Raw genomic sequence first — 82,492 nt, 5'->3', positions numbered from 1 at the left:
TTACTAAGCCACCCCGTTCCCTATGCAGGAGTTTGATGCGTGTCCTGGATTTATTAATAAAAACAAAAACCTCTCCGCTTAACGGGTCTCGTTTCATAAAACTGCGTACAACTCCACACAGGCTATTGAATCCCCCACGCATATCTACAGCTTGTGAGCACAGGTAATAGCTCTGGGATTCGTTTAAACTAAACATGGTGGATTAATAGAGTTTTATCAGACTGGCAATACGTAAATCATCGAATTTACCGTCTATACGAAGCAGCGCTCCATTGGTGTATTCCAACTCTATATATAAAGGGTTGGCCGAACACTCAGTAATACTGCGTGTCATATTTGTAACTGTTACAGGATGGAATTGTGGACTCGCAGCATCGGTTTGCGGCTGTATATCGCACTCTGCCATGTAGCGCTTTTTCCGGTAAGAAAATTGGTTATCGCTCCAGCCTTCTTTCTTGTAGAATTCATGAGGTCGTAAACCGCTCTTGAAATAGCGTGCTATAACAGGATAGGCTGTCTCTGATCTTAATGGGAATGTTTTCTTCATTTGATTATTTTTGCCATTTTACATTTACTAAACGGTCGGCTGACTCTCGTTATAAACAACCGTGACTTATTTTATAGACAAAGTTAAACCCTGGCGATAGCATGCGCAAGATGCGCAATACCGAACGCTTACAGTGCAGCGGATTAAAGAAATTCCGACCAACACGCCAACCGCCTGAAACGGCGACCTCGTACGAATGGTACGAGGGTAGCACGTTGGTTGCTACAACGCCTGACAATACATATAGTATACCGGACGACGTAAAAAATGTAGCCGGTACCTACTCCTATACCGTTAAGACGATAAATGAATGCTCGGATACGACCAGCGCGACTCCGGCGATTGTAAAGGTGATTGACCTGGCATCACTGCCTGCCGGTACAGGTAATTTCACGGGTAAGATCTGCTTCGATATTGCCTATAGTAATTTCGAAGGGGAGTGTGGGACAGAGGCTGCCCGCCTGACCCAGAAGACCGACTTCGCCCTGACCGATGAACAGGATCCAAAGGCAGGGACAAGTACCCCTATCTACACAGGCACATAGGTGTACACCTTTACCCCGTCGGGCAATGTATCGAATGTGCGGTTCGTTTATGTGGAGGATACTTCTGTTCCCTTCGAGGCTATACAAAGCATGACTGCGAAAGACGATGCAGACTATAGCGGGAACATATCGTCCGGCATCCCTTGTAAAGCCGTCGTGGTTTACAAAGCCTCGCTGAACACAGACCTGCAAGGAAAAGACCGCAACGCTGCTGTTAAACCTGAGTTGTACGTTATTTACAATGACATGAGTGACGAAGCCGGAATCGACCGGGCGATCAAGATGACCGTCATCCTTCAGGACTGCGCGTGCTGCGGGGCTGCCACGTCTACGGGCGGCTGGCTGACCTTCATGTGCCACAACCTGGGTGCAGATGAAAGCTTCGATCCGTTTACATTTGTTCAAGGTAATCCGGATGGTTCGGGCGGTACCCTCGGTCACTTATACCAGTGGGGCAGGCCAAAAGATGGACACCAGCAAAGAAACAGCACAGTTACATCAACGTTGGCGACAAATAATACAGCCACAGCTCCGGCGGACGTTGTGGGTAAATTCATTTTAGACAGCGTCAGCCCGCATGACTGGCTTGCCGGTGGTGGAGAAACTGCCCGTTGGGGCGATGGCTCTACCAATATAAATATGGCAAAGGCTGATAACGACCCATGTCCGCCGGGATGGAAAGTGCCTAGCCAGGCACAATGGGCTTTGATACATAACAACAGTGTGACGTCACCTAATACATGGACTTGGACTGATAGGGGATATATGGTAGGAAACGCATTATTTTTGCCTGCCGCCGGGTACCGCGTTCGCCTCAATACAAATGTGTTAACGGTTGGAACGACTGGTTGGTACTGGAGCACGTCTATTTCCACAATTAAATCCTATGAACTCTATTTCACGTCTGGTGGAGTCTCTTCAGGTAGTTCTAACGATCACGCCCACGCGATGTCCGTAAGATGCGTCGTGGACACAATGTATTAAAAAAAACGAGTGCGGCTATTTGACTAATTGACTATTCGCCTCCAACTATTTTATTTCCCGTCATGCATTTAAAGCATGACGGGACTATTACCGCGAAACCGACACACCCTTCTATCCTATTTATTATGAACTTCAACTGTTTGGGTCGGAGCCAGTTCTGCGTTTCGTTTTTCTACCGACCCTATAAAGTTGTCGGCTAAATGGGCAAATGCCATACCCGTGATGGTATTGTCATTCAAGGCAACGGGAACACCGTTATCTCCTCCCTCGCATATGCTTTGTACAATAGGGATTTGCCCTAATAGAGGGACATGCATTTCCTCTGCCAGATTTTTTGCCCCGTCTTTACCAAAGATGTAATATTTATTTTCAGGTAATTCTGCCGGAGTAAACCAAGCCATATTTTCTACCAATCCGAGTATAGGCACATTTACTTTATCATTGGTAAACATATTAATCCCTTTCCGGGCATCGGCCAATGCCACTTGTTGCGGCGTACTCACTACTACCGCGCCGGTTATTGCAAGTGTCTGTACTAATGTTAAATGGATGTCGCTCGTGCCGGGAGGAAAGTCGATAAGGAAATAATCCAGTTCACCCCAATTAGCATCGGCTATCAACTGCTTCAAAGCATTTCCTGCCATAGCTCCCCGCCATACAACAGCATCATCCCTATTTACAAAGAAACCGATAGATAGCATTTTTACGCCGTATTTTTCCACCGGAACAATATATTCTTTGCCGTCTATCGATTCAAGGAGTGGACGGGCTTCTTCTTCGTTAAACATTTTCGGTAATGATGGCCCGAATATGTCGGCGTCGAGTAATCCCACTTTATAGCCTTTCTTGGCAAGGGATACGGCAAGGTTGACAGATACGGTGCTCTTACCTACGCCTCCTTTACCCGACGATATAGCGATTATATTTTTTACCAGAGGTAGTAACTTTGCCGGTTTCGGCGCTTCTGCTTGTTTTGCTTTGACCTCAATGTTACCCTTTATCTCAATGTTAGGGTCAGCGTAAGTAAGTATAGCTGTTTCGGCTGCCTTTACAATCGATTTGATGAAAGGGTCGTTTGGTTTATCAAACAGGAGAGAGAAACTTACCTTCATCCCATTTATATGGATGTCATCGGATACAAATCCCATCTCCACAATATCTTTTCCCGTTCCGGGGTAACGCACATTACGTAAAGCGTCGAGAATTAGTTTTGGATATATATTAGCCATTTTTAGTTGATTGATTTAATACATTGCTTCTTCCGAAGCTTCGGTAAGGGTCTTTTTCTATTTCTATTTCCGGTTCTGTCCAGATTTTTTTGTCCAGACATTCAAATTTTATATACTTAATATTTAAACCGCGTGCGAGCCATTGTTGTTCATAGAAAGTTTGTATTTTCAGGATATTATCTGTTAATCCCGAATGATACAAGTCGCCAGTTTCGAATAGTACAGGTAGTGAGTTTTCTTTCACCATCGCACAGGTGTATGTGAACATGAAATTGCTGTCCGTTTTGAGATGGATGATTCCATTGTCTGACAGAATCTGACGGTAGAGTTTCATGAACCGTGTAGATGTCATGCGCTTATTCACCTTATTCATCTGCGGGTCGGGGAAAGTGATCCATATCTCGGATATTTCGCCTTGTCCGAAAAAATGAGTAATCAGTTCTATATGTGTGCGCAGGAAAGCGACATTCGTCAAGCCTTCGTTTAGCGATTGTTTGGCTCCTGTCCACATGCGGGCGCCTTTAATGTCCAGCCCTATGAAATTCTTCTCAGGAAATAGTTTTGCCAATCCAACAGTATATTCACCTTTGCCGCAACCTAGTTCGAGGACAATCGGATTATCATTCTTGAAAAAAAGTTCGTTCCATTTGCCCTTCATCCCAAACCCTTCTTCCTGTAATACAGCAAAAGGATATTGAAACACATGTGGGTATTCCTCCATGTTGGCAAATTTTGCGAGTTTATTCTTTCCCATTATTTTGAATTCGTAAATTTGAAAATTAGAATATTAGCAAATGAATTGTCGCTTCGCGCCATTGGCTCATTTTCATATTGACACATTAGCTAATTAAAATTGTTGCATATCACACAGCTTACGGTAATATCCGTTCTTTTCGAACAAATCGTCGTGATGTCCGCGTTCTACAACTTCGCCTTCGTGCATTACACATATTTCATCCGCATTCTTGATGGTAGACAAGCGGTGCGCGATGACCAGTGTAGTCCGGTTTTGCATCAGTCGCTCCAAAGCATCTTGTACCAATCTTTCAGACTCGGTATCCAGAGCAGATGTCGCCTCGTCCAGAATCAGTATCTGCGGATTTTTCAGGATAGCACGGGCGATACTGATACGCTGGCGCTGTCCGCCGGAAAGTTTTCCGCCCCGGTCGCCGATATTCGTATCATATCCGTTTTCAGTTGCCATGATAAATTCATGGGCATTGGCGATTTTCGCGGCTTCTATTACTTGTTCCATCGTCGCGCTTTCTACCCCGAAAGCTATATTGTTGAAAAATGTATCGTTGAATAAAATGGCCTCCTGATTTACATTTCCCATCAGGGCGCGGAGGTCGTGTACATTCGCATCCCTTATATTTACATCGTCTATGTAAATTCCGCCATCATTTACATCATAAAAACGGGGCAGGAGGTCTGCCATCGTAGACTTTCCTGATCCGGACTGGCCTACAAGAGCGATAGTCTTCCCTTTCGGGATGGTTATGCTTACATTCTTTATCACCCAGTTGTTCTCATACTTGAAGTGAACGTTTCGGTATGATATCTCAGTATTGAACGGGATTGGCTTTGGGTTGGCCGGACTTTTGATATTATTTTCGGCAGTCAGTATTTTATCGATACGTTCTACCGAAGCCATCCCTTTTTGTATGGCGTAAACCGATTTGGATAAATCTTTTGCCGGATTGATGATCAGGTAAAAAATGGTAAGGTAGTAGATGAATTTCGATGCGTCCATCGATCCAGAGCCATCCAGAATTAAAGTACCGCCAAACCATAATACAAAGACAACCGCAATAGTACCTAATAATTCGCTCATCGGGTGAGCTAATTGTTGGCGACGGGCAATCCGGTTCGACATACCCCTGAATATATTATTAGAGCCATCGAAGCGATTTTCCATTTTAGACTCAGCATTGAAAGCCTTTATTATACGCAATCCGCTAAGGGTTTCTTCTATTTGCGACATCAATAATCCCCAGTGATTTTGGGCTTCTACCGATTTGCGTTTAAGGCTTTTTCCTACTTTTCCCATAATATATCCGGCTACAGGTAGGAGAATAAGTACAAAAATGGTAAGTTCCCAACTAATAAAAAGCATTGTCGCCAGATATATCAGTATCATGATAGGGTTTTTAGTAACCATGTCGAGGGAACTCATCACCGAGTTTTCCACTTCACCCACATCACCAGTCATGCGCGCTATGATATCGCCTTTTCGTTCTCCGGAGAAGAAGCCCAGAGGTAGGGACAGTATTTTGTCATTTATCTGTTTGCGAATGTCTCTGACTACCCCCGTCCGTACATCGGTGATAAAATAAGCGCTGAGGTAAATAGCTCCTGTTTTGAGTATTGTCATAACGACTAAGGTCAAACCCAATCCCAAAAGTACGGCTCCACCCGAATGGGTACTCATCATATCGGACAGATAAGCATAAAAATTATTTTCTAAAACTTTAAAATCAAGTATATTTTTGACGCTTGATGTATCAACAGGTATATACTCATATACTGTCTCGTCTACTTTGAAAAGAATTCGTAAAATGGGAACTATCAGTGCAAATGAAAATACGTTCAGGATAGCGCTCAATATATTAAAGAACAAATTTAACCCTACTTGCTTTCTGTAGGGTGGCACAAAACGCCTTATCAGTGTTATAAAGTCTTTCATTAGAAAGTATTTAGTTGAAGCGGAATCATCGGTCTTCGAAGTCCGGAGTGAAAAACGCCGCAAGTTAGCTATAATTCTTTATTTATTAAATGGCAGGTATTTTTTTCGTGCTTCCGCAGAAGGAAAATAAACTTCTTTTAGGAAGTTGTTTAATCCTTTACCATAATTTAAAATCTACCTGACAGCACATTGAACTATTTTTTTTACCTTTGCAACTCGAAAATCGCGATATTGACATGGCAGATACCAAACAACAATTTGAGCAAGTGATCTCAATGTGTCGTAATCTTTTTACCAAGAAACTGAAAGATTACGGCGCTTCATGGAGGATACTCCGTCCTCAGTCAGTTACCGATCAGATACTGATCAAGGCAAAGCGCATAAGAAGTATTGAAGAAAAAGGGATGAGCCTGATTGATGAAGGCATTGCTCCTGAGTTTATTGGTATTGTCAACTATGGTATCATTGGACTTATTCAACTCGAATTAGGGTATGCCGATGCCGTAGACCTGACAGAAGAACAAGTCATCGCCTTGTATGATAAGCATATGACTGAAACCAAGGAACTGATGTACGCTAAAAATCACGATTATGATGAGGCTTGGCGTTCGATGCGTATCAGTTCGTATACCGACCTTATCCTCACAAAGATTTATCGCACTAAACAAATAGAAGAAAATAAGGGTAAGACGCTTGTTTCGGAAGGAATAGACGCTAATTATATGGATATGATCAATTATTCCCTTTTTGGATTGATTAAATTGGAATATCCTGATAATGAGGAGTAGATGAGTAAAACGGATATTTTAAAAAAAATACTTGTAGAAGTTTCCAGGATTATTTTGGGAGTGGTTTTCGTTTTTTCCGGATTTGTAAAGGCAGTCGATCCATTTGGTACAGCCTATAAGATAAATGATTATTTTGCAGCCTTCCATTTGTCTTCGTTGTCCTTTCTTTCCATGCCTTTGTCGGCATTGCTTTGTATAGTGGAGTTTGCCATGGGAGCATGTATGCTGTTCGGGCTTTACCGCAAATGGAATTCGAGACTGATGCTTCTGGTTATGGTCTTTATGACTATACTGACTCTTTATCTGGCTATAAAAAATCCTGTCGAAGATTGCGGATGTTTTGGCGATGCGCTGATTATAACAAATTGGCAAACATTTTATAAGAATATAGTATTGTTGCTTTGTTCTGTCTGTGCATTTATGTATTGTGAACGTATCAGCAATCTTTTTACGGGCAAAACCTATTGGCTGGCATTCTTCTATATTTTCATCTTCATAGGACTGTTTACATTCCGTAATTACATTTTTGATCCTCTTATTGATTTCCGTCCGTATAAAATCGGCGCTAATATCCCCGAACTAATGAATGTGGAAGACGGAAAAGGGCGTGAAGAAAAATCATTTCTGGTTTATGCTAAAGACGGGGTAGAGAAAGAATTCACCGAGGATAATTATCCATGGGAAGACAGTACATGGGTGTTCGTTCGTATGGATACGAAGGTGATGAAAGAAGGGGAAACACCGCCGATCAAAGATTTTTCGATAACAAAACTTGAATTCAATCAGTCCCGGACAGAAATCGAAGGGCAGACGGATATTACACAAGAGGTGCTATCAGATACTAATTATGTATTCCTGATGATTTCACCCTTCCTTACGGAGATGTCTATGTCTTACCTCAGTAATTTTGAGGATGTGAAGAATTATGCCGATTATTATGACTATAAATTTTATTGCCTTACAGCCTCGGTTACTGATGAAATAATAAATTGGGCGAAAACCAATACTATAAATTTTGACTTTTGTATAACTGACGAAAGAACTTTGAAAACAATTATCCGTACCAATCCGGGACTCATCTTGTTAAAAAATGGTGTGGTTATCAATAAATGGGCGGACATAAATGTTCCGGCGGAAGAAGATCTATATAAGCCTTTGGATGAGATGCCTTATGGGCAAATGGCCGATGTAAAAGAAGAAAATAAGAAAAACTTATTTTATACAAGTGCAATATTTCTATTACCTTTACTTTTCCTCAAAGGGTTGGACTTTCTCTTTTACAGGAAACAGAAAAAGGAGATTGCCGAAATAGAAAGTAAAGACGACGAAGAATAAATATTTATTAATATAATAAACTACTTTTAAATCATGAGAAAAAATATTGTTGCAGGGAATTGGAAAATGAATAAGAACCTTCAGGAGGGTGTGGCTTTTGCCAAAGACTTGGAAACAGCGCTAGCCGGTAAAACACTGAAATGCGAAGTGGTGATCGGTACCCCGTTTGTTCATTTGGCTAGTGTGGCTTCTGCTACAAAACTTGCAGTAGCTGCTCAAAATTGCGCGGACAAGGCTTCCGGCGCTTATACCGGCGAAGTATCCGCGGCTATGGTAGCATCTACAGGCGCTAAATATGTTATATTGGGACACTCTGAACGCCGCACGTATTATGGAGAGACAGATACTATTTTGAAAGAAAAAGTATTGCTGGCTTTGGCTAATGGATTAAGTCCTATTTTCTGTATCGGCGAAACAAAAGACGAAAGAGAAAAAAATGTGCATTTCGATGTTGTTAAGAGACAGACTGTTGAAGCTTTGTTTAATCTTTCAGCCGAAGATTTCTCTAAAATAGTTATTGCATACGAACCGGTTTGGGCTATAGGAACAGGTCTTACTGCTACTTCAGATCAAGCGCAGGAAATGCATGCATTTATTCGCCAAACTATTGCTGATAAATTTGGTAAGGAAATAGCAGATAATACGTCTATTCTGTATGGAGGTAGCGCTAACGGAGGAAATGCGAAAGAACTCTTTGCTTGTCCTGATATTGATGGTGGGCTTATCGGTGGAGCATCTCTCGATGTAGAGAAGTTTATTCCGGTTATAGAAGGTTTCTGATCTATTATTATATAATTTGTTGCGGATTCAGTTAACGATATCCGCGACACTTTTACTTTTAAAATATGAAAAAAGGGCTTTATCTATTTTTTACTTTTTGTCTTTTTGCCTGTTATACCTTTGCTCAAAAAACGATAGTAGAGGATATCAATACCGCGAAATGGGGGCAAGGAGATGTAAAAGTGATGCAGGACGAAACTATTCAAAACCGCATAGCCATACGCTACGACAACCCGGAGGATAGTATCGAGGATGAACAGATACGGTCTTCTTCTTCCCCGGTCAAAGGTGGCGGATATAAAATACAGGTTTTTATGGGAAACGACCAGCAACAATCTAAAAGAGAAGCTGAATCGAAGCAAGCCCAGATAAAAAACGCTTATCCGGAATTGCAAACGTCAATCGCTTTCAATTCTCCGTTTTGGAGATTGCGTGTGATCAATATAGCAACGAAGGAAGACGCTCAGCAGATTTTGACAGAATTGAAAAGACAGTTCCCGTCATTCGGAAAAGAAATGTACGTTATTCCACCAAACCGATAACTTGATAATGCGAGACGAAAATTCGGCTGATTTACTGGCCGGTCATTATAGAGAGGTAATCTCTCTTTTGGGGGAAGATCCTGATAGAGAAGGTTTACTGAAAACACCAGATAGAGTTGCGAAAGCTATGCAGTTTTTGACAAAGGGCTATAAGGATAATCCGGAAGAAATATTGAAAAAAGCTTTGTTTAAGGAGGATTACCGGCAGATGGTTATTGTCAAGGATATTGACTTCTATTCTCTGTGCGAACATCATATGCTCCCGTTTTGGGGTAAAGCACATGTCGCTTATATCCCGAACGGATATATTACAGGGTTGAGTAAGATCGCCCGGGTTGTAGATGTTTTTGCACGGCGTTTGCAAGTGCAGGAACGTATGACTCTTCAGATAAAAGAATGTATACAGAGTACCTTAAATCCTTTAGGTGTAATGGTGGTCATAGAGGCTCAGCATATGTGTATGCAAATGCGCGGGGTTGAGAAGCAGAATTCCACGACCACAACTTCTGATTTTACCGGAGTGTTCAATCAGGCTAAGACAAGAGAAGAGTTTATCAACCTGATAAGGTAATTAACAAATTCGATTTCAAGATTGTCTACTGTCTACTGTCTACTGTTAACTGTATGTATTTATACAATGTCCATACACATAAAATAGAATCCCCCATAGAAAACGGATATGATGTAAAGTGTATACTAAATACATATCTTGAGGACTTCGGGCAAAAAAAGCAAATGTGTCCTGATGCATGGTTTTCTTGTGGTATACATCCCTGGTTTTCAGATAGATCGGAGGAGTTGTTTACTCTCCTGAAGAAAAACGTGGAAGACTCAACTGTTGTAGCTATTGGTGAAATAGGTTTGGATAGGCTGAAAGGTCCTGATATAGCAAAGCAAATAGCCGTATTCAGAAAACAGATAGAACTGGCGGTTGAAGTCCGCAAACCCATTATAATCCATTGCGTAAAGGCATGGGATGAAATGATCGCGTTATACAAAGAATACAAAGGGACTGTCCCCTGGATTATACACGGATATAGAGGAAATCCGGAACAGACTAGGCAGTTGAGTAAAGTAGGGTTTAAATTTTCTCTAGGGGAGTTTTTTAATAAAGAGTCGGTAAAACATATGCCTTTGGATTCCATTTTCTGTGAAACTGACACTTCTGATCTGACTATTTGTAAGGTGTATGAAAATATTTCCACAGAAATAGGCTTAGATTTAAATCATTTTGCTATTTTAGCAGCTGAAAATATAAAGAATACATTTCGATAGGTGACATATATCTAGTCCAAAGACAATGATTGATGTTAATGCACATATTCTACTGATCTATACAGGTGGTACAATCGGTATGGTTGAAAATCCGGCGACAGGTTCGTTGGAGCCTTTCGATTTTGCCCACATAACGAAACATTTGCCCGAGTTACAACGGTTTAAATTTCAAATCGACCACATCGTTTTCGATCCGGTGATAGATTCTTCTGATATCACTCCCGAACATTGGAAAAGAATAGTACATACCATTGAGACGAATTATACTAAATATGATGGATTTGTTATTCTTCATGGTACCGATACGATGGCATTTACAGCTTCCGCGCTCAGCTTTATGATAGAAAACCTGCATAAACCTGTTGTCTTAACAGGATCGCAGTTGCCTATAGGTAAATTGAGGACAGACGCGAAAGAAAATCTGATAACAGCACTGGAAATCGCTGCTGATAAAGATTCCCTCGGTAATCCTATTGTACCTGAGGTTTGTATATTTTTTCAGAATGATTTATTGAGAGGAAATCGCGCGACTAAAGTAAATGCTGATAATTTTAATGCTTTCAAGTCTCACAACTATTCCAGTTTGGCAAAATCGGGGATACAGATAAGATATAACCGAAAAATGATTATTCAGCCTGATTATGAAAAAAGTACCCGTTTTCACTATCGGTTGGATACAAGGATTGCTTCATTGAGGTTGTTTCCGGGAATAGATAAGCAAACAGTGGAAGCAATACTCGGTATGAAAAATTTGAAAGCTATTATTCTGGAAACTTATGGCTCAGGTAATGCTCCACTTTCTCCTTGGTTTTTAGATCTAATACGCGCGGCTGTTAAAAGGGGTGTAGTTATACTGAACATCACACAGTGTGACATCGGTATGGTGAATATGCAATTGTACGAAACAGGAAGAGAGCTATTGCGTGCCGGAGCAATAAGCGGATTCGACGCGACCTTCGAATCGGCTGTGGCGAAGCTTATGTTTCTGATAGGACACAAATACGATAAGGAAGATATAAAGATCAGAATGCGGGTACCTCTTGTCGGTGAAATAACCCGTCCTGAAGATAGAGTGAATGAAACAATATGAGAATCTGCGGTTAATGGCGGAAAAGGCCAGACCGTCATTTCTGGAATATTACAAAAAAAATAAAAAGCGTTTGGCGAAGATGGATAAAATTATCCATCAATTGCATGACGATATATCCGGAAAAATAGATTGTTTATCCTGTGCCAATTGCTGCCGGAGTCTTGGGCCTGCCATATATGATAAGGACATAGAACGTATGGCAAAGGTTCTGCGGATAAAGCCATCAGAAGTTGTTTCTTCTTATTTGCGGATAGATGAGGATGGTGATTACGTTTTCAAATCCATGCCTTGCCCTTTCCTCATGCCGGATAACTACTGTTCGATATATGATTCCCGTCCAAAGGCATGCCGTGAATATCCGCATACAGACCGGAAAAACTTTGAGCAAATATACAAACTGACAGTTACGAATACCGCAACCTGCCCGATAGCATATGAGGTGCTTTCGGAATTAAATAAGTTGTAAGAAAAGAGGCAGTTATCTTACGATAAACTGCCCATTAGTTTTATTCGAAGTGCTGCTAATTTGACTTCTGCTGAATTTATTTTTTTTCCTCCGGTATCTTGATTTCAACCGTTTCTCCATTCTCCTTCTTTATTTGGAGTATGAGCGGGTCTTTATTCGCAACAGTCCATTCTTTTCCTTGGTTATCGGTAATTTTATCACCAACCTGACGTGAGGTAAAGTCTATATTTTCAAAACTAGATATCATGGGTGGTGGAGGCGGAATTTTTTTTCCGTCCTTAATTTTAGGAGGTGTGAAATATACCGTTTCTTTTTTCTCTGCTTTTATCGGCGGTGGTGGCGGAGGTGGTGCTTTTTCCCCGTCCTTAACTATTTTAGGCGGCGTGAACGTTACAGTCTCTTTCTTCGTTACTTCCTGTTCCTCTGCTTTAATAGTGTCTTTCTTTATTTCAACATTATCGTTCTTCACTTCCGTTATACCTGCATTCCCTTCGTCTGTTTTTGTTTGTTCATTCACTTTTTTCGTGCAGAATGCAAAGGCAAACAACAGAAATAGAGGTAAGATTACGGCTCTTTTCATTACGGCTATGCGTGCTGATGTTTTTTTGGTCATCATAGTCAATCGTTTTTTAGTTAATAAATAATTAAAATTGGATGTTAATGACAGACTATTTTGCCGGCTGATTTTATCTATCAATATCATTTGATAATGAGGTACATCGTTATAAGCGCTTATGACGCCCTCATCTGCTAAGAATTCATGATTAAGTTTTATTCTGTTTTTGTATAAATATAATATAGGATTGAACCAGAACAGGATTAGGAGAAGTTCTATGAAGAGGATATCGAGTGAATGACATTGCCTGACGTGAGTCATTTCGTGTGTTAGAACCTCTTCCTCTATCAATCCTGCTTTGTATTCGTTTTTATTTAAGAAGATGTAGTTTCCAAAGCTATATGGTATAGATCCTGCATCGGTTAATACTATTTTCATATTGCCCGGAACTATATGTTCATTTTTCTTTATCGTTATAATGAGTCGCGCAATATTTATAAGAAATCTTGATAATACGATACCTGCTATTGTAATATAGCCTATGAAGAGAATATTTATTGGATTGGCGGTGTTCGTTTCTTCTTGCACAACAATCATTTCGTTCGTATGCGCTACTTTGTTTGTCGTAACCTGGACTTCAGTGAATGGTAACTTGCCAATTAAAGATGAGCTTCCCGAAATCTCAATCGAAATAAAAGGAATTGTTATCGACAGCACAAGGCTGAACAATAGGTAAAACCTTTTGAAACGGTGCATTGTCTCCTTCTCCAGAAAGAAATAATAGACTGCCAGGAGCAACAATGAACATATGGCCATTTGTAGAAGATAGGTCGTCATGACTTTTTCTTTTTTATTTCCTGATCTACAATTTTTTTCAAATCTTCCAATTCTTCGGCGGACAGATTACTTGTCTTGGCAAAGAATGACGCAAATTGCAAAGCAGAATCTCCGAAGAAATCTTTGATTATTCCGTTCACATGTTTCGAAAAATATTCTTCCTTTTTAATCAGAGGATGGTATTGTCTCGAATTTCCATAGAGTTTATATCCTACAAAGCCTTTATCCTGCATCCTTTTCAATAGAGTTGCTACGGTAGTCGCTGCCGGTTTAGGTTCGGGATAATTATCTATTATCTCTTTCATAAATATATTTTCACCTTTCCAGATGATTTCCATTAGCTGTTCTTCACTTTTCGATAGACTCATTGTTCTATGTTTATGTATTTGGTTCTACAAATGTAGAATATAAATTTTTGTTTCCAAATTTTTTGAAGATTATTTTTATAAAAAAAAGAGAGATACCATAAATGCATACCTCTTTACTATGTTTTTTGTAGACTGATTAATACGCAGCAGTAAAGCGCTGACGCGAAAATTTGTGGTTCTCAAGTCAAAAGGAGATACAGCTGTTGTATTCTTTCCTCCACAGTTTTTTTTGACGGCAATTCTGAGTAAAAGGCTTCGTCGAATAAGCTTTCGACTAAAGATAAACATATCCTCCGATCTGTAAATTCGTAAATAGGAGTTCTGGTAAATGCCGTAAATCCGGCAGGTCTGAATCGGATGCCAAACAAGTCTACTCTATCGGAATAGGAATCTTCAATATAAGTCGTCATTGTCCCGATTATATTTTGGGAGAAAGATTCCATCCCAAACTGTTTAGATAATTCGAAGGAGAAAATAATATCCACACATCCATCAGGCAGTATCTTATAGTATCTTTCTTCCCCTTCAAAACCTACAGTAGCCCAATATGTTTCTATATATGGAGACAGCAATATATTTGGTTGAAACTCTCTATATTTCATAAACTCTAAAGGTTAAAAAGCTTTCTGGCGTTATTTGTAGTTATTTCACCAACTTCTTCGTCTGTTATACCGTATATCTCCGACAACTTTTGCACAACAAACAATGTATATGACGATTCATTCCTTTTTCCCCGATAAGGAACCGGTGACAAATAAGGAGCATCCGTTTCCACAACTATACGGGAAAGATCGGTTTGCTTCAATACAGTAGATAATGTTGAATTTTTGAATGTGACAACTCCGTTTATTCCAAGCAGGAAATTCTCCAGCGACAAAATGCTTTGCAATTCTTCTATCGAACCTCCGAAACTATGAAATACACCCCTTAATTTTTCCGGCCCTACATTCCTGACACATTCTATACACTCGGCTATGGCATCTCTCGAATGAATAGCGACAGGAAGGCCATATTCTATACTCCATCTTAATTGTTCTTCAAAAACGTATTTCTGCTCCTGCTCAAATGTTTTATCCCAATAAAGGTCAATCCCGATCTCACCAATAGCGATATAGGAGCGTGTTTTCAATTGTTGTTTTATCGTATCCAACTCACTTTGCCAATCTTCACCCACACTTGTAGGATGTAAGCCCATCATAGGAATACAATAGTCTTTGTACCGACCGGCCGTATCATGCAATCGCGAAAGAGAGGAAACATCTACGTTAGGCAGTAATATTTTTTCCACGCCTGCGGCTCGCGCCCGGGCAATAACATCATCGATATCGTTGTCAAATTCTTCGGAATAAATATGAGAATGTGTATCAATTATCTTCATCTTGTAAATCAGCTTTTTCTCTTTCTTCCCGCCTCAAATAATAGACGACACCATATTCTTTGCTCCTTTCCAATCTCTCTTTAGGCGGAAAATTAGCATAAGCGGCTTCTACCTGATTCCACAGTGTCGTCAATGTGTTATCTACATCTTTTCGCTGCATACTCAAATTTTCCAACTCGCGAGCGGTTGTATTCTGATATGTTTTTTGTGCAAAATAGGCATCCCTAAATTGTGAGAATGCTACATTTACACGAGCTATCGCCGGATTGTAGATAGGTGCTCCACCTTGCCTGATACGTGTCTGTTCTCCGTTTATCACATTTTCGCCCCAATAGAGCAACAAATCATTACTTGTCAGGTCGGGAACCGTAAAGTTATCAGGTTCAATACCATAAAGTTGTTTTGTCTCTTTTTTAATTTCACTGCGAATCACACAAAAATTTAACACTTGTATAAAATGTGATACATATAAGCGTGCATTCTTGATTAATTTCTGAAATATCCTGTTAGCCGAAGCTTGTGTATCGAGACTATTCTTATACCGGATATATGCACCTTCAAAATTGCGAAGCATTAGTTCCAGTTTATAAATTTCAAGCGATATAATTCCTCGTCCGAAAATAGAATTATGTTTTTCAATCGCTGTTTTCAATGCCTTTATCCGTGCATTATCTGTATTTGGCAAGCGTCTGTATGGCATAGTGAGTGTGTTTTATTATTAAGAAATCCGTGACATGAGATTTTCCGCCAAACTATACAGTTCTTTCTTCTTGTTCCTATCCACATTTACTTTATCGAGGCAACTTATCGCCTCCTTATAGTACCTGTTGATAAGTTCCTCTGATTTTTGTTTCAGGTTCAATTTGTCATAAATAGCTGTAACAGCCTTTATTTTAGCCTCTTCACTATAGTTGGTTTTATTTATCCACTCCATCAATTCACCTTTAGAAGCACTGTCTTCCAATGCATTTATCAGCAGGAATGTTTTTTTGTTGCAAAGAATATCTCCACCTATACGCTTACCAAAATTGGTACTGTCGCCGTACACATCGAGCAAATCATCTTTTAATTGAAAACCTAATCCTACATTAATGCCGAAATCGTACAGATTATTAGCGTCTGCATCCGAAGCCCCTGCTACTATGGCTCCTTCTTTCAGAGTACATCCCAACAATACAGCTGTTTTAAGCCTTATCATCTCCAGATATTCGGGAATAGTAACATCCATGCGCTGCTCAAATTCCATATCGTATTGCTGTCCGCAACAGATCTCGGTTGCAGTAACAGAGAACAAGTCCAGGGCAGGCTTTAAGTATTCAGAATCGACTTTAGCTATCTCTTTATATGCTTCTATCAACATGGCATCACCCGAAAGTACCGCCGTATTATCACCCCACTTTATATGTACGGTAGGTTCCCCTCTCCGCATATTGGCTCTGTCCATCAGATCATCGTGCAAAAGTGTAAAATTATGAAATACTTCGATAGCCAATGCCACCGGCACCGCCCGTAAAACATCATCCCTGTACAGGTTGTAGGACATGAGTGTCAATGCCGGACGCACCCTCTTACCTCCAAGTGAAAGTATATAGGTAATAGGCTCAAAAAGAGACTGCGGATCGATATTATACTCTATTTTTGATATTTCGTTATTTACAATGCCGAGTATGTCCTCAAATGTATAAGCGGATCCCATAATTAAGTTGATATTATATACTGTTCGCTAGCGAATAAACTGCTTTACAGACAAAGATAACTAAAATTATACGGAATTTACAAGTACAAACTCCTATTTCCCAGGACAAACCTTTCAAAAAAATGAAGAATTAAAAATGAAAAATGAAGAATGGCGCAAAGCGACAGTAACAGTAAACAGTTATCAGTCAACAGTCAACAGTCAACAACTTGTACCTCGTATCTCGTCTACTCGTAACTTTTTAACTAAAAAGTAACAAACTTCTACAGTCAGCAGTAGCCAGTAGTCAGTAGTCAGTAAACAGTCGACCTTTTCGTCATTGCGAATTGAAAATCGGCGGAGCCAACAGGAGTGAAGCAATCCAGAGTATTGATTATTAATGGATTGCTTCGGGTAAACCCTCGCAATGACGTGCGACAGTCAACAATCAACAACTTGTACCTCGTATCTCGTCTACTCGTAACTTTTTAACTAAAAAGTAACAAACTTCTACAGTCAGCAGTAGCCAGTAGTCAGTAGTCAGTAGTCAGTCAACAATCAACAACTTGTACCTCGTACCTCGTATCTCGTCTACTCGTAACTTTTTAACTAAAAAGTAACAAACTTCTACAGTCAGCAGTAGCCAGTAGTCAGTAGTCAGTCAACAATCAACAACTTGTACCTCGTATCTCGTCTACTCGTAACTTTTTAACTAAAAAGTAACAAACTTCTACAGTCAGCAGTAGCCAGTAGTCAGTAGTCAGTAGTCAGTAGTCAGTAGTCAGTCAACAATCAACAACTTGTACCTCGTACCTCGTCTACTCGTAACTTTTTAACTAAAATGTAACAAACTTCTACAGTCAGCAGTAGCCAGTAGTCAGTAGTCAGTCAACAGTCGACCTTTTCGTCATTGCGAATTGAAAATCGGCGGAGCCAACAGGAGTGAAGCAATCCAGAGTATTGATTATTAATGGATTGCTTCGGGTAAACCCTCGCAATGACGTGCGACAGTCAACAATCAACAACTTGTACCTCGTATCTCGTCTACTCGTAACTTTTTAACTAAAAAGTAACAAACTCCACACTCATTTTTAAATTTTCAAATCTTCAAATTCGCTAATTTTCAAATTAAAAATCGTATTTATAGATAAAACTAACGCCGGACCATAGTACATGACAAAAAATATTTTACATACATTTAAAAGACTTATTATGTTGCCCTTACAGGGCGCGGTTCCCTAGTCTGTCATCTACCCGGGGTGTTACCCCGGGCTGGAATATACCAGGCCTTCAGCCTGTTTATTTCCATGATGCCCTGAAGGGGCTACATGATATAGCCCAATGGCAACGCCTTGGGTGGGAAAACGAAATCCCCTGAAACCGCGCCCTGTAAGGGCAATATATGATTTTGTAATATTTTTTGTCATGTACTATGCGCCGGACAATGTTTCACTCTTCGTTCTTCACTTTTCATCGCTTCGCGCCATTCTTCTTTATTCTTCATTTTTTTGATGGGTTTGCCCTGTTTTATATCAGGGGGAGGTAAATAAGTAAAAGATAAATATTACCTTTGTTTTTCGAAAAAATCAAACGTTTACAAATAATATACTTGTTAACTAATTTTTGAAATGAAAATAGCTATTGTAGGTACAGGTTATGTAGGTCTGGTGACAGGAACTTGTTTCGCAGAAATGGGGACAGAAGTCTACTGTGTAGATATCGATCGAAAGAAAATAGAGAATCTGAAAAATGGAATTATTCCTATTTTCGAACCTGGACTCGATGAAATGGTAGACCGCAATTTTAAGGCGGGGCGTTTGCGTTTTACTACCGACCTGAGCTCGATTCTTAACGAAGTAGATATTGTTTTTTCCGCCGTTGGTACTCCTCCTGACGAAGATGGCAGCGCCGATCTTAAATATGTATTGGACGTAGCTCATACAATTGGCAAGAACCTCAATAAATACATGCTTATTGTAACCAAAAGTACTGTTCCTGTAGGAACTGCTAAATTGGTAAAGAAAACCATTCAGGACGAGCTGGATAAAAGAGGTTTGCCGGATCTTAAATTCGATGTGGCATCTAATCCCGAATTTCTGAAAGAAGGCGCGGCTATAACGGATTTTATGCAACCCGACCGTGTGGTTGTCGGCATTGAATCGGAAGAAGCCCGGAAACTGATGGAGCGTTTATATAAGCCATTTACATTAAATAATTATCGTATTATTTATACAGATATACCGTCTGCCGAAATGATCAAGTATGCAGCCAATGCCATGCTTGCTACACGCATCAGCTTTATGAATGATATTGCCAATCTGTGTGAGATTGTAGGGGCAGATGTAACCATGGTACGTAAAGGAATAGGCTCGGATGCCCGTATCGGTTCCAAATTCTTATATTCAGGTTGCGGATATGGTGGCAGTTGCTTTCCTAAAGATGTGAAGGCAATCATCAAAACCGCAAAAAAACTGGGTTACAGAATGGAGATTCTCGAAGCTGTGGAGAACGTAAATGAGCGCCAGAAAAATATTCTTTTCGAAAAACTGATGAAATATTATAATGGCGATATCAAAGGAAAAACAATTGCCGTATGGGGATTGGCCTTCAAGCCTAAAACCGATGATATGCGCGAGGCTCCGTCGCTGGTACTGATAGACAAAATAATCGAAGCCGGAGCTAAAGTAAGAGTTTATGATCCGGTAGCAATGGAAGAAGCTAAAAAACACCATTTGGGAGACAGTGTTATATATGCAAAAGATATTTATGATGCCACTCTCGATGCCGATGCCATTTTGATGGTGACAGAATGGAATGAGTTCCGTCTGCCTACATGGGATGTAATAAAGAGAACGATGAAAAAGCCCGTTGTGTTTGACGGCAGGAATATATACAATAAACAGGATATGAGCGATTCCGGTTTCGACTATTTCGGAATAGGAATTTAATATCTATATGCGCATATATGATTACAGTAGAAGGTATTACCAAGAGTTTTGGAACACTGAATGTACTGAAAGGGATTGACCTTCATGTAGGGAAAGGTGAAATTATATCCATTGTCGGGGCCAGTGGCGCGGGAAAAACAACCCTCCTCCAGATAATGGGGACATTAGATAAACCGGATAGCGGGACGATCGTAATAAATGACCAAAAACTCAGTAAATTAAGCGATAGCCGTTTGTCCGATTTCAGAAATAAAAATATAGGATTTGTCTTTCAATTTCATCAGCTTTTGCCTGAGTTCACAGCTTTGGAAAATGTAATGATGCCTGCTCTCATCGGTAAAATGAAAGAAGCTCAAGCCAAAAAGAGAGCTAAGGAATTACTCGACTTGCTAGGATTGCCGGATAGGATGGAGCATAAACCAAACGAGCTTTCGGGAGGAGAAAAGCAAAGGGTGGCGGTAGCCCGTGCCCTGATTAATGATCCGGCCATAATCCTTGCCGATGAACCGTCTGGAAGTTTAGATACGGAAAATAAAGCCGAACTTCATCAGCTATTTTTCAAATTGCGCGATACCTTGGGGCAAACTTTCGTAATTGTAACGCATGATGAACATCTGGCTTCCATAACCGACCGTACAGTACATATGAAAGACGGTCGGATCATAGATTATCAACCTATAGCTCTTTAATTATGGTTTCATCTTCTGATAAGCGGCTTTATCAGATAGCCCTTACTATGATTGCCGGAATAGGGGATATTACTGCCCGTAATATTCTGCAAGCCATTGGAGACGAAGAAATAATATTCAAGTCCGGTAAAAAAGATCTTCGCCATAAAATCAATCTGCCTGCAAAAATTATAGATGAAATACTTGATCCTGCGATTTTGGAAAGAGCTGCCGAAGAGCTTGAATTTGTAGAAAAGAATGATCTCAAGCTTTATTTTGTTAGCGATAAGGATTATCCCGGCAGATTAAGGGAATGTGCCGACGCCCCTGTATTATTTTACTTCAAGGGGGATATCGACTTCAATGCAAAGAAAGTTATAAGCATTGTCGGTACCCGTAAATCCACCTCCTATGGTAGTTCTTTCTGTGATACCTTTTTACAAGATATATCGGCAATAGCGCCCGATACATTGATAGTAAGCGGACTTGCTTACGGAATAGATATTCAGGCGCATCGTGCGGCATTGAAATACAATCTGCCTACGGTAGGTGTACTTGCTCATGGATTGGATATTATATATCCGTCGGCACACAGTCAGATTGCTGCCGAAATGGCGCGTCATGGCGGTGTTTTATCCGAGTTCAGGAGTAAGACTGAGCCTGAACGTTTCAACTTTGTAAGGCGCAACCGTATTGTGGCAGGGATATGCGATGCTGTTATAGTTGTAGAATCGGATGAAAAAGGAGGTTCGCTGATTACAGCTGAAATAGCAAATTCGTATTGTAAAGACGTTTTTGCCGTACCAGGTAAGATAACTGATAAATATTCGCGTGGATGTAACAAACTGATTGCATCGCACAGGGCAGACTTGTTTCAGTCGACAGGATATTTTCTGCAACAAATGGGTTGGGACGAGCAATCTAAGAAAAAGAAGCCACAGCAACAACAGCTCTTTATAATACTGTCCGACGATGAACAAGCTATTGTGGATAAACTTTCTACCCAAGATTCATTGCATATCGATCTGTTAGCCGGTTGTTTGAATCTTCCTGCATATCAGTTGTTTTCTCTTTTACTCGATATGGAGATGAAAGGTCTTATAAAAAATATGCCGGGCAATATGTATGCCTTGGCATAATTTAGATTTTTTATAAGCTGAAATCAACTTCTCTTATTTTGTCAAGTTCAAGCATATTCTCTGAGGTCTTTTTTATGATTAAAGCCTTTATTCTGCAAAATGAGTAAAGATCAACCCTTTTCCATTAGTTTCTTAAACTCAGCCTTGTTTCCCGCAAAGGCATTCAGGTCGACCACTGTTTTAATTCCTTCCAATCGTCCCCGGTTGGTATATTGCCAGAAAAGCCAGTCGCGCCCGTCGGGCAAATTGGGTTTGGACAATATATCCCGTATCCAGACCGGATTATCAGGGAACTGATTCTCCATATAGTTCTTGTAAAATTCGTTTGTTGTATATATAATAGCCTTTTTCCTATAGTGATCTTCTATAATATCCAGATAAACCGATATTTCATGTATCAGATCTTCTTTACGGTTTTGCATCCGGCAGTTACCTGCATATTCCAAATCGACAATCGGGGGCAGATCTATACTATCCCTGGGCACATAATGGATATAATTGCGCGCCTGTTCTTCTCCGGCTTTACAGAATGTAAAAAAATGATACGCTCCTGCCGGAATATCATTATCCCGTGCCCGGCGCCAGTTTTCCTGAAACAGCGAATCTTTATGGTTCCCGCCTTCTGTGGCTTTGATAAAAACAAACTGTACAGCTTGCTTATCCAGTACAGGCCAATCTATTTTTTGCTGATGATGTGATATATCTATGCCCTGAACCGGATATTCGGCATATGAAGGATAGTTCATCCGTATATATCCATTACTGTAAGCATAATAAAGGCTTATGCCGATGGATCCTAACAGCATTGCAGCAATAAGGGCTATAATAATATATTTCTTCATATGCTAATACCTGACAACGATTAAGTAATCTAAAATATTTACTGTCGCATGTCATCCTGACCGTAGGGAAGGATCTTGACCCCAAAAAGAGACACGAGATGCTTCGTTCCTCAGCATGACAAATATGACAATAAATCTTATCATTTACTTACCGTGTTGCTAAGATATAATATTTATAAGACTTTCTTAAATCTTTCCAAAAATTCTTTTGCTTGCTCCATCGTCAGACATAATGGAGGAAGAAGGCGGAAAACATGGGTTCCGGTGGCTCCGGTAAAGACCTTTTCTTCGAAAAGCAGTTTTGTCCGTTTTTCCTTGATCGGTTCGTCAAATTCCATACCGATCATCAGCCCACGCCCGCGAACTTCTTTTATCTGAGGAAATTTTCTCAACTCTTCCATCAGGAAGTTACCTACGTTGTAAGCGTTTTCTATCAGGTTTTCTTCTTTCAATATATCAAGTACAGCGATAGCTGCGGCGCAAGCGAGATGATTGCCTCCAAATGTTGTTCCAAGTTGGCCATATACTGCTTTGAACACCGGATTGATCAATACCCCTGCCATTGGGAAACCATTACCGATACCTTTGGCTACGGTAATTATATCGGCTTGGATACCATCATATTGATGGGAGAAAAATTTACCGCTACGTCCATATCCCGATTGTATTTCGTCAAGAATAAGTATTGTTCCTGTTTCTGTACATACCTCGCGTAGTTCTTTCAGGAAACCGGTATCGGGCACATGAATTCCGGCAACGCCTTGTATCCCTTCAATAAGAACCGAACTGTATTCTTCCGTTGCCAATTCCTTCTTTATAAATTCAATATCATTGAAAGGGGCGAAGACATAGTTTGGATTCACATTCACCGGCGCCGAATAACTCGGTATATCTGTCGCGGCTACTGTCGCGGATGTCCGCCCGTGAAAGGCTTTCCTGAAAGCAAGCACTTTTTTACGTCCGTTATGGAAAGAAGCCAGTTTGATTGCATTCTCATTTGCTTCAGCTCCGGAATTGATCAGGAACAGGAAATAATCAGGATAACCGCATTGCTCTCCGAGTTTTTGCGCCACTTCCTGTTGGAGTTTATTTATGACCGAGTTTGAGTAAAAACCTATTTTATTCAATTGATCTGTAATCTTTTGCACATAATAAGGATGGGTATGTCCTACCGAAATAACAGCATGTCCACCATACAAATCAAGATACTCATTTCCCTTATCGTCGTACACATAACACCCCTCACCTTTTACGATATTAATATCGAATAGTGGAAATACATCGAATAATTTCATTATTGATCTGTTTATTATAATATTTCAAATTTCTCTCGCTTCGCGCCAATTGACACATTTTCAAATTTTCAAATTGACTTATTTATTTCGTTTATTAGTTCTATTACACCTTCTTTCTGGATGATATACATACCCAGCCGGACATCTGTAACACCATCTTTCAATTTGTACGTATATACCGGATGCCCATTCTGCTGCTCAATCTCAAAATAGCTGAATTTGATGTTGTCTTCTCCTTGCAGTTCATTTGTAACTTCCACGATATGAGAGGAAATTACAAAAAACGAGGTTTTTATTTGAGCGAAAGCCGATACAATAGCCAAAGTACCGTCATAGGCGTCTTTTACATTTGTTCCCCTGAATAGTTCATCAAAGAGGACCAGCATATTCTTATTGGTTTTCAGCCGGGTAGCCACATCCTTTATTCTCATAACTTCGGCATAGAAATGGCTGTAACCCGAACTAAGATTATCGGAAATATTAATTGTCGTACACAAGCCGGACAGTACATTTAGTTTCATCCTTTTTGCAGGAACAGGTAGTCCTGCATGCGCCAGATACACAGCTACGCCCAACGCTTTGAGAAATGTGGATTTCCCTGCCATATTCGGTCCGGAAATAAACAACAGGTTAGCCGACCTGTCGAAATGTACGTCATTGCCTACCGCCTCATCTACAAAGAGATGCTTCAGGTCTTCTATATCGAGGACATTCTCTGTTTCAGGCACTATTTCAGGATAAATCAGGTCGTACAATTCTGCTGTTTTTACCACCGAAAGAAATGCATCGTATTCATATACCATATCGAGGATAAACAAAACGTCTTTCCTGTTCGTATAACGAAACAGATAATCGAATCGGGCTGTATCGTAAGCCGACAACTTTTTTGAATCTTTTACCCGGTCAAACTCCAACTGTTCGAACAAGCGCAGTATCTCATCGTTATTTCTAAGTAAAAGAGCCGGGCAATCAGCTATTTTCAACTTCTCTGCCAACTGTTGTGAAAACTTATAGAAACCTTTCAATAGGTTCACCAGACTTTCTACCCCTTTCTCTACCAGATAATAATCATTGCTTGAAGTTATTTTCCCTATGATCTTTCTTTCTATTGCGGCAATCCGGGTTGGTGGCCTTTGTACACGGCCACTATGCCGTAAATAATATTCGGAAAAATCAAGCGCGTCTTTATCCACATCGAGCCCCGATGGAAGATGTTTTTGGAAAAACGCTATGGCATCTTTTCTTTCTTCAATCTTCTCATAATCGGACAAAGGATTTCTCAATATTTCATACAGGCGGTTTCTTCCCCCAATACATTGAGTGTGGTTAAACAGGTTGAATACGGTCTTATCTGCTTTATTCAATCCAAAAATCTCCAGATCCTTTAGCGTCTGTTTATCGACTTCAAATTTCATAGCTCCGAGCATTATAAGGTTTATTTTATTTATTAGATACAATAAATATTATTTTTCCATATCTATCCTTATAATTTTCACTATAATTCTTTCATATATTCTACCACCTTACCCATAGCTACATCCCAGTTAAGGCGTGTTTTATAATCATTGAATGCGGACAAAGCCAATTCGCCGTATATCTTATTATCGGTAAAGACCTCATATATCCGCTTTGCATATTCCTCGGGAGCAATACCCGATGGCAACATGATCCCGTTATCCTCGTTAAGTATCGACGGAATCCCACCCGTATTAGACGACACACAAGGTACGCCGTAAGACATAGCCTCAGAAAATACCACCGGAGTGCAATCGGCTCGTGAAGGAATAAACAGAAAATGACTCTGAGTAATCAGGTCTTCTATCCTCTTTACACCTTCGGGTGTCCCCTTGCTTATTCGCCCATGATTGATGATATAAGGAGGCAAATCCTCAACAGGCAAATCATCGATACCAACGATATGCAATTCGGCAGGCAAATTCAAACTTTCGTTCAGATATTTTACCGCTTCGATAGCAATATCCCCACCTTTACGATGCCATTCCACGCCCAAAAACAAGAGTTGGCAAGTACGGCTATCTCTTTTTTCTACAATCTTTTTTATATTTTCCACAGTCAGGTGTTGTGGCGGCAGATTAGCTCCGAAAGGTACAATCCTGATCTTAGACGGATCGGTATTATAATCGCGGATTGCACTGTCGGCAGCCCATTGCGAACTGAATATTGCCAGCTTGCACGAGTCCAGCGACAATTGCTCTGTCTTCATTCCCTCTTTTGTATATTGAGTGCTAAGATTAGTAAAGTAGTTATAATAATTTATCATCGATGCAAACGTGGCATCGGTATATATAACTTTCGGTTTATTGGTATCTAAATACGACAAAACCGTTGTACTGGGAGAGAAGACTATATCCGTCGATTGCTTTAATTGCTTCAATATTTGCCGGGCGTATCCCTTACCGATTTCCGGCGAACGGTCAGCCCTATATATCTTATTTCGTCCATATATTTTATTTTTAATTTTCAAAGATAAAGGCCAGTTCTCTTCCAGACCGGTTATATATTCCATATCAGCCTCTCGTTCAAGGCTTTTTGCCATGTAATATACTAGTCCCGACCAATGCTTAACGTCAATAGATGGAAAGTTCGTTATATAGGTTATGTTCATTTTCGAGTAGTAAGTTATAAGTAATAAGTTATGAGTTAGATTTCCGAATAGTATTAATCAACGAAATTAGCATAGCTTTCAGTTCATCAGCTTCTCTATCCAACTTATCGTATTCTTCGTTGCCAATATAATTCAAATCTCTGGCTAAAAGTAAATAATATAAACTTTCATTCAAAGAGCCAAGAGCTATATTTAAAAATTGGGCAAAGTCTGATTTCGTATTTCGGCCTGCACCTTCTGCAATATTTGCAGGAATAGAGACTACTGATCTTCTTAATTGAGAAGTTAAACTGTATGTTTCCTCCCTTGGAAAAGATGTAGTGATTCTGTATATACCTAAAGTTAAAGAATGAGCTTTCTCCCAAACTTTCAATTTCTTATAATCCTGCATACTTACAACTTACTACTTAAAACGCGCCGGCTTTCAGCTTTAGTCCTTCTGTTTCATCCAACCCAAAAATCAGGTTCATATTATGTACAGCTTGCCCCGATGCTCCTTTTATAAGGTTATCGATGCATGATAAGACTAACAATTTCTTACCGTGCTTTTCCAAATGGATGGCACACTTATTGGTATTAACAACCTGTTTCAAGTCTATATTTTTATCTGTAACTATTACAAAAGGACTACTTTTATAAAACTCCTGATAAAGTTTTTCCGCATTTTCCAATGTACCGTCATAGTTCAAATAAGCAGAAGCAAAAATGCCACGTGTGAAATTCCCACGAACAGGTATAAAATTAATATCCTGAGAAAAATCGTTTTGCAACTGAACCAACGACTCGGTTATTTCTTGCAGATGCTGATGTTCGAAAGCTTTATAGACAGAGATATTATTCTCACGCCAGCTAAAATGGGATGTAGCTGATGGTTTTACCCCTGCTCCGGTAGATCCGGTGATTGCATTCACATGGATTTCGTCATTCAACAAACCAGCCTTTGCCAATGGTAATAAACCTAATTGTATTGCAGTCGCAAAACATCCCGGATTAGCGATATAAGAAGATTTTTTTATCTCTTCCTTATTGAGTTCCGGTAGTCCGTAAACGAACTTATTTCCTTCTGCCTTATGACGATAATCAGTTGATAGATCTACTATCTTCAGATGTGCCGGCATATCATTGGCTTCCAAAAACTTCTTTGTATCGCCATGAGCCGTACAAAAAAATAATACGTCTATCTTCTCGTAAGGCAATTGGTCGGTGAAACGCATATCCGTATCGCCAAACAATCCGCTATGGACATCGGTCAGTTTATTGCCGGCATTACTGGTACTGTTTACAAACACCAGTTCTGCCTGAGGATGATTGAGTAATATCCGTATCAATTCTCCGGCAGTATAACCTGCCCCGCCTATAATTCCTGCTTTAATAGCCCCACCCGGCCTCCCCAAAGGGGAGAAGTATGTATTTATCGTTTTCATATAAATAGGGCTTTCATTCCCCCTTTGGGGGATAGGGGGCTTTATTTTTCTTTTGCACGCTATGGAATATTTTAGTCGGAACACCATAGATTTTGGTGAATCCTTTGGCATCGTCCGCCGTCCAAGCCTTGTTTACCTCACCATACTCACCGAAATCAGCTTTCATCAAATCAAAATCACTTTCCACACCAACAAGGGTATAATGATATGGCTTCAATTCAACAATTACCTTTCCGGTAACATTATCCTGCGAACTAACAAGGAATGCTTCTATGTCGCGCATCACAGGCTCCAGATACTGTGCTTCGTGCAAGAACATCCCGTACCAGTTGCCTACTTGGTCTTTCCAGTATTGCTGCCATTTGGTAAGCGTATGTTTCTCAAGCATTTTGTGTGCATTGATAATCACAAGCGGCGCAGCGGCTTCAAACCCGACACGTCCTTTGATGCCGATAATGGTATCGCCAATATGCATGTCGCGTCCTATGGCATAAGCCGATGCTATTTCTTCTATTTTCTGAATAGCTTTTACTTTATCGGAATATTTTTCTCCGTTCACAGCGGCTATTTCGCCCTGTTCGAAATCGATAGTCAAAGTTTCCGAACCTTGTTTTTTCAATTGAGACGGATAAGCTTCTTCCGGAAGAGTTTTTTCTGATTTCAGGGTTTCTTTTCCTCCGATACTTGTACCCCAAAGGCCTTTATTAATGGAGTATTCCATCTTGGTAAAATCAGCTTCATAGCCATGCTCCTTCAGGTAATTTATCTCGTACTCGCGGGTAAGAATCATATCACGGGTAGGGGTAATAATCTCGATACCAGGAGCCAGCACATCGAATGTAAGGTCGAAACGTACCTGATCATTTCCTGCGCCTGTACTGCCATGAGCCACGGCGTCGGCTCCGATTTCCTTCGCGTAATTGATAATGGCAATTGCCTGAAAAATACGTTCGGAACTTACAGAAATGGGATAGGTACCATTGCGAAGCACATTACCGAAAATCATATATTTGATGCTCTTCAGGTAATATTCTTGTGTAATATCTAAGCTGACATGCTTTACAGCGCCTAGTCTATATGCTTTTTCTTCTATTATTTTCAAATCATCAGGGGTAAAACCGCCAGTATTGGCGATCGCTGTGTACACATCATATCCCATATCCTCAGACAGATACTTGGCACAAAACGATGTATCCAACCCTCCACTGAATGCTAAAACAACTTTCTTTTTCATACTATAATTTTGTTTTTAAAGGATGTATGGAAACTTGCATGATAAAATTATTATAAGCTTTGGCGAATTGCTATTCATGCTCGTTTTCATTTCTTCAATTGCTTTTTTAGGTCTTTTATTATGTCTTTTACTTCTTTCTTATCTTTCTGCTTTTCAGGATCGAAAAGCATAGCAGTACATATGCAGTATTTTCTGTCGGTACGTGTCAGCACATCATAATTGACACAGCCCTGACATCCTCTCCAGAAGGCTTCATCATCCGTTAATTGGGCAAATGTAACCGGCATATATCCCAGTTCGGTGTTAATTTTCATTACCGCAGCTCCGGAAGTCAAACCAAAAACCTTGGCATCGGGAAACATGGCTCTGGCCAGAGAGAAAGCATGTCGCTTGATCTTTTTAGCCAATCCGTGTTGCCGGAACTTTTCTACTACTATCAACCCGGAATTAGCCACATATTGTTTATTACCCCATGACTCTATGTAACAAAATCCGGCAAATTCCTGATCTACAAGAGAAATGATAGCCTTCCCTTCTATTATTTTCAGTTCAAGATATTCCGGCGAACGTTTCGCGATTCCTGTACCACGTACTTTTGCCGCTGCTTCTATTGTATCCAATATGGTCTGTACGTATTTTAGATGGCTTTCGTTTGCTATTTGTATAGTCAGTTGCTCTTGCTCTTCCATTGGCTTATCCAATACAAGTTCATTTGTATTCATTTAATTTCTAATCTATTGAATGTTCGGTATAAATGTCGAAAGTGAAGCTATCACCTCCTCTTTGTTAATATTCTCTCTGGGTATCAGCAAAATAGTATCGTCACCTGCCACGGTTCCCAAAATATATTGAGATGCCCTTCCATCGATTTCCCCTGCGATTGCCATCGCATATCCAGGGCGTGTCTTTACAACTGCCAGTTGACCTGAAAATTCGATGCTGACAAAACCAAATGATGAGACCGGGATCTCCGCCTGTATATCCTGCGTTGTACCGGATAATCGATAAGCATAGTTACCTCCTGCTGTCGGCATCTTTATTATTTTCAATTCTTTAATATCGCGCGACAAGGTCGCTTGTGTCAACTCGAATCCTTTATCTGCCAATATTTTCAGAAGCATCTCCTGACTGGCGACTTCATTCGATTGTAGTATTTCTTTTATTATTTTTTGTCTATACTTTTTAGTCATACATGTATAAATATACGAAAAACTATGCAAAATTATACATTTATTTGTATATTATAAAATATTACGCATATAAAAAATACAGAAATAAAGTTTTTTTAGAACCTGTTTAAATTGTTAAATCTAATTGAAAAAGATTATTTATTACGAAATTAGATGATAGACTCTGAAATTTGTTGTAAAATAGCAGCCGGATTTGATATTTTATATGATGCGTAAAACTCTGATTCTACTGACTATATTATTTAGCTTTCTGAATGCTTTACGGGCTCAAGAGCCGATAACCGCCCGGCTAGCGCCAAACAGTATGCCAAACATTACTCCGGCCCAATTTGCCGGAGGTGAAAACATCTTTTATAAATATTTGGCTGACAATATAAAATATCCCCCGATACTTATTAAAATAAAATTGGAAGGTAGCCTCGATCTTAAATTTACGATAGATAAACAGGGCAAAGTTAAAGATATAGAAATAATCAGAGGATTCGATCCCGATGCCGACGATGAAGTTTTACGTGTGATACGGGCTATGCCGGCATGGATACCGGCCAAAGAAAATGATGAAGCTATAGATTGCGTTCATCACCTTACTGTTACATTCACATTGACCGAAGGGCTTATAGAACAGTCGAAAAAGCCTGTGGAAGATCCTGCGCCTGAAACGGCAAAAATGGAAATACCTCTCATCGTAGAGCAACCGCAAGAGAATACAGCGCTTAAAGTGGACAGTCTTAATGATGCTCCAAAATTTCCCGGCGGTACAGACGCTATGGAAGCCTATTTCAAAAAGAATATGAAATATCCTAAACGGGCTATTGAATACGGGATAGAAGGACGTGTTGTTTTTAATCTGGAAATATCTGCCGAAGGAAAGATTTCTAATATCCGGTTATTCAAAGGACTCTTCTACGAGTGCAACGAAGAAGCCTATTACCTGATTAAGAAAATGCCCGATTGGATACCCGGCATAAAAGATGGGAAACCCGTTGCTATGCAGGTTATGGTGCCGGTTGCTTTTACGTTGCCTAAATAAGTTCCCAACAATAAAAGCCCCCGAAGTTGTACGCTTCGGAGGCTTTATATCTTATACATTATATAGAATTAGACTATTATATAATTAAAGTTCAGCTATTTATAGAGCCATCGGTGCAGATGAAGCATATAATGTCTTATTCAGTATAAACTCTAATAAAGAAATCCTTTAATTCTGTCCGCCACCGCCAGTCTGACCTTGTCCTTCACCTTGACTACTTTGTCCACCGCCCATAGAGTCATCATTAGTGATACCACGCCTGGCTTTCTTGATCTGCTCCTTCATTTCTCCAAAACGGTATGAAACGGAGATTCCAAATCCACGCATCTGACTGGTAGATATACTTTCACTAAAGAACTCCGGAGACCACACCTTGCTCTTCCATTCATTATTTTTCTTCAAAGGGTTTTGAGCATAAACTCTGAAATTCAATTTCTCGGCCATAAACCCTTTACTTACTGATACACTATGGAAGAAATAGGACGAGCCCTCATTCTGCAAACTTATATAAGGTGTAGAACCACCAATATTCAGATAAAATCTTAACGATTTAGGGAATGAATATTGTGCTCCACCCCAAAGATCGCCGGAGAATCCATGATTCTTCTCACCCGACACCTTAGACTTTATATCCGTATATCGTCCCGACAGATTCGAATAGATACGAATTTTTTGGTTTGGGCTCCAATTGACATATCCACTAAGACCTAGATTACTCCCTTTTCCTACATTTTCGTATGTCGTATATCTAATATTATTCACGAAGGTACTGATATTCTCTATGCCATTATCTTGAAAATTATAAGACAAGTTTAAATTAAAATTCAACTTTGGATTAAAAAAGCTATAATTTGTATTCAACGAATGGCTCTTCACCGCATCCAGATTCGGATTTCCTTGTTCTATATTGCTAGGATCCGACGAATCCTCATTCGGGTTAAGTTGCCAGATACCAGGACGTGAAATACGCATATTATAACCAAATCTTATTGTTTGTGCCTGCTTTATCTGATATGTAACAGTAAGCGATGGAACAAGATTACCGTAGTCCGTTTTAAAATTTGCGTCAGGCTTTATTGGAAATCTTGCATCCAGCCATGTAGCCTCGTAACGTAATCCGGCTTTCACACCCCAGCTCTTAAATTTGGCATTGTACCCGCCATATGCAGATAAAATATCTTGCTCATGTTTAAAGCGGTCCGACGTTGGTCTTGATACATTTTCCCATGCAACGCCATCCCATATATCATAACCACTATTACTTTCGTTTAGGCGGATAATATATTTGAGCCCGGCCTCCAGATTATGAATTTTACCAAAAGGAGTAACAAAATCAGCCTGAAAGGTATGCTCTTTCATTTCTGCATTTGAGAACTGTTTATTAGTTGTTACATAAGAAGGGGGCATTTCCAAATTGTCATCGACATGAATATCGCTATTGGATTCCGAATCATTCGGATTCATACTCAAGCGATACGAAGCGGTGAAAAGTTGATCTTTTTTCTTAAAAGTTCGCTGGTAATCAACATTTACATCTGTGCCTCCATAATTACCTTTAGAGTCTCCTGTCTGATCATATTTATATGTTTTTGTAATACCATCATCTTGTAGCATTTCAATTAAAGACTTAGAGCGGCCTTTACTCTCCCCATAATAACGGTTAAAGCCGACATTGATCAGATTGAGAGTATCTATTTCGAAACTGAGTTCTCCCGATCCGTATTGACCATTACCTCTATTTTTAGACGTACCGTTTCCGTATAGATATCTATTTTGCTTAGCATAATCTGTACTCCTAAAATCCTCTCTGTATGAAGTACTACTTCTTTCAGGTTGACGCCAATCATAATAATTATAACTACCTGTAAACCCAATTTTCCCGTATTTCATTGACAGATAAACACCACCATCGTAACCGCCAAATCCTCCGCGTTCTCTAACACCGCCATTCACGGTTGCTGTATATCCTCCCATCGAAGAATTGCTTTGAGTAATAATGTTAATGATACCTGTTACGCCTTCCGCATCGTATTTTGCGCCCGGATCGGTAATAACCTGTATGTCTTTCACTGTATTAGCAGGCATACTACGCAGAACCTCCTTTGGATTATTTGTAATCATATTCGAAGGCTTTCCATTCAAATATATTTTGAAACTGGTCGACCCTTTCAATTGTATATTTTCATCTCCATCGACAGTGATCATCGGGACTTTCTTCAACATTTCCAATACGTTGTTTGTCTTCGCTTCGGGATCACTTTCCATGCTATAAACAATCTTATCCAAATCTACTTGCACTAAAGGTCTCTGGGCTGTTATCACAACCTCCGCCAACGTTTTTTCAACCATCAGAATTTTGCCTAAGTCCACAACCTTTTGGTTGCTAACTGTAATATCTTTTTTTACTGCGTCTTTGCCAATATATTCTATCGACAAGACATATTCACCGGCCTTGTTTAAAGGAAACTGAAATTTACCATTATCGTCAGCTGCAACAGCCTTCAATAAAACAGGACTAGATTTAGCCATAACTTTGATGGTAGCATACGAGATAGCTTCGTTTGTCAAAGAGTCAACTACCTGACCTTTGACCTGAACATTAACCGGTGAAGGCGCCTGAGCACCGGCTAACGTAGAAATAAGTACAGACAGAATGATAAAGAATGTGCGAATTTTCATAAAATTGTCTTTATTTTTTAGTTGAATATAATTCAGAGAACTAAGATATAAATTGCTCGGACTTTTTAGTCATTTTACTATATGTTAGTAGAATAGATTACATATTTATCACTAAACCCATAAACTTTTTATTTTTTTTAACTAAATAATAAAAAAGGCACCTGTTTTTAACCAGATGCCTTTAAAAATGATTCTTTCTTAAATTATCTACAAACCGGGAGGTCTTTTATTTTATAAACTATCCCATATAATTCTATACGCTTTACATTTTGCGTATCTACAGCCATTGTTACCTGATTTCGACTACTCTTCTTCGATAAATCGAATGAAACATGCAGGATATCGTCATTGTCACGGGAAGCGCTCCATCCCCGTATACCGTAATTGGGATATTCCCAGAAGAAAGATAATGTATCCGAACTTGTACGGCAGATACTGAAATCATCAGCTTTTTTATCTACAAACCATCCATCTCTACGGGCAGAGTACCATAAGCCGAAGACCGCTATGAGAATACTCAATGTCACCAAAATTGGGAACAGCTCTCTCATGGTTATCTAGTCTTTTTTATCTTTCTTTTTTTCTATAAAATAAGCTATAACAAGGCCTATACCTCCAAAGACTGCTGCACACGAAGGATATAGTACATCTACAGAACGTAAAGAATCATATACAAGCTGACCTTTATAATAACTAGGGATAGCTGTCGATATATCCACTATTGTCGCGATAACCACACCTAAACCTACGCCTATAAGAAGCAGCCCGATACGGATAGACCATGAACCTACACTCTCGTCCTTGTATACAGGAAAATTGATACGGTGCTTCAATGTTTCAGGATCGATATTCGATAATTTTTCAATTATAGATATCCTTTCATTACGACGTACAAACAATTCAAATATCTTATAGATACCAAGGGTTATAATACCCATTACAAAAATTGGAACTAAATCATTCATATTACAATTATTTTAAGTTAAACATTTCATTTTTTGTCCGTTTGTCTATTTTGACGCAGCATATTTTAGAAGGTTACAAACCAGCCAAAAAATTTTTCAGAATATTTTTTACTCTTACATTTGTAACCTATCATATAAACATGCGTCATACGGGTATGACTGAGTTCGACGATATCTTTTACATACGGCAGGTCAAAAACGGGAACACCGGTGCTTTTGTTCATATTGTCCGCCGCTACGAGAGAATGGTGTTTACCATTGTCGGAAAAATCGTCTCCCGCCGTGCTGATGCTGAAGATATTACACAGGAAGTATTTATAAAGGTATTTCAGTCTTTAGATCAATACAGGGAAGAAGCCGGTTTTGGGACATGGTTGTACCGGATAGCGTATAACACAACTATATCGGAACTGCGTAAACGGAAACATGAATTTACGCCGATTGAAGATCGTTTCGATAATATACCCGATAATGAAATATCAAATACAATAGATGAAGTCGGTACAGAAGAGCAGTTGGTATATTTGGACAAGGTACTGAAAAAGATGCCGCCTGATGATGCTATGCTGATAACCATGTTTTATTTGAACAGTAACAGTATACAGGAAATCAGCAATATAACAGGAAACAGCGTGGCAAATGTAAAAGTAAAGTTGCACAGGATAAGAAAATTTATGAACTTTGAAATAAATAAACTCATACAGCAATGAACGAAGATAAAGACAGACTCAGGGGTTTATTTCAGGAAATGAAATTAGATAAACCGTCAGCCGGCTTCGAAAGCCGCCTGATGCAAAGCATACATGCTATAACAGAAAAGCAAACGAAGAAAGAACCAATCTCGGCAAAAAGTATTTTGGCAATAATCGGCGGAATTTTAGGTATCTTGGGTATACCTGCGGCTATTCTGTGGTGGTTAGGCTTTTCTATCAAACCGGAGATTCAACCGATTGAAACTGATTTTTCATTCAGTATGCCCGTAATAAATATAAACCCGGCTATTATCTCCATAGCATCTGTATGCCTGTTGCTTTTAGTTACAGATATGCTGATTCGCAGACGTATCTGGGAAAAGAAAAATAAAGATTAGGATTTAACCTATAATATCGAACCGCGCAAACTTAAGCAATAGCTGTTTTACTCCTGAATTTTCGAACTCAACAGTTGCCTTCCGGCTATCCGGATCGCCCGATACAGCCGTCACTTTACCTATTCCAAACCGTTCATGTTTGATTGTAGCGCCCACTTGGACCTCATTGGTTTTTCCGGTAGAAGTTTTTGGCACGGCATTTTTAGCATTCACAAACTTAGGGCGTGACAATGGCAAATCTATATCTCTCTTTTCGTGTTCGTACTTTTGGAAATCCGTAAGACGATCGTTATTCGTTACTCGTGCAGGCGGAGTTTTTGTATAATCAAATAATTCTTTGGTATATGTATCGGGTTTGTTGATCACTCCGAATCCTCCAAAAACACTTGCATTCACATTCAAATATTCGACGTCGATATCTCTCAAAAAGCGACTTGGATTAGAAGCATTTACCATTCCATTTCGGAAACGGCTCTTGGCATAGGAGATCATACAATATTCTTTTGCCCGTGTAATGGCTACATAGAAAAGTCGCCGTTCTTCTTCCAACCCCCTGAATTCATTTTTGGCCATTGCCGAAGGGAATAAATCCTCTTCCATCCCAACAATGAACACATTGTTAAATTCAAGCCCTTTTGCCGCATGCACAGTCATCATAGTCACTTTTTCCTGACTTGCTTCCTTATCCGTATCCTGATCAGTGAGTAACGATACTTCTGATAAGAAATCCATCAGACCGATACCGTCTATTCCCTCTTCCTGCCTGCTTTCACAAAATTCGTGAATACCTCCTAACAATTCCTGAAGATTCTCTTGGCGACTCATACCTTCGGGTGTCTGATCCTGATAAGCCTCGCTTGCAATACCGCTTTGTTTGACGATTCTACTCGCCAACTCGTATGCGGAATATTCGTTTAACGATGCTATAAAACTTTCTATCAACTCTCTGAAATCTTTCAATTTCTTTGCCGTACCTGCATTGACATTCAGATTATATTCAAGAGGCTGTCCGATAATTTCCCACATACTCACATTGTGAGTGCGGGCGGCTTCTGATATTTTATTAAGCGTTGTATTCCCTATACCGCGGGCAGGGAAATTGATAGTCCGTTTGAAAGCTTCCTCATCCTGCGGATTGACTATCATACGGAAATAGGCTATGACATCTTTAATCTCTTTCCGTTGGTAAAAAGACAAACCACCGTAAATGCGATAAGGTATATTCTTTTTCCGCAATGCTTCTTCAAATACCCGGGATTGCGCATTGGTACGATATAGAATAACGAAATCACCGTAAGAAGCCTTCTTTTCACGGCGCAAATCCCAAATCTTATTAGAAACGATTACCCCTTCTTCAAAATCGGAATATGCACTGGCAACTTCTATTCTATCACCCTCATCATTTTCTGAAAAAACAGTCTTCTGAATCTGCTCTCTATTCTGTTTTATCAGGCTGTTCGCGGCATTTACAATATTCTGTGTCGAGCGGTAATTTTGTTCCAGTTTAAATATCTTGGATTCAGGATAAACCTCTTTAAACTTAAGGATATTATCAATGTTCGCTCCACGGAACGAGTAGATACTTTGGGCATCGTCTCCCACCACACATACCCGGTGATGCGCATCGGCGAGTTGTTTTATAACCAGATACTGAGCAAAGTTAGTGTCCTGATACTCATCAACAAGTATATACTGATAGCGTTCCTGATAACTTTTCAGCACATCGGGATGATCGCGGAAAAGGCAATTGGTATAGAACAACAAGTCGTCAAAGTCCATCGTATTCGATGCTTTCAGACGATTGTTATATTCCCTGTAAATATCTTTTAGCACAGGCATTTTTGCCCGTTGGTCGTATTCTATCAATTCTTTGTTTTGCGCGTACATTTGTGGAGAGATCAATGCATTCTTCGCGTTCGATATGGTTCCCTGTACGCGTGCAGGCTTGTATATTTTATCATCCAGTTGGAACTGTTTGATAATCGTTTTAATCAGGTTGCGGGAATCGGCGGAATCGAATATTGTAAAATTGGAAGTAAAGCCTATCTTCCCGGCTTCAGTTCGCAGAATACGGGAAAATACAGAGTGGAAAGTACCCATCCAAAGATAGCGTGCATATTGCCAACCTATCAGTTGAGCGATACGCTCTTTCATTTCTTTAGCCGCTTTGTTGGTAAAGGTAAGAGCCAAAATGCTATGCGGCATGTACCCGCTTTGCATCAAATAAGCTATCTTGTAGGTTAGCACACGAGTTTTTCCCGAACCTGCTCCTGCGATAATCAGAGAAGGTCCGCTAATGTATTCTACAGCTTCACATTGCTGCTTATTCAGATGATCGAGTAAATTTTCCATGACAAACGAAAGACAAAGATAGCTTTTAGTTATGAGTTTCGAAATCTGGCGAACAAATATTTTTTTGTACTTTTGTCACTTTAAAAGAAAATGAAATGCTCATAGCTCAACAACTTAAAGAAGAGAATATTGCCGAGTACCTTATATATATGTGGCAGGTAGAAGACTTGATACGTGCAGGCGATTTAGATATAGATAAGATAGAAGACCGGATAATCTCACGGTTCGATCAGCCGGATGATACTAAGAAAGAAATAAGGGAATGGTATGAGAATCTTATTGAAATGATGAGACGAGAAAATGTCGTCGATAGCGGACATTTGATCATCAATAAAAATATTATATCGGAACTCACCGAATTGCATATACGCTTGCTTAAAAAGACAGGTGAAGATAAATATTCGGAACAGTATTACAGAACATTACCTTTTATTGTGGAATTGCGTTCAAAATCGCCTGATAAAGATATTCCGGAATTAGAAACATGTTTTTCCGCTTTATATGGTTTCTTGTTGATGAAATTACAGAAGAAAGAAATATCAGGAGAAACTCAGGCTGCTATTTCTCAAATCGGGGCTTTTTTACGCTTACTTACTCAAAAGTATAAAGACGAAAAAGAGGGTAAGCTTGTTTTATGATCAATTTGTTGTATCTTAGATATCTGTAGCGTTATTGCTCCGGATTATATTTTGGGCAAAACACAGTACATAATTGTATTATATCAAGAAAAACATGCTCAATAGTAGAACCATTCGTGGTTTTTAGGCTTTATAACTTAACCTGAAATAAGAAATGTCGACTAAATCTATATTAGCCAGATATATACTGTCTTTCATGCTCTTCTGCTTTCATCTAACAGTATCGGCCGGTAATGATATTTACTTTTATCAATTAGGAGCAAAAGATGGATTGTCTCAAGTAAGCATCATGTCGATATATCAGGATGAGTTTGGGGTTATGTGGTTTGGTTCAACGGAGGGGTTGAATAGATATAATGGACGGGAAATAGAAGTATTCAGGCCCGATAGAAAGGGCGAAGGACTCTCGCAGAATACGATATACGAAATATGTGGAAATCAACAAGGAGCAATCTATCTACGTTGCGATAGAGATCTGGTCCGCTATGATATTCATACGCAGAAGTTTGAAAACATACAACGGGGAGGAGTTCTGTCTATTACTTATGCGCACGGTAAGCTATGGGTCGCTGTGAAGAATAAGATATTGCAATATGATGAGCAGTCGAAGCAATTTAAGGAATACGCTATTCTCAATGATATTAAAGCCGCTATCACTTCAATATATTGTGCTAAAGACGGATCTATATGGATAGGTACTTTTTCAGGATTGTATTTTATCTCCGGTAAAAACCAGAAAGAGCAAAAATGTATTAAGGATAAAATATATGTCAATCGGATTTATCAAGACCGAAAAGATGATCTATGGATTGGAACTTTCTATGATGGCGTCTATGTAATGGACCTTTCGGGAAATATCAGGGCTAATTATACTCATCGGTACGGGGCTAATTCCATATCTAATAATCAGGTAAGAAGCTTTGCTGAAGATGATTCCGGTAATATGTGGGTGGCTACGTTCTATGGTTTAAGTAAGTTCAGTCCTGATACTAAAGAGTGGAAACAGTATGTTAGCAATGATAATGTTTCGCATAGCCTTAGTCATTCTTCTGTATTTTCCTTGTATAAGGATAAGCAGGGTACTATATGGGTTGGTACATACTTTGGAGGAGTTAATTATTTCAATCCTGATACGGATATTTTTCATTTTTATGAGCCTAATTCTATAATCACAAGTAATTTAAGTTTCCCATATGTAGGGAGGATGATAGAGGATAAATATAATAATCTTTGGGTCTGTACAGAAGGAGGGGCTTTGAATTGTTTAAATCTGAAAACCAGGGAGTTTTCCCGTTATTTGATTAATAAATCTGATTCGGAATCTCTTATCGGGTATAACCAGAAAGCTATATGGTATAATGAGAAAAAAGACCTGCTTTATATTGGCACGCATAAAAGAGGGTTGGTTATATTCGATGTGAAGACAAAAACATTCAGAGTACTCAGTGAAAATAATAGCCCCGGATCGTTACCGAGTAATACTGTCAATAAGATGCAGTATTACGATGGCGCGCTCTATTTGTTGACACATTCGGGTTTGTTAAAAATGAATATCGATACCGAACGGTTTTACCCGGTGAGTGATAATCCGGTTACACAAAAAGCAATATCGGGAATCAGACTTAGTGCATTTCTTATTGATAGTAAAGATCGTTTATGGGGTGCGGTTGGTAGTGGTCTTAGATCCATAAATTTGAAAACCGGCAAAGTAAAGGATTATTTTTACGATGAGTCGAACGAAAGGTCGATCGGGCGTTTTGATATTGAAAGCATATTTGAAAGCAGCAAAGGCGAATTGTTCTTTGCTACAATGGGTTCGGGTATTTATAAATACAATCCGGAAACAGACGATTTTGATAATTATACGGAAGAGAAGAATGGATTACAGAACAATTATTGTTATGATATATCAGAAGCTCCGTCGGGTAAGCTTATATTATTACATAACAAAGGCTTTGCTTTATTTGATCCTGTAAATCCGGATAGGGATTTATTTATATCTTCCCCTAGTTTTCCTATCGTGGGTTTCAATATCGGTAACTCCAGCTATGTAACCCGGGACAAAGAAATATTTATCGGAGGAATAAATGGACTGGTATCTTTCGTCGAGAGTGATCTTGATAAAGTTGATAAAGGTTATTCCCTCTTTTTTGATAAGCTATTCATAAATAATCAACAGGTTTTACCCGGTGACAAGTTCGGTATACTGAAAGAAACATTGCCTCTTTGTTCGGAAATCGACTTGAAATATAATCAGAATAATATTACTATCGAGTTTGCGACATCGAACTATTTGCGAACGATGACTCATAAGTATGAGTACAGGCTGGAAGGTTTTGACCAGGACTGGTTACCGACCAGGACGAGGTCTATTTCGTATACTAACTTGAATACAGGGACTTATACATTGCTTGTTCGTGAAATATCGCAGCAGAAAGAGAGAGAAGGAAAAGTATATTCTCTGAACATCAATATCAATCCACCATTTTATTTGACTACGGTTGCTTTTATAATATACGGTATATTGATATTGTTAGCCATAGTTGGTTTTTTTAGATTTTACCTGTGGCGTACGAAAATGGAAACAACATTGGAGTTTGAACGTAAAGATAAAGAGCGAATAGAAGAACTAAACCGTACCAAGTTAAGATTTTTCACAAGTGTGTCTCACGAATTTAGAACACCTCTCACATTGATTAAAGGGCAAGTAGAAACACTTCTTCTGCAAGGAGATTTAAGTTCGAAATTGTATAATAAACTTGCTAAGATTCTTAAGAATACCAACCATTTGCAGAATCTTATTTCAGAACTTCTTGATTTCAGAAAGCAAGAACAAGGGTTTTATAAATTAAACATTCAGTGCGTCGAGCTTATAGCCTATATTAAAGAGATATATAGTTCATTCGAAGACTATGCTATAAAAGGGCAAATAAAATACAAGTTAGAGTATTCAGATGAAGAAATTCATATTTATATAGATCCGGTACATTTTCAAAAAGCAATCTATAACCTTCTTTCAAATGCCTTCAAATATACTTCTCCCGGAGGAGAAATTACATTAAAAGTCAAATTACAGAAGACAGCTGTTCTTATTCAGATAATAGACGACGGAATCGGTATTCCTCCGGAATCATTGAATAAAGTATTTGAACGGTTTTATCAATTGGAATACAGATCTTCAGGGCTTACATTAGGTACAGGTATCGGCCTTGCTCTTACCAAAGAGATTGTCAATAGCCATAAAGGAGATATTTCGGTAGAAAGTATGGTGAATGAGGGAAGTGTTTTCACTATCGCTCTTAAATTAGGGACATCCCATTTTTCGGAGGAAGAACTTGATCATAATAATGCGAATAAAGATGTAAAGGCTATAGATATGCCCGTTTATGAGGGAGAAGATGATGTTTTGATTGAGGAAAGTATCACGATAGACGGGGAAAAACCTGTGATATTATTGGTTGATGACAACGAATCATTGTTAGAAATGCTTACAGACTCATTTGCTCCATATTATAATGTATATACTGCGATAAATGGTAAAGAGGGGCTGGATATGGTATATAAGATACAACCGGACTTGGTTATAAGTGATATAATGATGCCGGAAGTTTCGGGAAAAGAACTGTGCTACAAAATGAAAAATAATGTTGATACGGCGCATATTCCGATTGTACTCCTGACAGCTCAGACTTCCGACAGCCAAATTATGGACGGCTATATGTTTGGCGCTGATGCCTATATTACAAAGCCATTCAATATAAAAATGCTGATTACGCGTTGTAATAACCTGATAAGAAACCGGTTGATCCTTTATAAGAAATTTGCTAATCAGGAAGAGATTGTAATGCCGTTTGATACTCTTACGGAACAGGATCAAATGCTGATAGACAGAGCCGTAAAGGTTATCAGGGAAAACTTTAATAATCCTGAATTCGATATGAACAGGCTGGCGATCGAACTCGGTATGGGGCGGAGTAAACTATATATGAAAATAAAAGAAATTACGGGTTTTACTCCAAACGAGCTGACTCTGAACCTTAAATTACAAGAGGCGGCCAATATGTTGGATAATAAACGTCATATGAATATTTCCGAGATTGCATTCGAACTTGGTTTCTCATCAACAAAATATTTTACTAAATGTTTTAAAACCTTCTATGCTATGGTGCCTCAGGATTGGAGAAAGAGGAATAAACCTAAAGAGTAAACAAAATATAGAAAGATAAAGGAACCGCCTTCCCCGAGCGATTCCTTTTCTATCGATTTGGTATGAATACCAAATGCGAACCATAGTCTATCTTGAATTTTTATAAGTTATCTTGAGTTTATTCCATAGGCATTCTGTTCTGATTTAAGATGTTTTACCGGTTTTGGAAATATGGTTTCTAATGTTTTATCTGTTATTTGTACGATATCCCCCTTTTTTGTTTTTATTTCGAGTAATCCGGTCGACTTGTCGATTACAGAAAAATTAACTTTGCCACCGCCTATCTTATAAATACTGAGATTATCCGTATTCATAGCTGTTTGTATGCGGCACAAACCTCCTTTTTCGCTTTTTATCTGTATAAATACTGTTTTCCCTCCTTCGCGTGATGCACTTATAAGAAAAGCGCCTTCTGTTCTGAAATTTATAAAAGATGCCTGAGGCCAATTCGCCGGTACAGCAGGAAAGATTCTTATTTTGCCATTCCATACTTGCAGGTAGAGATCTTGTAAAGATGCCGCTCCTGCTAAAGGTGTTTCTATGACAGGTCCTGTCTCTTTATACAGAGTGTTAGGCTGGATATATTTATCAATTAGCTTTTGTAATTGGATAACAGCCCTTTCACCGTCGCCCATCATCGAGTACATAGACGATGAACCTGTAAATGAATATCCTTGCAGATAGCTAGGCATACCTTGCCAGTGAGCTATGCTTTTAGAAATAAGCGCCCTATTCTCGGGCTGCTCCCAATTGATCAAATAAAGAGGATAAATCATCATCAGATGAGAATAATGTCGGTGAGAACTGGTTAGGTTGACATCTTCACCAATCATAAATCCTTTTTCAGAATCAGTGGGATAATTTACCAAATTGTCTTTAAAATCTTTCCAAGCAGAAGCTTTTTGGTCATTTAGCTTATATGCTTCATTTATGTCCAATAAAGTTTTCAGTCCCCATTGAAGTAAAGCCAAGTCGTAGTTACAGTCTTTCGCTGTTTTATATTCAGGAGAAGCAGTTTCCGGTAAATGATACTTTCCATCTTCTCTCTTTTCCTTTATATGCTCATAGTATGCAATACTTTTCTTTAAAAGAGGATAAAACCTGTTGAGCAGCTCATCCTTATCTTGCAAGTATGTACAGTATTGATAGTAATAAAGCAGTATCCACGTCATATTACCCACCTCGTACCCCTGTTTATTATTGGTATTGATGTTAAGCCGTGAATATAAATGATAACTCGTACTCCGTCCCATGACTATAGCATCTTTTCTCCATTCTTCAACCGGTACATTTTCAGACAGATGTTCCAAATTATCATTCAATGATTTCCATAGAGGCTCGGACATCTCTGCCCGGTTGGCCGTAAACAATGGAGAATAGGTTAATTGGACATTAAGGTTCATCCAGATTGCAGGCCATGGCGTTTTCTCCATTGCCCATGGTCCCTGAAGGTCTATAATATATTTGTCAGGACGAGTCAGGCAACCCAATTTGTATTGTTGTATCCAATAGAAACTTTCCATTTTTGCATTCCCAAAGGAAGCAAAGCTGGCAGGATAGTACGCATGCCACCATTGCTGATGACTGTTCTCCAATGAAGAGGATGTCTCCTTTGTAGCGCTGTCGATAGTTTCTTTAGCCTTGCTTATAGCCAGTTCTTCTGTATTTTCGTGAGAGATGGTTATCGTTATGCGTCGCGAGTTGCCATTCTTTGTCTCTAGCCAAGCTACGACATAAGTTTTTCCTCCCTTTAGATTTTGTACAGATAAATTGTATCTTCCCTCTGTATATATCTTAATATCCGGATTGGGGTTGTCGACATATGTTTGAGGGTAGCCCGGCGATCCGAATACGTAGCGGGGGCTGATTGCTTTTAAAGCTTTCCAATCCCAACGAAAGTTTGTTTCTTCGCCTTCAGTATTTGTTTCCAGTACAATAATATCTTTAGTTGCATGCACATAGCTTTTGAAGAATATTTTCCCTTTATCTGTTGAGATAGTTCCTGTTGTGGTTGCATCCCACAAACCGAGTCTCATATTTTCGGAGAGGACTGTGCCTACAGGTTTCATCAAAAAATAGCCGATCGGCAGTCTGGCTCCGTCATACAGGTTGCTGTATTGTGCCTTATTCGCGGACATTCTGCCTTCGGTTACATCTACTCTCCCTATATGGAACTTATAACTGTCTTCTTCTTTATAGATGCTATTGCCTAAAAGCCCGTTTCCCATTATGGCTCCTGCATAGTAGTCCGGAGTTATTTTATTCCAGACTAAATCATGTTGATTTAGAAACACTTTCCAATTTATATCTTGGGGTGTAATTGTCTTTTGTGCATGGAGTTCGTTAAAGAACAACATGGCTAAAAGAAGGATAATATAGGTTTTTAGAAAATTCCGTTTCATAACCTAGTACTTCTTATTGAGATTCTTATATCTGATCAGGGCTTCCAAGAAATAATAGTCGGCATAAACCAGAGGCTTGTCTATTTCTGACTTGTGCGGTATACTGCCAACACTATGCATCAACAAGAAGTCGGCATTAGCTCCTAATGGCGCTCTGTATGCAGGTGAAGCCAGATTGTGAAGCATTTTTATTGCATAATCGGTATACGATTGATTATTAGTATATTCAGCCAATTGGAAGAGTGCCGAACACACAATTGCTGCTGCCGAAGCATCTCTTAAATCTTTGCCCGGAAATTCTACCGCATAAGATTTACCTTCAGGTGTATATCCTTCCTGTCCTGCATTAAAGTCCCACAGAGGAACAAGGTCTTCCGGCAGGTTTTTAAGATAGACATCTGTCGCTTTAATGGCGGCGTCCAAAAATTTCTGATCTTTTGTTTCACGGTATACCATCGTGAACCCGTATATAGCCCATGCTTGTCCGCGCGACCACATCGAATTATCGCTGTATCCCTGACAAGTTGCCTGATCGAGAACTTTCCCTGTTATAGTATCGTAATTTACAACATGATATGTTGTGAAATCTTCTCTGAAATGGTTTTTAAGAGTAGACTCCGAGTGATTTACAGCTATGTCGTAATACTTTTTGTCTCCTGTTATTTTAGAAGCATAGAAAAGCATTTCTAGATTCATCATGTTATCTATAATTACCGGATAATACCACTCGGTTGTGTCGTTCCAGCTTTTTCGGTAGTTCCACGATTTTATAGTTTTTGTTTTGTCACTGTATCTGGTCGATAACGAATTAGCGCTTTCTATCAGTATGTCCTTATATTCGGGTTTTGGAGCTAGTCGTTCGGCGTTGCCATAACTACAGTACATCATAAAACCTAGGTCGTGGTGTCCGGTGAATGTTTTTAATGGCTCCAAGGACGCTGTCCATTTTTCGGCTTCATCTTTCCATTTATCTTCTCCTGTTAATTCGTATAGATACCATAACGATCCGGGGAAGAATCCCGGAGTCCAGTCGTACATGTTTGTTACAGCCAACTTACCGTTATTTTTCATGGTTCGGGGATAATTTTTGCCTGTTGGTTCCCCTACGGATTGTAGCATTTTATCCGTTTGCGCAGTCGCGAATTCGGTATTTTCTTTTATGAAATTCTCTTTTTCCTTGTTCTGGCAAGCAATTGCCAATGGAATTATAGTAAGTACAAGAAAAAGTGATTTAAGGCTTCTTAAATTCATTTTTATTAAGATTTAATGATAATTTTATATATTCCCCTGTTGCTTGTTTTTTTGGCATTCAATGATATTCTAAATACCTGATTGCCCCACACATTCGAGAGCCTGGTATCGTCCAGTTCTATTTTTTCCAATGTGGGATCGAAACTGTTTTTGTCGTACAGTAATTGATATATCTTGTTTTTTATGGCGATAGTAATTATCCCCGGCTGAGAGATATTTACTTCTCCCCATGTCATAAAGTTCAATTGATTTGCTGTCTGAGCATTTATTAAGTCAAAACTATCTTCTATTATGAGGCCATTTTTCGATAATTTGTAATTGCGTATCCATTTGTTTATTCCGGCTTCGATGGGATACGATTGTGAAATATCTAAAGAAAAAGTCTTTTTGTCCTTATCAGCTTTAAGATCTCCGGCTCTATATTTTTTTCCAAAACTTTGAGAAAATCCATTTATTCGCGGAAGGTTATGATAGTCGCTTTGCATTGTCCATATCGTATACCGTTCGCTGCTGAAAGTTTTTCGTGTATATGTTCCCACTCCTGCATCTATTAAAACAGGTTCGTTGTTTGCATATAATGAAAATGTTCCAATGTCATTGTGATTGTGGCTTTCGTCATTATAACCACCTTTGGCGGCAAAGAAAAAACTACCCTCGCTCATATAACAGAATTCAGTATCAGGATACCAGGTGAAAGGCGTCGGGATATGTACCGGATTGAACTTGTCTATTTCTTTTTCGGATGATAAATCGGCTAAAGTCCTGTACATATCGCGTGACAGAGCTGTTTTTCCCGGATATTCCTTTTTCAGATAAGAGGCAAATTGTTCCATCTCTGTACTTTTTACCATATTCCCGTAACGATATATCAATCGATAGTCGAAATTTCCTTTTGCTGAGGCATCGGCAAAATTTACGACCCATTTGTTTCCGACGTATGACCGTGATATATATTCACCCATATTCTTAATTACAGGATCTGAGAATATAGATATTTTGCCATCGGTGGCATCATACAGCGCCTGTAAATAATCGTACATTTTACCGGCAGCATGACCCCAATATGAAGGCCCTTCTTCACAAGCGCCATCATCATGGTTATAATTGATAAATTTATCGACAGAAACCATTGTCTTATATACCCCCCTGAGCAGGCGTTCCTTATCCTTTTCTACCAAAAGAAAGCATTGCAGTACGTTTGCATTACACCAAGGATTCCAGTTATTGACAAAGCCATCATCGGCCGTTACATTGGATGCCATCCACCAAAAACGGGTTTCGTTCAAATAGGGTGTTAATATGCGATTTTCAATTTCATAATGTAACCGTTCTGAAATGAGAGGGTTAATCTTGTCGAACTCTTTATTCAGGAAGTAATAGATCCAGGAAAAAGTTGCTCCTGTATCACCTGAAACAAGTTCAATGACATGATCTTCGAGCTTTGGGAACGATCCTTTAACACGTTGTAGAGACAGGTGAGCCGATATAGCCCATGATGTCATTTCACAAGTATGGAAGATTCCGTTCGATAATTGATCCATAAACCGGCCTTTTCCCTCGGCCATTTCTGCCATGAATAGAGATGATATAGCATTCAGGCTGCCGTTATGTATCTTTTCCATGTCGCTTCTGTTGCCGGTTCTGGTAAACTCTAGGTAGTCGGTTGCTTTAACTACTTTCCATTCGTAGTTAAGAAACTTTTCTCCTTGCCCGATGAAGAAACTTTTATTTTCACCCATGAGCTGATTCCAGCCGTTTCTGTCTGTATATCGAGGGTAACGTACCCATTTTTGATCTGTTATGAGTATATTTTCCAGTTTTGCCGGATCGGCAGCCTTCTGGAGTAGATCTCTTTCTTTATACGCGTGAACAGATAGACATATAAAGAGTAAACAGAATGTTAATACTTTTTTCATGCTTATTGTTTTATAGATTCATGATAGTCTTTTAAAAATGGCTTGCCACTCCATGCTTTTTGAGATGTCCACTCTTCGGCGGGAGAAGTCCAGAATTCATGGTCGGCAGATAATCCCAGAGGGAGAAATACTAGAGAAGTTATATATAAACTTCCTGCATTCGTATAATAATCGGCAAGGTTGGGTTGGTGTCCTACGAATCCGAGTTGCAGGTATCCTTCTTTGTTGTAATTGTCTTCATTGGAGAACAATCTTTTCATAACAGAGGTCAGAGCATTTCTCACCTGTCCGTTTGTCATGGTTTTGGGCAGACCATATTTCCATGCGGATAGCGACAGAGCTTGGAATGCCCCCATACGATAAGTCATGGAACGCCCTACTGCCGGAAAAGAGGCTTCCGGTGAAATCAATCGTTCTATCAATTGATTATATCGCTGCATACGTCTGAGAGCCAAGTCAAATTTCACAGGGCTATATATCTTCTTGTTCTCCATTACTTCTATTATTTCCACATACATTGGGTGCATTACATATCCGTTGTAGTAATCAAGTGAATATTCAGGTCCGTCGGCATACCATCCGTCGCCCAAATACCACTCATTTATTTTACGGATAGCAACATCCAGCACATATCCGTCATATTCTTCATCTATTGAAACTAAAAACGCTTCGATCATAGCTCTGAAAAGCAGCCAATTGTTATATGCCGGTGTTATCTTGCGCAGACTTTTAAATTCTTTTATATAGCGATCTTTAGTTACCTGATCGAGAGGTTCCCATAAAGCTTTCGGCGCACGGATAAAACTATTGGCTATATATGCGGCATCTACTAATACTTGGTTCGAACCTTTCCACAAAAGATAATCCGGATTATTGGGGTCTACTGCATTAGCATAGCTTTGTAAAGCCCATTCACGTATTTGTTTTCTTTGTTTGCCTTCGTTTGTATTATCATCCGCAAGATTGAGCCAGGGCGCAACGCCGGCTATCAAACGGCCGAATGCTTCCATATAAGCAACATTTTTGTTGCGTCCGTCCCATGTAGGACTGTATTCTACAACCATATTTTTCTTCAATTCACCTTTACTCATATTGCTAAGTATGGGTGCTGACATTTTATACAGCTGGCTTACCCAATAATCTCTGTCGTTTGCCGGAACTGTATTCTTTTTGTTTTGTGAAAAAATACTAGTACTGATGCATAAGCATATGACTAGAATTAAAATTTTTTGGATATTGGATTTCATAGTGTTGTTTGATTTTAGATAATTTGTTTTCCAAGTATAATTGTATACCCGAAGATAAGGGTTTTTATTAAAAAATTAAGCGATTAGATACCGTTAACCATAAGATACATTTACTCTTGATACAAAAGTAAATTGAAGTTTATACTGCAAGGGGTATTATTGTCCGACCAAGGGGGTAAAAATGTGTACCGAATGATTGTAGCCCACTTTGAGGACAATAATACCCCGGTTGATTTTTATATAATATCAATATTTGTACAGGAATTTTTAGATATCCTAATATATATAAATAGGAGATTAGTCTTATGTGGAAATACTCTCTATCTAATATTGCTTTTTTTGCTATTTTTTCACTTGAAAATTTGGCAGTTAACTCTATTTTACTAGAGAGAGAGAGAGAGAGAGAGAGAGAGAGAGAGAGTTATAATATACAAAAATATCTCCCTAATACAAAATTTTCTCTTTTTATTAGAGAAGATTCTGAGGAGTGCTTTTTTATTTATAAAATATCAAAGCCCTGTATTCCGATAGTTCAACCTATTCGGAATACAGGGCTTTTCTTATTGTTTAATGTATAATATAAACTAATGTGATGGACTGGAATTACCCCTATTAACCTTTTAATTAACTCATTATTTAAATTCTATGAAAGCAATGAAAATTAGATTTTTTTGCACTATAATGTGCATGTTCTTTCTTTTTATGGTTGCGCCGGTGAATTCATTTGCGACAGTAAATGAAGTATATCAGCAGTCGATAACCGTAAAAGGAAAAGTAACAGACAAGGACGGAGAACCTCTTCCCGGTGTTAGTATAATACTTAAAGGTACAACTACCGGTGTAATGACTGATGTAGATGGTAAATATTCGATAAATGTACCGAATAGTAATGCGACTCTGGTTATATCTTATATGGGATTTATACCGCAAGAACACAAGGTCGGTAATAATGTTACCCTTGACATAGTACTTGTTGAACAAAGTACAGACCTCGACGAAGTTGTTGTCGTAGGTTACGGTGTCCAGAAGAAGGTAAACTTGACAGGGTCGGTGGCCAGTATTGGGGCTGCTAAAATAGAAAGCAGGGCTGCCCCAAATCTTTCTGCGTCGCTGGCTGGTTTGGCGGCCGGAGTAAATGTTCGTCAAAGTTCAGGAAATCCCGGTTCCGATGGGGCCAATATCCGTATTCGCGGATTAGGAACATTTTCGAGCGATTATCGTGGCCCGATGGTGGTTGTGGATGGTGTTGAAAGCACCATGGATGCTGTGAATCCTAATGATGTGGAAACAATATCATTGCTGAAAGACGCTGCATCGGCGTCTATTTATGGTTCGCGCGGAGCTAATGGCGTAATACTGATTACAACTAAGAAAGGTAAACGCGATGCTACACCGACAATTACTTATTCGGGTATTTTATCGTCTGAATCGCCGAGTACCAAGCATAAGTTTCTCTGGGACTATGCCGAACACATGGACTTGTTGAATTTGGCTAATAGAACGGTCAATCCGGTCGCGCCGGCTATTTATGCCCAGGATGAAGTAGACGAGTGGCGCGCGGCCAAAAACGATCCTGACGGAATAAGCAAGTATGGCGTAGCCAATTGGCTGGCATATCCTAATACCGATTGGGCTGATGTGGCATTTGAAAACCGTTTTTCGCAAAATCACAACGTTTCGGCTATAGGGGGTAGCGCAAATACCAATTACCAGCTTTCGTTGGGTTATTTCAACAATCCCGGAGTTATGCAAAATACGGGTCTCGACCGCTATCAGATGCGTATTAATATGGAAAGCCAGATAACTAAATTCCTTAAAGTAGGAACACAAACCTTTGCTCTGCGGCAAGATAAGCAAGTAGGGGATCAAAGTACCGCCCTGACATACTTGTATCAGGTTATGGCAGGCGCTGTACCATACTACGATGGTAAATATGGCGGACAAACGGCGACTGCCGATCCTTCCACTACTAATAATCTATTGATGATGCTCAACAACCGCGATGGCAACCAACGGACATATCGCCTCAATACTTCATGGTTTGCATCAGTGAATATATTGGAAGGCCTGACGGCTGATGCTAAATTCAATTACCAAGCTCGTTTATACAATGAAGAACGCTATCCGGTAACTATTGACAGATATAACTTCCGGACGGGGCTTGTCGTAAACCAAGGCGCCAGAGAACCGGACGGAACTATTTACCGTAATTCGATTGAAGATTACCGTTATACAAGCAATTTATTGCTGAACTATTTTAGGACCTTTGGAGATCACAGCGTTAGCGGCCTCTTAGGGTATGAGCAGATGTATTACAACTACAAGGGTTTCAATGCGACAAAGAAAGGATTACTTGACATGTCCATGCATGACATTACTACTGCTTCTGATATGCAGGATATTGGTGGTGACTATGAGCGGGATTATGCGATGGTTTCCTATTTCGGACGGGCAAACTACGCGTACAAAGGCAAATATCTGTTTGAAGCCAATTTCCGCCGTGACGGAAGTTCACGTTTTTCATCCGAAAGCCGTTGGGGTACGTTCCCTTCTGTTTCTGCCGGATGGCGTATTTCGGAAGAAAGCTTTATGGAGTCTACAAAATCGTTTATGGACAACTTGAAACTGCGGGCATCCTGGGGTAAATTGGGTAACACCACTTCCGGATATTACGACTGGCAGGCTACTTATTCTAAGCAGAATAATTCGATTGGTGGTAGTATTGCTAATGGCTTGGTAGTGGGAAAAATAGCTAATCCATTATTGCAATGGGAAAATATCACTTCTTCAGAAGTGGGCTTGGATGCTTCATTATTGAAACAGCGGTTAAATCTGGAAGTAAACTTTTACAATAAATTGACTGAAGGTATTCTGACTACACCAGCCATTTACGCGACAATGGGTATGGCAACTGCTCCTACCAAGAACACTGCCGATATGCGAAATCGAGGTATAGAAGTTGCTCTGACATGGAGCCAAAAGATCAACGATTTTAGTTACTCGGCAACCGTCAATTTTGCCTATAACCAAAATGAGGTAGTAAAATATCTGGGCAAGATGAAAGAAGGTTTTGATGAGAATGGAACTTATGTAAGCAATATAGGGCAAGCGGCATCTATGAGTGGCAATAACATTGTTACCGAAGGCCATATGTATAACGAATATTTCCTGCGTCAGGTATATAAAGGAACAGGCGCTTATAAAAATGACGACGGCACGGTTAATATTAACGGCGGGCCTCGCGACGGCATGATACGTACACCGGAAGACCTGCAGTGGGTAAAAGATATGATCGCAGCAGGATATTCATTTAACGGACGGACATCAATCACAGCCAATGGATTGAATTATGGAGAGTTGATTATGGCAGATGTTAATGGCGACAAGAACTATGGCAACAGCTACGACCGTGCTTTCACAGGCAAGTCGGATGTTCCTAAATATACGCTCGGATTTACGGCCAGCGCTTCGTGGAAGGGTTTCGACCTGAATATGACCTGGGCAGGGAATCTCGGCATGTACTATTACCTGCGCGAAAGAGGTATCAACCAAACCAATGTGTCGATGGGAAATGTATTGCCTGCCAATGCACGCAGTATGTTCTACTATTATAACGAAGCCGATCCGAACGATCCGAACAATAATATCAATGGATCTGATCCTAGGATGTTATACAGCAGTGATGGTACTTATATTGCCAGTGATTTTTATCTGTATGACGCATCGTATTTTAAGCTTAAATTTTTGCAATTGGGATACACTTTTCCTAAATTAATGACTTCCAAACTTTATATTAATAAGCTACGTCTGTTTGTTAGTGGCGAAAACTTGTTGACTTTCACTAAATATCCGGGTATGGATCCTGAAATCGGAGGAAGCGTCAATGTTTATCCGATCTCTAAGGTAATTTCCGGGGGTATCAATATAACATTCTAATACATAAAAAACAGAAAGATCATGAAAATGAAAAAATATATAGCCATAGTCGCTTTATGCTGCGGATTTGCGTCCTGTACGGATATACTCGACACAGCGCCTTATGATCAGGTTGCGACAAGCACCATGTGGACCACAGAAAATCTAACGGATATGGGAATGAACGGTGTTTATGCCAATCTGCGTAACTGGGGAATCTATGGAACCAGCCTTAATACCGCTTCCGATCAGAACAGCAACGGTATGGGACAGTGGGCTTATGAAATATTGGGGCCGTTAGGTGAATCTCATAATGTCGCCGACTTTTTGAGTGGCAGCTTAAACCCGAGGAGCGGTAATGTAAATAACTTATGGAAACGTCTCTACGAAGGTATTCATCGCGCTAATGACGCTATTACTAATATTCCGGCGCTATCTCCTTGTTCAGAAGAAAAGAAAGCGTGCCTGGTAGCCGAAGCTAGGTTTTTGCGGGCTTTCCACTACTATCGCTTAAATGAACTGTGGCATGGCGTTCCTTATTATGACGTTCCTATCAGGGTTGAAGAATGTATCAAAGGACAGGAAACAGAAGAATTTATATGGGGAAAGATTCTTGAAGACCTGACTGCTTGTATCAACGAACCGAATCTACCTAATATCGATATCAAAGGTGGACGCGTAACCAAAGGCGCTGCCTACGCCTTGCGTGGTAAAGTATATATGCAGCAGAAGAAATGGCCTGAAGCCGCCGCTGATTTTGATAAAGTCGGCCAATGTGGTTACAAGCTTTTCATGGGTGATTACAAAGCCTTGTTTACGGCTGCCAACGAGCGCTGCGAGGAAATGATATTCAGTGTGCAAAATGTAGCGACAAGCGGTTATGGAAGCATCTCTCAGAAATATCTGGGAACCCGTTCGGCGCAGGGTAGTTGCTGGGGCGATCACCAGATAACGCCTTATGCTGTGGAACTGTATGAAAATGCTGACGGTACGCCTTTCAATTGGGACGACTATCTGCCCGGATACTCTTCTTTGTCGCGTGCAGAAAGAGAAGTATATTTTCTGCGCGACACATTGAAAAACGGGTCACAAATTATTACAGTTTACAACAAAAACGAAACTACGGGCGTTACAACAGTAAGTTATCCCGTTAGTGCCGTCGTAAGAGCAAGGCTTGCTACTATGCCTTCTCATATAGCTTCGCTTTATTTGCCGGAAGGCAATGAGGCGCGAATACGCACTGCTTACGACAACCGTGATCCGCGACTTGAGAAAAATGTTATTACGCCATATTCTCAATTCAGAGGTACAGGGCTTAACAGCACGGAATTTACTTACACCTATCGCTGGCCGTATTGCGCAAACGCCACTCTACAAGGAAATGTACAGCCGGTTGCCATCGGCGACTTTCAACCTGATTATACGCCAAATTATTTGTACCACCAGCGCAAGTTTGTATATGAAGGATATAATCCTGCTTTCGTTCGCGAATACGGCGACATCGACGATCCGCTCATCCGATATGCCGATGTGCTGTTGATGTGGGCCGAAGCGTTGATTGAGCAGAATGACCTTAGCGGCGCGATGGCAAAAGTAAAACAGGTGCGCGACCGTGTAGGCATAACTACATTATCAGCTAATTTTGCAGATCAAGACAAGGCCCGTAAATACGTGCGCGACGAACGTCGTCGCGAGATGTTGGGCGAAGGCGGCGCATACTTCGACGAATTGCGCTGGGGGACGCTCAAAGAATCCAAGTATACAGCGCCGACAGGTGATGTAGCGCAGCACAAGCAAATTTGGGGTATTCTCGGACGTGGAGCGAATTTCCGGTGGCCTGATGTATATAGTGGGAATAAGATGATTTGGCCAATCCCAGGCGGAGAAATTGAAATGAATCCAAACCTGCAACATACTCCTGGTTGGACATACTAAAACAGGTGAAGTAAATTGATAAGTTTAATTAGGTAATTTTGAAAAAGCCACAAAGACAGGGGAAGCTTTGTGGCTTTTTCTTTTTATATTATTGCACAATTCAAATTTTTGCATTTACTTTGTTTTTCAAAGTGAATAGTATGAATACAAATCTGGAAGATATAAAGCATATCCGTTCGATGATGGAGCGGTCTAGTAAATTTCTGTCACTAAGTGGTATGTCCGGGGTATCTGCCGGGCTTTTTGCTCTTGTTGGCGCCGGGGTAGGGCATTTGATCCTGAAAAATGAATTTTCAATAACAGGAAACCTGTTATACGATTTCATTATATTGGCTATTGCCATTCTTGTGTTAGCAGCTTCCGCCGGCTTTTTCTTTTGCTTGAGAAAGGCTAAGAAGAACGGGGCCAAACTGTGGATGCCGGTTACACAACAAATAGTTAAGGATTTTTCGATACCGATGATAGCCGGTGGTATCTTTTGTGTGATCCTGATATATCAGCATGCTATCCGGATGGTAGCACCCTCGATGCTTATATTTTATGGGTTGGCGCTCATATATGCCGGATCGCGGACGTATCGCGATATTAGGATACTTGGGGCATGTGAAATCTTATTGGGCTTAATAGCGGGGATATTTATATATAATGGATTGTTGTTCTGGTCTATTGGCTTTGGCGTTTTGCATATAGTGTATGGCATTGTAATTTATTACAAATATGACATGAAATCTGCTAAAAACGGTTGATTATGAAAGATATTATTTCAGGATTGAATAAAGTCTTTGATAGCCGTGTGCGATTAGGGATTATGTCGATATTGATGGTAAATGATAGTGTGGATTTCAATACTATGAAAGAATTGCTGGAGGTGACCGATGGAAACTTAGCCAGTCATCTGAAAGCTCTCGAAAAAGAAGGAATCATAGACGTTAAGAAGCAATTTATTGGGCGAAAACCGAACACATCCTATGATGTAACTCCCTATGGTGATGAATTGTTCAAAAAACATATAGATGCTCTTGAGAAATTAATTAACCCTTTGGCATAATTTTTTTATTTATATACTTTGAAATTCAAAGAACTTTTAATATATTAATCATTATGAAAGCAAAATTTGGTGTAAACACAGACACGATTCTGGTAAAAGTTATTGTTGTAGCTGTTCTGGTTGTTATAATGCTATTCCCTATTAATATGGTCAGATTATTGATAGAAGAGCGGGAAGATAGTCAAAAAGCCGTACAGAGCGAGATTAGTCAAAAAATGGGCGGTGTTCAGCGTATTACGGGACCTGTACTGGTCTTACCTTATCTGACGGAGGCTAATAAAATTAGTTATTCTTATTATTTGCCTGACGATTTTCGTGTGGATGGAGATATTAATACAGAGGCAAGAAAGCGGACTATGTATAAATCTCTTGTCTATCAGTCGAATCTGCATATAAAAGGCAGTTTTTCTCTTCCCAATTTCGATAGACTGGATATAAAACAAGAGCAAATCCAGTGGGAAGAAGCCTTCTTTTTGTTGGGAATACCATATCTGCAAGGGATAAAAAATAAAATGGTATTCAACCTGAATGGAAAAGATTTTGATATACAGCCGGGAATTAAGAGTAATACTGTTATCGATTCGGGGCTTACAGTCAATGTTCCTATCGATTCTTCTGTATCTAAATTTGATTTTAGCTTCGACTTAGTGTTGAATGGAAGTGAGGGCTTATATATTACTCCTGTTGGCAAACAAAATAAGATTCATTTAAAGTCACCATGGGAAACTGTCTCTTTTTCAGGAGATTTTCTTCCGGTAGAGAAAACCATAGGTAAAGAGGGATTTGATGCCCGGTGGGATGTATTTGATTACAACCGTAATTATGTGCAAATGTGGGTCGGAAATAATGACATCTTGAAACAGGCATCTTTAGGGGTAGAGTTCAAATATCCCGTAGATCAATATCAAATGACAATGCGGTCTGTAAAATATGCTATTATATTTATCGTACTCACATTTGTTGTATTTTTCTTAGTCGAACTGCTAAGCCGTAAGCGTATTCATCCGGTACAGTATTTACTTGTCAGCTGTGCTCTTGTATTATTTTATACCTTATTACTGGCTATATCGGAGCATTTGGGCTTTGGACCAGCTTATCTCGTCTCGGCATTTGCTACTGTAACTCTTATCACATCTTATTCCACAACAATGTTTAGAAGTATAAAACAGGCTTGTATGATGGGTGGTTTCTTGACTATACTTTATATATACCTGTATATCATATTGCAGTTGGAAAATATGGCCCTGTTATTTGGCGCAGTCGGGTTATTTATAGCATTGGCCATCGTAATGTTTGCTTTGCGTAATGTCGATTGGTACAAGAGAAAAGAAATACCCTTATCAGACGTTGAAGATGATCCGAAAAATAAAATAGATGATTATATGCCGTAATATTGTAACATTTTTGTTTTTTACCCGTCATATAATATAAGAGCCTGTTTAAATTTTACCAAAACATTTTATTATAGCTCTTTTTTCGTTCATTTTCAGTCTCTTTTTATCTGATTTTTCCCTTTCTTCAGCTTGAATAGCCCGCTATTCGCGCTTCAGAAAAGAAAAAATCATTCTAAAAATAGTTCTGAAAATCGGAACGAATAAAATTTAAACAGGTTCTAAAAGAATCTAATTGATAATTGATACTTCATACAAATACTATTCAAAAGACACTTATCTGAGATGGATAGGTGTCTTTTTTTTATAATATTTTTTTATATCTTTGTCTTTGTCTTAAGACTTAAACAACTATGCGAATGATAAGAAATGTCAATGTCAGTACATTACTGTATTGTCTTATTGTGCCAATATTGTTTTGCCCGTTATTGGCATCATGTGGCCTGTTTGACAAAGAATTGAAGCAGGATCAGCATATTGAAACATATCGGCGTCAATTGAATCGTGTGGAAGATAGTTTAAATATCCCTGTCGATCGAATCAGGGCGTTTAAAACTATTGTCCGGTTAATAGAAGATGATAAAGATCTTATTACTCTTCGTAAGAAAAATATGCTACTTATAGATGCCAATAATTACATCAGCAATGAATTTGTACATATAAAGAATTATACTAAGGCGTTGGAATATAGTAATATCTCGATAAATTTAGATTCCGCTAATGCAAAAGGTTATTTTAATAGAGGCTGTATTTACCAGACAATGGATAAAGACAGTTTAGCCATATTGGATTATGTACGTGCAATTAAGATCGACACCAACTATGCCGATGCTTATTATAATCGAGGGATAATTTACGAGAAATCAAACAGGTATCAGGAAGCCTTGAATGATTACAACAAAGCTGTAAAACAACAACCGTCTTATCTGGCTGATATATATAATAATAGAGGTAATGTATATCTGGCGTTGAAAGATTCGTCTAAAGCGTTGAGCGATTATAGTAAAGTCTTGGATCTGGATACCACAAACATAAATGCTTACTCGAATAGGGCTGGTTTGTACATCAAGCAAAAAGAGTTGGATAAGGCCTTAGATGATTGCAATAGAGGGCTGAATATCGATTCTTCATTTGTCCGGCTTTATAGGCAGAGAGCAAACATCTATGAGTTGAAAAAGAATTACGAAGAGGCTGTTGATGATTACGAAAGAGTTTTGGCTCTCGATCATAGCGATACGTATAAGGTTCATGATGCTATAAGAAGATTACGCTTACTGACAAAGAAACGAGACTAATCATTTTCAATTAGTTAATCATAATAAAAGAGGATATATCGCAATGATATATCCTCTTTTATTATGATTGTCGTCGTATCAATTATTTTTTACGGATTACTTCCCCTTTAATATTTACTTTATATATAGCATCGGGTACATTTGTGAATATAGTTACATCCTTGTTAAATACACCGGGACGTCCCACTGTTGAATAAGTCACTTTAATTGTACCTGTCTTTCCCGGAAGTACGGGTTCATTTGTGTATTCAGGTGTCGTACATCCACAACTGGCTTGTACACGCTGAATAATTAAAGGTGCTTTGCCTACATTTTTGAACGTAAACTCAGTACTTACTGTACCGGCGCTTTCTTCTATTTTACCAAAATCATGAACTTCTTTTGTAAATTCAGCTTTAGGGGCGTTTTTATTAACGGTGGTTGTTTGTGCTAGCATAAAATTAGCAGATAGAACCAAAGCAAATAGTATAAAACCAATCTTTTTCATATTTTATAATACCTAAAATTTGTCCGTAAAAATATTGTTGTGCTAAACTTGTAGTAATTAGCGTACAAATGTAAGAATAAAAATAACTACTTGTTAAAATATATTGTTTTTTTATATTTTTCTAAGTCTTTTTACATGAACGAAAATTGGAAGAATTCATTTCAAATGGTAAGATCAAATCAAACCTTCGGGCAGATTTAAATAGATAATTTTCTTTTTTGCATCTATTTTTTCAATAAAGACTTCTGTAGCAGGAATGATTAGTTCTTCCGTGCCGTTCTTGATAAGGAAAAGAGTATTGATTGTTTTTTCGTCTACCTCTTCAATCTTTCCGAGGGCTCCATGCACTTTGTCTATCACTGAAAATCCGATAAAGAAATTCCACGAATACTCTATGTCGTTTTCCTCCTCTTCTTCATAGAATTTGCGGGGAAAATATATATCGAGACCAGCCAAACGCTGAGCTTTGTCTTCATTGTCAATATCTTCGAACAGAATTAAGGCAGTTTCTTTTCCTTTGAAACGATATTCTTCGATGAAGAAAGGCACTAATATGCCATCAATGTCGCATATCAGATAAGGGCAGTCTACCCGGTCGAATACATCATTTTCGAAAGCGAAGCTTATTTCACCTTTTATTCCGTGAGGTTTGGTCAGCTTCCCGATTTTAAACACTTCGCTTTCTTTTATCATCCGTTATTTTTTCTTTTGCTGATTCTTTTTACCTGTATTATTGTTATTATTTCGTTGTCCCAGGTCTTTCATTTCGGGCAGTTTAATATCCGAGTTGCGAATATCTATTTTGCCTTTCGACAATTCATACATGTCGATGAATATTTTCTGGTCGTCCACTTCCTTATTCCATTGTATGTATGATTTTTTCATATGAGTGGCAACAAGCAAAATAAACTGTTCCTTTTCTTTCGAATCTTCGACGGTAGTCGCTAATTTGATCATTTTTTCGAGAGTTTTACCATAATGGCGATACTCCATGTCAGGGCGGCTATATTCTATTTTTTGGGGCTTTAAATATAAATCTTCTTTTTTGAGAACTTCGTAAGGATAATCAATGTCAAGTTTAAAATCGGACATGATAGCCAGATGATCCCACAATATATGTTTGAAATCGTTTACATCGCGCAAATGCGGAAACATGTTCCCCATAATGGTAATAATGGTATTTGCACAGCGTTTGCGTTCATTCCGGTTCGATATTGTAAGACAATAGTCTACCATATTTTGTATATTCCTCCCGTACTCGGGAAGAGCCAGTTTTTTTAATTGGGTGTTATATTCCATCTAAATTTTAGAGTTATGAATTTTTTAATTATTGATACGGGGTTAGCAAAATGCCAGAATGTGCTGTTTCGAGCCTGTGGTTTTATAATTCAGCCTGCATCCTATACTAACGAAAAGCAAAGATATACTTTTCATTTGAATCCTTAAAATCATGTGCATAAAATTAATTATGATACTAACCTGAATATTTATTAATATTCTTTTTTGAAAGGAAATCATTCATTTATAAAGTTTTTAAACACAAACGGTCATTTTCTTCCCGATACTATATCTTATTTCTTTAAAAAGATGTATTTTTGTTTAGAACCTGTTTAAATTTTATTCGTTCCGATTTTTTATAAATGGATAATTCAAAATTAAAAGAACAAGTCAGAAACGAGTTTACAGAATATTTAAGTCTGCACAAGCATCGTAAGACACCTGAAAGATATGCTATTCTGGAACATATTTATTCTACGAAAGGGCATTTCGATATGGAATCACTTTATAATTCCATGACCGAATCAGGGTTCAGGGTTAGCAGAGCCACGCTATACAATACGATAGAGTTACTTTTGGATTGCGCATTGGTTGTGAAACACCAGTTTGGAGCCAATGTCTCACAATATGAAAGAGCTTATGGGAATGAAAATCACGACCATCTGATTTGTTTGAGCTGTGGAGAAGTAAAAGAATATAAAAACGCGAATCTTTTTACAGCTACACAGCAAAGAAAACTTCAGCGCTTCAGAGTTAGTTATTACAGCATGTATATATATGGTATCTGTAATAAGTGCGTCCGGGCAAAGGCTGCCGAAGAAAAAAAGAAAAAGAAAACAGAAAATACTAATATCCGAATTAACAAGAAAAAATGAAAGTAGATGTATTGCTAGGGTTGCAATGGGGCGACGAAGGGAAAGGTAAGATTGTAGATGTATTAACCCCCAAATACGAAATTGTAGCCAGATTTCAAGGTGGCCCTAATGCCGGTCACACACTCGAATTTGAAGGTAAGAAATATGTCCTCCGGTCTGTTCCTTCGGGTATCTTTCAAGGTGACAAAATCAACATCATAGGAAATGGCGTTGTTCTTGATCCGGCATTATTTAAAGGAGAAATAGAAGCATTAGAATTGTCAGGACACAAGTTGAGAGATCGACTGCTTATATCAAAGAAAGCTCACCTTATACTTCCTACCCATCGTTTGTTAGATGCCTGTTATGAAGCATCAAAAGGCGATTCCAAGATAGGAACTACAGGCAAAGGCATAGGACCTGCGTATACAGATAAAATTAGCCGTAATGGCTTACGCATAGGAGATCTTCTCCATAACTTCGATGAAAAATACAAATTAGCGACAGAAAAACATCTGAAAATACTTAACCAATACGGATTCGATACATCAGCTTTTGCCGGAATAGAGGAAGAATGGTTTGCAGGTGTAGCTAAACTGAAAGAGTTCACTTTTATCGATAGTGAGCACTATATAAACAATGCCATAAAACAAGAAAAAAAAATTCTCGCGGAAGGAGCTCAGGGAACAATGCTCGATATAGACTTCGGTTCTTATCCTTTCGTAACCTCCTCGAATACAATTGCGGCAGGAGCATGTACCGGACTGGGAGTCGCCCCTTGCAAAATAGGTGAAGTATTTGGTATATTCAAAGCGTATTGTACCCGTGTAGGTAGTGGTCCGTTTCCTACAGAGCTTTTTGACCAGACGGGAAAAAAGCTCCGCGAATATGGCTTTGAATTTGGGTCGGTAACAGGACGGCCTCGTCGCTGCGGATGGATTGACCTTGTAGCTTTGCGTTATGCGATTATGGTGGATGGCGTTACTCAACTGATTATGATGAAGAGTGATGTACTGGATTCTTTTGAAACAATAAAGGCGTGTGTATCGTATGAAATAAATGGCGAAAAAGTGTCTGATTTCCCTTTCGAGGCAGACGATAATATCAAGCCTGTATATGTGGAGATGAAAGGCTGGCAAACAGATATGACAAAAATGCAGGAAGAAAAGGAATTTCCGAAGGAGTTTGGCGATTATATAGCATTCCTGGAAAAAGAGCTGGGTATTCCTATCTCTATTGTCTCATTAGGGCCAGACAGGGCTCAAACTATAATCAGAAAATAGAATGATTATCCGCAATTATACCTGTATATTGGTCAATTTTTTGATTTTCAATCATATAAAATATAGAAAGAAATGAAAGCAAACATTGAAAAATTATTAAATGAAATCGGGAATGATCGGCACAGTTTGTGTGATTTAATAATGCATTACGGTAATCCCGAAGAAATCGAAATGGAAGATTGGTGGAATGCCCCAATAGAAGTGTTACAAGGCAATCTTCGCAAAAATGTTAAACCCGAAGACAAAAAAGACCTTATTCGTTTGGCTATGGGTGTGGGTGCAATAGAATATGATGAATCCAAAATATCAGAATACTAACACAATGAAGAAATGAGAATACGATTCTTAACACTAATTCTACTATTTTTTTTACTTGTTTCTCCCTCTCATGCACAACAAGACAGTATTAAGTCGAATAAGAACGTAGAAGCACATGATAGTATTTTACAACTTGAAATACCTATTTATAAATTATTTCCAACGGAAAACTATTGGACTTTTATTAAATTAGATACTCGAAATGGGAAAATGTGGCAGATACATTTTACAATATCAAACGATGACTATGAAGGTGAACTAATATTAAATTCTCGTTCTCTTGTATGGACAGAAAAAGATGAAATCAACGGAAGATTTACTCTTTATCCTACGAAAAATATGTACAATTTCCTATTATTTGACCAAATAAGTGGTCGAACATATCAAGTACAATGGAATAATGATAGCAATAAGAGGTTTGTTACTCCGATTTTTTAGTTTTATCAATAATCATTTTAGTTGGTTGCGTTTGAAAGTTGAGTTTGCCGAATCAAAGAAGGGGTATTTTTGCGAATAATCATTTAAATAAAACCTAAATGGCATTATTTTTGTTTCATCTATCTGTATTAACTTAAATGAAATAATTATGTTTATTGGTTGGATTTTATTTATAGTCATTGGTGTTGGAGGCATGATTGTGTCGCAGGTACTCCAAAGCAAGTTCAAAAAATACTCAAGAATACCTTTGGATAGCGGTATGACCGGACGCGATGTGGCGAGAAGATGCTTCATGACAATGGTATCTATGATGTCAAAATTATATCTACCGGTGGCATGCTGACCGACCACTACAATCCCCTTAATAAGACAGTGAACCTGAGTGAAGGAGTTTACGGAAGCAATAGCGTTGCTGCTGCCGCTGTCGCGGCACATGAGTGCGGACATGCAGTGCAGCATGCTCATGAATATGGACCATTGAAAATGCGATCGACCCTTGTCCCTGTTGTCAGCTTTGCCTCTAAATGGGTAATGTGGGTCATTCTTGCCGGAATATTTATGATCAATACATTTCCTTCTCTTATATGGATCGGTATCGCATTATTTGCTGTAACGACCTTGTTCAGTTTCATTACTTTGCCGGTAGAAATAAATGCCAGCCAAAGAGCTTTAGCATGGCTGAACACTGCGGGAATAACCGGTACCGGTAATCATGGTATGGCAAAAGATGCCTTGAAGTGGGCTGCATATACATACGTTATAGCTGCAATAGGATCATTAGCAACACTCATCTACTATATAATGATAGCGATGAGTGGCAGAAGAGATTAATTTTATATTCTGACTGGTAGTTCTAAATAATCGTTATAAGATTATTTAGGGGGGCTATGACAAGATAGATAAGAGGATTCCCTTATTGGGGTTCCTCTTCTTTATTTTCAGGTATATTTACGTAAGTTTCACTTTGAAGCCGTTGTTGCTGCCCATGAAGGTCAAATATCTGAGTGCGGAAGCCGGTATTACGGTGTAGTTTATTATAAGCTTCTTTTGCAGCTTTTTGTTGAGATTCTTTTTTTGAATAACCCGTTCCTAAACCGGCTTGTAACCCCATTATAATGACTGCAGTCTTGAAGATCGGGGTGTTGTCTTCATCCACATAACTATCTATTAAGTCGAAACTGACGGATATTTTTTGCTTCTGGCTCCACTCTATTAGCCTGGATTTATAGTTTGCCTCAATTTCGGCAACGGTATCTATATTCAGATGCCTTTGTATCAATCTTTCAAAAACAAATTTCTTAGCCACACGATATCCCTGGTCAAGATAAATAGCCCCGATAAGCGCCTCTAAAGCATTGCCATACATATGCGTATTATGGGCTGTGCTACGTGTGGATGATTTTATGAACTTGTCAATACCCAAGTCCAAGGCCAGTTTATTAAGAGTTTCTCTCTGTACTATCTTAGAACGCATGTTCGTCAAAAAGCCTTCTTTCTTATACTCAAACTGTTTGAATACAATATCAGCTACTATGGCATCCAGAATGGCATCTCCAAGAAACTCCAAACGTTCATTATTGATCCATCGGCCGTCTTTCAGTTTTATCGAAGAGGATTTGTGTAAAAAGGCCTGTTTGTACAATGTTATATTATACGGATAAAAGCCTAATATTTCATGGAAAGATGCATAAGGCTCCTTCCCTCTTTTAGGAAGAAGCCTTATACTTCGATATATTTTTCTAAGCACAGTGTTTCTATTTCTTAAACTTCTTCACTATAATACAAGCGTTATGTCCACCGAAGCCAAATGTGTTAGATAGTGCTACATTAACAGTTCTCTTCTGAGCCTTATTGAATGTAAGATTCAACTTGTAATCGATTTCCGGGTCTTCATCACCTTCAAAGTTAATTGTAGGAGGGACAATGTCATTTTGTACTGCCAATACGCAGAACAAAGCTTCCATAGCTCCGGCAGCACCAAGTAGGTGCCCTGTCATCGATTTGGTTGAACTAATATTCAAGTTGTAAGCATGTTCGCCAAAGACCTCTTTTATTGCCTTTATTTCAGAAGGATCTCCTACCGGAGTTGACGTTCCATGTACGTTGACATAATCCATCTCGGTAGGGTTCATATGCGCGTCTTCCAAAGCATTTCTCATCACAAGCTTTGCACCTAAACCTTCCGGATGGGATGCTGTCAAGTGATAGGCATCAGCCGACATACCACCACCGACTACTTCGGCATATATTTTAGCTCCACGAGCCAACGCATGCTCTAACTCTTCGAATATAAGACAAGCAGAACCTTCTCCGATAACGAATCCGTCGCGACTGGCACTGAACGGACGAGACGCGGTTTGAGGTGAATCGTTTCGTGTAGACAAAGCTGTCATCGCATTGAAACCTCCAACACCTGCCGGCGTAATCGCTGCCTCCGCACCTCCCGCTACCATAATATCCGCCTTACCCAGACGAATCTGATCGAAAGCCATAATAGCGCTATGTGTAGATGAAGCACAAGCCGATACTGTACCAAAGTTAGGACCTCTCAATCCATGACGGATGGAAATCATCCCTGCCGCTATATCCGAAATCATTTTAGGGATAAAGAACGGATTGAATTTCGGGCCCATATCTTCGTGTGTATAGTAATAGCTGACCTCTTCTTCAAAGGTCTTGATGCCACCTATACCGGCCGACATAATCACTCCTATCCTGTCGCAGTTTTCTTTTTCAAAATCAAGCTTTGAATCTGCAATGGCCTCTTCCGAAGAAGCTACAGCCAATAATGTATATCTGTCACATTTGCGGATTTCTTTCCTGTCCAAATGAACTGAAGGATCGAAATCTTTTACTTCACACGCAAATTGTGTTTTAAATTTAGAGGCATCGAAATGAGTAATAGGTCCAGCCCCACTCACTCCTTTTAAGGCATTGTCCCATGTTGCAGCGACATTATTACCTAGCGGAGTTACCGAGCCTAGACCTGTTACTACTACTCTTTTTAATTCCATAAGTAAATATTGGAAAAAAGATTATTTTGCATTTGCTTCAATGTAAGAAACAGCGTCTCCTACTGTAGCGATTTTTTCAGTTTGATCATCTGGAATAGAAATGCCGAATTCCTTTTCAAATTCCATGATTAATTCCACTGTGTCAAGTGAATCTGCTCCAAGATCATTTGTAAAGCTAGCAGTTTCAGTAACTTCAGACTCTTCCACGCCTAACTTATCAACGATTATTGCTTTCACTTTTGATGCTACTTCCGACATAATTTTTAGTTTTGATTAATAATAAATTTTTATTTTTTAATTTTGTCGGTGCAAAGTAACAGTTTTTTATACATACGAAACAAATATTTTGCGGATAAAATAGTTAAAAATTGCACATTACTTTTATTTATGTGCATTATATATAAAAAATGTTTATGCATAAAATCGCCATTTTTGCTTCCGGATCAGGTACTAACGCCGAAAATATTGCCAATCATTTCAAAAACAGTAAAACGGTAGAAATATCCCTTATAGTTTCGAACAAAAAAGATGCCTTTGTGCTCGAACGGGCAAAAAAGCTGGAAATAGAAGCTGTCACTTTTTCCAAAAATGACTTTGATACGACCGATAAGGTTGTCAATTTCCTAAAATCAAAAAATATAGACTTCATCGTTTTGGCCGGTTTTTTGTTAAAAGTCCCCGACAATTTATTAAAAGCCTTTCCATACAAAATAGTCAATATCCATCCGGCTCTACTGCCAAAATTTGGAGGAAAAGGGATGTACGGGGATAAAGTGCATAAAGCTGTGGTCGAGTCTAAAGAGTCTGAGTCGGGCATAACTATTCATTATATAAATGAAAACTATGACGAAGGCGACATCATATTTCAAGCAAAATGTCCGGTTTTGCCAAATGATACATTTGAGGATGTTGCAAAAAAAGTGCATGCACTTGAGTACACGCACTTTCCTATAATAATTGAGGATATTTTATCCGGACAAGACTAATGTATAACAAAGGTCTTTAATTGTTCTTCACCTCCACGGGCTCATTATTTATAGACCTCGACCGCACAATTGTTCTGCGTTCACCTTGTGATTGAGCCGGAGCTGTGTCAACTTTCGGTTGAGGCGGAATTTCTTGTGAATTATTCTTTATTACCGGTTGAGAAGGCTTCGCCTTATTCTGGTCTTTTTTGGAGTTATCCGTGTTTTTTAAATTATATGCCGGTGTATTATAATCCGAATCGTACATATCTCCGGCCGGTAATTTTAGCCTGTTTACTGCCTTTTCTGTCAAAACAAGCCATATTTCACCATTCGGATTAGGTGTATTTGTTTTCAAATCCCGACTTATTACATCTCCCGGCAAAAGGAAATTGGCTATTTCCGGATTTACGGGTGTGCCATTTACGAAATACGAAGGTTTATCTCCATACGTCAGATATTTCGAGATCAGTTCATTTTCAGACATTCTTTTTTGTTCCAGCAAGAGACTATCAGCATATGCCCTGGCACTCTTTTCCTTCTTATTAGCTGTAATATATTCTGTCGACAAACGATAACTCAAACTTGTATTCCCGGCCTTGAGGATAGCCTGGTCACGTTCTATTTCTTTCAATATATCATTTACCTCCCTAACCGCTTGAAGCGATGTCAGATTCGGCTGAATTTCATTATAAAGAGAATCTACTACTTTTCCTTTGGCGCTAAATAGAAACTCGAATTCAGGCCCGGTTAATCCTGTATTTAAGCGACTTACTATTTTAGTTGTATCTCCTGTAGTGACCCGATACCTTTTCTCTCCTATTTTTTGTGCTACAGCTAAGACAGGAAGAATAAGAAGAATTATTAATATATATCTATTTACATTCATTTGTGTTCAATTTATTATCCGATACCCCTATGTTGCTATATAATTAGCAAATATACAAGATTTTTCCTGAAAGATATTTACCCTTAAGAAATTTAGCATGCTTTTTAATCTTTTATAGTCTTATAAGTATTGAAAGGGTATATTATTTTCGTATTTTTGTTTTATGATAAGATACATCCTATTTACTTTTTCATTATTGTTTTCCATCTCTCTAGGCTCAGCAACAATAAAAGGTAAAGTTGTAAAAATAACAGATGGAGATTCTATTACTATTCTGACTAAAGAAAATAGACAGATTAAAAAATCTCCAAAGTATTTCAATTTTATTAAGTTCAGGAGAATAGGGTGGCAAGAAAAAGATATATAGATCTTGTTTCTGCCATTCTCTGATCTCGGATTTGAATAATTTGCTTCTGTGTATAGGTGCATTGTCCAATACGATGACAGTTCTTTTGGTAATATATTTGCAAAAGCTATCCAGATAGGTTATCAGGTCATTGGATTTCATATTACCTTCGAGAATATGGTACTTTATCTTGGAATCTATTGTCAGTAAACAAAAAACAGTTAATTGGATGGATTTTCGACAAGGGAGAAGTATTTGATTGTCTTTGTGTTGCCAAGCGTAAGGCACATTTGGAGTGAGACCAAAATGAGATTCATCACCAAAGTATAAATCGATAAACCCTGTTTTGTGTAAATCTATAAGAGACTCTATTTCATCGGATTTTTCGTCAAAAAGTTGTTGATTACGAAAAGGCTTTAAGGATTGTCGGGCTCTTCTCCGGCTATATCCAAAGGTCTTTTAAAAAATTCTGTAAGGTTAATTTACAGACTCGGATATTGTGTTTGGATTCAAGTTTTTTAGGATTGGATTTAGATTTCGGCTGTGTTCTTTCACCAAATCGGGAAGCAAATCTTTGACTGGGGCAAGTTTGACTTTAGCGCCACGACCAGCAGATATGGATAGGGTTTTATACTTATCCTGCACTGATTCCCATGAATCAAACAGGCGTTCCAGATTGTGACGGAAAATACGAACTAATTGGCTGACTTCTTTGATAGAACGTTGTTCATTAGAATAAAGTAAACTTAAACAACGATTACGAATGACTGAATTAGAATTGGTCTTATATAATTTTTCCAGTTCCGACTTTTCTTCTTCCGATAATCTTACGAATCTCATAAGATATTTATTATGAGATAAATACAGATAAAATTAGTCATTTAGATAATAATGTGACAATAAATATTTTAAATTACTTAATTGTAATGTTTTCAATATTTTTTCGTAATTTGCGCTGAAGTTGTTCATGTGCTTAATCGTTTGTCAGACAATTAAATATAACTATTTAATTGATAATGAGCAACTTCTTTTTATTCACCTAAATGCACCACGAGTTATATTAGTATTCTTTTACCATTAGAATAACCATATAATAGAGTCAACTTAAGAGCACTACTATGAAAAAAATTTTATTTTTTTTCCTGTTAACTTTTTATATTTCATCTTTTGCCGGATCAAAAGATTCTATAACGACTCGATTGGATGAGGTTATGTCTAAAAAAGGGCTGTATGTCAAGGAGAAAGAACTGCGAATACTGGGCTTAAAACAATTTTTAGCTCGTCAGGACCTGTCTTTAATACAATTATATGACATTTATCAAGAACTTTATTTAGAATATAAGAAGTTTAAAACAGACTCCGCTGTACACTATATACTAAAGAATAGGGAGGTTGCTAAAGAAATCGGGAGTTCAGAACTTCAGTACAAAACAGAACTCCAGTTATCATGGCTATATTCAACAAGAGGAATGTATATTGAAGCTAAAAATATTTTGGATAAGATTAAAAAAGAAAAAATACCATCAAACTTGGTTCCCGAATATTACAGAGCTTACGATTCTTTTTACTCACATTATGCCTTGAGTAATAATGAAGAAAAATACTATCGCCTGAGCAGTGGCTATAGAGATTCCCTGCTTTTGGTATTAGATCCTAAGTCTTTGGAATACCAGATGGAATATGCGATAAAAGAGTTATATGATCTAAGGGAAGAAAAAGCAACCGAACTCTTTAAAGAGTTATTAGACAGAACTACTGACGATGACCCTAACCGGGCTATGATTGCATACTTTCTGGGTTATGCATACAAAAAGCAGAATAATCAGGAATTACAAAAAAAATATTTCTCTATATCTGCTATATCTGACATAACAAATTGTATAAAGGATAATGCTTCTTTCCAGAACTTGGCATTGACTTATTACGAGCTGGATGATATAGATAAAGCATATCGTTTCATTCAATCGGCAATAGAAGATGCTATTTTCTGTAATGTAAGATATCGGACTATCGAAAGTTCGGAGTTTTATTCAATAATCAATTCGATGTATTTAAAAAAAGAGAATATACAAAAAGAAAAATTTAAAACATACCTGATTCTTATAAGTGTATTATCATTGGCTCTGCTTCTGGGAATAATTTTCATATACAAACAAATGAAAAAGCTCTTACAAGTCCGGAAGCAATTATACAGGACAAATCTCGAGCTTGTAAAACTCAATCAGGATTTACAGGATACAAACAATAGCCTGGAAGAAGCCAATCTTGTTAAAGAGGAGTATATAGCCCGTTTCTTTGATCAATGCTCGGAATACATTGATAAATTAGAAATCTATAGAAAAAATTTAAATACTAAGGCCAAAAACAACCAACTGGAAGAACTCTTGAAAATGATTAAGTCAAGAACATTAGTTGAAACAGAACTGGAGGAATTATTCCATAACTTCGATTCTGTATTTCTTAATATTTACCCTACATTTATCGAGGAATTCAACGCCTTACTTATACCTAACGAGCAAATATACCCTAAACCTGGCGAGCTGCTAAATACCGAACTGAGAATTTTTGCACTAATACGGCTTGGTATTACAGACAGTATAAAAATAGCGAATTTCTTGCGATATTCTCTACAAACCGTATATAACTATCGTACCAAAGTTAGAAACAAAGCAGCCGGATCACGGGATGAATTTGAAGAAATAGTAAAAAAAATAGGATCAATTAAGCTAAATAAATAAGAATACTCAGAAACTGTTTAAATTTTATTCGTTCTTATTTTCAGAACTATTTTCAGATAAAAAGAGGCTGAAAATGAACGAAGATAGTATTATAATAAAATATTCGTATAAAATTTAAACAGTTTCTCAATACATTCTTAATACTTTTTTTGAAGAAATATAAATAATATATATCTGTATACCAAATTATTACATTTTTAGGTCAATACCTTTTTACACCTCAGTAAAAAAGTTTATAAAGAACGCGATACATTTGAGAATTGAATAATATGCCCTATTAGTGATTCAATTATAGAAACTGATATGCGTTATTATTCTGTCAACATATTTCTTAAATTTAATATCATGTATTTATGAAGCATCTCTTCAGAAAGCAATTAATCTTCAAGTTATGTATGCTGTTATTAACAGTATTACTAACTATTCCAGCCTATAGTCAGGAAACTATTTTTGTAAAAGGAACAATAACAGATGCGAAAACAGGTGAGACTCTTATCGGAGTTTCAGTTGTTCCAAAAAATTCCCCGGGTAATGGCACAATAACAGATAATGATGGCGCTTTTAGCCTGAATGTAAAACAAGGAACTGTTTTAATGGTTTCTTATGTGGGATACCAATCTGTAGAAATCACCGCTAATTCTAGTAATATTAACATCAAATTAAATGAATCCGACGAATTATTAGATGAAGTAGTTGTAATTGGTTATGGCACAGCCAAACGAAAGGACGTTACAACTGCTATTTCTACAGTATCCACCAAAGATATAGATCAGCGGCCGATAGTTTCTACCGGACAAGCCATTCAGGGCAAAGTAGCGGGTGTCTCCGTAATTCAACCCAATGGAGCGCCAGGTGGGGAACTGTCTATACGGGTACGTGGAACAACTTCTTTCAAAGGGAGCAATGACCCTTTATATGTTGTGGATGGCGTGCCTGTAGATAAGATCGATTTTCTGGCGCCGAATGACATTGCCAGTATGCAGATAATGAAAGATGCTTCAGCGGCAGCAATCTACGGTTCACGCGCCGCTAATGGAGTCGTACTGATAACCACCAAAAGTGGTCAGAGAGGAGAAGCAAAAGTAACACTGAATGTTCAGTATGGTTTAAACAAAGTAATTAACAACATAGATGTGCTAAATACAACCCAATATGTTGAACTGCAAAGGGAATTAGGAAAAATTCTTCCTGATGGATTAACTGATCAAACCAACTGGTTTGACGAAGCATACCAGACCGGCCAGACCCAAAATTATCAGGTCTCTATCTCAGATGGAACAGAGAGGTTGAAATACTTTCTGTCCGCAGGTTACTTAGATGAGAAAGGAACGCTAAATGCTGCATTTCATAAACGTTACAATGTCAGGGCAAATATTGAAAACGATGTACGTAAATGGCTGAAAATAACAGCCAGCGCATCCTACTCAGATAGAAGCAGGAACGACTTGATAACCGGGCAGGGATCGAATCGCGGAGGGGTTGTGCTTTCGGTGATCAATACACCTACATATGCTCCTATATGGGATCCAAAGAATCCCGGCCAATACTACGATAACTTTAATGGTGCGAACATAACTCATCCTCTGGAAAATATGGCGCGTAGCAAGAACGATAAACAGCGTGAAGACCGCCTTATCCTTTCGGGTAGCGCACTTATAACACTCATGCCCGAATTGAACATTAAATCAACATTCAGCATGGACAGAAGAAACGGATTAACTACCTCATTCCTCGATCCGGTAGCTACAAGCTGGGGACGTCAGCATTTTGGTATAGGCAAGGACGAGAGAAACAAAAATACCGTACTTACATTCGATAATGTAGCTACATTCAAGAAGCAATTTAAGCAACATAATCTTGAAGTTATGCTTGGTACATCGTTTACCGATTCGAAATATACGAATAGCTGGATCAACGGAACTAACTTCCGGCCGGGTGATAATATTCAGACGCTGAATGCCGCTAATAAAATAGACTGGAACAACACCGGAAGTGCCGGTTCTGAATGGGGTATCATGTCATACTTTGGCCGTGCGGCATATAATTATGACAGTAAATATTTATTTACTATAAATATACGCCAGGATGGTTCGTCCCGATTACATCCGGATAACCGCTGGGGAACTTTCCCTTCCATGTCGGCTGCATGGAGAATCTCTTCCGAGAAATTCATGGAAAACTTGACATGGATAGACGACCTGAAAATTCGTGCGGGTTGGGGTAAGACAGGGAACCAGTCGGGTATTCATGATTATGCTTATCTCCAACGATACAATATACAGCGTCTGCCGTGGTTTGAAGCGGGCAATCAAGATGCGGTGCCAACTCTTGTTCAAGCCAATCTGAGAACGAACGACCTGAAATGGGAAACAACAACACAAACAAATGTCGGAGTTGACTTTATCATACTCAAAAACAGATTGAATATCACCCTGGACTACTATTATAAAAAAACAACCGATATGCTGATGAACGTAACCATGCCCAGCACCGGAGCAAGTTCTATCGGAACAACCCAACGTAACGAGGGCGAGATGAAGAATAAGGGTTTTGAAGTAGCCATAAGTTCAAAGAATATACAGGGTAAGTTCTCGTGGGATACCGATTTTAATATATCATTTAACAAAAATAAAATGACTAAGTTGACGCATACATTAATCTATGTAGATGGGCGGACCAATGACGTTGTAAATGCCACAGTTGTACGCAATCAACCCGGCAGACCATTAGGTAGTTTTTTTGGCTTCATAAGCGATGGAGTAGATCCTGAAACCGGAGAACTTATATACCGTGATTTGGATAAAAATGGACTAAATGGAAATGATGGTGATCAAACCTTTATTGGTGATTCGAATCCTGATTTTACTTTTGGCTTGACAAATACTTTTTCTTGGAAAAATATTAACCTGAGTGTTTTTCTGCAAGGATCGTATGGCAATGATATATTCAATGCATCCCGTATGGAGACCGAGGGTATGTATGATGATAAGAATCAGACAACAGCTGTGCTTAATAGATGGAAAATTCCGGGACAGATAACCAATATGCCTAAAGCCAGATTTGTTATGAAGAACTCTACTTACTTCGTCGAAGACGGAAGCTATCTGCGAGTGAAGAGTCTTTCGCTGTCGTACAATGTAAAAAATAAATTTTTAAAAAAGATAGGTATCAGTCGTTTACAACCTTACTTTACGGCTAACAACCTGCTGACTTGGACAAATTACTCAGGGATGGACCCCGAAGTGAACCAATGGGGAAACAGTGGAGCTGTGCAAGGCATAGACTGGGGCACTTACCCTCATAGCAAATCGTATGTATTTGGTGTTAATTTAGAATTTTAACAAAATAAATTAAAAGCAATATGAAACTTAAAAATATAGTAAGGTCTGTATTGGGTGTAATCCTGATTTTTGCAACCGTATCATGCTCCCTCGACTATGATCCTATATCAGACTATTCGGATGTAACGGAGGGATATAGCGAAGATGGACAGGAAGTGGTATTCAAGGACAAAGCAGCAGTAGAAACTCAATTGCAGGTCCTATACACGGAGCTTAGGAATCAAGATTGGTACATCGATGCGACACTAATAGCCGAAAGCCATGCCGATAATGCTTATGCCGGTGCATTCAATGCTGAGGTAGGACCTTTCGAAGACAATTCCATTGATGGGACAAACACTGTATTGGAAAGGGATTGGAATCGTTATCTGAGTCAGGTCGGGATGGCAAACAAACTGATTATATACGCCGACAGTGTGGCCGATAACTCATTAAGTGATACCGAAATAAAAAGATACCAGGCACAAGGGATGATATTCCGGTCGTTAATTTTATTTGATATGGCGCGCCTTTGGGGGAATATACCATTGGTAACAGTGATTGCTCCCAATATTACAAGTGAAAACTTCGATGAAATATATCCGCTCTATTTTCCTTCCCAAACACCGGAAATAGATGTATATAAGCAGTTGGAATCAGACCTGCTGTTTGCTATCCAGCATGCTCCCGACATTAATCCTTCAGACAAAACATTGATGAGCAAAACTGTAGCCCGCGCACTGCTGGCTAAAGTTTATGCCGAGAAGCCGATAAGAGACTATGATAAGGTTGTAAAATATTGTGACGAGGTGGCAGCCGATGGCGTAGACCTAGTTGACGATTTTACACTGCTTTTCGGTATGAATGACAAAGTAACAGACATTAAAGCGCGTAATACCAAAGAGTCTATACTCGAAGCTCATTTTGTGGCAGGCAATGGCAACTGGTGTTATATGATGTTTGGCCGCGATTTGTTGAATTGGGATGCTAACTTCTCTTGGAACAAATGGGTGACTCCATCACGAGACCTTATAAAACTGTATGAAACAGAGGGGGATACAAAGCGTTACGAGGAATCTATCGTTTATTACGAATGTGGATGGTCACTTTATTATCCGAATGATAATTATCCATTTATGTATAAATGCCGCTCATCGCAAAGCAGTATTATTTACTTACGTTACGCGGAACTCATGTTACTCAAAGCTGAAGCATTGTTAATGAAATCTTCTCCCGATCTTAATGCTGCTGCGAGCATAATAGACAGAATAAGATCGAGGGCCGGATTACAGGGTTTGCCGGCTAATATTAAAGCAAATAAGGAAAGCCTTTTTGATGCGCTGATGAAAGAGCGCCGGATGGAGTTGGCTTTTGAAGGAGAACGCTGGTTCGAGTTGGTTCGGCTGGATTTGGTCGAAAAAGTAATGAATGCCGTATATGCAAAGGATAGCGGAAGGGTTCCTGTTAAATGGAACTTCTCCCAGGCATCTTACAGATTACCTATACCGCTGTCGGTGATTGATAATAACCCGAATATTGTTCAAAACGAAGGATACTAAAATATTAAACAGGAAACATGAATAAATTTAAAAATATACCGGCATTAATATTATTAACTGTGTCCTTAATCTCGTGCAGTAGTGATAGAGATAAAAAGACGGATGAGAAAGGTGATAATATAAATCGAGATACTGTAACGGCTTATGTTACTACCGGCACACGGTCTGCAGAGTTTGCAAAACAGGAAATAGCCTTTAGCAGTACTGCTGACAATATGTCACCTCTTACGATAACGCTTAATCCTGCGGAGCAGTTCCAATCGATGGACGGCTTTGGGGCTGCTATTACCGGCTCGACAGCCTATAATCTGCTTAAGATGTCGCAGGAAGACAGAAGTAAGTTCCTGAAAGAAACTTTCTCCGAATCGGAAGGTATGGGGCAGAATTACGTAAGAATCTCTATCGGTTGTTCTGACTTTTCTCTTAGCGAATATACTTGCTGCGACAAAAAAGGCATTGAAAACTTTGCTTTGCAGGATGAGGAGCTCAAATATGTAATTCCTGCCTTGAAAGAGATTCTGGCAATCAACCCTAATCTGAGAATAATGGGGTCTCCATGGACTCCGCCATTATGGATGAAGGTTAATAATTTAAAAGAATTAAAACCTTACGAATCGTGGACAAGCGGACAACTAAACCCTGTATACTATCAGGATTATGCTGCATACTTTGTCCGGTGGATTGAAGCGATGAAAGCCAACGGCATTAATATATATTCTATTACTCCTCAGAATGAACCTCTGAACAGAGGGAACTCGGCGTCGATGTTTATGGGTTGTGAAGAACAGAATATATTTGTGAGAGATGCTCTAGGTCCTAAATTTAAAGAAGCGGGTCTGACTACAAAAATCTATTTGTATGATCATAACTACGACTATGATAGCAATAAGGAGGACACTAAAGATCAGGGGCAATATCCGTTGAAAATATATAAAGATGCAGAAACAGCAAAATACGTTGCCGGAGCTGCATACCATAACTATGGTGGCGATAAGGCAGAACTGCTGACGATCCACAATGCAAACCCGGAGAAAGAACTTGTGTTTACGGAAACTTCCATAGGGACATGGAATGATGGCCGTAATTTCGAAAAACGATTGATCGAAGATATGGAAGAAATAGCGCTAGGGACAGTAAATAACTGGTGTAAAGGCGTCATAGTATGGAATCTGATGTTAGATTCAGAAAGAGGACCTTTCCGTCCCGGAGGATGTGATGTGTGCTATGGAGCTGTGGATATTAACAAATCCGATTATAAATCCATTACACGCAATTCTCATTACTTTATTGTAGGGCATTTATCTTCTGTTGTGAAATATGGCGCTGTTCGTATCGGCACATCGGGTTATACCGACAGTGAATTAATTTATTCAGCATTTAAAAATCCAGATGACAGCTATGCTTTTATTATACTAAACAAGTCTGCTACCTCTAAAAGGATAAACCTGTACGATGGGGTAAGGAGTTTTGTGCATGAAGTACCCGCAAAAGCAGTTGTTTCTTACCGATGGTCTAATAAATAAATCTATAGATTATGAAATTATCTAAATATATCTTATTATCATTATTCTCAACCATATTATGGACTTCGTGTTCAGATGATGATGAAAAAAATCCAGGAAATCCGGTTATGGATATTAAATCGGAGTTTAGCAGCGCCATGTTTGGCGATAGCCTGCCTTTCAAAATTAATGTTTCTGACGAGGTACCTCTTTCCACACTAAAAGCCAGAGTATATTATGGCGAGGAAATGGTATCAGAAGTTGTCCTCAGGACTAAGACAGAAGGTGAATACAACGGTAAGGTTTATATCCCGTTTCTTAAAGATATACCGAATGGAACTCTTAAGCTGGAGTTTATTTTACAAAATATTAATTTTACTGTAAACAGTAAAACATACGACCTTCCCGTAACGCGTCCCGTATATCCTTACTTAATATTTGTAACTGCTGATAAGGAGTATAGAATGGAACATACAAGCGGATATAGTTACGAACTGACCGAAACACTTCCTCAAAAAATAAAGGGATATATCAAAAGCCCGACTGTTACATCAATTGGGAATGAGATGACTTTTGGCTGGGAAGATAATGCTATTTCACAAGGCTCTACAAACGATATTACATTTTCAAATCTTACTTCCGGCGAATACACTATCTCATTCAATACATTCGATTATTCGGCATCACCGTTTATAATAGCATATGCAATAAACGGGACTGTAATGGAACGGATAGATAATGATAACTTTAAGATAGACCTGTCGTTGACACAAGGACAAGAAATAAAGGTCGATGGTATTGACGGGTTCGAAGAATGGTGGATAGATACAGACTTTTTCAGTACAGATGGAGATAAACTTGTATTTAATCCTATCTCAGGCAAATACCGTATAAGTGCGGATTTTAATCTCAAATATCTTAAAGTGGAAGTTATGTCGGGTAATGATCTGGCTGGCCTTGATGCCGGTGGAACAGGTACAATATGGATTATCGGCGACAGCCAGGGTAAACCGTCTTTTGCAAATTCAGGCTGGGATCCTGCTAAAGCAATTTGTATGGCTCCTATGGGAAATGGGAAATACCGGATAAGCTTTGTCGCAGGAAAAACCATCACGGTAAACAGTATCAATTTTGTATTCTTCCTTGCAAAGGATTGGAGTCCCTCATTTGGTCCCGAAACACTTACTGTAAACAGTGATCTTGTCCGTATTGGACTGGGACAGGACGTAAATGGTGTAGACAAAGGAAACATCGCTCTTGCTGCCGACAAAGCATTAACGGAAGAAAAAACCTATGTGTTTGTTATAGACGTATCAGCAGGTATTGACAAAGCAGTATTAACTGTTGAGGAAAGATAATTAGATCTGATAACCGAATAGGTTACTCAAGGATCAGATATCATAAAAGTATAGAGGGTGGCAAAATTGATTGTTTGCCCTCTATTTTTTGATAGCTCGGGACTCTGTTATAAAAAAAGAATATTATTAAACCAATAATCTATTAAACCTGCGATGAAAGTGAATATAAAGACCATACTAATAAGTTGCATTTATTTAGCCTCAGTGAGTTTACAGGCAACCGTCAAATTACCTCATGTCTTTTCAGACAATATGGTCTTACAAAGAGATAAACCCATAAAATTATGGGGATGGGCTGATAAAAACGAAACGGTTGAGATCAGCTTTATTAATCAGATAAAGAAAGTAAAAGCCGATAAGTACGGAAACTGGTCTTTATTTTTAGATCAGGTTTCTTTCGGGGGGCCTTATATTCTGAAAATAAAAGGAAAGGATAATAGTATTTCTTTACGGAATATATTGATTGGAGACGTCTGGTTTTGTTCAGGTCAGTCTAATATGGAAATGCCTGTTCACGGTTGGAGTTCGGTATATAATGACGAAGAAGAGATAAAGAATGCCGGATATCCTCAAATAAGGGCCTTTAATGTAGCCAGAAATATGAATACCGAACCGGAAAGTGACTTTAACGGAACCTGGACTGTTTGCTCATCCCAGACCGTAGCAAGCTATTCTGCGGTAGGATATTTCTTTGCTCGGAAATTAAATAAAGAACTAAATATACCTATCGGAATAATCAATTCTTCCTGGGGAGGAACAGAGATTGAATCCTGGATAAGCGCTGATGCCTACCGAAAGCTTCCGGAGCAAATTCAAGATAAATACAAAAATATAAAAATCACAAACTTAGATCAGTTTGTTAAAGATAATGAAGTGAATAAAGCTTTATATCTTGAGGCAATAAATAACGATCCCGGCACAGTTAATAAATGGTTTACCCCTTCGACAGATATTTTTTCTTGGAACAAAATGCAAATACCCCAGGCTTGGGAGAACGTATTGGGGGATATTGACGGGGTTGTATGGTTCAGATATAATTTCACCTTACCCGGAAATGAAGAAGGGAAAGCCGCAGCTATACAGTTGGGAACCATTGACGATGATGATGTCGTATGGATAAATGGAGTAAAGGTTGGAGAAACTCAGGGCTATGCAACAAACCGGTTATATAATATTCCCCGGGGGATACTAAAAGCCGGGCAAAACGTAATTGTGATAAAAGTTTCCGACCATTCGGGTGGAGGAGGAATTTATGGAAATCCGGATAACCTATACCTAAAGACGGCGGATGGAAAATATTCCTTATCAGGAGAGTGGTCGTATAAGGTCGCCGTTACAAACGCGGAATTCAATTATATTAATATTTCTCCCAACATGCGTTATGCTTTATTATACAATGCAATGATAAATCCGGTTATTCAGTTCCCAATCAAAGGCGCTATCTGGTATCAGGGGGAAAGCAATGTATCTCAAGCTTTTAATTATCGTATCCTGTTTCCGGCTATGATTAACGATTGGCGATCGAAGTGGGGATATCAGTTTCCTTTTTACTGGGTACAGTTGGCAAACTATATGAGTAAAGATAAAGTGCCGCAAAAGAGTGAATGGGCTAGCCTGCGAGAGGCTCAGACCCAGACTTTATCCTTACCTGAAACAGGCCAGATTATTACAACTGATATAGGTGATGCGGATGATATTCATCCGAGAAATAAACAAGATGTGGGACTACGCCTGGCTTTAATCGCACTGAATAAGACTTACGGTATGGATAGCATAATATGCTCCGGGCCAACTTTCAAATCAATGAATATTATTGGGAATAAAGTAAATATTGAATATCATAATGTTGCGCAGGGCTTAGTCGTAAATAATAAATATGGTTATATCGAAGGGTTTGCTTTAGCAGGGCCGGATCAAAAGTTTAAATGGGCGCAAGCATATTTGGACGGAGATAAGGTTGTCGTTTCATCCAGGGAGATTTCCAATCCTGTTGCCATACGTTATTCATGGTCGAATAATCCTGATGTTAATCTGTTTAATAGTGGCGGATTACCAGCCGAACCTTTCAGAACGGATGATTGGGAGATACATGAAAACAAATAATACACTTATTTAATATATACACATATGACTAAAATACTAAAAATAGCAACATTACTCTTTATCGCAGGGTTATCTATAGTTTCCGCGCAAAATAAACCACTATGGATTTCCAATCCATAGGTTTGATTGCGAATAAAATTCGCGTGAGTGTCGACTATAAGTCGATTGAAAAGCGATAACTAAAGTTCTTTGAAATTTTCATTCAAGTATAAAATCCTCATCACTATTGGGT

At 38.9% G+C, this 82,492-nt stretch carries 73 protein-coding genes and 1 pseudogene; 36 read left to right on the top strand and 38 right to left on the bottom strand.

Features of this window, described 5'->3' with window-relative positions; all coding sequences use genetic code 11:
- Both tnpB and ACYPZI_RS06285 read right to left on the bottom strand, forming a co-directional pair.
- Window positions 1-196 (bottom strand): IS66 family insertion sequence element accessory protein TnpB (gene tnpB / locus ACYPZI_RS06290; protein ID WP_459599728.1); only part of this gene is annotated, 196 nt, incomplete at its 3' end.
- A gap of 6 nt (window positions 197-202) precedes the next feature.
- A complete protein-coding gene (locus ACYPZI_RS06285) occupies window positions 203-547 on the bottom strand; it encodes a hypothetical protein (protein ID WP_459599727.1) in 345 nt (114 codons plus the stop codon).
- 101 nt (window positions 548-648) lie between these two features.
- Between ACYPZI_RS06285 and ACYPZI_RS06280 the strand changes: the two genes are divergently transcribed.
- Window positions 649-1,092: a hypothetical protein gene (locus ACYPZI_RS06280; protein WP_459599726.1), complete on the top strand. Its 444-nt coding sequence runs from the start codon at window positions 649-651 to the stop codon at window positions 1,090-1,092.
- The gene (locus ACYPZI_RS06275; RefSeq protein ID WP_459599725.1) at window positions 1,093-2,076 is read left to right on the top strand and encodes a fibrobacter succinogenes major paralogous domain-containing protein; all 984 of its coding nucleotides are present in this window, start codon (window positions 1,093-1,095) and stop codon (window positions 2,074-2,076) included.
- Window positions 2,077-2,192: 116 nt separating this feature from the next.
- Here the strand turns inward: ACYPZI_RS06275 and ACYPZI_RS06270 are convergent, their stop codons facing one another.
- From ACYPZI_RS06270 to ACYPZI_RS06260, 3 genes are all read right to left on the bottom strand, one after another.
- Window positions 2,193-3,305, bottom strand: a complete 1,113-nt coding sequence (locus ACYPZI_RS06270) for an Mrp/NBP35 family ATP-binding protein (protein ID WP_459599724.1) — start codon at window positions 3,303-3,305, stop codon at window positions 2,193-2,195.
- Window positions 3,298-4,059, bottom strand: coding sequence for a tRNA (guanosine(46)-N7)-methyltransferase TrmB (gene trmB, locus ACYPZI_RS06265; RefSeq protein WP_459599723.1), 762 nt, complete (start codon window positions 4,057-4,059; stop codon window positions 3,298-3,300). The genes ACYPZI_RS06270 and trmB overlap by 8 nt, the downstream gene beginning before the upstream one ends.
- Before the next feature lie 93 nt (window positions 4,060-4,152).
- Window positions 4,153-5,991, bottom strand: coding sequence for an ABC transporter ATP-binding protein (locus tag ACYPZI_RS06260; RefSeq protein ID WP_459599721.1), 1,839 nt, complete (start codon window positions 5,989-5,991; stop codon window positions 4,153-4,155).
- Between the two features lie 236 nt (window positions 5,992-6,227).
- Here ACYPZI_RS06260 and ACYPZI_RS06255 point away from each other — a divergent pair, with 236 nt between their 5' ends.
- The 8 genes from ACYPZI_RS06255 to ACYPZI_RS06220 all read left to right on the top strand — a co-directional run bounded on the left by ACYPZI_RS06255 (window position 6,228) and on the right by ACYPZI_RS06220 (window position 12,267).
- Window positions 6,228-6,779, top strand: coding sequence for a DUF1599 domain-containing protein (locus ACYPZI_RS06255; RefSeq protein ID WP_459599719.1), 552 nt, complete (start codon window positions 6,228-6,230; stop codon window positions 6,777-6,779).
- Window positions 6,780-8,114, top strand: a complete 1,335-nt coding sequence (locus tag ACYPZI_RS06250) for a BT_3928 family protein (protein WP_459599717.1) — start codon at window positions 6,780-6,782, stop codon at window positions 8,112-8,114.
- 33 nt (window positions 8,115-8,147) lie between these two features.
- Window positions 8,148-8,894, top strand: a complete 747-nt coding sequence (gene tpiA, locus ACYPZI_RS06245) for a triose-phosphate isomerase (protein WP_459599715.1) — start codon at window positions 8,148-8,150, stop codon at window positions 8,892-8,894.
- Window positions 8,895-8,959: 65 nt separating this feature from the next.
- The gene (locus tag ACYPZI_RS06240) at window positions 8,960-9,436 is read left to right on the top strand and encodes an SPOR domain-containing protein (protein ID WP_459599713.1); all 477 of its coding nucleotides are present in this window, start codon (window positions 8,960-8,962) and stop codon (window positions 9,434-9,436) included.
- 7 nt (window positions 9,437-9,443) lie between these two features.
- Window positions 9,444-10,007 (top strand): GTP cyclohydrolase I FolE, encoded by a 564-nt coding sequence (gene folE, locus ACYPZI_RS06235; RefSeq protein ID WP_459599711.1) that lies wholly within the window; start codon window positions 9,444-9,446, stop codon window positions 10,005-10,007.
- Window positions 10,008-10,060: 53 nt separating this feature from the next.
- A complete protein-coding gene (locus tag ACYPZI_RS06230) occupies window positions 10,061-10,711 on the top strand; it encodes a TatD family hydrolase (protein WP_459599709.1) in 651 nt (216 codons plus the stop codon).
- A 25-nt stretch (window positions 10,712-10,736) separates the two neighbouring features.
- Entirely contained in the window at window positions 10,737-11,801 is a 1,065-nt protein-coding gene (locus ACYPZI_RS06225; RefSeq protein ID WP_459599707.1) for an asparaginase, read from the top strand.
- Window positions 11,788-12,267 (top strand): YkgJ family cysteine cluster protein, encoded by a 480-nt coding sequence (locus tag ACYPZI_RS06220; protein WP_459599705.1) that lies wholly within the window; start codon window positions 11,788-11,790, stop codon window positions 12,265-12,267. The genes ACYPZI_RS06225 and ACYPZI_RS06220 overlap by 14 nt, the downstream gene beginning before the upstream one ends.
- 76 nt (window positions 12,268-12,343) lie before the next feature.
- Here ACYPZI_RS06220 and ACYPZI_RS06215 read toward each other — a convergent pair whose 3' ends face one another.
- From ACYPZI_RS06215 to ACYPZI_RS06185, 7 genes are all read right to left on the bottom strand, one after another.
- Window positions 12,344-13,660 (bottom strand): M56 family metallopeptidase, encoded by a 1,317-nt coding sequence (locus ACYPZI_RS06215; RefSeq protein ID WP_459599703.1) that lies wholly within the window; start codon window positions 13,658-13,660, stop codon window positions 12,344-12,346.
- Complete coding sequence (locus ACYPZI_RS06210) at window positions 13,657-14,028, bottom strand: BlaI/MecI/CopY family transcriptional regulator (RefSeq protein WP_459599701.1); 372 nt, start codon at window positions 14,026-14,028, stop codon at window positions 13,657-13,659. The genes ACYPZI_RS06215 and ACYPZI_RS06210 overlap by 4 nt, the downstream gene beginning before the upstream one ends.
- A gap of 179 nt (window positions 14,029-14,207) precedes the next feature.
- Window positions 14,208-14,630: a DUF6597 domain-containing transcriptional factor gene (locus ACYPZI_RS06205; protein WP_459599699.1), complete on the bottom strand. Its 423-nt coding sequence runs from the start codon at window positions 14,628-14,630 to the stop codon at window positions 14,208-14,210.
- A gap of 5 nt (window positions 14,631-14,635) precedes the next feature.
- On the bottom strand, window positions 14,636-15,406 hold the full coding sequence (locus ACYPZI_RS06200) for a TatD family hydrolase (protein WP_459599697.1): 771 nt from the start codon (window positions 15,404-15,406) through the stop codon (window positions 14,636-14,638).
- Window positions 15,393-16,106 (bottom strand): hypothetical protein, encoded by a 714-nt coding sequence (locus tag ACYPZI_RS06195; protein ID WP_459599695.1) that lies wholly within the window; start codon window positions 16,104-16,106, stop codon window positions 15,393-15,395. The genes ACYPZI_RS06200 and ACYPZI_RS06195 overlap by 14 nt, the downstream gene beginning before the upstream one ends.
- Window positions 16,107-16,124: 18 nt before the next feature.
- On the bottom strand, window positions 16,125-17,102 hold the full coding sequence (locus ACYPZI_RS06190; RefSeq protein WP_459599693.1) for a polyprenyl synthetase family protein: 978 nt from the start codon (window positions 17,100-17,102) through the stop codon (window positions 16,125-16,127).
- A gap of 1,241 nt (window positions 17,103-18,343) precedes the next feature.
- The gene (locus ACYPZI_RS06185) at window positions 18,344-18,508 is read right to left on the bottom strand and encodes a hypothetical protein (RefSeq protein ID WP_459599691.1); all 165 of its coding nucleotides are present in this window, start codon (window positions 18,506-18,508) and stop codon (window positions 18,344-18,346) included.
- Between the two features lie 201 nt (window positions 18,509-18,709).
- Here ACYPZI_RS06185 and ACYPZI_RS06180 point away from each other — a divergent pair, with 201 nt between their 5' ends.
- The 3 genes from ACYPZI_RS06180 to dprA are packed head-to-tail and all read left to right on the top strand — an operon-like array spanning window position 18,710 to window position 21,836.
- A complete protein-coding gene (locus tag ACYPZI_RS06180; RefSeq protein ID WP_459599689.1) occupies window positions 18,710-20,029 on the top strand; it encodes a UDP-glucose dehydrogenase family protein in 1,320 nt (439 codons plus the stop codon).
- Window positions 20,030-20,046: 17 nt separating this feature from the next.
- Window positions 20,047-20,718, top strand: coding sequence for an ABC transporter ATP-binding protein (locus ACYPZI_RS06175; RefSeq protein ID WP_459599687.1), 672 nt, complete (start codon window positions 20,047-20,049; stop codon window positions 20,716-20,718).
- Between the two features lie 2 nt (window positions 20,719-20,720).
- A complete protein-coding gene (dprA, locus tag ACYPZI_RS06170; RefSeq protein ID WP_459599685.1) occupies window positions 20,721-21,836 on the top strand; it encodes a DNA-processing protein DprA in 1,116 nt (371 codons plus the stop codon).
- A gap of 110 nt (window positions 21,837-21,946) precedes the next feature.
- On the opposite strand, the gene ACYPZI_RS06165 is transcribed toward dprA, so the two are convergent.
- The 9 genes from ACYPZI_RS06165 to ACYPZI_RS06125 all read right to left on the bottom strand — a co-directional run bounded on the left by ACYPZI_RS06165 (window position 21,947) and on the right by ACYPZI_RS06125 (window position 30,447).
- Window positions 21,947-22,678: a glycoside hydrolase family 25 protein gene (locus ACYPZI_RS06165; protein ID WP_459599683.1), complete on the bottom strand. Its 732-nt coding sequence runs from the start codon at window positions 22,676-22,678 to the stop codon at window positions 21,947-21,949.
- A 173-nt stretch (window positions 22,679-22,851) separates the two neighbouring features.
- Window positions 22,852-23,973 (bottom strand): aspartate aminotransferase family protein, encoded by a 1,122-nt coding sequence (locus ACYPZI_RS06160; protein WP_459599681.1) that lies wholly within the window; start codon window positions 23,971-23,973, stop codon window positions 22,852-22,854.
- A 68-nt stretch (window positions 23,974-24,041) separates the two neighbouring features.
- Window positions 24,042-25,388, bottom strand: a complete 1,347-nt coding sequence (locus ACYPZI_RS06155) for a MutS-related protein (RefSeq protein WP_459599679.1) — start codon at window positions 25,386-25,388, stop codon at window positions 24,042-24,044.
- Between the two features lie 80 nt (window positions 25,389-25,468).
- Entirely contained in the window at window positions 25,469-26,599 is a 1,131-nt protein-coding gene (locus tag ACYPZI_RS06150) for a glycosyltransferase family 4 protein (RefSeq protein ID WP_459599677.1), read from the bottom strand.
- A gap of 28 nt (window positions 26,600-26,627) precedes the next feature.
- On the bottom strand, window positions 26,628-26,990 hold the full coding sequence (locus ACYPZI_RS06145) for a four helix bundle protein (protein WP_459599675.1): 363 nt from the start codon (window positions 26,988-26,990) through the stop codon (window positions 26,628-26,630).
- A gap of 16 nt (window positions 26,991-27,006) precedes the next feature.
- Window positions 27,007-28,023: an N-acetyl-gamma-glutamyl-phosphate reductase gene (argC, locus tag ACYPZI_RS06140; RefSeq protein WP_459599673.1), complete on the bottom strand. Its 1,017-nt coding sequence runs from the start codon at window positions 28,021-28,023 to the stop codon at window positions 27,007-27,009.
- Between the two features lie 13 nt (window positions 28,024-28,036).
- Window positions 28,037-29,257, bottom strand: coding sequence for an argininosuccinate synthase (argG, locus tag ACYPZI_RS06135; protein ID WP_459599671.1), 1,221 nt, complete (start codon window positions 29,255-29,257; stop codon window positions 28,037-28,039).
- Window positions 29,258-29,343: 86 nt separating this feature from the next.
- On the bottom strand, window positions 29,344-29,946 hold the full coding sequence (locus tag ACYPZI_RS06130) for a GNAT family N-acetyltransferase (protein ID WP_459599730.1): 603 nt from the start codon (window positions 29,944-29,946) through the stop codon (window positions 29,344-29,346).
- A gap of 45 nt (window positions 29,947-29,991) precedes the next feature.
- Complete coding sequence (locus ACYPZI_RS06125; protein ID WP_459599669.1) at window positions 29,992-30,447, bottom strand: arginine repressor; 456 nt, start codon at window positions 30,445-30,447, stop codon at window positions 29,992-29,994.
- 205 nt (window positions 30,448-30,652) lie between these two features.
- Between ACYPZI_RS06125 and ACYPZI_RS06120 the strand changes: the two genes are divergently transcribed.
- Entirely contained in the window at window positions 30,653-31,477 is an 825-nt protein-coding gene (locus tag ACYPZI_RS06120; RefSeq protein ID WP_459599667.1) for an energy transducer TonB, read from the top strand.
- Between the two features lie 168 nt (window positions 31,478-31,645).
- Here ACYPZI_RS06120 and ACYPZI_RS06115 read toward each other — a convergent pair whose 3' ends face one another.
- The 3 genes from ACYPZI_RS06115 to ACYPZI_RS06105 all read right to left on the bottom strand — a co-directional run bounded on the left by ACYPZI_RS06115 (window position 31,646) and on the right by ACYPZI_RS06105 (window position 35,121).
- Window positions 31,646-34,156: a TonB-dependent receptor gene (locus ACYPZI_RS06115; RefSeq protein WP_459599665.1), complete on the bottom strand. Its 2,511-nt coding sequence runs from the start codon at window positions 34,154-34,156 to the stop codon at window positions 31,646-31,648.
- Between the two features lie 203 nt (window positions 34,157-34,359).
- Window positions 34,360-34,707 (bottom strand): hypothetical protein, encoded by a 348-nt coding sequence (locus tag ACYPZI_RS06110; RefSeq protein ID WP_459599663.1) that lies wholly within the window; start codon window positions 34,705-34,707, stop codon window positions 34,360-34,362.
- 6 nt (window positions 34,708-34,713) lie between these two features.
- Complete coding sequence (locus ACYPZI_RS06105) at window positions 34,714-35,121, bottom strand: DUF6249 domain-containing protein (RefSeq protein ID WP_459599661.1); 408 nt, start codon at window positions 35,119-35,121, stop codon at window positions 34,714-34,716.
- A gap of 140 nt (window positions 35,122-35,261) precedes the next feature.
- On the opposite strand from ACYPZI_RS06105, the gene ACYPZI_RS06100 reads away from it, so the two are divergent.
- Both ACYPZI_RS06100 and ACYPZI_RS06095 read left to right on the top strand, forming a co-directional pair.
- Window positions 35,262-35,831, top strand: coding sequence for an RNA polymerase sigma factor (locus ACYPZI_RS06100; RefSeq protein WP_459599659.1), 570 nt, complete (start codon window positions 35,262-35,264; stop codon window positions 35,829-35,831).
- Entirely contained in the window at window positions 35,828-36,211 is a 384-nt protein-coding gene (locus ACYPZI_RS06095; RefSeq protein ID WP_459599657.1) for a hypothetical protein, read from the top strand. Before ACYPZI_RS06100 ends, ACYPZI_RS06095 begins: the two co-directional genes overlap by 4 nt.
- A 3-nt stretch (window positions 36,212-36,214) precedes the next feature.
- Here the strand turns inward: ACYPZI_RS06095 and ACYPZI_RS06090 are convergent, their stop codons facing one another.
- Window positions 36,215-38,563: an ATP-dependent helicase gene (locus ACYPZI_RS06090; RefSeq protein ID WP_459599655.1), complete on the bottom strand. Its 2,349-nt coding sequence runs from the start codon at window positions 38,561-38,563 to the stop codon at window positions 36,215-36,217.
- Window positions 38,564-38,658: 95 nt separating this feature from the next.
- Between ACYPZI_RS06090 and ACYPZI_RS06085 the strand changes: the two genes are divergently transcribed.
- Window positions 38,659-39,201 (top strand): DUF4924 family protein, encoded by a 543-nt coding sequence (locus ACYPZI_RS06085; RefSeq protein ID WP_459599653.1) that lies wholly within the window; start codon window positions 38,659-38,661, stop codon window positions 39,199-39,201.
- A gap of 154 nt (window positions 39,202-39,355) precedes the next feature.
- Window positions 39,356-43,408: a hybrid sensor histidine kinase/response regulator transcription factor gene (locus ACYPZI_RS06080; RefSeq protein ID WP_459599651.1), complete on the top strand. Its 4,053-nt coding sequence runs from the start codon at window positions 39,356-39,358 to the stop codon at window positions 43,406-43,408.
- A 107-nt stretch (window positions 43,409-43,515) separates the two neighbouring features.
- Here ACYPZI_RS06080 and ACYPZI_RS06075 read toward each other — a convergent pair whose 3' ends face one another.
- From ACYPZI_RS06075 to ACYPZI_RS06060, 4 genes are read right to left on the bottom strand one after another with little or no spacing between them, the layout of a single operon-like run.
- A complete protein-coding gene (locus ACYPZI_RS06075) occupies window positions 43,516-45,810 on the bottom strand; it encodes a glycosyl hydrolase family 95 catalytic domain-containing protein (RefSeq protein ID WP_459599649.1) in 2,295 nt (764 codons plus the stop codon).
- Window positions 45,811-45,813: 3 nt separating this feature from the next.
- Window positions 45,814-47,061: a glycoside hydrolase family 88 protein gene (locus tag ACYPZI_RS06070; protein ID WP_459599647.1), complete on the bottom strand. Its 1,248-nt coding sequence runs from the start codon at window positions 47,059-47,061 to the stop codon at window positions 45,814-45,816.
- A gap of 5 nt (window positions 47,062-47,066) precedes the next feature.
- On the bottom strand, window positions 47,067-48,977 hold the full coding sequence (locus ACYPZI_RS06065; RefSeq protein WP_459599645.1) for a heparinase II/III family protein: 1,911 nt from the start codon (window positions 48,975-48,977) through the stop codon (window positions 47,067-47,069).
- 2 nt (window positions 48,978-48,979) lie between these two features.
- Window positions 48,980-50,224, bottom strand: coding sequence for a DUF2264 domain-containing protein (locus ACYPZI_RS06060; protein WP_459599643.1), 1,245 nt, complete (start codon window positions 50,222-50,224; stop codon window positions 48,980-48,982).
- 654 nt (window positions 50,225-50,878) lie between these two features.
- Between ACYPZI_RS06060 and ACYPZI_RS06055 the strand changes: the two genes are divergently transcribed.
- From ACYPZI_RS06055 to ACYPZI_RS06030, 6 genes are all read left to right on the top strand, one after another.
- Window positions 50,879-54,160, top strand: a complete 3,282-nt coding sequence (locus ACYPZI_RS06055; RefSeq protein ID WP_459599641.1) for a SusC/RagA family TonB-linked outer membrane protein — start codon at window positions 50,879-50,881, stop codon at window positions 54,158-54,160.
- Between the two features lie 21 nt (window positions 54,161-54,181).
- Window positions 54,182-56,074 carry a RagB/SusD family nutrient uptake outer membrane protein gene (locus ACYPZI_RS06050; protein ID WP_459599639.1) on the top strand — a complete coding sequence of 631 codons (1,893 nt, stop codon included), beginning with the start codon at window positions 54,182-54,184 and terminating at the stop codon, window positions 56,072-56,074.
- A gap of 140 nt (window positions 56,075-56,214) precedes the next feature.
- Window positions 56,215-56,820 (top strand): hypothetical protein, encoded by a 606-nt coding sequence (locus ACYPZI_RS06045; protein WP_459599637.1) that lies wholly within the window; start codon window positions 56,215-56,217, stop codon window positions 56,818-56,820.
- 2 nt (window positions 56,821-56,822) lie between these two features.
- On the top strand, window positions 56,823-57,122 hold the full coding sequence (locus ACYPZI_RS06040; RefSeq protein WP_459599635.1) for a winged helix-turn-helix domain-containing protein: 300 nt from the start codon (window positions 56,823-56,825) through the stop codon (window positions 57,120-57,122).
- Window positions 57,123-57,175: 53 nt separating this feature from the next.
- The gene (creD, locus tag ACYPZI_RS06035) at window positions 57,176-58,513 is read left to right on the top strand and encodes a cell envelope integrity protein CreD (protein ID WP_459599633.1); all 1,338 of its coding nucleotides are present in this window, start codon (window positions 57,176-57,178) and stop codon (window positions 58,511-58,513) included.
- A 359-nt stretch (window positions 58,514-58,872) separates the two neighbouring features.
- Window positions 58,873-59,808, top strand: coding sequence for a tetratricopeptide repeat protein (locus ACYPZI_RS06030; RefSeq protein WP_459599631.1), 936 nt, complete (start codon window positions 58,873-58,875; stop codon window positions 59,806-59,808).
- Between the two features lie 82 nt (window positions 59,809-59,890).
- Here ACYPZI_RS06030 and ACYPZI_RS06025 read toward each other — a convergent pair whose 3' ends face one another.
- The 3 genes from ACYPZI_RS06025 to ACYPZI_RS06015 form a co-directional block, all read right to left on the bottom strand.
- Complete coding sequence (locus ACYPZI_RS06025; protein ID WP_459599629.1) at window positions 59,891-60,295, bottom strand: DUF1573 domain-containing protein; 405 nt, start codon at window positions 60,293-60,295, stop codon at window positions 59,891-59,893.
- A gap of 174 nt (window positions 60,296-60,469) precedes the next feature.
- Window positions 60,470-60,988, bottom strand: a complete 519-nt coding sequence (gene rimM, locus ACYPZI_RS06020) for a ribosome maturation factor RimM (protein ID WP_459599627.1) — start codon at window positions 60,986-60,988, stop codon at window positions 60,470-60,472.
- Between the two features lie 3 nt (window positions 60,989-60,991).
- On the bottom strand, window positions 60,992-61,594 hold the full coding sequence (locus ACYPZI_RS06015; RefSeq protein WP_459599625.1) for a DUF4290 domain-containing protein: 603 nt from the start codon (window positions 61,592-61,594) through the stop codon (window positions 60,992-60,994).
- A gap of 341 nt (window positions 61,595-61,935) precedes the next feature.
- Between ACYPZI_RS06015 and ACYPZI_RS06010 the strand changes: the two genes are divergently transcribed.
- The 5 genes and pseudogenes from ACYPZI_RS06010 to ACYPZI_RS05990 all read left to right on the top strand — a co-directional run bounded on the left by ACYPZI_RS06010 (window position 61,936) and on the right by ACYPZI_RS05990 (window position 65,297).
- Window positions 61,936-62,448 (top strand): Fur family transcriptional regulator, encoded by a 513-nt coding sequence (locus ACYPZI_RS06010; protein ID WP_459599623.1) that lies wholly within the window; start codon window positions 61,936-61,938, stop codon window positions 62,446-62,448.
- Window positions 62,445-63,710 carry an adenylosuccinate synthase gene (locus tag ACYPZI_RS06005; RefSeq protein ID WP_459599621.1) on the top strand — a complete coding sequence of 422 codons (1,266 nt, stop codon included), beginning with the start codon at window positions 62,445-62,447 and terminating at the stop codon, window positions 63,708-63,710. Before ACYPZI_RS06010 ends, ACYPZI_RS06005 begins: the two co-directional genes overlap by 4 nt.
- Before the next feature lie 72 nt (window positions 63,711-63,782).
- Window positions 63,783-64,028, top strand: a complete 246-nt coding sequence (locus ACYPZI_RS06000) for a hypothetical protein (RefSeq protein ID WP_459599619.1) — start codon at window positions 63,783-63,785, stop codon at window positions 64,026-64,028.
- 12 nt (window positions 64,029-64,040) lie between these two features.
- On the top strand, window positions 64,041-64,466 hold the full coding sequence (locus ACYPZI_RS05995; RefSeq protein ID WP_459599618.1) for a hypothetical protein: 426 nt from the start codon (window positions 64,041-64,043) through the stop codon (window positions 64,464-64,466).
- Between the two features lie 148 nt (window positions 64,467-64,614).
- Window positions 64,615-65,297, top strand: a pseudogene (locus ACYPZI_RS05990) (zinc metallopeptidase).
- Window positions 65,298-65,379: 82 nt separating this feature from the next.
- Here the strand turns inward: ACYPZI_RS05990 and rnc are convergent.
- The 3 genes from rnc to ACYPZI_RS05975 are packed head-to-tail and all read right to left on the bottom strand — an operon-like array spanning window position 65,380 to window position 67,738.
- Window positions 65,380-66,213, bottom strand: a complete 834-nt coding sequence (gene rnc / locus ACYPZI_RS05985) for a ribonuclease III (RefSeq protein ID WP_459599616.1) — start codon at window positions 66,211-66,213, stop codon at window positions 65,380-65,382.
- A gap of 7 nt (window positions 66,214-66,220) precedes the next feature.
- A complete protein-coding gene (gene fabF, locus ACYPZI_RS05980; RefSeq protein ID WP_459599614.1) occupies window positions 66,221-67,480 on the bottom strand; it encodes a beta-ketoacyl-ACP synthase II in 1,260 nt (419 codons plus the stop codon).
- A 21-nt stretch (window positions 67,481-67,501) separates the two neighbouring features.
- Complete coding sequence (locus ACYPZI_RS05975) at window positions 67,502-67,738, bottom strand: acyl carrier protein (protein ID WP_459599612.1); 237 nt, start codon at window positions 67,736-67,738, stop codon at window positions 67,502-67,504.
- Window positions 67,739-67,893: 155 nt separating this feature from the next.
- Between ACYPZI_RS05975 and purN the strand changes: the two genes are divergently transcribed.
- Window positions 67,894-68,466, top strand: coding sequence for a phosphoribosylglycinamide formyltransferase (purN, locus tag ACYPZI_RS05970; RefSeq protein WP_459599610.1), 573 nt, complete (start codon window positions 67,894-67,896; stop codon window positions 68,464-68,466).
- A 16-nt stretch (window positions 68,467-68,482) separates the two neighbouring features.
- Here purN and ACYPZI_RS05965 read toward each other — a convergent pair whose 3' ends face one another.
- The 3 genes from ACYPZI_RS05965 to ACYPZI_RS05955 all read right to left on the bottom strand — a co-directional run bounded on the left by ACYPZI_RS05965 (window position 68,483) and on the right by ACYPZI_RS05955 (window position 70,520).
- On the bottom strand, window positions 68,483-69,334 hold the full coding sequence (locus tag ACYPZI_RS05965; protein ID WP_459599608.1) for a hypothetical protein: 852 nt from the start codon (window positions 69,332-69,334) through the stop codon (window positions 68,483-68,485).
- A gap of 217 nt (window positions 69,335-69,551) precedes the next feature.
- Window positions 69,552-70,016: an IS630 family transposase gene (locus ACYPZI_RS05960; protein ID WP_459599729.1), complete on the bottom strand. Its 465-nt coding sequence runs from the start codon at window positions 70,014-70,016 to the stop codon at window positions 69,552-69,554.
- Between the two features lie 141 nt (window positions 70,017-70,157).
- Window positions 70,158-70,520 carry a hypothetical protein gene (locus ACYPZI_RS05955; RefSeq protein ID WP_459599606.1) on the bottom strand — a complete coding sequence of 121 codons (363 nt, stop codon included), beginning with the start codon at window positions 70,518-70,520 and terminating at the stop codon, window positions 70,158-70,160.
- A 278-nt stretch (window positions 70,521-70,798) separates the two neighbouring features.
- On the opposite strand from ACYPZI_RS05955, the gene ACYPZI_RS05950 reads away from it, so the two are divergent.
- The 6 genes from ACYPZI_RS05950 (at window position 70,799) to ACYPZI_RS05925 (ending at window position 82,260) form a co-directional block, all read left to right on the top strand.
- Window positions 70,799-72,418, top strand: a complete 1,620-nt coding sequence (locus tag ACYPZI_RS05950) for a DUF6377 domain-containing protein (RefSeq protein WP_459599604.1) — start codon at window positions 70,799-70,801, stop codon at window positions 72,416-72,418.
- Between the two features lie 353 nt (window positions 72,419-72,771).
- The gene (locus ACYPZI_RS05945; RefSeq protein WP_459599602.1) at window positions 72,772-75,759 is read left to right on the top strand and encodes a SusC/RagA family TonB-linked outer membrane protein; all 2,988 of its coding nucleotides are present in this window, start codon (window positions 72,772-72,774) and stop codon (window positions 75,757-75,759) included.
- A gap of 20 nt (window positions 75,760-75,779) precedes the next feature.
- A complete protein-coding gene (locus ACYPZI_RS05940) occupies window positions 75,780-77,297 on the top strand; it encodes a RagB/SusD family nutrient uptake outer membrane protein (protein ID WP_459599600.1) in 1,518 nt (505 codons plus the stop codon).
- A 17-nt stretch (window positions 77,298-77,314) separates the two neighbouring features.
- Window positions 77,315-78,820, top strand: coding sequence for a glycoside hydrolase family 30 protein (locus tag ACYPZI_RS05935; protein ID WP_459599598.1), 1,506 nt, complete (start codon window positions 77,315-77,317; stop codon window positions 78,818-78,820).
- Between the two features lie 11 nt (window positions 78,821-78,831).
- Window positions 78,832-80,157 (top strand): DUF5125 domain-containing protein, encoded by a 1,326-nt coding sequence (locus tag ACYPZI_RS05930; protein WP_459599596.1) that lies wholly within the window; start codon window positions 78,832-78,834, stop codon window positions 80,155-80,157.
- 153 nt (window positions 80,158-80,310) lie between these two features.
- Complete coding sequence (locus tag ACYPZI_RS05925; RefSeq protein WP_459599594.1) at window positions 80,311-82,260, top strand: sialate O-acetylesterase; 1,950 nt, start codon at window positions 80,311-80,313, stop codon at window positions 82,258-82,260.
- Window positions 82,261-82,492: the final 232 nt, after the last annotated feature.

Source organism: Dysgonomonas reticulitermitis (assembly GCF_054601275.1).
The sequence above is the reverse complement of the archived record's forward strand: the minus strand, read 5'-3'. Positions and strand labels throughout refer to the sequence as shown.

Excerpts from the sequence above, each read along its gene's own strand:
- ACYPZI_RS06150 (WP_459599677.1), bottom strand. The coding sequence starts at position 26,599 with ATGAACATAACCTATATAACGAACTTTCCATCTATTGACGTTAAGCAT.
- ACYPZI_RS06120 (WP_459599667.1), top strand. The coding sequence starts at position 30,653 with ATGATGCGTAAAACTCTGATTCTACTGACTATATTATTTAGCTTTCTG.
- ACYPZI_RS06200 (WP_459599697.1), bottom strand. The coding sequence starts at position 15,406 with ATGAAGATAATTGATACACATTCTCATATTTATTCCGAAGAATTTGAC.
- ACYPZI_RS05930 (WP_459599596.1), top strand. The coding sequence starts at position 78,832 with ATGAAATTATCTAAATATATCTTATTATCATTATTCTCAACCATATTA.
- ACYPZI_RS06155 (WP_459599679.1), bottom strand. The coding sequence starts at position 25,388 with ATGAAATTTGAAGTCGATAAACAGACGCTAAAGGATCTGGAGATTTTT.
- ACYPZI_RS06005 (WP_459599621.1), top strand. The coding sequence starts at position 62,445 with ATGAAAGTAGATGTATTGCTAGGGTTGCAATGGGGCGACGAAGGGAAA.
- ACYPZI_RS06185 (WP_459599691.1), bottom strand. The coding sequence starts at position 18,508 with ATGACAAAAAATATTACAAAATCATATATTGCCCTTACAGGGCGCGGT.
- ACYPZI_RS06095 (WP_459599657.1), top strand. The coding sequence starts at position 35,828 with ATGAACGAAGATAAAGACAGACTCAGGGGTTTATTTCAGGAAATGAAA.
- ACYPZI_RS06250 (WP_459599717.1), top strand. The coding sequence starts at position 6,780 with ATGAGTAAAACGGATATTTTAAAAAAAATACTTGTAGAAGTTTCCAGG.
- ACYPZI_RS06180 (WP_459599689.1), top strand. The coding sequence starts at position 18,710 with ATGAAAATAGCTATTGTAGGTACAGGTTATGTAGGTCTGGTGACAGGA.
- ACYPZI_RS05995 (WP_459599618.1), top strand. The coding sequence starts at position 64,041 with ATGAGAATACGATTCTTAACACTAATTCTACTATTTTTTTTACTTGTT.
- dprA (WP_459599685.1), top strand. The coding sequence starts at position 20,721 with ATGGTTTCATCTTCTGATAAGCGGCTTTATCAGATAGCCCTTACTATG.
- ACYPZI_RS06040 (WP_459599635.1), top strand. The coding sequence starts at position 56,823 with ATGAAAGATATTATTTCAGGATTGAATAAAGTCTTTGATAGCCGTGTG.
- ACYPZI_RS06090 (WP_459599655.1), bottom strand. The coding sequence starts at position 38,563 with ATGGAAAATTTACTCGATCATCTGAATAAGCAGCAATGTGAAGCTGTA.
- ACYPZI_RS05940 (WP_459599600.1), top strand. The coding sequence starts at position 75,780 with ATGAAACTTAAAAATATAGTAAGGTCTGTATTGGGTGTAATCCTGATT.
- ACYPZI_RS06110 (WP_459599663.1), bottom strand. The coding sequence starts at position 34,707 with ATGAGAGAGCTGTTCCCAATTTTGGTGACATTGAGTATTCTCATAGCG.
- ACYPZI_RS06000 (WP_459599619.1), top strand. The coding sequence starts at position 63,783 with ATGAAAGCAAACATTGAAAAATTATTAAATGAAATCGGGAATGATCGG.
- ACYPZI_RS06225 (WP_459599707.1), top strand. The coding sequence starts at position 10,737 with ATGATTGATGTTAATGCACATATTCTACTGATCTATACAGGTGGTACA.
- ACYPZI_RS06145 (WP_459599675.1), bottom strand. The coding sequence starts at position 26,990 with ATGCAGGATTATAAGAAATTGAAAGTTTGGGAGAAAGCTCATTCTTTA.
- ACYPZI_RS06065 (WP_459599645.1), bottom strand. The coding sequence starts at position 48,977 with ATGAAAAAAGTATTAACATTCTGTTTACTCTTTATATGTCTATCTGTT.
- ACYPZI_RS06015 (WP_459599625.1), bottom strand. The coding sequence starts at position 61,594 with ATGGAATATAACACCCAATTAAAAAAACTGGCTCTTCCCGAGTACGGG.
- ACYPZI_RS06285 (WP_459599727.1), bottom strand. The coding sequence starts at position 547 with ATGAAGAAAACATTCCCATTAAGATCAGAGACAGCCTATCCTGTTATA.
- ACYPZI_RS06165 (WP_459599683.1), bottom strand. The coding sequence starts at position 22,678 with ATGAAGAAATATATTATTATAGCCCTTATTGCTGCAATGCTGTTAGGA.
- ACYPZI_RS06070 (WP_459599647.1), bottom strand. The coding sequence starts at position 47,061 with ATGAATTTAAGAAGCCTTAAATCACTTTTTCTTGTACTTACTATAATT.
- ACYPZI_RS06045 (WP_459599637.1), top strand. The coding sequence starts at position 56,215 with ATGAATACAAATCTGGAAGATATAAAGCATATCCGTTCGATGATGGAG.
- ACYPZI_RS06010 (WP_459599623.1), top strand. The coding sequence starts at position 61,936 with ATGGATAATTCAAAATTAAAAGAACAAGTCAGAAACGAGTTTACAGAA.
- ACYPZI_RS05935 (WP_459599598.1), top strand. The coding sequence starts at position 77,315 with ATGAATAAATTTAAAAATATACCGGCATTAATATTATTAACTGTGTCC.
- ACYPZI_RS06100 (WP_459599659.1), top strand. The coding sequence starts at position 35,262 with ATGCGTCATACGGGTATGACTGAGTTCGACGATATCTTTTACATACGG.
- ACYPZI_RS06060 (WP_459599643.1), bottom strand. The coding sequence starts at position 50,224 with ATGAAATCCAATATCCAAAAAATTTTAATTCTAGTCATATGCTTATGC.
- ACYPZI_RS05925 (WP_459599594.1), top strand. The coding sequence starts at position 80,311 with ATGAAAGTGAATATAAAGACCATACTAATAAGTTGCATTTATTTAGCC.
- rimM (WP_459599627.1), bottom strand. The coding sequence starts at position 60,988 with ATGATAAAAGAAAGCGAAGTGTTTAAAATCGGGAAGCTGACCAAACCT.
- ACYPZI_RS06030 (WP_459599631.1), top strand. The coding sequence starts at position 58,873 with ATGATAAGAAATGTCAATGTCAGTACATTACTGTATTGTCTTATTGTG.
- ACYPZI_RS06280 (WP_459599726.1), top strand. The coding sequence starts at position 649 with ATGCGCAAGATGCGCAATACCGAACGCTTACAGTGCAGCGGATTAAAG.
- trmB (WP_459599723.1), bottom strand. The coding sequence starts at position 4,059 with ATGGGAAAGAATAAACTCGCAAAATTTGCCAACATGGAGGAATACCCA.
- ACYPZI_RS06190 (WP_459599693.1), bottom strand. The coding sequence starts at position 17,102 with ATGGGATCCGCTTATACATTTGAGGACATACTCGGCATTGTAAATAAC.
- ACYPZI_RS06175 (WP_459599687.1), top strand. The coding sequence starts at position 20,047 with ATGATTACAGTAGAAGGTATTACCAAGAGTTTTGGAACACTGAATGTA.
- fabF (WP_459599614.1), bottom strand. The coding sequence starts at position 67,480 with ATGGAATTAAAAAGAGTAGTAGTAACAGGTCTAGGCTCGGTAACTCCG.
- ACYPZI_RS05950 (WP_459599604.1), top strand. The coding sequence starts at position 70,799 with ATGAAAAAAATTTTATTTTTTTTCCTGTTAACTTTTTATATTTCATCT.
- ACYPZI_RS06080 (WP_459599651.1), top strand. The coding sequence starts at position 39,356 with ATGTCGACTAAATCTATATTAGCCAGATATATACTGTCTTTCATGCTC.
- ACYPZI_RS06075 (WP_459599649.1), bottom strand. The coding sequence starts at position 45,810 with ATGAAACGGAATTTTCTAAAAACCTATATTATCCTTCTTTTAGCCATG.
- ACYPZI_RS06260 (WP_459599721.1), bottom strand. The coding sequence starts at position 5,991 with ATGAAAGACTTTATAACACTGATAAGGCGTTTTGTGCCACCCTACAGA.
- argG (WP_459599671.1), bottom strand. The coding sequence starts at position 29,257 with ATGAAAAAGAAAGTTGTTTTAGCATTCAGTGGAGGGTTGGATACATCG.
- ACYPZI_RS06160 (WP_459599681.1), bottom strand. The coding sequence starts at position 23,973 with ATGAAATTATTCGATGTATTTCCACTATTCGATATTAATATCGTAAAA.
- ACYPZI_RS06105 (WP_459599661.1), bottom strand. The coding sequence starts at position 35,121 with ATGAATGATTTAGTTCCAATTTTTGTAATGGGTATTATAACCCTTGGT.
- ACYPZI_RS06085 (WP_459599653.1), top strand. The coding sequence starts at position 38,659 with ATGCTCATAGCTCAACAACTTAAAGAAGAGAATATTGCCGAGTACCTT.
- ACYPZI_RS06050 (WP_459599639.1), top strand. The coding sequence starts at position 54,182 with ATGAAAATGAAAAAATATATAGCCATAGTCGCTTTATGCTGCGGATTT.
- ACYPZI_RS05975 (WP_459599612.1), bottom strand. The coding sequence starts at position 67,738 with ATGTCGGAAGTAGCATCAAAAGTGAAAGCAATAATCGTTGATAAGTTA.
- ACYPZI_RS05945 (WP_459599602.1), top strand. The coding sequence starts at position 72,772 with ATGAAGCATCTCTTCAGAAAGCAATTAATCTTCAAGTTATGTATGCTG.
- ACYPZI_RS06240 (WP_459599713.1), top strand. The coding sequence starts at position 8,960 with ATGAAAAAAGGGCTTTATCTATTTTTTACTTTTTGTCTTTTTGCCTGT.
- ACYPZI_RS06115 (WP_459599665.1), bottom strand. The coding sequence starts at position 34,156 with ATGAAAATTCGCACATTCTTTATCATTCTGTCTGTACTTATTTCTACG.
- ACYPZI_RS06210 (WP_459599701.1), bottom strand. The coding sequence starts at position 14,028 with ATGAGTCTATCGAAAAGTGAAGAACAGCTAATGGAAATCATCTGGAAA.
- creD (WP_459599633.1), top strand. The coding sequence starts at position 57,176 with ATGAAAGCAAAATTTGGTGTAAACACAGACACGATTCTGGTAAAAGTT.
- ACYPZI_RS05955 (WP_459599606.1), bottom strand. The coding sequence starts at position 70,520 with ATGAGATTCGTAAGATTATCGGAAGAAGAAAAGTCGGAACTGGAAAAA.
- ACYPZI_RS06270 (WP_459599724.1), bottom strand. The coding sequence starts at position 3,305 with ATGGCTAATATATATCCAAAACTAATTCTCGACGCTTTACGTAATGTG.
- purN (WP_459599610.1), top strand. The coding sequence starts at position 67,894 with ATGCATAAAATCGCCATTTTTGCTTCCGGATCAGGTACTAACGCCGAA.
- ACYPZI_RS06025 (WP_459599629.1), bottom strand. The coding sequence starts at position 60,295 with ATGAAAAAGATTGGTTTTATACTATTTGCTTTGGTTCTATCTGCTAAT.
- ACYPZI_RS06195 (WP_459599695.1), bottom strand. The coding sequence starts at position 16,106 with ATGCCATACAGACGCTTGCCAAATACAGATAATGCACGGATAAAGGCA.
- folE (WP_459599711.1), top strand. The coding sequence starts at position 9,444 with ATGCGAGACGAAAATTCGGCTGATTTACTGGCCGGTCATTATAGAGAG.
- ACYPZI_RS06130 (WP_459599730.1), bottom strand. The coding sequence starts at position 29,946 with ATGGAAGAGCAAGAGCAACTGACTATACAAATAGCAAACGAAAGCCAT.
- ACYPZI_RS06255 (WP_459599719.1), top strand. The coding sequence starts at position 6,228 with ATGGCAGATACCAAACAACAATTTGAGCAAGTGATCTCAATGTGTCGT.
- ACYPZI_RS06205 (WP_459599699.1), bottom strand. The coding sequence starts at position 14,630 with ATGAAATATAGAGAGTTTCAACCAAATATATTGCTGTCTCCATATATA.
- argC (WP_459599673.1), bottom strand. The coding sequence starts at position 28,023 with ATGAAAACGATAAATACATACTTCTCCCCTTTGGGGAGGCCGGGTGGG.
- ACYPZI_RS06055 (WP_459599641.1), top strand. The coding sequence starts at position 50,879 with ATGAAAATTAGATTTTTTTGCACTATAATGTGCATGTTCTTTCTTTTT.
- ACYPZI_RS06220 (WP_459599705.1), top strand. The coding sequence starts at position 11,788 with ATGAAACAATATGAGAATCTGCGGTTAATGGCGGAAAAGGCCAGACCG.
- ACYPZI_RS06230 (WP_459599709.1), top strand. The coding sequence starts at position 10,061 with ATGTATTTATACAATGTCCATACACATAAAATAGAATCCCCCATAGAA.
- tpiA (WP_459599715.1), top strand. The coding sequence starts at position 8,148 with ATGAGAAAAAATATTGTTGCAGGGAATTGGAAAATGAATAAGAACCTT.
- ACYPZI_RS06125 (WP_459599669.1), bottom strand. The coding sequence starts at position 30,447 with ATGACTAAAAAGTATAGACAAAAAATAATAAAAGAAATACTACAATCG.
- ACYPZI_RS06215 (WP_459599703.1), bottom strand. The coding sequence starts at position 13,660 with ATGACGACCTATCTTCTACAAATGGCCATATGTTCATTGTTGCTCCTG.
- ACYPZI_RS05965 (WP_459599608.1), bottom strand. The coding sequence starts at position 69,334 with ATGAATGTAAATAGATATATATTAATAATTCTTCTTATTCTTCCTGTC.